Below are 105,581 nucleotides of genomic sequence, written 5' to 3'. Positions count from 1 at the left end.
ATCGAGCACTACAACACTCAACGCCGCCACAGCGCACTCGGCGGACTCCCGCCGGTCAGCCGCCTGGCACCAACCTGATGGCCGGGTACACCTAGGCCGTCGGGAGCAGCCCGCGTGCGGCGGCGAGGGCGACGGCCTCCGTGCGACCGCCGGCGCCGAGCTTCGCGAGGATGTTGCTGACGTGCACGCTCGCGGTCTTCTCGCTGATGTAGAGCTCCGCGCCGATCTGCCGGTTGGTGCGCCCGGCCGCCAGCAGCGCCAGCACCGACTGCTCGCGCGGGGTGAGCACCGCCGCGGCGTCGACGATCCGATGGCCGGGGAGCTCCAGCCGCCCGCGCCGGGCCAGGGCCTCCACCGCCGCGCGCAGCGGTGCCGCCCCCAGCCGGACGGCGACGTCGTGCGCGGACCGGGCCTCGACGGCGGCGCCGGCCCGGTCGTCGGCGGCCAGCAGCGCCTCGGCCAGCCGCCACCGTGACCGGGCCTCCTCGTAGACGTGCCCGAAGCGGAAGGCCTCCGCCGAGGCCCGCCAGAGCTCCGGTGCGGGGTCTCCGGCCAGCCGGGCCGCCTCCGCCGCCACCCGCGCCTGCCAGGCGGTCGCCTCCACGCCCATGGTGTCGCCCCACCACCGCCGGTAGGTGTCGACCGCGTCGCCGGCGAGGCCGACCAGCTCCTCGCCCGCCGCGACCCAGCGCTCCGTGCCACCGGCGTCCCCCGCCCGCCGCGCCGAGGTGGCGGCGTCGACCACGGGGGCCAGGGCCGTGCCGGCCAGCCGGAGCACCCCGAGGTGGTCGTCCTCCCACTCCTCCCGCAGCCGCCGGCAGGCCGCGCGGGCCACCTCCAGGGCGGTCTGCGCGTTCCCCTGCCACGCGGCCAGGTCGATCTCCGACGCGGCCGTGACGAGGTCGAGCAGGATGTGGGCGCGCAGCCGCGAGACCAGCCCGTGGGCCCAGTCCAGCCGCTCGCGCGCCCCCGGATCACCTCGGCCGACCATGACGAGCAGTCCGGCCGCACGCACGTGGGCGGCGATCTCCGGCACGCGGGCCAGCAGGTCGGCCTCCGCGAGGCTCGCGTCCCAGTTACCGGTCATGTACAGCGCGGTCACCTGCAGGTGCCGCAGCTCGGCCGCGTAGTAGGACCAGTCGCTGCCGCGGTCGTGCGCCCGTCGCGTCCCGCGCCGGGTCCAGCCCAGCGCCTCGTCGATCCGCCCGGCCTCGAAGGCGACCGTGGCGAGGTTGTACAGCGCCCGCATCTCCACGTCGAGGTCGCCGGACCGGCGGGCCCGCAGCAAGGCCTCGTCCAGGCGGGCCCGCACCCACTCCGGATCGGCCCCCGGCTTCGCCCGCAGCTGGGTGACGGCGATGTCGGACCACGCGCCGTCGAGCCCCAGCGCGTCCGCCGCCGCGAGCGCCTCCTCGACGGCGGCCTCGGCCTCCTCGATCCGGCCGACGGCGTAGCTCATCCGCGCGTGCGTGGCCGCCGCCCAGGTGCGCACCTCCGACGGCGGGTGCGCCGGCACCAGCGCCATCGCCGCCGTGCTCTCGCGGTGCGCCCCGAACTCGTCCTCGACGCGCACCATGGCCTGGGCCAGCGTGTAGTGCACCCGGGCGCGCGTCTCCGCGTCGGCCTCCGGCCCGAGCACCTGGAGCGCCGAGCGCAGCAGGGCGACGGCGCGGTGCAGCTCCCCCGCCGTCCGCGCCGCCCGAGCGGTCTCCAGCAGCAGGGCGGCCTGGTCGCGACCCGCGCGCTCGGCCGCGTCGGGCACCGCCGACCAGAGCGCCAGCGCGGACTCCAGGTGCTGCAGCTGCTCGGCCGGGGCGCCCAGGCGACGGGCGTCGGACGCCGCCTCCAGCGACGCGCCGAGCGCGCCCGGGAGGTCGTTGCTCTCCCGGGCGTGGTGGGCGCGCTCCGCGGCCGTGCCGGCGTCCCGGTGGGTGGCGAGGTAGCCGGCGATCGCGGCGTGCAGCCGCACCCGCTCCCCGGGCAGCAGGTCGGCGAGCACCGCCTCCCGCAGCAGCGCGTGCCGGAACCGGTAGCGGCCGTCGTCGGAGACCACGAGCAGGTGGTGGTGGACCAGCTCGGCGAACGCCTGCTCCAGCTCGTCCGGGGAGATCTCCCCGACCGCCGCGAGGAGCTCGTGGCGCACCCGCCGGCCGGCGACGGCGGCCACCCGCAGCACCCGCTGGGCCGCGGGCGAGCGCTGCTCCACCCGGGCCAGGAGGACGTCGGTCAGCGCCAGCGGCAGCCGCTCGCCGTGCAGGCCGGCGGCCAGCAGCTCCTCCGCGTAGAACGCGTTCCCCTCCGCCCGCGCGACGACGTCGTCGACGTCGTGCTCCGGGAGCCCGCCGGTCCGGCCGGCGAGGTCGCGCACCAGCTCACCGAGGGCCCGGTCGGGCAGCGGGGCGAGGTCGACCCGCTCCACGCCCGGCAGCCGCACCAGCTCGGCCAGCAGCGGGCGCAGCGGGTGCCGGCGGTGCAGGTCGTCGGCCCGGTAGGAGGCGACGACGACGATCGGCTCGTCGGTCAGCCGGGCCAGCAGGTAGCGCAGGAGGTCGCGGCTGGAGCGGTCGGCCCAGTGCACGTCCTCGAGCACCACCAGCAGCGGGCCGTTCGCGGCCAGCTCGCACAGCAGCCCGGCGACCGACTCGAACAGCTGGAGGCGGCCGTCGTCGACCGGCGGCGGAGCGGCCCGGTGCCGGAGCGGGCCGCTGAGGTCCTGCCCCTCCGCGGGGGGCCGCACCGGGACGACCGCGCCCGGCCGGCCGGCGATCAGGCCGGTGAGCACCGGGTTCTCGCGCGAGGCCGGCACGAGGTCCGGATCAGCCGCCACCGGGCGGAGCAGGTCGACGAACGGCAGGTACGGCAGGCCCACGTCACCGAGGTCGACGCAGTGCCCGGTGAGCACCCGCAGACCGCGCTCGGCTGCGTGCCGGCCCAGCTCGCGGAGCAGCCGGGTCTTGCCCACGCCGGCGTCGCCGGCCAGCAGCGCCGCGGACGCCCGCCCGCCGACCGCCCGGTCGACGTGCGCGAGCAGCCGGGCGAGCTCCTCGGTGCGGCCCACCAGCGGGCCGTCGTCCCAACGTGACACGTCAGCGATCGTGGCACGCGGGGGTGACGGTCCGGGCCGTCCGGCCACCCGTCCGGGTGCGCTCAGCGCGAACGCCGGCGCCGGGAGAACCACGGGCCGCGGCGGGTGCGGGTGCCCTGGCCGCTGGCCATGAGGACCTCACGGCGATAGGCGAGCTCGGCGTCCATGCCGGGGTTGGGGTAGTGCTGGTTCATGGTGTTCCTCCTCGTCGGTCTGACGAGGAGGACGCTCGTGCTGAGGGGGCTCTCCCGGCATCGGGCGACCACGCAGGTCTGCCGGGTCCCCGGCGTCTGAGGCCCCTTACGACGACGACGGGCCCCACCTGAGGTGGGGCCCGTAGAAGTCGAGGTCCGGACCGGATGACGGCCGCCTCGCGGCGAGATGCACAACGCGGCTCCAGGCCCCCGACCGAGGTCGGGGCGGTAGTCCGTGAAGGCGTAACCAAATGGCACCCGGGGGCACGATGCACCCGGCCCGGACACTGTCGAGGCTACCCGTGCGCCCCTGCCCGACACCCACCCGGCGGCAATTTTCCGGACCGTTCCCTCCCGGCCGCGAGCGTCCGGCCCGCCGCCCTCCGTGCCAGACTCCGATCGTGGCCGACCTCTCCGACGACGAGGCCCGCGTGCTCGCCGCCGTCGACGAGCAGTGGGCGGTCGACCGGCTCTGCGCGCTGATCGCCGTCCCGTCCGTCGGCGGCACCGCCGCGGAGAGCGAGGCGCAGCACCTGCTGGCCGACTGGCTCGAGGAGCTCGGCTGCGCCGTCGACCGGTGGCCGATCGACCTGGCCGAGGCCGCGAGCGCCCCGGACGCCCCGGGGCAGGAGGTCGTGCGCACCGAGGCGTGGGGGGTCGTCGGCACCGTGGGCGGCGCGGGCCGGCCGGCGCTGGTGCTGGCCGGGCACACCGACGTCGTCCCGCCCGGCGACCCGGGCCTCTGGGCCGGCGACCCCTTCGTCCCCCGCGTCGCCGACGGCGCGGTGCACGGCCGCGGCGCCTGCGACATGAAGGCCGGCGTGGTGGCCGCGCTGGCGGCGGTGCGCGCCCTGCGGGCGGCGGGCGTCCGCCTGGCCCGCCCGCTGGCGGTGCACGGCGTCGTCGGCGAGGAGGACGGCGGGCTCGGCGCGTGGGCCACCCTGCGCCGCGGCCACACCGGCGACCTGTGCGTCATCCCCGAGCCGACCGCGCAGGCGGTCGTCACCGCCGCCGCCGGGGCCCTCACCTTCCGGCTGGAGGTCACCGGGCACGCCGCGCACGCCGCCATGCGCGACCGCGGGGTCAGCGCGGTGGAGCTGTTCGTGCACGTGCACGCGGAGCTGCTCGCCTTCGAGGCCGAGCGGCAGCGGGACGCCGACCCCCGCTTCGGCGACGCCCGCTTCCCCCACGGCCTGTCCATCGGCCGGGTGCGCGCCGGCGACTGGGCCAGCTCGGTGCCCGACCGGCTGGTCGCCGAGGGCCGCTACGGGGTGCGCGTGGGCGAGCCGGTGGAGGCGGCGAAGGCGGCGCTGGAGAGCCGGCTGGCCGACGTCTCCGCCGGGCACCCGTGGCTCGCCGACCACCCGGTGCGGCTCACCTGGACCGGCGGGGCGTTCGCCAGCGGGCAGCTGCCGGCCGGCGCACCGCTGCTGCCGGCGGTGCGGCGGGCCGTCGTGGACGCCGGCGGGCCCGAACCGGCCGAGCGCGCGGTCGCGGCCGGCACCGACCTCCGGCTCTACGCCGCGGCCGGCATCCCGACGCTGCACTACGGGCCGGGCGACCTGCACCTCGCGCACGGCCCGCTGGAGCAGGTGCCGATCGCCGAGCTGGTCACCGCCGCCCGTGCCCTCGCCCTGCTGGCGCTGCGCACCTGCGGGGCGGCCCGATGAGCGGCCCCGTCGGCTTCGACGCCTGGGCGGCGCTGGCCGGTGACTCCCCCACCTCGCGCACCGAGTGGGCGGCCCTCGTCGCCGCGTGGAGCGAGCCGCACCGCCACTACCACGACCTGGCGCACCTGGCCGCGGTGCTCGGCCTCCTCGACGGGCTGACCGCCGACGTCGCCGACCCGGACGCCGTCCGGCTGGCCGCCTGGTACCACGACGTCGTCTACGACCCGGAGCGCCCGGACAACGAGGAGATCAGCGCGGCCCGGGCGCAGGCCGGGCTGCGCGGCCTGGTGCCCGACGAGCGGGCGGCGGAGGTGGTCCGCCTGGTCCGGCTCACCGCCGGGCACGACCCCGAGCCGGGCGACGTCAACGGAGCGGCGCTGTGCGACGCCGACCTCGCCGTGCTGGCCAGCCCGCCGCAGGCCTACGCCGGGTACGCGTCGGCGGTGCGCGCCGAGTACGGGCACCTCTCCGACGACGACTTCACCGCCGGGCGGATCGCCGTCCTGGAAGGGCTGCTCGCCCTTCCCCGGCTCTACCGGCTGCCTGTCGCGGCGGCGTGGGAGCCGGTCGCCCGGGCCAACCTGGCCGCAGAGCTCACGCTGCTCCGGGCGCGCCCTTCCGCCGGCGGAGACCGGCCGCCAGCAGCCGGCTGAGCAGCTCCCGGGCGCCCACCGGGAGCGCCCCCGCCGCGACGGCGATGTCGTAGAGGTCCTCCGGGACGTCGTAGTGGTCGCCCTGGAACGCCCGGCGCGGGATGCCCAGCTCCGCCGCCACGAAGGCGTGCAGCTCCTCGTAGCTCACGTCGCTCACCAGGTGCGACCACCTCCGCCCCCGCCAGGGCCACACCGGGAAGTCGATCAGCACGGCCACGGGGAGCAGTCTGCCCGGCTCCGGCTAGCGTCTGCCGGGTGAACAGGGAGATCCGCTGGGGAATCGTCGGGCCGGGCCGCATCGCGGAGAACGTGGTGCGCGACTTCGGGCACGTGCCGGATGCGCGGGCGGTCGCCGTCGCCTCGCGGTCGCAGCAGCGGGCCGACGACTTCGCCGCCCGGCACGGTCTCGACCGGGCCTACGGGTCCTACGCCGAGATCCTGGCCGACCCGGAGGTCGACGTCCTCTACGTGGCGACGCCGCACCCGCAGCACCACCCGATCGCGCTGGCTGCCCTCCGCGCCGGCAAGGCGCTGCTGGTGGAGAAGGCGTTCACCGCGACCACCCCGGGAGCAGCCGAGGTCGTGGACCTGGCCCGGGAGACCGGCACCTTCGTGATGGAAGCGATGTGGACCCGGTTCCAGCCGGCCGTCGTCGCCCTGAACGAGCTGGTCGCCGACGGCGCGATCGGCGAGGTGCGCTCGGTGCAGGCCGACCTCGGCGTCGCCCGGGAGTACGACCCGCTGGACCGGCTGTTCGCGATGGAGCTGGGCGGGGGCGCGCTGCTCGACCTCGGCGTCTACGTCGTGTCGTTCGCCCAGATGCTGCTCGGCACCCCGCAGCGGGTGGTCGCCACCGGCGCGCTCTTCCCCTCGGGGGCCGACGCCGACGCCGCGCTGCTGCTCGACTTCGGCGACGGGCGCACCGCGTCCCTCAGCACCTCGCTGCGCACGGCGCTGCCCGGCCAGGCCCGGGTGTTCGGCACGGCCGGCTGGATCGACGTCCTCCCCCGCTTCCACCACCCCGCGACGATCGTGCTGCACCGCGCCGGCGCCGAGCCCGAGACGATCACCCGGCCGCAGACCGGCGGGGGCTACGCGCACGAGCTGATCGAGGTGACCGGGTGCCTGCTCGCCGGGCGTACCGAGAGCGCCGTCATGCCGCTGGCCGACACCCTCGCCGTGCAGGACGTGCTCGGCCAGGCCGCCGAGCAGCTGGGCGTGCGGCACGCGGAGGCGGTCGGCGTCCTCTAGCGTCCGGCCGGCTCGGGCGCCGGCCAGGCGAGCCCGGTGGCCTGGTCGGCGGTGGGCACGCGGGTCGGCGTCCCCCCGGCCCGGCGCACGGCGTCGGCGAACAGCACCGCGTCGATGACGGCGGCGCAGCCGGGGTCGTTGTTGAAGTACACGAGGACGTCGGAGTCGCCGTAGGTCGCGACCAGCCGGTCCGCCCACAGCTGCAGGGTCTCCGGCCGGTAGCGCCAGTTCTCCAGACCGGTGTGGAAGCGCAGGTAGCCCCAGTCGGCGGTGCGCCACAGCGGCGTCACCGGCTGCTCCATCCGGTCGGCCCAGCACAGGGCCGCCCCGTAGCGCTCCAGCAGCGCCCGCACCTCGTCGGTCCACCACGACTCGTGCCGCGGCTCGACGGCGACCCGGGTGCCGGCGGGGAACTGCGCCAGGCACTCCCGCAGCAGCTCGGGATCGGCCTTCAGGGTGGGCGGCAGCTGCAGCAGGATGGTGTCCAGCCGCTGCTCCAGCCCGGCCGCGCGGCCCATCAGCCGGGCGACCGGCTCCTCCGGCTCGCGGAGCCGCTTGATGTGGGTGAGGAAACGGCTCGCCTTGACCGCCCACCGGAAGTCCGGCGGGGTGCGCTCCCGCCACTTCACGAAGGTTTCGTGCTCGGGCAGCCGGTAGAAGGCGGCGTTGCTCTCCACGGTCGCGAAGTGCGTGGCGAAGTGCTCGAGCCAGAGCCGCTGCGGGAGCTTCTGCGGGTAGAAGGCGCCACGCCAGTCGCGGTACTGCCACCCCGAGGTCCCGATGATCACGTTCACGGGGAGCCGCCTACCCTCCGCAGTCATGGCTGACGCACCCGCCCGCTTCAAGGACCTCTGCCTCGACGCCAACGACCACCACGCCCTGGCCGACTGGTGGTGCGCCGCGATCGGCTACGTCCGCCGCGACGAGCTGGAGGACGCGCAGACGCCGGAGGACGACGAGCCGCGCCCGCACGACTGGCCGATCCCGATCGTGGATCCGGCCGGCGAGGGGCCGCTCATGTGGATCGTCCCGGTGCCCGGGCCGAAGACGGGGAAGAACCGCATGCACTTCGACGTCGTCGGCGAGACCTGGCCGCTGCTGTCGGCCGGCGCCACGATGGTGCGCGAGCAGGACGACGAGATCGAGTGGAGCGTCCTCGCCGACCCCGAGGGCAACGAGTTCTGCGTCTTCCCGTCCGAGTGACCGAACCCCTGCGCGACCTCGCGACGACCCGGCTGGCCGCGCTCTGCCTGAACCGGCGGGGACGGCCGCGGGGACTCACCTACGACGACCACCTCGTCCGCGGGGCGCTGATCCTCGACCTGGCGGTCTGCGGCGCCCTCACGGACACCGAGGACGCCGTGGAGCTCGACCACGGGGTGGCGGCGGTGCACGGGCTCGCCGACGTGGCCGCGGAGGCGGACGAGGGCGACACCGGGCTGCAGCGGTGGCTGGACTGGGGACGGCTCGGGTTCGACGAGTGGGCGGGCCGGCTCGTGGCGGCCGACGTGTGGCGGCTGCGCCCGTGGTCGCTGCGGTACCCGTTCCGGAGCTTCGAGGACCTCCAGCGGGAGCGGACGGAGGCCGACCGAGCCACGGAACGCGACGGGACGGAGACGCCGCGGCGGCTCGTCGTCCTGGCGCTGGGGTCGGTCAGCGGGCTGCTGGGACCGATCACCGGACCGCCGTCCTGGGTGCTCGACGGTCTGGGCGAGGCACGCTGGGCCGGTGAGCTGGTGGTCGAGCGGCTGACGGAGCTGCGCGTCCGCATGCGCTCCATCGGCCGCGCCGTCGACTGACCGGCGACAACCCGACCTGGTCCCGGATCGACGATCCGCGAGTTCGGGGAAGTAGCGGCCCGGACGGCGTTACAGGCAGCAACTTCCCCGAACTCGTCGCCCTAGCGGTGCCCGGAACGCCGACAGGGGCGGCCCCGCGATGCGGGACCGCCCCTGCCGGGCAGTGCTGGTGGAGCTGGACTCAGAAGTCCATGCCCGCCATGCCGTCGCTGTTCGGCATGGCCGGAGCGTTCTTCTCCGGCTTGTCGGCGATGACGGCCTCGGTGGTGAGGAAGAGCGCCGCGATGGAGGCGGCGTTCTGCAGCGCCGACCGGGTGACCTTGGCCGGGTCGATGATGCCGGCCGCGACCAGGTCCACGTACTCGCCGGTGGCGGCGTTGAGGCCCCAGCCGGTCTCGGAGTTGCGGACCTTCTCCGCCACGACGCCGCCCTCGAGGCCGGCGTTGATCGCGATCTGCTTCAGCGGGGCCTCGAGCGCGACGCGCACGATGTTGGCACCGGTCGCCTCGTCGCCCTGGAGCTCGAGCTTGTCGAACGCGACGGCCGTGGCCTGCGCGAGGGCGACGCCACCACCGGCGACGATGCCCTCCTCGACGGCGGCCTTGGCGTTGCGCACCGCGTCCTCGATGCGGTGCTTGCGCTCCTTGAGCTCGACCTCGGTGGCCGCGCCCGCCTTGATGACGGCGACGCCACCGGCCAGCTTGGCCAGGCGCTCCTGCAGCTTCTCGCGGTCGTAGTCGGAGTCCGACCGCTCGATCTCGCTGCGGATCTGGTTGACCCGACCGGCGATCTGGTCGGTGTCACCGGCGCCCTCGACGATCGTCGTCTCGTCCTTGGTGACGACGACCTTGCGGGCGCGGCCGAGCAGCTCGAGGCCGGCGGTGTCGAGCTTGAGGCCGACCTCCTCGCTGATGACCTGGCCACCGGTGAGGATGGCGATGTCGCCGAGCATGGCCTTGCGGCGGTCACCGAAGCCCGGGGCCTTGACGGCGACGGACTTGAAGGTGCCGCGGATCTTGTTCACGACCAGGGTCGCGAGGGCCTCGCCCTCGACGTCCTCGGAGATGATGGCCAGCGGCTTGCCCGACTGCATGACCTTCTCCAGCAGCGGGAGCAGGTCCTTGACCGAGCTGATCTTGCTGTTGACCACGAGCACGTACGGGTCGTCGAGGACGGCCTCCATGCGCTCGGCGTCGGTGACGAAGTAGGGCGAGATGTAGCCCTTGTCGAAGCGCATGCCCTCGGTGAGCTCGAGCTCGAGCCCGAAGGTGTTGCTCTCCTCGACGGTGATGACGCCTTCCTTGCCGACCTTGTCCATCGCCTCGGCGATGAGCTCGCCGATGGCCGGGTCAGCGGCGGAGATCGACGCGGTGGCGGCGATCTGCTCCTTGGTCTCGACGTCCTTGGCGGTCGAGAGCAGGTACTCCGAGACCGAGGCGACGGCGGCCTCGATGCCCTTCTTCAGGGCCATCGGGTTGGCGCCGGCGGCGACGTTGCGCAGACCCTCGCGCACGAGCGCCTGGGCGAGCACGGTGGCGGTGGTGGTGCCGTCACCCGCGACGTCGTCGGTCTTCTTGGCGACCTCCTTGACCAGCTCGGCCCCGATCTTCTCCCAGGGGTCCTCGAGCTCGATCTCCTTGGCGATGCTCACACCGTCGTTGGTGATCGTGGGGGCGCCCCACTTCTTCTCCAGCACGACGTTGCGGCCACGGGGGCCGAGCGTCACCTTGACGGCGTCGGCGAGGGTGTTCATCCCTCGCTCGAGGCCGCGGCGCGCCTCTTCGTTGAACGCGATCATCTTGGCCATGTGGTGATGTCCTCCGAGCGTGGATCGCTGCACGGCCGGGTTGGTGCCCGCGACGGACGACACCAGTGGCGTGGACGCTCCTTCGGTCCACCGACCGGTGCCTCACCGTTCCGACCTGATTGGCACTCAAAGGGTACGAGTGCCAGAAACGAGTCTGGCACTCGACCCCGGGGAGTGCAAGAAGTGGCGGAGGCCCGGTCCCCCTAGCGGGGAACCGGGCCTCCGGTGCTGAGCTGTGTGCCGTCAGGCGCCGCGGACGGCGTCGGCCTGGGGACCCTTCGCGCCCTGGACGACCTCGAACTCGACGCGCTGGCCCTCGTCGAGGCTCTTGTACCCGTCCATCTGGATGGCCGAGTAGTGGACGAAGACGTCCTGCCCGCCGTCGACGGCGATGAAGCCGAAGCCCTTCTCGGCGTTGAACCACTTCACGGTGCCCTGTGCCACGTGTGCTCCCACGAACGTGTGTGCGGACGGCTCCTCCGGATCGGGGAGCCGGGTCCACCTCTTCCGCCCGTCGGACACGAACGTGGAACTGGAACCGCGCGAGAACGTACAACAGGAAATGGCTGGTAGCGGTACAGCGACGCCGTTCCGTTGCCCGGATCGGGCGACCCCGGACCCACCGGATCCGGGGCCAGTGCCCTCAGCCGATCAGGCCCGCGGCCCGCACCGACTTCAGCGAGGGGTCCACCCGGTGCGTCGGGCCCACGACCGGCAGCAGCGGGTCGAGGGTCTTCAGGCCCTCGCCGGTGTTGAGGACGACGGTCTCCTTGGCCGGGTCCAGCCGCCCGTCCTCCACCAGCTGGCGGAGGACGGCGACGGTCACGCCGCCGGCGGTCTCGGCGAAGACGCCGGTGGTGCGGGCGAGGTCGCGGATGCCCTGGACGATCTCGTCGTCACCGACCCGGCCGACCGCACCTCCGGTGCGCCGGATGGCGTCGAGCGCGTACGGGCCGTCGGCGGGGTTGCCGATGTTCAGCGACTTGGCGATGCCGGTCGGCTTCACCGGCTTGACGACGTCCCAGCCGTTGTCGAAGGCGGTCGCGATGGGGTCGCACCCGGCCGACTGGGCACCGAAGATCGTCCACTCGGTGGCCTCGACGATGCCCGCGGCGGTGAGCTCGCGGAACGCCTTGTCCACCTTGGTGAGCAGCGAGCCCGAGGCCATGGGGATGACGACCTGCGCCGGGATCCGCCAGCCCAGCTGCTCGGCGATCTCGTAGCCCATCGTCTTCGAGCCCTCGGCGTAGTAGGGCCGCACGTTCTGGTTGACGAAGGCGGTGTCCTCGAACTCGTCGGTCTCGGCGAGCTCGCTGGTGAGCCGGTTGACGTCGTCGTAGGAGCCGTCGACGGCGACCAGCGTCTGCCCGTAGACCGCCGACTGCACGACCTTGCCCGGCTCCAGGTCGCTCGGGATGAACACGAACGAGGGGATGCCGACGCGGGCGGCGTGCGCGGCGACCGAGTTGGCCAGGTTGCCGGTGGAGGCGGCGGCGATCTTCCGGTAGCCGAGCCCCTTGGCGGCGGTGGCGGCCAGGCTCACCACGCGGTCCTTGAACGAGTGCGTGGGGTTGGCCGAGTCGTCCTTCACCCACAGCCCGCCGGTGAGGCCGAGCTCGGCGGCCAGCCGGTCGGCGCGGACCAGCGGGGTGAGGCCCGGGTCGAGCGAGACGCGGCCGGCGGGGTCCTGCCCCACCGGGAGCAGGGCGACGTAGCGCCAGATGTTCTGCGGCCCCGACTCGATCTGCTCGCGGGTGACCGCCTTCATGAGCTCGGGGTCGTAGTCGACCTCCAGCGGGCCGAAGCACTCCGCGCAGGCGTGCTCGGCGACCAGCCCGAAGGTCGCGCCGCAGTTGCGGCAGACCAGGCCGCGGGCCGGACAGGGCGGAACGGGACCACCGGCGGAGCTGTCGGCCTGGACCGAACCGGGAGCGGTGAGAGTCATGCGACGACTACCTCCTCATCTTCCCCGCGGCGGGCCGTCGAGCCGCGCGGGACGGAATTGGCACCTCCCGCTGCACGTGCGCGCAGGCGGCGGTTGCCGGGGCTTCATCGGGCCGTGTCCCTCTGCCCCTCTGGATGAGTGAACGGATGGATCGTACCCGCGGGAGGTACCGGTTCCGCCGCCGGACAGGATGGTGGGCATGGCCCCGGCTGCAGCCCGCATCGTCTACACCGACCTCGACGGCACGATGGTGGGCCCGCGCGGCTCCTTCTGGCACACCGCCGGCCGCGAGCTGACCGACGGGCCGGCCGGGGCGCTGCTCGACCTGCACCGCGCCGGGGTGTCGCTGGTGCTGGTCAGCGGCCGGACGTACGAGCAGGTGGTGGAGGCCGCGCGGATCTTCGCCGCCGACGGCGCCATCGCCGAGCTGGGCGCCACGATCGGCTGGGGCTCGGGGCGGGACACCCACCGGCTGCGCGGCGAGCTGCCCGAGCAGTACGGCGACCGGACGCCGATGGAGGTCATGGCCGAGCTCGGCGTCGTCGAGGAGCTGATCGCCGCGAACCCCGGCCGGCTCGAGTGGCACGCCCCCTGGCACGCCACCCACGCCACCGACGCACTCCTGCGCGGCCGGGTCGACCCGCTGTCGGTCGACGCCTGGCTGGCCGAGCGGGGCGCGGGCTGGCTGACGCTCAAGGACAACGGCGCCATCCCGCCGGCGTCCTGGATGGGGCTGGCCGCCGACCCGGCGCCGCCACGGGTCTACCACCTGATGCCGCGCGGCATCTCCAAGGGCGCGGCGATCGCCTGGGACCTGGAGCGTCGCGCCCTCTCCCCCGACGACGCGGTCGCGATCGGGGACAGCGTCAGCGACCTGGACATGGCCCCCGCGGTGGGCCGGCTGTGGATCACCGCGAACGGCGGCGCCGTCGACGGCATGAGCCAGGCGCTGGCCGCCGTCCCCAACGCCGCCGTCACGGCCGGCGCCATGGGCGAGGGCTGGGCCCAGGCGGTGCGCGCCAGCCTGTGACACGGCGATCCTCCGGATCGCACCGCTGTGACATCGCGATCCTCCGGATCGCACCGCTGTGACATCGCGATCCTCCGGATCGCACCGCGGCCAGGTGCCGTCCCCTGTCGCGTGGAGCCGCTGCGTCGCGCCTGCGCGGACCCCTCCGGGGCCCACTCGGCGCGACAAGCCCTACGACGTGACGTCGCGCCTTGCGAAGTGGCGGAAGCCGAGCGCGGTGAAGATCGCGATGTAGACCAGCGACTGGATGACGCCGCGGAACAGGTCGTCGGAGTCGACCGGCGTCTGCAGCAGGTCGGTCCAGGCGAATTCCTCGGCGGTGGGAAACCAGTCGCGGATCGAGCCGAGCTGCTCCACCTGGTCGAGGATCGCGAAGACGAACATCGTGAACACCGCGCCACCGACGGCGGCCAGCGGCGCGTCGGTGATCGTGGAGAACCAGAACGCCAGCGCGCCGACGACCAGCAGGTGGACGGCGAGGTACCCGAGCATCCCGGCCAGCCGCAGCATCCCCTCGCCCTGGCCGAGGGTGACCCCGACCGGCGTCTGGATGTCGTCGAAGCCGAACGCGATCCCGCCGGCCACCACCGCCACGGCGGCGAGGGTGACCAGCGCCGCGACCGACTGCACCAGCGCGGCCAGCCACTTCTGCCGGAGCAGCCGCATCCGCGGGACCGGCGTGGCCAGCGCGTACCGCAGCGACCCCCACTGGGCCTCGACGGCCACGGTGTCGCCGAAGAACAGCGCGTACACCACGACCAGGAAGAAGCCGGTGGTCGCGAACAGCACGAACAGGGTGAAGTTCAGCCCGCTGGACGTCGCGACGTCGACCAGGTTGATCCGGCTGTTCTCCGCGGCCTCCTCGCTGGCGCCCAGCTGCAGCGCGGCGATGAGCACCAGCGGCAGCGCGATCATCAGCGCGAACACGCCCAGCGTGCGGCGCCGCTTGAACTGCCGGCGCAGCTCCACCGACAGCCGCAGGGTGCGCTCGGGCCGGTAGCCGGCGACCGCGCCGGTCGGCTGGACGTGCTCGCTGCCCGACGTCCGCGTCGCGGTCATGACTCCCCCACCAGTGCCAGGAACGCGTCCTCCAGCCGGCGACGCGGTGAGAACTGGTCGACGGCGATGCCCGCCGCCACCAGCGCCTGCAGGACGTCGGCCCGGCGCGCCCCGTCGAGCTCGGCGACCAGCCCGTCGTCGGTCCGGCCCGCGGTGACCCCGGGCAGGCCGGCGAGGACGGCGATCGCCCGCTCGGTGTCGGCCTCGTCGGCCAGGCCGACGAGCACCGAGCCGCCGCTGCCGACGATCTCCTCGACCGTCCCCTGGACGATCTTCTGGCCCTTCGCCATGACGACGACGTGGCTGCAGGTCTGCTCGATCTCGCTGAGCAGGTGGCTGGAGACGATCACCGTGCGCCCGGTCGCGGCGTAGTTCCGCAACACCTCGCGCATGGCGTGGATCTGCGGCGGGTCCAGCCCGTTGGTCGGCTCGTCGAGGACCAGCAGGTCGGGCAGCCCGAGCATCGCCTGGGCGATCGCGACCCGCTGCCGCATGCCCTGGCTGTACCGGCGCACCGGCCGGTCGAGGGCGGCGCCGAGGCCGGCCACCGCGATCGCCTCCTCCATGTGCGCGTCCTCGATCGGACGGCCGGTGGCCGCCCAGTACAGGGTGAGGTTGTCCCGGCCGGAGAGGTGCGGCTGCAGGCCGGTGCCCTCCACGAAGGAGCCCAGCCGCGACAACACCGGAGCGCCCGGGGCGGCCGCGTGCCCGAAGACGCTGATCCGCCCCTCGGTCGGCTTGATCAGGCCCATGAGCATGCGCAGCGACGTCGTCTTGCCGGCGCCGTTGGGCCCGAGCAGGCCGAGGACCTGGCCGCGTCGCACCTCGAAGGACAGGTCGCGGACGGCGACGAAGCCGTCCTTGTAGGCCTTGGTCACGCCCTCGAAGCGCAGCGGGACGTCCTCGCCGTCGGGCTGGACGTGCGACACCTGCCGGCGCCGGCGGCGGCCCCACCAGAGAGCGGCCAGCCAGCCGAGCAGCCCCAGCGCGAGGACGGCGGCCAGGAGCGCCCACCAGCGCAGCGACCCGGTCGCGGACTCGGTGGCCCCCTCGACCTGCGGCACCGCCAGCAGCGTCTCGCCGGCCGCGGCGCCGTTCGCCGACTCGACCGACGCGAGGCCGACGGAGTAGACCGCCGCCTCGTCCGGGAGCGCGTAGGCCTGGTCGGTCGTGGAGACCACCAGGCGCATGGTGTGACCGCTCTCGAACCGGTGCACGATGCCGGGCAGCGTGACCTGCGCCCGGCTGGGCGCGGCCGGGTCGGCGGACAGGCCGGTCAGCGAGATCGGCGCCACCAGGCCACCGGGCAGCGTCGTGCCGCCGTCCGGGCCGACGTCGTAGAGCTTGGCGAACAGGGTGGCCGAGCCGGTGCGCGAGGAGACGACCAGGTCGACCGTCGAGGCGCCCACGACCTCGACCGGGGCGTCGAGCGGTGCGCTGTCGAAGGCGGCGAACTGGCCGGGGATCTCGGCGGTGGTGCCCCCGAGCGCCGCGGTGAGCGCGCCCAGGCCCGGCAGCGTGGTCAGCGCCGCCGGGGTGCCACCGGCCGGGGTGGCGACGGGCTGCGGGGGGCCCTCGATCGTCACCGTGGCCAGGTCGGCCGGCTCCGCGCCGTCCAGCCCCGGGTAGGTGTCGGCGACGACGGTCCGGCCGCCGCCCTGCACCCGGCCCAGCGTGGCCCCGACGCCGGTCGGCGCCGGGTACTCGAAGCCGGTGCCCGGGTCCTCGCCCTGGCCCCGCAGGTGGAAGTCGAACCAGCCGGCGAGCTGCTCGCGCAGCTCGCCCTCCTGCCCGTCCGAGGACCCGGCGTCGTGCCCGCCGGAGAACCAGACGACCTTGACCGGGGTGCCGTCGGCCGCGATCCCGCGGGCGTTGGCGTCGGCCTGGTCCAGGCCGAACAGCGAGTCCTGGGTGCCCTGCACCAGCAGGGTCGGGACGTCGATGCGGTCGAGCACGCCGGCCGGGCTGCTGCGCTCGAGCACCGCGGCGATCTCCGGGGTGAGCGTGCCGGTCGCGGCCGCCGACTGGTAGGCGGCGCAGATGTCGGCCCGGAACCGACCGCAGGTCAGCAGCTGCTCGACCGCCTCCGGGTTCTCCGCGGCCCGGGCGAGCAGCTCGTCGGGCAGCGCGGCCGGCGTCGCGGGAGCCCCCGCTCCCCCGCCACCGACGGCGTCGAGCAGGCCCCCCGCCGCCGAGCCGATGCCGAAGAACAGCCCCGCCCACAGCTGCTTGAACACGCCCTCGTCAGTGGTGGGCGGGACGGCGGCCACCGTGTCGGCGTCGATCTCACCGGTGTGGTCGGGGAACAGCGCCGTGGTCAGGGAGCTCCAGGTGATCTCCGGGGCGATGGCGTCGACGCGCTCGTCGTAGGCGGCCCCGAGCAACGCCAGCGCCCCGCCGTACGAGGCGCCGGCCACGCCCACCCGGGGGTCGCCGTCGGCGTCGAGCTGCACCTCGTCCCGCTCGGCGAGCAGGTCCAGCAGCGTCGAGAGGTCGGCGATCTCGTAGCGGGGGTCGTTGAGACCGATGCTGCCGGTGCTCTCGCCGAAGCCACGGGCCGAGAACGTCAGGACGACGTAGCCGCGGTCCGCCAGGTCACGGGCGTCGTCGGCGACCGAGCGCTTGCTGCCGCCGAACCCGTGGGCCAGCACCACCGCGGGGGCCGGCTCGTCGGTGTCGGGGAGGTACAGCGTCGCGTCGAGCTCGACGGCGTCGTCGCCGGAGCCGGACGGCACCCGGATCTCCTCGGTGCCGACCTCGGCCGCCCCGGCCGGGGGCGCGAGCACGAGCAGACCGAGGGACAGGGCGAGGGCGAGCAGGGCCCCGAGCGTGGCGCGCGCAGCGGGGCGCGGGCGGGAACGCACGGGCCCGCGAGGGGAGCGCACGCTGCGCCCAACGGGCGAGGGGCCGTTCGTGTTCCGCGCGGCCCCGCCGGCAGGGATCAGGGCTGCCAGTTGCCGGTGGCCACGATGACGAGGCCGGGAGCCGGCACGTCGGGGACCTCGAAGAAGCGCGGTGCGGGGCCGGACAACTCGGGGAACTGCTCGACGAGCTGGACCGCCGCCTGCCGCTGCTGCTCGTCGCCCTCGGTGAAGAAGACGGTGGTGGTGGCGACATCGGTGCCCGGGTAGCCGCCGGCGCCCGGCGACTCCCAGCCCCCGGCCACGACGGCGTCGGAGATCTTCCCGGCCAGCCCGGTGATCGAGGTGGCGTTCAGCACGGTGACCGGTACCCGGACCGGCTCGGTGGCGACGGGGGCCTCGGCCTCCAGGGGCGCGATCTCCAGGGGCGGCAGCGAGGTGGTCGGCGGGGCGACGGCGGGGGCGACCGTCGGCGTGGCGCCGGGGGCGGTCTGCGTCTGCCCCACCGGCTCCGTCTGCTCCGGCTGGGTGACCGTGTAGACGCCCAGCACCGCGGCGGCGACGACCGCCATGGCGGCCAGGCCCTTGAGGACGCGGTGCGGCTTCTTGGCCGGCTCGTCGTCGAAGAGGACGTCGGGGGTGCCGTTGCGCTTGGCCGCCTTGCGACGGGCCGCGTCGGCCGCCTGCCGCTCGACGCGGTAGGCGGCCCGGCCGCGCACGACGGGACCGGTGCCCGGACCGTCGACCGGCTCGGGTGCGTCGCCGGCGACGGCCGCCTCGGCGTGGCCGAACTCGGTGTCGAGCTCGTCGAACGGCTCCTCGGCGGCCCGCCCGCGCTCCGGGATCGCGGTGGTGGCCGGGGCGACCACCACTCGCGCCGCGTGCGGACCGGTGTCCGGCCCGAGCCGCGAACGGCCGGTGTCGTCACTGCGAGAGGGCTTGGTCCAGTCGCCGTAGGAGGACGACGGGGTGCCGGCGGGGGTGGTCTGCCGGGGGACGCGGGGGGCCAGCGGCGCAGGCGTCCGGCCGCTGCGGGCGGGCGCGGACGCCGGGACGTCGACCGGCGGGACCGCGGCAGGCAGAACTGCGGCCGGCAGCTCGACCCGCGGCTCGGGGGTCGGCACGGCCTGGAACGGAGCGGCGCTGGTGGGTGGGGCGGCCACGGCCACGGGGCGGGAGCCGGCAGCGGGGCGGGACCCGGCCGGCACCGGCGGCAGCGGCAGGCGGGGGCGGGACATCTGCCGCCCCGGCTCTGCCGGAGTGCTCAGCGGCACGTCCAGCCGGGGCCGCACGCGCTCGCGCCCGGGCGCCGTGGGGTGGTCGCTCAGGTCCACGCCGCCACCGGACCGGGGGCCGGCCGGACCATCGGTCCGCCGCCGCCCGGCGGCTGCGGACGCGCTTCCCTGGTCCAGCCCGTCACTGCCTGACGCCGCGTGCCTGCCCACGGTGACTGAATCTAATCCATGTGATTCGTTCTGCCCAGGACCTGCGACGAACGGGTTCGCTGCCGGGCGGTGCGCAGCCGGCGCAGCCGGCGGACCAGCAGCGGGTCCTCGGCGAGCGCCTCGGGGCGGTCGACCAGGGCGTTGAGCGCCTGGTAGTACCGCGTCGGCGTCGTGCCGAAGAGGTCGCGGATCGCGGTCTCCTTGGCCCCGGCCCGGCGCCACCACTGCCGTTCGAAGCCGAGCATCTCGTGCTCCCGCCGGGACAGACCTGCCGGGCCGACCTGCGCGGAGTCCCCCGGTGACCCGTCGACCCGGGGCGGGGAGACCACGGGGGTGGGGTCGCTGTTCATGGGTGCGTCATCTCCTGCCGTGCTCGATCACCCGGGCGGCCCGGGCGGCTCGTCGACGACCGTAGCGCCGCCCACCGACGTTTCCCGGCGCGCTGCGCGGCGGGTCCCGGAGCGGGCTCAGGGAGAGGCGACGACCACGTCGCGGGAACCCCGACGGGCGCCGGCCCGGGCGTGTCGCAGGGTGTCGGCGGTGAAGATCGCCAGCGCGATCCACACGATCACGAAACCGGCCAGCCGGGCGGGGGGCATCGGCTCGTCGAAGACGAAGACGCCGATCGCCAACTGCATCAGCGGGGTCAGGTACTGGAGCAGCCCGACCGCCGACAGCGGGATCCGGCGGGCGGCGGCCGCGAACAGCAGCAGCGGCACCGCCGTCGCCACGCCCGAGCTGGCCAGGAGCAGCGCGTGGCCGGCGCCGGCGTTGGCGAACGTCCCGTCGCCACCGGCGTGCAGCACCGCCAGGACGACCGCGGCCGGCACCGCGATCAGCGCCGTCTCCAGGAACAGCCCCGGCGCGGCCTCCACCCGGACGAGCTTCTTCATCAGGCCGTACAGCCCGAAGGACACGGCGACGCCGATGGCGATCCACGGGGGGCGGCCGTAGTCGATGGTGAGCACCGCCACGGCGACGGCCGCGACCGCGACGGCGACCCACTGCAGGGGGCGGAGCCGTTCGCTGAACACGACGACGCCGAGCAGCACGCTGACCAGCGGGTTGATGAAGTAGCCCAGCGACGTCTCCACGACCTGCCCGGAGTTGACGCCGTAGACGTAGATCAGCCAGTTGGTGGCCACGAGCAGCGCCGCGCCGGCCAGGACCAGCACCGTGCGCGGGCTCCGGACCGCCGTCCGCACCGCGCCCCAGCGCCGCACGACGCAAAGCAGCAGGCCCACGAAGACCAGCGACCAGAGCACCCGGTGCGCGACGATCTCCAGCCCACCGGCCGGCTCCAGGAGCGGGAAGTACAGCGGGAAGAGACCCCAGAGCGCGTAGGCGCCGAGCCCGGAGACCACCCCCAGGCGACGCTCGTCCACGGCGGCACCGTACGCCCGGGCGGCGGACCGCCCGAGCGGCTTACCGTCGAGGGGTGCGCAGCCAGCGGCCCAACCCGGTGCAGTGGGTCTGGTACGCCCTCGGCGGGGGGCTTCCCCGCGCGCTGTCGCCGTGGGTGCTGGCCGACACGACCGGGCAGACGTGGGTCTGGCGGCACCTGAGCCGGGCGCTCGTCCAGCTCTCGCCGGTCGTGGCGCTCTGCCTGCTGGTGGTGCCCGTCCCCCTGGCCTACCGGGTCTCAGCCGCGGCCGGCGGCCTCTTCCTCGGACTGCTCTTCTCACTCGCCTTCATGGTCGAGACGGTCGAGCACCGCACGGTCAAGGCGGGCTACCCACCCGGCACCGCCGCGCGGCTGCGCGCCGAGCGGGCCGAGCGCGCCCGGGTCGAGCGGCTCTCCCGCTACCGGCGGGACGGCGCGGGCAGCTTCGACTGAGCGGGTGAGCCGACGAGGGGACTCGAACCCCTAACCGCCCGATTACAAGTCGGGTGCGCTACCAATTGCGCCACGCCGGCGGACCTGGGAACAGGTCTCGGGACAAGGATAGGGACAGCGCTGGGAAGGACTCCGCGGCGTCCGCGCACACGCGGGCGGCGGCCAGATCCGCGAGGCGGTCGCCCTCGCCGACCTCGGCCGCGAGCCGGCCTTAGCGCCGGCTCACTGCGGCTGTGCGACGCCGACTACGTCACTGGCTTCGCCACGCTCATCGAGGGCGCTGACATCGCCGGCACCGACCCGTTCGCCCTGCAACATCAGGTCCTTGGGGCGTTCGGAACAGGCGCCAGCACGGCCATCGAAACTCCGGAGCGGACGCCGGCTCGGCTGCACTCGGGGTCATCGCTCACGAGCACGTCGTGATGTGGGCCGCTTGCCGGGGCTGTCGCTGTTTGGCCAGTAGCGTCCGGGCGTGCCAATGTCCTCGGGACCGGTCGCCCGGTTGGGTTCCTCTTCTTCGCGCCTGCGCTTCGGTGAGGAGGCAAAGGCTGCCGGCGCCTGGGCCGGTCGGCGAGTGCTCAGCGTGGACGGCGAGCCCGCCTTCGAACTGAGCTTCTCGTGCGGCACGTGCCAGTTCTTGTTCCGTCGTCTCGAGGGCGCCAACACCACGCTGTCGGTTGACGAACTGCAGGACCGCCTGACGAACGGGATCTCGGGGTTCGATTCGGACGTCGTCGCGGCCTTCTCCGCGCTGCTCCCAGACGACGACTACCTGCCGCTGCTGTTGCCGATGACCCCTCGCCTCATCCTCCCCATGCGAGAGGGCGACTACTTCGCCGAAGAGCAGGTCGCCACCTGGGGGCTTTCGGCGTTCTGGGGGCTACCGGAGTTCCCACAAACGCCGTACTACCGCACCTTCGAGACGTCAGTGGGTCAGGGCGCACATCTCTTCGAGTTCGTCGTGCCGATGACGCCGCCTTCATGGAATGAGCAAGATCGGGTGGCCGAACACGCTCGTAGGTTGGCGGCTACCTCGGCGCCTACCGCAGTGGCCGTGTCCACGCTCGACGTGGCGCAGCCCGCGATGGACAACCAGAGCGCCGACTACTACGAGCACTGGGGGCTGACGCACTTCCTGCTCGACGGCCACCACAAGCTGCAAGCAGCAGCCGAGACCGGGCGGCCGCTGCAGCTGCTGGCCCTCGTGGCGATGGGCGCGAGCTTGGCGACGATTGAGCAGGTGTCGGCGCTTCGCACCCTCCGCGCACAGCCGGCCGTACGCCGGACAAGCGGTGAGGGTTGACGCCCAGTCAGGCTCGGAGTGCTGCCGACCGCTGACCGCCTCCAGCGCGAACTGCCGAGAGAGGAACCGAAGGCGTGCCACACGACGACGACCCCGAGCGCCCGCTCCCAGCGTCGTGCGGTCGACACCGTCAGAGCCGGGGGTCGACCGGCTCGGACTCCAGCGCCAGGACGGCGAAGACGCACTCGTGGACCCGCCACAACGGCTCACCACGGGCGAGGCGCTCCAACCCCTCCAGGCCGAGCGCGTACTCCCGGAGGGCGAGGCCTCGCTTGCGGCCGAGCTGCCGTTCCCGAAGCCGCTCCAGGTGCTGCGGCTCGGTGTAGTCGGGGCCGTAGATCAGCCGCAGGTACTCGCGACCACGGACCTTCAGGCCGGGCTGCACCATACCGCGCCGCCCGCGGGACAGGTTGGCCGCCGGCTTGACGACCATGCCCTCGCCGCCGGCCGCGGTCATCTCCTCCCACCACGCCGTCGCCGCGGCCTCGCTGGTCGGGTCCGTGACGTCGACGGTGAGCGATCGGGTGCCGCGGACGAGTTCGGGTTCGGCCTCGGCGAGGCGGTCGGCGATGGCCAGGTGCCAGGCGTGCGGTCGGTCGGAGTACGTCGCGCCGGCGGAGGCGAGCAGCTGGAAGGGCGCGAAGGCGACGCCGCTCAGCCCGTCGGTGGGCCAGCAGTAGCGCCGGTACACCTGGGTGAACGCCTCGGCGTCGGCGACCCGCCGCCGCTGGCGGTGGAGCACCTCCCCCACCTCGAGCCCCCGCGCGGCCGCCTGCTCCAGCGCCGCCACCGCGGCGGGGAGCGCCGTGCGCGCGGCGGCACCGACCGCGGCGTACTGGCTCCGGATCAGGTCGCCGGCCTTGACAGACCAGGGCAGGAGCTCGGCGTCGAGCAGCAGCCAGTCGGAGTCGAGTTCCGCGAACAGTCCCGCCTTCTCCACGGCGGTGCCGAGCCGGCCCAGGAACGCGGCGGTGAGCTCGGCGCCGAAGAAGGACCGGCCGGTGCGGGTGTGCAGCACACCGCTGCCGTCCCGGCGGACCAGCGCGACCGCGCGGGAGCCCATGTGCTTCTCCTGGCAGACGACCTCGGCCACGCCCTCGCCGCGGAAGTAGGCGAAGGCCTCGGCCGGGTGCTCCAGCAGCCCCGGCCGGCTGGAGGTGGCGGACGGGCTCATGGTCGGCGGCAGGTAAAGCAGCTGTTCCGGCGCCACCGCGAAGCGGCTCATCACCTCGATCGCCGCCGCGGCGTTCTCCTCGCGCACGGTCACCCGGCCGGCGAGCCGGGTCTCGACCACCCGCTTGCCCAGGACGTCGGCCACGTCGAGGACGTCGTCCCGGCGCCGCGGCTCGGACAGCGGGGCGGCCTCCCCCTCGACCAGGAACGGGCGGGCCGGCTCGTAGTAGGTCTGCGCGGCCGCGACGCCGACCAGCTCGCGCTCGGGGTAGCGCAGCGCGGTGAGCCGGCCACCGAAGACGCAGCCGGTGTCGAGGCACATCGTGTTGTTGACCCACTCGGGCGTGGGGACCGGCGTGTGCCCGTAGAGCACCATCGCGCGGCCGCGGTACTCGGTGGCCCACGGATAGCGCACCGGCAGACCGAACTCGTCGGTCTCCCCGGTGGTCTCGCCGTAGAGGGCGAAGTCCCGCACCCGGGCGCTGGCGCGGCCCTGCAGCGACTCCTTGAGCCCGGCGTGCGCGACGACCAGCGCTCCGCCGTCGAGCACGTAGTGGCTGACCAGGCCGTAGCAGAACTCCTCGACCCGGCGGCGGAAGTCGTCGTCCTCCCCTTCGAGCTGGGCCAGCGTGCGCTCCAGGCCGTGGGTGATCTGCACGTTGCGCCCGCGCAGGGCGCGCACCAGCTTGTTCTCGTGGTTGCCCGGCACGCACAGGGCGTGCCCGGCGGCGACCATGCCCATGACCAGGCGCAGCACGCCGGGTGAGTCCGGCCCGCGGTCGACGAGGTCGCCGACGAAGACCGCCCGGCGTCCGGCCGGGTGCTCGGCGTCCACCGGGCGGCCGTGCTCGTCGCGGCGCAGCTCGTAGCCGAGCTCGCCGAGCAGCTCCTCCAGCTCGGCGCGGCAGCCGTGCACGTCGCCGATGACGTCGAAGGGGCCGGTGTCCTCGCGGCGGTCGTTGTAGGCCTTCTCGTAGCTGACGACCGCGCGGTCGATCTCCTCGGTGCCGTCCAGCACGTGCACCTTGCGGAAGCCCTCGCGGCCCAGCCCGCGCAGCCCGCGCCGCAGGTCCGACCGCTGCCGCCGGATCACCCCCGGTGCGATGTCGCGGTCGGGCCGGGCGGCGTTGCGGGCCAGGCACTCGCCCTCCGGCACGTCGAGGACGACCGCCACCGGCAGCACGTCGTGCTCGCGCGCCAGCGCCACGAGGGAGGCGCGGTCCTCCCGCTTGACGTTGGTCGCGTCGACCACCGTCAGCCGGCCGGCGCGCAGCCGGACCCCGGCGATGTGGTGCAGCAGGGCGAACGCCTCCGGCGTCGCCGCCTGGTCGTTCTCGTCGTCGGCCACCAGGCCACGGCAGAAGTCGCTGGAGAGCACCTGGGTGCCGCGGAAGTGCCGGCGGGCGAAGGTGCTCTTGCCCGAGCCGCTCACGCCGATCAGGACGACCAGAGCGAGCTCGGGGACGACGACGGTGCGCGGCTCGCTGGCCGGGCGCTCCTCGGTCGGCTCGGTCATGCCGCCACCTCCGTCGCCGCGCCACGGGTGAACACGGCCATCTGCGTCGGCGTCCCGACGTCCGGGTCGTCGTCCCCGACGCCGAGCAGCCGCCCCGTGTACCCGTACCGGTCGCCGACCGCGGTGGCCCAGTCGGCGAACTCCGCACGGGTCCACTCGAACCGGTGGTCCCGGTGCCGGAACGTGCCGGCCGGGAGGTCGGCGAAGCGGACGTTGTACTCGGAGTTCGGCGTGGTGACGACGACGGTGGCCGGGGCGGCGGCACCGAAGACGGCGTGCTCCAGCGCCGGCAGGCGGTCGAGGTCGAGGTGCTCGACGACCTCCATCAGCACCGCGGCGTCGTAGCCCCGCAGCCGGGCGTCGGTGTAGGTCAGCCCGCTCTGCAGCAGCGTGATCCGCGCCCGCTGCCGCTCCGGGAGCCGGTCGAACCGGAGGCGCCGGGCGGCCACCTCCAGCGCCCGGGCGCTGACGTCGACGCCGAGGATCTCGGTGAACGACTGCTCCGAGAGCAGCGCGGGGAGCAGCGCACCGGAGCCGCAGCCGAGGTCGATGACCCGCTGCGCGCCCGCCGAGCGCAGCGCGGCCAGCACCGCACCGTGCCGCTGCAGCGCCAGGGAAACCGGCCGGTCGGCCGAGTCGTCCTCGCCGTCTGCGGCCTGCGGGCCGCCGGCCGCCGCGAGCGGCGGCGCGGTCGCGTCGTCCAGCACCTCGGGGTCGGCGTCGTCGACCTCGGCGAGCCGCTCGATCGCCCGGCGGCTGAGCGCGGTCCGGTGGCCCAGGTACCGGCGCGTGATCAGGTCGCGCTCGGGGTGGGTGGCCAGCCAGCCGCTGCCCGCGCGCAGCAGCTTCTCGATCTCGTCGCTGCCGATCCAGTAGTGCTTCGCGTCGTCGAGCACCGGCAGGGCCACGTAGAGGTGGTTCAGCGCGTCCGCCAGCCGCAGCTCCCCGGCCAGCCGCAGGTCCACGTACCGGGACTCACCCCACTCCGGCAGGGTCTCGTCCAGCGGCACCGCCGTCGCCGCCACCTGCCAGCCCAGCGGGGCGAAGAACCGGTGCGCCATCGCAGGCCCACCGCGGCACGACAGCGCGGGGATGTGCACCTCCAGCGGCAGAGCGACGTCGACCAGTTCCGGTCGCTCCTTGCTCACCCCGCGGCGGGCGCTGGAGAACGCCTTGCCCAGCGCCACGGCCAGCAGGCTGGACGCCGCGTACGGCCGGTCGTTGACGTACTGGGCGAGCGCGCCGTCGTCCCCGCCGGCCCGGGCGGTGCGCACCAGGCCGATCGGGTCCACCTCGAGCAGCAGCGCCGCGGTGCACCTGTGCTCGTCCGCCTCCGGGTAGAACACATGCGCCCTGCCGGTCGAGACGTCGACCTGCTGGGCCCGCGCCGGGTTCTTGTGCAGCAGGAAGCCGAGGTCGGTCGCGGGCGCGTGCGTGGTGGACAGGGTGACGAGCACGCCCGAGTCTCACCGAACACCGTCGCGTAGTCGACCACCTTTGCGGGTTTCCGCCCGCGCCCACCCTCGAGGACGAGGAGCCCTCGACCTCAGGCCGCCTCGGCCTCGGTACCCGGAGCGGCGCGCGGCGGCTCGCTGCGGAGGAAGCCCGCCGGATCACCGGCGTGCAGCGGACCGGCGGCCAGCCAGCGGGCGAAGCCGGCCGGATCGCGGCGTTCCAGCTCGTCGAGCACCTGCGCCCGCCGGAGGACGACGCGCTGCCGCGCCGCCGGGGCGAGCGGCCCGCCCAGCTGGGCTCCCGTCCTGAGCCATTCCTCGACGAGGGCCGTGGTCGGCAGGCCGCCCACCGCCGGACCGGGCGTGGACCGCGCCGGGGCCTCCGCCGGCCATGCCGGCCGGGCCGTCGACGCCGCCACCCGGCGGTCGGCCAACCAGCGCAACCCGGCCCAGCCCGCCGCGAGCGCCCCGGCCATCAGCAGCGCCGCCACCCCACCGGCGAGCACGGCGGTGCCGCTCACGACCAGCAGCGCCCCGATCGCGACGGCGCCGGCCTGCACGCCCGCCTCCACGGGCGACCGACGGTCGGGCCCGGCCGTCTCCCGTGCCACGCCGGCGGCGACGAAGCCGGCCAGCGCGCCGGACACGCAGACGGCGACCAGGCCAGGGGCCCGCAGCGCGATGCCGCCGACCACGGCGACCACGGCGGCGCAGGCCAGGCCGAGGCCGAGGAGGAACCGGACGAGTGGACCACGGGCGTGCACGGCAGCCTCCACGGCGCGGACGGAACGGCGGACGGCCGGACTGCCCGGGCCCCCGCGCACGGCACTACCCCGTTCGGACCCGTCGGATGCACGGGCTGCGACGCATCGGTCACCCGCCGCCCCCGCCGGCGGCGGCGCCGGGCAGGATCGGCGCACGTGGGTTCCTCCGTGGTGGACGTCGACTACCGGCTCGCCGTCGTCCTCGTCGCCCTGACCGCCCTGGCGGTCGCCGGCGGGCGGCTCTCCGGCCTCGGTGAGGACCGGCCCGTGCTCGTGGCCGCCGCCCGCGCGACCGTGCAGCTCGGCGTCGTCTCCGCCGTCCTCCTGGTCGTCGTGGAGTCGCTGTGGCTGTCGGCCGCCTTCGTGCTGCTCATGGTCAGCGTCGCAACGGTCACCGCGACGAGCCGCACCACCGACCGGCCGCTCCGCTCACCGGGCAACGCCGGCCGGTTGGCCGCGGTGGCCCTGCCGGTCGCCGGAGGCGCCGCGCCCGTCGTCGCCCTGGTGCTGGCCAGCGGCACCGTCCCGCTGCGCGGGGAGGCCGTCATCCCCATCGCCGGGATCCTCATCGGTGGCGCGATGACGGCGACCTCGCTGGCCGGGCGGCGGCTGCGGGAGGAGCTGGCCGCCCGGCGCGGCGAGGTCGAGGCGGCGCTCGCCCTCGGCCTGCTCCCGCGGGACGCGGTCCTCCTCGTCGCCCGGCCGGTCGCGGGCACGGCGCTGGTCCCGCCGCTCGACCAGACCCGCACGGTCGGGCTGGTCACGTTGCCCGGGGCGTTCGTGGGCGTGCTGCTCGGTGGCGGCACCCCGCTGGAGGCGGGAGCCGCCCAGCTGCTGGTCCTGATCGGCCTCCTGGCCGCCGAGGTGCTGGCCGTCTGGGCGGTCACCGAGCTCGTGGCCCGCGGGCGGCTGCTGCCCGTGCCGCGGTAGCACCCAGGAAGCTCACAGCCTGCCTCCAGCGTTGGGCCAGAGGACGGTCGCACAGTGGGTAGCGACGCAGCAGCCGCAGCCGGCTGCGCGAGGAGAGGACCACCAGTGAGCGAGCACCAGCACCAGTACCCCGGCGCGGGCCAGCAGTTCGCCTGGCAGCCACCCCAGCAGCCGACGACGCCCCAGCCGATCGCGCCCCCCACCTACCCCGGCTACGGCGGCCTGCCCTCCCCCACCGCCCCCCTTCCCGAGCGCCCCGAGCCGCGCCGCGGCGGACGGCTGCGCATCGGCCTGGCCGGCCTCGTCGCCGGCGCCCTGATCGGTGGCGGCGCCGGGGCCGGCGTCGTCGCCCTGGTCGAGGAGCCCGCCGCCGGGAGCGGCACCAGCGCGTCGGCGCAGAGCGTGACCATCGAGAACCCCGAGCGGGCGACCACCGCCACGGCCGCGGCCGCCAAGGCCGCGCCGAGCGTGGTCACCGTCTACGTGAACACCGGCACCGGCGCGGGCAGCGGCTCCGGCGTCGTCCTCACCGCGGACGGCTACGTGCTCACCAACAACCACGTCGTCGCCGGAGACGGCGGCGGCACCGGCAGCGTCCAGGTGCGCACCGCCGACGGCACCCTGTACGACGCCCAGGTCGTGGGCACCGACCCGGGCTTCGACCTCGCCGTGGTCCGCATCGACGGGGCCGACGACCTCCCCGCGGCCACCTTCGCCGACTCCGACTCGGTGCAGGTCGGCGACATCGCCGTCGCCATCGGCGCCCCGCTGGGCCTGTCGAACACGGTGACCGACGGCATCATCAGCGCCACCGACCGGGCGGTCGCCACCGGCTCGACGCGGGACGACGCCACCGCCCTCGACGCCATCCAGACCGACGCCGCCATCAACCCGGGCAACTCCGGTGGCGCGCTGGTCGACGGGGCCGGCGAGGTGATCGGCATCAACACCGCGATCGCCACCGTCGCCTCCGGCGTTCCGGGCGCCCAGTCGCAGAGCGGCAACATCGGCGTCGGCTTCGCCATCCCGAGCAACACCGCCCAGCGCGTCGCGCAGCAGATCATCGAGACCGGCAGCGCCACCCGCGCCCTGCTCGGGGTCGAGGCGACCACGGCCGCCGACGACCAGAACCGCGAGGTCGGCACCGGGGCCGAGGTGGCCACGGTGACCAGCGGCACCGCGGCGGCGGACGCCGGGCTGCAGGCGGGTGACGTGGTCACCGCCGTCGGCGACCGGCCGGTGACGACCTCCACCGAGCTCACCGCCGCGATCCGCAGCCAGGCTCCGGGTGCCACGGTCGAGCTGACGATCCGCCGCGCCGGCGACGAGCGCACCGTGGACGTCACCCTGGGCGAGACCAGCTGACCCCCCGCGGCCGCCCGGACCGGGTCCCTACGCTGGGCCGGGTGGCCGCTCCCCCGCTGACCGCTCCCCTGGCCGGTTCGCTCGACGACCCGGCCAGGGCCCGCGACCTCGCCCGGATGAAACGGCTGGCGACCGGGCTGTTCCTGCTCGCGGCCGCGGTGTTCCTCGGCTGCGTGCTGGTGGGCGAGGAGGCCGGCGCATGGGTCGGCTACGTGCGGGCCACCGCCGAGGCCTCCATGGTGGGCGCGCTCGCCGACTGGTTCGCCGTCACCGCGCTCTTCCGGCACCCGCTGCGGCTGCCGATCCCGCACACCGCGATCATCCCGCGCAAGAAGGACCAGATCGGCACCAGCCTGGGCGCCTTCGTCCAGGAGAACTTCCTGACCGCCGCGGTCGTCGACCACACCCTCGAGACGATCGACCTCCCCGGCCGGCTCGGGACCTTCCTCGCCGCACCCGGCCGCGCCGAACGGCTGGCCGGGGACGCCGGGGTCGCCCTCTCCGGGCTCGGCGACCTGCTCCGCGACGACGACCTCCGGCCGGCCGTCGCCGCCCTCGTCGAGCGCAAGCTGCACGAGACCCCCGCCGCGCCGGCGGTCGCCCGGGCGCTGGAGCTCGTCGTCGACGGCGACCGGCACCAGGAGGTCCTGTCCGCGGGGCTGCGCGGCCTGGCCCGCTTCCTCGAGGAGAACCGGCTGGTCTTCCGGGCCCAGCTCGGCGACGCCTCCCCCGCGTGGGTGCCCGACTGGGTCGACGACCGCGTGTTCGACCGGGTCTTCGCCGGTCTGCAGGGCTTCCTCACCGAGGTCGGCTCCGACCCCCGGCACGAGCTGCGCCGCTCCTACGACGCCCGGCTGCGGGCCTACGTGCACGCCCTGCGCACCGACCCCGCCGCGGCCGCCCGGGTCGAGGAGTTCAAGGCGGAGCTGCTGGCGCACCCCGCCGTGCGCACCTGGTCGGGCTCGCTGTGGAGCCAGGCCAAGGACGCCGTCCTCGCCGCCGCCGCCGACCCGTCGTCGGAGCTGCGCACCCGGGTCGCCGGGCTGATCACCGAGGGCGCCCGCCTGCTGCAGAGCGACTCCCGGGTGCGCGAGCTGGTGCAGAAGCAGGGCCGGCGCGCGGCGGTCTACCTGGTGGAGCGCTTCTCCGGCGACCTGGCCGAGCTGGTCGGGAACACCGTCGCCCGCTGGGACACCGAGGAGACCAGCCGCCGCATCGAGCTGCAGGTGGGCCGGGACCTGCAGTGGATCCGGGTCAACGGCACCGTCGTCGGCGGGCTCGCCGGGCTGGTGATCTACACGGTGGCCCAGCTCCTCGGCTGACCCACGCCGAGGTCGCCTCGCGCCTCACCTCTGGATGTAGTCCACCAGCTGCTGGCGCTCGGCCTCCAGCTCGTCCAGCCGGGCCTTGACGACGTCGCCGATGGAGACGATGCCGACCAGCGCACCGTCCGCGACGACCGGGACGTGCCGGACCCGGTGGTCGGTCATCGTCCGCGCGAGGGCGTCCACGGTCGTGTCGGGCGGGCAGACGTGCACCTGGGTCGTCATCACGCTGGACACGGGGTGCGCGAGCAGCTCGCTGCCCCGGTCGTGGAGCCCGCGCGCGACGTCCCGCTCGGAGACGATGCCGTCGATCCGGCGGCCGTCGGTGGACACGACGAGCGCACCGATCCCCCTCTCGACCAGCACCTGGAGGGCGGACCGGATGCTCGCGGACCCGTCGATGGTGGCGACCTCGGGACCCTTGCTGCGGAGCAGTTGGCTGATGCGCACGCTGTCCTCCTGGGGCCGGTGCCGGGAGTGTGCTCCTGCCCCCGCGTGGGTGCAACGGTCCGGCGTCCGGACCGCCCCGCGCCGGTCGAGGGAGCTACCGGGCCGCGCTCGAGCCGCGGACCAGCGCGGCCTGGTACAGGGCGATGCCGGCGGCGACGCTGACGTTGAGCGACTCGGTGTCCCGCCCGATCGGGATGCGCACGACGACGTCGCACTTCTCCCGGACCAGCCGCGACAGGCCGGTGCCCTCCGCGCCGACGACGAGCGCGACCGGGTCGGCGAAGCCGTCGTAGTCGTGCAGGTCGACGTCGCCGTCGCCGGCCAGGCCGACGGTCTGCAGCCCGGCGTCCTGGTAGGTCCCCAGGGCCCGCGGCAGGTTCACCGCGCGGGCGATCCGCAGCCGCGCCGCGGCACCCGCGCTCGTGCGCCAGGCCGACGCGGTCATCCCGACCGCCCGCCGCTGCGGGACGACCACCCCGTGGGCGTCGAAGGCGGCCGCCGAGCGGACCACGGCACCCAGGTTGCGCGGGTCGGTGACCCCGTCCAGCGCCACGAGCAGCGGGGCGCGACCGGAGTCGTGGGCGATGTCGAGGAGGTCCTCGGGGTGGGCGTACTCGTACGGCGGCACCTGCAGGCCGATGCCCTGGTGCAGCGCGCCCTGGGACATCCGGTCGAACTCGCCCTTGCCCACCTCGAGCAGCGGCAGGCCGCGGTCGGCCGCGAGGGCCAGCGCCTCGGTGATCCGCTCGTCCGTGCCGCCGCGCGTGGTGTCGCCGGTGACGACGTAGAGCGCCGTCGCCGGGATCTGGGCGCGCAGCGCCTCGACGACCGGGTTGCGGCCCAGCAGCAGCTCCGGTGACTCCTCGGCGCGCTGGCGGGCGCGGGCCCGGTCGGTGCGCTGCCGCTCGGCGGCCTGGGCCTTGCGCTGGGCGGGGTGCCCGTAGCGCTCCGCGGCCGGCGGGGTGGCCCCGCGGCCGGCGAGCGAGCGGCGGTTCTTGCCGCCGGTGCCGGCGGTCGCGGTCTTCTTCCCCGCGCCCGTCGTGCGGCCGCGGCGCTGGCTGTTGCCGGCCATCAGGAGGTCAGCTCCCATCGGGGTCCTGAGGGGGTGTCCTCGACGGAGACGCCGAGGGCGGCGAGCTGGTCGCGGATCGCGTCCGCCGCCGCGAAGTCCTTGCGTGCGCGGGCCGCCTGCCGCTGCTCGAGCGCCAGGCCCACGAGGCCGTCGGCCGCCCGGGTCAGCTGCTCGTCGCCACCGGCGGTGGCCCACTGCGGGTCGAGCGGGTCGAGCCCGAGGACGCCGAGCATGGCGCGCACCGAGCCCAGCGCCCCCGCGACCGCCTGGTCGTCCCCGTCGGCCAGCGCGGTGTTGCCCTCGCGGACCGCGTCGTGGATCGCGGCCACCGCCGCCGGGGTGCCGAGGTCGTCGTCGAGGGCGGCGTCGAACTTCGGCGCGCGCCGGGCCTCGCCGGCGTCCGCGCCGACCCGTTCCGCCGCCCGCTTCACGAACGACTCGATCTTCCGGTAGCCCGCCCCGGCTTCCTCGAGCGCGGCGTCGGTGAACTCGACGGTCGAGCGGTAGTGCGGCGCCACCAGGTAGTAGCGGAGCTCGACCGGGCGGACCCGCTGCACCACCTCGTCGACCAGGGCGGTGTTGCCCAGCGACTTGCTCATCTTCTCGCCGCCGAGGGTGACCCAGCCGTTGTGCAGCCAGTACTGCGCGAACCCGTCACCGGCCGCGCGGGACTGCGCCTGCTCGTTCTCGTGGTGCGGGAAGCGCAGGTCCAGGCCGCCGCCGTGGATGTCGAACTCGGCGCCGAGGTAGCGCTCGGCCATCGCCGAGCACTCCAGGTGCCAGCCCGGCCGGCCCCGCCCCCACGGCGTGGGCCAGGAGGCGGTCCCGGGCTCGCCGGGCTTGGCGGCCTTCCAGAGCGCGAAGTCGCGCGGGTCCCGCTTGCGCTCGTCGGTCTCGGTGTCCGCGGCCGGCTCGAGGTTGTCGAGCTTCTGGCCGGTCAGTGCGCCGTACTCCGGGAACGAGCGGACGTCGAAGTAGACGTCGCCGTCCACGGCGTAGGCGTGACCGCGCTCGATCAGGCGGTCCATCAGCTCGACCATGTCGGGAACGTGCCCGGTCGCCCGCGGCTCGTAGGTGGGCGGCAGGACGCCGAGGACGTCGTAGGCGCGGGTGACGGCCCGCTCGTTGTCGTAGGCCCACGCCCACCACGGGACGCCGTTGGCCTGCGCCTTGGCCAGGATCTTGTCGTCGATGTCGGTGACGTTCCGGACGTAGGTGACGTCGAGCCCCTGCGCGGTCAGCCACCGGCGGAGGACGTCGAACGCGAGCGCGCTCCGCACGTGCCCCACGTGCGGCGGGCCCTGGACGGTGAGCCCGCAGACGTAGACCGACGCCTCGCCCGGGCGCAGGGGGACGAAGTCCCGGACCGCGCGTGCTGCGGTGTCGAAGAGGCGGAGGCTCACTGGGGGGAGTCTACGGAGGGCGCACCCGCCGGCGGAGCCGTCTCCGCGGCCGCCTCCCCCGTCCGGACCACGAGGGCGGTGGCGACGGCCGCCCGCCCCTCGCCGCGGCCGGTCAGCCCCAGTCCGTCGGTGGTGGTGGCGGTCACGCTGACCGGAGCCCCGAGCGCCGCGGTGAGCACGGCTTCCGCCTCACCCCGGCGCGGCCCGAGCTTGGGCGTGGTCGCGATCAGCTGGACCGACGCGTTGCCGACCCGCCAGCCGGCCGCGGCGAGCACCTCGCGCACGTGCACGAGCACGTCCGCGCCGAGCGCTCCCGCCCACCGGGGGTCGTCGGTGCCCAGCAGACCGCCGATGTCACCGAGCCCGGCCGCCGACAGCACGGCGTCGGTGAGCGCGTGGGCGACGATGTCGCCGTCGGAGTGACCGGCGCAGCCGTCGGTGTCCGGCCACTCCAGACCGGCCAGCCGGCAGGGCCGCCCCGCCTCGATCGGGTGCACGTCGGTGCCGATGCCGACCCGCGGCAGCTCGGGCAGCGTCACCGGGCCACCTGCCCCTCGGCGACGGCGAGGTCGTGGGCCACGGTGATCTTCGCGGCGCGCTCGTCACCCGCGACGGTCGCGACGGGGACCCCCGCGGCGCGGACCACGGCGGCGTCGTCGGTGAACTCGGCGTCCTCGGCCAGCGCTGCGTAGGCGTCGGCGAGCACGCTCCGATCGAAGCCCTGCGGCGTCTGGACCCGGCGCAGGCGCTCCCGCGGCGGGGCGTCGGCGACCCGGCCGGCGTCGTCGACCAGCACGGTGGTGTCGACCACCGGGAGCACCGGGACGACGGCCGCCGCGCCGCCGGCGAGCGCGGCGAGCACGCGGGCGACGACGTCGGGCGGGGTCAGCGGCCGGGCGGCGTCGTGCACGAGGACGACGTCGGCGTCGGCGTCGGCCGGCAGCGCAGCCAGGCCGGCCCGCACCGAGGCGGTGCGGGTGACCCCGCCGCCGACGAGCCGCACCTCCGGTGGCAGGACGGCGGCGAAGGCGGCGCGCTGGTCCTGCGGCACGGTGACCAGCACCTCGGCGACCCCGCCGGCGAGCAGGCCCTCGACGGCCCAGGCGACGAGCGGGCGGCCGGCGAGCGGGACCAGCGCCTTCGGCAGGTCGGCCCCCAGACGCGAACCGCTCCCGGCCGCTGCGACGATCGCGACAGCGTGCACGGGAGCGGTTCGGTTCGTTCTGGAGAGGCGCTGCCAGCTCAGCTGGCGAGGACCTCGTCGAGCAGGATCTCGGCCTTGTCCTCGTTCGTGCCCTCGGCGAGCGCGAGCTCGCTGACGAGGATCTGACGGGCCTTGGACAGCATCCGCTTCTCGCCGGCGGAGAGGCCGCGGTCCTTGTCGCGACGCCACAGGTCGCGCACGACCTCGGCGACCTTGTTCACGTCACCCGAGGCCAGCTTCTCGAGGTTGGCCTTGTAGCGGCGCGACCAGTTGGTCGGCTCCTCGGTGTGCGGAGCACGGAGCACCTCGAAGACCTTGTCCAGGCCCTCCTGACCGACGACGTCACGGACGCCGACGATCTCTGCGTTGTCGGCCGGCACGCGTACGGTGAGGTCGCCCTGGGCGACCTTCAGCACGAGGTAGGCCTTCTCTTCGCCCTTGACGGTCCGCTTCTCGATCGCCTCGATGAGCGCGGCACCGTGGTGCGGGTAGACGACGGTCTCGCCGACAGTGAAGCCCATGTGGATGTGACCCCTTTCGCTGACCCAAGGTTAGCACGGGACACTGACTCAACGGATCGGAGCCGGGCAGTAAATCTGCAGGTCAGCGGGCTGGTCGATGAGGCCGGAGGGGTTGACAGAGCGTGATCGGTGTGCCCTCGGAGGCCATCCGGCCGGTGGCCACGACCCGGGCGCTCGTGCTCGCCACCCACCCGGGCCCGGCGGCGGCGGTCACCGCGGTGGCCACCCTGCTGGCGGTCGCCGCCGACGTCCCGGCCGGCCGCACCGCGCTGCTCTGCGCCGCCGTCCTCGCAGGTCAGGCGTCCATCGGCTGGAGCAACGACTGGCTGGACGCCGATCGCGACCGGGCCGTCGCACGTCCGGACAAGCCCGTGGTGCAGGGCGCCGTCTCCCCCGGCACGCTGCGCCGGGCGGCGCTCCTGGCGGCCGGGACGGCGACCGTCCTCTCCCTGCTCCTGGGACTGGTGCCCGGGCTGCTCCTGCTGCTCCTCGTCGCCAGCGGCTGGGCCTACAACGCCGGCCTGAAGCGGACCGTCTGGTCCGGCGCCGGCTACGTCGTCGGGTTCGGCGCCCTCCCCGCGGGGGTGGTGGCCGCCGCCCCGGGGGACGCGGCGGCCCCGTGGTGGCTCGTCGCGGCGGGCGCCGCCCTCGGCGGGGCCGCCCACCTGGCGAACGTCGCGCCCGACCTGGAGGACGACCTCGCCACCGGGGTGCGCGGCCTCCCCCACCGGCTCGGGGCGCGCACCTCCGCCGTGGCGGGGGCACTCCTGCTCGCTGCGGCGTCCCTGGTGCTCGTGCTGGGCCCGGCGGGCCCGCCCGCGCCGACCGGGTGGGCCGCGCTCGGGCTGGCCGTGCCGGCCGCCGCAGTGGCCGCGCTCGCCGGCACCCCGCGGTTCCGGCGGCTCGCGTTCCCGGCGGTGATGCTGCTGACCGTGCTCGACGTCGTCCTGCTGCTGGCCGGCGGGGCCGCCCTGTCCTGAGGGCCTGCGTCAGCCCTTCCCGCGACCGCCGCCCCCGCCGTTGCCCTTGCCTCCGCCGTCGCCTCCGCCGTCGCCTCCGCCGTTGCCACCGCCGGCCGGCTCCGCCGCGGGCTCGTCCGACGTCACCGGGGCCTCGACGTCCTCGGTGACCGGCCCGGCGGCCCGGTCGGCCGCCCGCTGCGCGTTGCGCTCGTGCGCCCAGCCGGACACCTGCGCGCCGTCGACGCCGCCGTCCCGGGCGGCCTCGCTGACCCGCGCGCCGAACGGCTCGCCGGCCGGCTGCACGGGCTCCTCCACCGGCTCGGGGACGGCCGGCACGGGCTCCTCGGGAGCCTCCTCGACCGGATCGCCGGCCGGCTCATCGACCGGGCTCTCGACCGGCGCCTCGACCGGCGCCTCGACCGGCGCCACGTCACCGGAGTCCGGGAGCTCGAGCGGGGTGACCTCCTCGACCACGACGGCGACCGTGTCCTGCACCGGTGCGGGCAGGACGTCGGCCGCCCCGGCCCCGGTGACGGCCACGATGGCCGCGCCCGCGCCGGCGGCGGTCTTGGTGACGAGCCCGGCGGAGAGCGCCTTGCTGACGAGCACGGACAGGATCACGCGACCACTTCCCCACTGCGCCCACGGGCGCGCCACGGCCGCGACCGGCCTCTCCTCCTCGTCGGCAGCCTCGGCCCCCGGCTGGAGGACGACTCCCCGGAAGGGGGACGCGCGGCGGCGGAGCTCGCCCTCCGGGCGCCCCACCGGAGCGGCAGATAGGCTCCCGGGTGTCTCCGCGCCACCGATCCCCGGTGGCCGGCACGGTCCTGCTGGAGGTCGACAGCTGTGAACCGCGCTCTGCGCGCCGCCACGACGGGCGTTCTGCTCCTTTCCCCGATCGCCCTCTCCGCGTGCAGCGCCGGGCAGGTCACGCAGACCGCCACGCAGCAGCGGGACAAGGTGGGCGCCATGGCGGAGGTCGGCGACCTCACCCTGCGCGCCATCACGCTGGCCTACCCCGAGGACGGCATCTACGAGGCGGGTGACGACGCCACGCTGCAGCTCGCGATCGTCAACACCGGCATCGAGGACGACACGCTGACCGGGGTCTCCGGCGAGGGCTTCGACGAGGCCGTCCTCAGCCCCGCGGGCGCCAGCCCCTCCACCGGGCCGAGCCGGCCCGACACCGGCACCGGGACCAGCAGCGACGGGACCGGCACCGCCGCCGGGGCGGACGAGGTGGAGATCCCGGCCGGCACGGCCGTGTTCTTCGGCGAGGGCGGCGGGACCATCACGCTGGCCGGCCTCGACGAGCCCCTCACCCCGGGGCAGGCCCTGGAGCTCACCCTCACCTTCGAGAACGCCGGAGAGGTCACCACGCGCGCCGTGGTGACGACGCCCGAGGAGGAGGTGGAGCGCGGCGAGAGCTTCGACTTCCACCACGAGGAGGAGGCGGGCACCGGCGAGGAGTCCCCGCAGGAGCAGGTCGAGGTCTCCGGCGGCACGTCGAACTGACCTCCGGGCCACCGGCCGGGGGCGCGTCTCCCGGAACTGTCGGCACCCGCGGCTAGCGTCGCGGGCGTGCCAGCCGCCGGAGTGAAGTCAGCTCGTCCCGCCCACCGCTGCACCGAGTGCGGCTACGCCTCGGCCAAGTGGGTCGGCCGCTGCCCCGAGTGCCAGGCGTGGGGCACCCTCCAGGAGACCGGCGCCCCGGCCACCGGCCTCCGCGCCGTCTCCGCCGGCCAGGTGACCGCCCCGGCCCGCCCCATCGCGCAGGTCGAGCTCGCCGGCGCGCGCGCCGTCCCGACCGGCATCCCGGAGTTCGACCGGGTCCTCGGTGGCGGGCTGGTGCCCGGCGCCGTCCTGCTGGTCGCCGGGGAGCCCGGCGTCGGGAAGTCCACCCTGCTGCTGGAGGTGGCGCACCGCGTGGCCGCCGCCAACGGCCCCGCGCTGGTCGTGTCGGGCGAGGAGTCGGCCGGCCAGGTGCGGCTGCGCGCGGAGCGGATCGGCGCGCTGCACGAGCAGCTGTACCTCGCGGCCGAGACCGAGCTGTCCGCGGTGCTGGCCCACGTCGAGGCGGTCAACCCCTCCCTGCTGGTGCTCGACAGCGTGCAGACCGTCCGGTCGCCGGCCGTGGAGGGCACCGACGGCGGCGCCACCCAGGTGCGGGCCGTCGCGTCGGCGCTGACCGGGGTGGCCAAGACCCGCGGCATGACGACCATCCTGGTCGGCCACGTCACCAAGGACGGCGCCATCGCCGGCCCCCGCGCCCTCGAGCACCTGGTCGATGTCGTCGTCTCCTTCGACGGCGAGCGGCACTCCACCCTCCGCATGGTGCGGGCCACGAAGAACCGGTTCGGGCCGGCCGACGAGATCGGCTGCTTCGAGATCGGCGACAGCGGCGTCGTGGGCGTACCCGACCCGTCGGCGCTGTTCGTGTCCCGGCGGGCGGACCCGGTTCCCGGCAGCTGCGTCACCGTCACGCTGGAGGGCAGCCGGCCGCTGCTGGCCGAGGTCCAGGCGCTGGTCGCCACCGCGGGCGGAGGCGGGTCACCCCGGCGGGCGGTGAGCGGGCTGGACTCGCAGCGGGTGGCCATGGTGAACGCGGTGGTCGAGCGGCGCGGCCGGGTGAAGCTGGCCGATGCCGACGTCTTCGCCGCCTCCGTCGGCGGTGTGCGGATCGCCGAGCCCGCCGCCGACCTGGCGCTCGCCCTGGCGATCGCCTCCGCGGCGAAGGACACCCCGCTCCCGCCCGGCCTGGTCGCGCTCGGCGAGGTGGGCCTCTCCGGTGAGATCCGCCGGGTCGGGGGCACCGGGCGGCGGCTGGCGGAGGCGGCCCGGCAGGGGTACCGGACGGCGCTCGTGCCGCCGGACGCCGGCTCCGCTCCTGCCGGCATGCGGCTGATCGAGGTCCCCGACCTCGGTGCGGCCTTCCACCGCCTCTTCTGAGCCCGTAAGGTTTCGTAACGCCGGCCCTCGCGGTTGTCCACACCCGAGCCTGCCGCGGCCGGCACCCCGGCACGTAGACTCAGCCGCCGCACCACTCGACCGTCAGGAGCGCTCGTGCCCGCCGCTGTGGACCCCGAGATCGCCCTGCGCGAACTCCTCGGCCGCATCGCCCCAGGTACCGCACTGCGCGACGGCCTCGAGCGCATCCTGGCCGGCCGCACCGGCGCCCTGATCGTGCTGGGCTACGACCGGGTGGTCGAGTCGATCTGCACCGGCGGGTTCGCCCTCGACGTCGCCCTCTCCGCCACCCGGCTCCGGGAACTGGCCAAGATGGACGGCGCGGTGATCGTCTCCTACGACGGCACCCGGATCGTGCGCGCCGGCGTGCACCTCATGCCCGACCCCACGGTGCCCACCGAGGAGTCGGGCACCCGGCACCGCACCGCGGAGCGGGTGGCGGTGCAGACCGGCTTCCCGGTCATCTCGGTGAGCCAGTCGATGCACATCATCAGCGTGTACGTGGCGGGCCGCCGCTACACCCTCGAGCACCCGACCACGATCCTGGCCCGCGCCAACCAGGCCCTGGCCGCCCTGGAGCGCTACAAGCTGCGCCTCGACGAGGTCGCCAGCACGCTGTCGGCGCTGGAGATCGAGGACCTCGTCACCGTGCGCGACGCGATGAGCGTGAGCCAGCGGCTGGAGATGGTGCGGCGCATCGCCGACGAGATCGAGGGCTTCGTCGTCGAGCTCGGCACCGACGGGCGGCTGCTCGCGCTCCAGCTCGACGAGATGCTGGCCGGCGTGGAGGAGGACCGCGGCCTCCTGGTCCGCGACTACCTGCCCGCGAACGGCCGGCGTCCGCGCACGATCGACCAGGTCCTCACCGACCTGCGCGCACTGACCGCCACGGAGCTGCTGGACCTCTCCGCGGTCGCCCGCTGCTACGGGCTGCCGACGTCGCCCGACGCGCTGGACTCGCCCGTCAGCCCTCGTGGGTACCGGCTGCTCGCCCGGGTGCCCCGGCTGCCGGCCGGGATCATCGACCGCCTCGTGGACCACTTCGGCGGCCTCCAGAAGCTGCTGGCCGCCACGATCGAGGACCTGCTGTCGGTGGAGGGCGTCGGGGAGGCCCGGGCCCGGGGCATCCGCGAGGGGCTGTCCCGGCTGGCCGAGACCTCGATCCTCGACCGGTACAGCTGAGCCGTGGGACGACGAGAGCGCAACGACGTGGAGCACCACACGGGAGGGTCCCCGCGGTTGGTGGCCGTCCTGGCCATGCTGGCCCTGGTTGCCGTGGGGGTCGGTCTCGCACACCTCTCGTGGGCGGTCCTCGGCCCGCTCCTGGCCGGGCGGTCCGACGTCTTCCAGGGGATCCTCGGCGCGGTGGTCGGCGCGGCGGCCGCCGCCCCGGCCCTGAAGCTGCTCTCCCCCCAGAGGCGCCCCGCGGCCATGGGACCGGTGCTGAGCTGGCTCCTGGTCGCGGCGGTCTGCTTCCTGTGGGCGGTGCCGTTCCGCCGCGGGAACGTGGCAGACGCCGCGGAGTTCCAGGCGCAGACCGACACCTACGTGGCGTTCTCCGTGCTGGTCTTCCTCGTCGCGACGGTCGTCCTCCTCCGCCGCGTGCCGGAGGAGGCATACCGCCCGATGCACGAATGGCTCGCCGGCGACCCGCCCCCCGACGACCGGGCCTCCCGACGCGGCAGGTAGCCACACGGCCGACCGACCGGTGGACCGCTCCGGCGCCTCAGCCGACGACGATCGGGGCGTCGCCGGAGACCTTCGTGTCCAGCCGGCCGCGCACCGTGTACGCCCCCGGAGCCGGCGTCACCCGCGGGGCGGTGCAGGTCGGCTCGCTCGTGAGCCCGCCCCAGACCAGCGGCAGCACCACCGTCTCCCCCGGCGCGAGCGTCCGCTGGTCGCTGCTGGTCTCCGGGAAGCAGTCGTTGCTGCCCCAGACCCGCGTGCCGGCCGCGTCGACCATCACCAGCTCCTGCACCTGCTTGTCCAGCGGCCGCACGCACGGCACCGCCGAGGTGTTGACGACGACCAGCTCGAAGGTCGGCTTGCTCCCCACCGCGACCTGCCCCGGCGTGCGCACCGAGAGGTCGATCATGTCGTCGGTGCACGGGCCACCGGGCGCGGGCCCGGTCGGCGTCGGCTCGCTCACCACGACCGGCGCGGGCGGAGTGGTCGCCGGGGTCCGCACCTCGGACACCGTGGGCACGACCCGCTCCAGGGCCGGCGTCTCCGAGGGCCGCGCCGTACCGGTCGCGGCGGCCGCGCCGTCGCGGTCTCCGATCAGGGCCACGAGGAGCCAGCCCGACCCACCCAGGACGGCCAGGAGCACCACCAGCACGACCAGCCGGCGCCGCCAGTAGACGGCAGCGGGAAGCGGACCGACCGGGTGCAACACCCGGGGAACGCTAGCCGCCCCGCTCGGTGCACCTCCCCTCGGCACGCCGCGCCGCCGGGCGGGCACACTGGCTGCCCGTGACCAGCCCCTCCCCCCGCCTCTCCGGTCCGGCCGGCGAGGTGATCGTCGACTGGTATGCCACGGCTGCCCGCGACCTGCCCTGGCGCACGCCGGGCGTCGATCCGTGGGCGGTCCTGGTCAGCGAGGTGATGCTGCAGCAGACGCCCGTGGCCCGCGTGGAGCCCGTGTGGCGGGCGTGGATGGACCGCTGGCCCACCCCGGCTGCCCTGGCCGCCACGCCGCCGGGTGAGGTCATCCGCGCGTGGGGCAAGCTCGGCTACCCCCGGCGGGCCCTGCGGCTGCGGGAGGCCGCGATCGCCGTCACCGAGCGGCACGGCGGCGCGGTGCCCGACGACGTCGCCGCCCTCCAGGCGCTGCCCGGCGTCGGTACCTACACGGCGCGCGCGGTGGCCTGCTTCGGCCACGGGCAACGGCAGCCCGTCGTGGACACCAACGTGCGCCGGGTCGTCGCCCGGCTGGTGCACGGCCGCGCGGAGGCCGCGCCCGCCCGGGCATCGGACCTCGCCGACATCAGCGCGCTGGCCCCGCGGGACGACGCCCGCGCCGTGCGGTTCTCGGTGGCGGTGATGGAGCTCGGCGCGCTGGTGTGCGTGGCGCGGACACCGCGGTGCGGCGCCTGCCCGGTGCGCGACCTGTGCGCCTGGCGGCTGGCCGGGTACCCGGCGCACGAGGGCCCGGCCCGGCGGGTGCAGACGTTCACCGGTACCGACCGCCAGGTGCGCGGCCGGCTGCTCGACGTCCTGCGCGCCGCGGAGCAGCCGGTGGACGCCGCGGCGCTGGAGCCGGCCTGGGACGACGCGGCGCAGCGGGCACGGTGCCTGGACTCCCTGCTCACCGACGGCCTGGTCGAGCAGACCTCCGACGGCCTGTTCACCCTGCCCACGTAGCCACTGCACTCGTGCCGAGTGGGCCTCGGAGAGGTCCGCGCAGGCAGGACGAAACGGCTCAGCGGCACAGGGGACGGCCGTTGGCCGCGGTGTCGTCCGGAGGACGACAGACGACAGGGCCGCCCCCACCTCGCGGTGGGAGCGGCCCTGTCGTCGGTGCTAGCGGGTCACTCGGCGGCTGCCGCCGGGCCCTCGTCGTCACCCTCGGCGCCCGAGAGGGCCACCGGCGGGGTGTCGGGCAGGTCGAGCGGCTTCGGCTCACCGCGGAAGGTGAACTTCTGCGCGGGACCCTCGGCGTCGTCGACGTCGACCACGATGATCTGGCCGCTGGCCAGGTCGCCGTAGAGGATCTTCTCCGACAGCGTGTCCTCGATCTCGCGCTGGATGGTCCGGCGCAGCGGCCGGGCACCCAGGACGGGGTCGAACCCGCGGGTCGCCAGCAGCTTCTTCGCCGCCGGGGTCACCTCGATCGCCATGTCCTTGTTCTTCAGCTGGGTCTCCAGCCGGGCCAGCATGAGGTCGACGATCTGGATGATCTCGTTCTCGGTCAGCTGGTGGAACACGACGATGTCGTCGATGCGGTTGAGGAACTCTGGCCGGAAGTGCTGCTTGAGCTCCTCGTTGACCTTCAGCTTCATCCGGTCGTAGTTCGACTGGTCGTCGTTACCCGCCTGGAATCCGAGACCGACGGCCTTCGAGATGTCCCGCGTACCGAGGTTCGTGGTGAGGATCAGGATCGTGTTCTTGAAGTCCACGATCCGGCCCTGACCATCGGTGAGCCGGCCGTCCTCGAGAACCTGCAGCAGCGTGTTGAACACATCTGCGTGCGCCTTCTCGATCTCGTCGAACAGGACCACCGAGAACGGCTTGCGCCGCACCTTTTCGGTCAGCTGACCACCCTCGTCGTAACCGACGTAACCGGGAGGCGCACCGACCAGGCGGGACACGGTGAACTTGTCGTGGAACTCGCCCATGTCGATCTGGATCAGCGCGTCGTCCTCACCGAAGAGGAACTGCGCGAGCGCCTTGGCCAGCTCCGTCTTACCGACACCCGAGGGGCCGGCGAAGATGAACGAACCGCCGGGACGGCGCGGGTCCTTGAGGCCCGCCCGCGTACGCCGGATCGCCTGGGAGACGCTCTTGATGGCCTCTTCCTGGCCGATGATGCGCTTGTGCAGCTCGTCCTCCATGCGGAGCAGACGCGAGGTCTCCTCCTCGGTCAGCTTGAAGACGGGGATGCCGGTCCAGTTGGCCAGCACCTCGGCGATCTGCTCGTCGTCGACCTCGGCGACGACGTCCATGTCGCCGGCCTTCCACTGCTTCTCGCGCTCGGCCTTCTCGCCCAGCAGCTGCTTCTCCGTGTCGCGCAGGGAGGCGGCCTTCTCGAAGTCCTGCGCGTCGATCGCCGACTCCTTCTCGCGGCGGACGCCGGCGATCTTGTCGTCGAACTCGCGCAGGTCCGGCGGAGCGGTCATCCGCTTGATCCGCATCCGGGCACCGGCCTCGTCGATCAGGTCGATCGCCTTGTCCGGCAGGAAGCGGTCGGAGATGTACCGGTCGGCCAGCGTCGCCGCGGCCACGAGGGCGCTGTCGGTGATGCTGATCCGGTGGTGCGCCTCGTACCGGTCGCGCAGGCCCTTCAGGATCTCCACGGTGTGGGCGAGGGTCGGCTCGCTGACCTGGATGGGCTGGAAGCGGCGCTCGAGCGCCGCGTCCTTCTCCAGGTGCTTGCGGTACTCGTCCAGCGTGGTGGCGCCGATGGTCTGCAGCTCGCCACGGGCCAGCATCGGCTTGAGGATGCTGGCGGCGTCGATCGCGCCCTCGGCGGCACCCGCCCCGACGAGGGTGTGGATCTCGTCGATGAACAGGATGATGTCGCCGCGGGTGCGGATCTCCTTGAGGACCTTCTTCAGCCGCTCCTCGAAGTCACCGCGGTAACGGGAACCGGCGACCAGGGCGCCGAGGTCGAGGGTGTAGAGCTGCTTGTCCTTGAGCGTCTCGGGCACCTCGCCCTTGACGATGGCCTGCGCCAGCCCCTCGACGGCGGCGGTCTTGCCGACGCCGGGCTCGCCGATGAGGACGGGGTTGTTCTTGGTGCGGCGGGACAGCACCTGCATGACCCGCTCGATCTCCTTGGCCCGCCCGATGACCGGGTCGAGCTTCTGGTCGCGAGCGGCCTGGGTGAGGTTCCGGCCGAACTGGTCGAGCACCAGCGAGGTCGACGGGGTGCCCTCGGCGGGGCCGCCGGCCGCGGCCGGCTCCTTGCCCTGGTAACCCGAGAGCAGCTGGATGACCTGCTGGCGGACGCGGTTGAGGTCGGCGCCCAGCTTCACGAGCACCTGGGCGGCGACGCCCTCGCCCTCGCGGATCAGGCCGAGCAGGATGTGCTCGGTGCCGATGTAGTTGTGACCGAGCTGGAGGGCCTCGCGCAGCGAGAGCTCCAGGACCTTCTTCGCCCGCGGGGTGAAGGGGATGTGACCGGACGGCGCCTGCTGGCCCTGTCCGATGATCTCCTCGACCTGCTGGCGGACGCCCTCGAGCGAGATGCCGAGGGACTCCAGGGCCTTGGCGGCGACGCCCTCACCCTCGTGGATCAGGCCCAGGAGGATGTGCTCGGTGCCGATGTAGTTGTGGTTGAGCATCCGGGCCTCTTCTTGGGCCAGGACGACGACTCGACGGGCTCGGTCGGTGAACCGTTCGAACATCTGCTGCTTCTCCTCTGACCGGCTGGTCCGGCACTGCTCTCCCCGGAGATGGGGAGAGGCACCCGACGTCCGTCGGCGCGCGGGGGCACCGGTCTTTCCACTGTAGTCGCGGACCACGCCGTCCCGTCGTCGTCCGACGAGGCGGTGGATGGCTGTCCGGTCCAACGACCCCGCCCGTGGTGCTGTTCCTCTCCCGTTACGCCGTGAGCGGACGGCGGCGTGCCGACCCGGAGGACGCCGACGGCCCGGCTCCCCATCGGGGAACCGGGCCGTCGTCGGAGTGGTGCGGTCCTACGTCAGTGCGCGGCCTCGTAGGCCTCGACGACGCTGGCCGGGATGCGGCCGCGGTCGCTGACCGCGTGGCCGTTCTTGCGGGCCCAGTCGCGGATCGCGCCGGCCTGCTCGCGGTCCATGCGGCCACCGCCACCGGTCGCCCGGGAACGGCCCCCACCGGACGCGCGCCCCGCGCCGCGGCCGACCTTGCGGGCCGCCGAGACATAGCGGGCGAACGCGTCACGCAGCTCCGCGGCGTTCTTCTCCGCGAGATCGATCTCGTACGACGTGCCGTCGAGCGCAAAGCTCACGGTCTCGTCGGCCGGGAGATTCTCGTCGAGGTCGTCGCTCAGGATGACCTGGACCTTGCGCGCCATTCGTTCCTCGCTTTTCGCTGTGGCCCGGAAGCCGGTCGGAAACAACACCCGACGGGTGCGAGGACCATTAGAGCACAAGCAACTGCTATTCGGTAATGGTCGTGCAGGTTTCACCCATTGTGCTGGCGCCACAGTTACGGATCTGTTCAGGAACTGATTGGCCTGACCAGAGGGAACAGGATGGTCTCGCGAATTCCGAGCCCGGTCAGTGTCATCATCAGGCGGTCCATCCCGAAACCCAGTCCCCCGGTGGGCGGCATTCCGTACTCGAGCGCCTCGAGGAAGTCCTCGTCCAGCGCCATCGCCTCGGGATCGCCGGCGGCCGCCAACCGGGCCTGCGCGGTGAACCGCTCCCGCTGCGCCACCGGGTCGACCAGCTCGGAGTAGGCGGTGCCCTGCTCGATCCCGCCGATGTAGAGGTCCCACTTCTCCGCCTTGCCCGGCTCCGACCGGTGGGCGCGGGTCAGGGGTGAGGTGTCCACGGGGTAGTCGATGACGAACGTCGGCGACTGCAGGGTGTGCTGGACCAGCGCCTCGAAGATCTCCTCGACCACCTTGCCCGGCAGCCAGGCCGGGTCGACCCCGATGTCGTGCCGCTCCGCGACGGCCCGCAGCTGCGCCACCGGCGTCTGCGGGGTGATCTCCTCCCCCGCCGCCTCCGACACCGCCGCGTAGAGCGACAGCTGCGGCCACTCCCCGGAGAGGTCCAGCTCGGTGCCGTCGTGGTGCCGGGCGACGTGGTCGCCGAAGAGCGCGGTGCAGCACTCCTGCACCAGCTCCTGCGTCATCCGGGCCATGGTCTGGTAGTCCCAGTAGGCCGCGTACGCCTCGAGCATGGCGAACTCCGGCGAGTGCGAGCTGTCCGCACCCTCGTTCCGGAAGTTGCGGTTGATCTCGAACACCCGCTCCAGGCCACCGACGATGCACCGCTTGAGGAACAGCTCGGGCGCGATGCGCAGGTAGAGGTCGAGGTCGAAGGCGTTCATGTGGGTGCGGAACGGCCGGGCGGCGGCGCCCCCGTGGACGGTCTGCAGCATCGGCGTCTCGACCTCGAGGAAGCTGCGGGACGTCAGCCCGGCCCGCAGCGTGCGCATCACCGTGGACCGCTGGTGCACCGTGCGCCGGGCCTCGTCGCGGACGATCAGGTCGACGTAGCGGCGGCGGACCCGCAGCTCCTCGCTCATCGGCTTGTGCGCGACCGGCAGCGGCCGCAGCGCCTTGGCGGTGAGCTGCCAGGAGTCGGCGAACACCGAGAGCTCGCCGCGGCGGGAGGTGCCGACCTCGCCCTCGGCGAAGACGTGGTCTCCGAGGTCGACGTCGGACTTCCAGGCCGCCAGTGGCTCCTCGCCGACCCGGTCGCGGGAGAGCATCACCTGGAGCTCGGCGTCGCCCTCGCGGAGGGTGGCGAAGCACAGCTTGCCGGTGTTCCGGACGAAGATCACCCGGCCGGTGACCCCCACCCGGCTGCCGGTCATGGTGTCCGGCTCGAGGTCCGGGTGCGCGGCCCGCACCTCGGCCAGGGTGGCGGTGCGGGGGACGCCGACCGGGTACGGGTCGACGCCGGACTCGCGCAGCCGGTCGAGCTTGGCGCGGCGGACGCGCATCTGCTCGGGCAGCTCCTCGCTGCCGTCGTCGCCGTTGCCGTGGCCGTTCGGTCCTTCGCTCACGGGGCCCGAGCCTACGGGGCGCCCACCCGCCGCTCGGCGGCCTGCTGCCGCTCGAAGGCCAGCCGCAGGCCGTGCACCGTCAGGTCCGGCTCGCGCTCCCCGATCGTCCGGCAGCTGTCGACGACCAGCGGGGCCAGCCCGCCGGTGGCGACGACGACCGGCGCGGTGCCGAACTGGGCGACGATCTCGGCCGCGATCCGGCTCACCAGCCCGTCGACCAGGCCGGCGAACCCGAGCACCAGCCCCGACTGCAGCGCCGCCACGGTGTTCTTGCCGATCGCCTGCGGCGGGCAGGTGAGCTCGACCGAGCGCAGCTGGGCCGCCCGGTTGGCCAGGGCGTCCAGGCTGACCTCCAGCCCGGGGGCCAGCGCGCCGCCCAGGAACTGCCCGGCCGGACCCACGGCGTCGACGTTGGTCGAGGTGCCGAAGTCGACGACGACGACCGGGCGGCGGCTGCCGTCGGCGGCCCGGCCGAACATCTCGGCGGCGGCCAGGGCGGTGACGACGCGGTCGGCGCCCACCTCGCGCGGGTTGTCCACATGCAGCGGGACGCCGGTGCGCACCCCCGGCCCGATCAGCACGACCGGGACCTCGAGGGAGTCGAGCAGTTGGCGCAGCGCCGGCAGCAGCGCCGGCACGGTGGAGCAGGCGGCGACGCCGGTGACCTCGGTGTCGCGGAGCAGCCCCCGCCACAGCATCCGCAGCTCGTCGGCGGTGGCGCGCGGCGCGGTGGTCACCCGCCAGGTGCCGACCCGGCGGTCGCCGTCGAAGGTGGCGAGGACGGTCTGGCTGTTGCCGACGTCGACGGTCAGCAGCACGGGGTCACCGGACCGGCACGCCCAGATCGCTGCGCCGCTGGTCGGGAGCGCCCGGCACGGGGGCCGACGGGTCACCGCCCAGCTCGACGATCCGGTTGTCGCCGTCCACGTGCACGACCTTGGGGATGTAGCTCTTGGCCTCGGTCTCGTCCATCAGGCCGTAGCTGATCAGGATGACCATGTCGCCGGGGTGCACCAGGTGCGCGGCGGCGCCGTTGATCCCGATGACCCGGCTGCCCCGCTCACCGGGGATGACGTAGGTCTCCAGCCGCGCGCCGTTGGTGATGTCGACGATGGCGACCTGCTCGCCGGGGATCAGGTCGGCGGCGTCCAGGAGGTCCTCGTCGACGGTCACCGAGCCCACGTAGTGCAGGTCGGCCTGGGTGACCGTCGCACGGTGGATCTTGGACTTCAGCATCGTGCGCATCATCGGGGCTCTCCCAGCGTGATCGGGGCGTTGTCGAGGAGTCGGGTGCTGCCGGCGCGGACGGCGACGAGCAGTCGGGCGGGGCCGGCGGCCGGCGCCGGTCCCAGGTCGGTATCGGTGAGTTCCAGGTAGTCCTGAACCAGGTCGGGCACCTCGGCCAGCACCGCACGGGCGGCGGAGAGGACGGCGTCGGCGCCACGGGGGCCGGCGTCCGCGCCCGCGCGCAGTGCCCGGTGCAACGCCGCGGCCCGCCCCCGCTCTTCCGGGGAGAGGTAGCGGTTGCGGCTGGACAGCGCCATGCCGTCGTCCTCCCGGACGGTGGGCACACCGACGACCTCCACCCCCAGGGCCAGCTCGCGGGCCATCGCCCGGATCAGCGTGAGCTGCTGGTAGTCCTTCTCGCCGAACAGCGCGAGATCGGGGCGGACCAGGCCGAACAGCTTCGCGACGACGGTGAGCACGCCGGCGAAGTGGCCGGGGCGCACCGCACCCTCCAGCACCCCGCCGAGCGGGCCGGGGTCGACGGTCACCCCCACGGCTCCGGGCGGGTACACCTCCTCCACCGGCGGGTGGAAGACCACGTCCGCGCCCTCCTCGGCCAGGGCGGCGAGGTCGGCGTCCCAGGTGCGGGGGTACCGGTCGAAGTCCTCACCGGGCCCGAACTGGGTCGGGTTCACGAACACGGAGACGACGACGCTGCCGGCGCGCTCCCGGGCGGCCCGGACGAGGGTGCGGTGCCCCTCGTGCAGCGCGCCCATGGTCGGCACGAGGGCGACCGGGCCGGGCAGCGCGTCGACGAGGGCGCGCAGCTCGGCGGCGGACTCGGCGACCGCGGGCAGCACGCGGACGGTGCTCACCGGAGGAGGGTCCCGGTGCGGGCCGCCGCCAGCAGGTCCAGCAGCGGGGCGGCCTCGTGCGCCCGGAGCCGGCCCGCGGCGAGCGTGCGCTCGGCGGTGCGCTGCGCCATGGCGACGTAGGTGGCCACCGACTCCGGCGCCCGCTCGGCGAGGGTGGTCAGGTGCTGGGCGACGGTGCCGGCGTCGCCCCGGCTGACCGGACCGGTCAGCCCGCGGTCGCCGCGGCGCAGCCCGTTGTCCAGCGCCGCGGTGAGCAGCGGGGCCAGCACCCGGGCCGGCTCGCCCACCCCGGCGGTGCGCAGCAGGTCGGCCGCCTCGGCCACCAGCGTGACCAGGTGGTTCGCGCCGGTGACCAGCGCCGCGTGGTACAGCCCGCGGTCCTCCTCGGCGACGACGAAGGGCTCGCCGCCCATCTCCAGCACCAGCGTCTCGGCGACCGGGCGGTGCTCGGGGCGGCTGGTGACCCCGAACGGGGCGCCGGCGAGCCGGTCGGCGTCCTCGGGGGCGCCGGAGAAGGTCATGGCCGGGTGCAGGGCCAGCGCGAGCACCCCGGCGTCCCGTGCCGGGTCCAGCACCGCCAGGCCGTGCGCGCCGGAGGTGTGGAAGGCCAGCTGGCCGGCCCGCCAGGCCCCGGTGCCGGCCAGGCCGGACACCAGGCCGGAGAGCGTGTCGTCGGGCACGGCGAGGACGACGAGGTCGGCGGCGGCCACGACCTCGTCCGCGGGGACGAGGGGAACGCCCGGCAGCAGCCGGGCGGCGCGCTCGGCGGAGGCGGCGGAGACGCCGGAGGCGGCGACCACGTCGTGGCCGGCGGCAGCGAGGGCCGCGCCCAGGACGGCGCCGACGCGGCCGGCGCCGATCACGCCGACGCGCAGGCGGGCGGGGGCGGAGGACGCCGCCGGGAGGCCGGCGGCGCGGACGGTCCTGCGGGCAGCAGGCATCGGTGCACCTCTCGTTCCAGTCCCTGGCGGGTACCGGACGTCGGGCGCGATCTCCACCAGCGGAGATCGCGATGGGCCGTGCGGTGGTGCGGTGGTGCGGTGGTGCGGTGGTGCGGTGGTGCGGTGGCCGGCGTCCGCTGCGACCGGGTGTGTCACGCGGGCGTCGAGCCGGTGGCGAGTGTGTGTCCAGTGTGCGCCGCCCCGCAACGCCCGCGCCCTGTGTCGTGGCTCACGCCGCCCCGGGCGACCCGGCGGCGGCGGCGTCCGGGGCCCGCCCTACCGTGACGGCCGGCACATCGGCGAGGGAGGCAACGTGCACACGTTCGAGGGACGCACCGCTCTGGTCACCGGCGGCAGCCGGGGCATCGGCCTGGGCATCGCGAAGAGCCTGGTCGACCGCGGGGCCCGGGTGGTGCTCACCGCCCGCAAGCCCGAGGCGCTCGCCGAGGCCGTCGAGTCGCTGGGCGGTTCCGACGTGGCGGTGGCCGTCGCGGGCAACGCCGGCGACGCCGGGCACCGGGCGGCCGCGGTGCGGACCGCGGTCGAGACGTTCGGCAGCCTGGACGTGCTGGTCGGCAACGTCGGGATCAACCCCGCCTACGGGCCGTTGATGGACCTCGACCTCGACGCCTGCCGCAAGATCCTGGACACCAACGTCGTCGCCGCCCTCGGGCTGGTGCAGGAGGCGTGGCGGGCCTGGATGTCCGAGCACGGCGGATCGGTGTTGTTCGTCGCCTCGGTCGCGGGCCTCCGGTCATCGCAGGAGATCGGTGCCTACGGCGTGAGCAAGGCGGCGCTGATCAACCTCACCACGCAGCTCGCGGTGGAGCTGGCGCCGAAGGTGCGGGTGAACGCCGTGGCCCCGGCGGTGGTGAAGACCAAGTTCGCCGGCGCCCTGTTCGAGGGACGCGAGGCCGAGGTGGCGAAGGCCTACCCGATGGCCCGGCTCGGCACCGCGGAGGACATCGGCGAGGCCGCGGCCTACCTGCTGGGCGACGGTGCCGGATGGGTCACCGGCCAGACGCTGGTCATCGACGGCGGCGGGCTCTCGCGCGGCCCCCGCTAGGCCTCAGCGGCCCAGCACCCGGGCGAGGACGTCGTCGGACTCCCCGTCCTCCCGGTACCGGCGCCGGCGGCGCCCGCCGGAGGACGGGCTGACGCCGTTCTCCGCCAGGATCTGCGCCAGCCGGTCGGAGGTGTCCGGCGCGCCGGCGGCCGGCGTCGACGGCGCCCACTCCGGCATGACCGCGGGGCGCTGCGTCGTCGGGGCGGCCTCGGCCGGGAGCGGCCGCTCCAGGGCGTCGTCGCCGCGCCGCCGGCGCGGCGCGCCCGCGGTCGGGGCGGGCGCGGGCGGGTCGAGCAGCGACCGGGCGGCCAGCCAGTCCAGCGGGGACGGCGGCGGTTCGGCCGGCGGCGGAAGGGTCGCCGGCGGGGTGACCACGGGCGAGGCGACCGTCATGGGCGGCGGCGGCGGAGGGGGCGGCGGAGGGGGCGGCGGAGCGGCCGCGCGCCAGGAGGGCGCCGACCCCAGGTAGGGGTCGTCCTCGTGCGCCGCGGCGCGGTCGTGCCGCCCGAAGGCCGGCCGCGCCGGCTCGGGAGCGGGTGGGCGGGGCGGCACCGGCGGCCGGGCGGCCACCGGCGGCGGGACCGGGACCGGCGGGGGCACGGGGCCCGGCGCGGGGGCCGGCGGCACGAGCGGGAACGCCGTGGTGACCGGCGGGGACTGCGTGGACCAGCTGCTGGCCCGGACCTGCTCGAACTGCTGGGTCGTCTCCCGCGGTTCGTCCAGCCGGATGGCCGGCCAGCCCCCGGTCAGCTCCCGGGGCGGGGAGTCCTCGGCGCGGCCGTAGCCGGCGTCCAGCGTGCGGGCCGGGCCCTCCAGGCGGGCGCCCTCCCCCGGCAGCCGGCTGGCCTGGGTGCGCATCACGATCCGCTCGACCAGCATCTCGCTGGACAGCTGCTCGGCCAGCTCGGCCCGCAGCCGCCCCATGTCCTCGCGGAGCGCGGCGAGCTGGCTCAGCTCCGCCCGCATCCCGGTCAGGGCGGCGACGTCGTCCCGCATCCCGGTGAGCGCGGCGACGTCGTCCCGCAGCGCGGCGACCCGGGCGACGTCCTCCCGCAGGCCGCCGAGCGCGGCGAGCTCGCCCCGCATGCCCGACACCCGCGCCACCTCGTCGCGCAGGCCGGCCAGGGCCGCGAGGTCGCCGCGCAGGGCGGCGAGCTCGCCCCGCATCGCGCCCTCGGCCTCGCGGCGCAGCTCGTTCTCCAGCTCCAGCTCGTACTCGCGGCGGGCCGCGACCTCCCGCTCGAGCTCCAGCTCGTAGGCCCGCCGGAGGTCGGCCTCACGGGCGGCGGCCTGGGCCCGGTCGGTGCCGCGCCGCCCGGCCGCGAAGGTGGCGAGCACGAACGCCCAGGCCACGGCGACGACGGCGACCCGCAACAGCTGGGCGTTGTCGGTGAGGAAGACCGCCAGCGTGGCGCCGGCGGCCAGCACGAAACCGGCCGCCTGGAGCAGGGCACGGGATCCGGGGGTGGCCGGGCCGCGGGCGACGTCGTCGTCCTCACGGCGGGGCATGGCACCAGCGTAGCGACGAGTGGCGCTCACGGGGAGGAGCCGCACCCGTGCCGACCGTGGTCATAGCTGTCACAGTGCTGCGGTGACCCTCTCGCTGCTCGACTGGCGCCGCCGCGTGGCCGCGCTGCACGCCACCGTCCGGAGCTGCGCCGACCCGGAGGCCGGCTGGTGCCGCTGGCGGGACGGGCGCGACGAGCTCTTCGCCGGGCATCCGCAGTCACCGCTGGACCCCGCCGCGCGGGCGGCGTTCGACGGGCTGCCCGTCGCGCCCTACGACCCGGCGCTGCGCTTCGAGCCGGCGCTGGAGCCGGCCGCGGCCCTGCGGCTGGAGGTGCCCACGGCCGCCGACGGGGTGGTACCGCTGGAGCGGATCGGCGCGGTCGCGCTGCCCGGCGTCGGCCGGCTCGACGTCTGGTGGGTCGCGCTCTACGGCGGCGGGGTGTTCCTGCCGCTGCGCGACGGCACCGCCGGGAGCACCACGTACGGCGGTGGCCGCTACCTGCTCGACACGGTGAAGGGAGCGGACCTCGGCGGCGCCGGCGACCGGCTGGTGGTCGACCTGAACTTCGCCTACCACCCCTCGTGCGCCTACGACCCGCGCTGGTCGTGCCCGCTGGCGCCCGAGGGGAACCGGGTCGACGCCCCGGTTCCCGCCGGGGAGCAGCTGCCCCCCGGCGGCTGGTACCGCCCCTGATGATCAGGTGACCTGATCGTCAGGGGTCCTGGCTCGGCACCGGTGGTGAGCCAGGACCCCACCAGGTGAGCCAGGACGGGGAGTCAGCCCTGCGCGAGGGCGCCGTCGGAGCTGAAGACGAGCCCGAGGGAGATCTCGCCCTGCTGGAGGGCCGCCTTGGTCAGCGGGCCACCGGTGTCGAGCTCCCGGAAGCTGCCGAACTCCAGCCCGTAGGTCTCCTCCAGGCCCGGCTGGCAGAACGGGCGCTCGGGGCACTCGCCCGGACCGCCCAGCACCAGCGAGCCGTCGCCGCAGGCCTCGGCCAGCTCGGACAGCGTGCTGACCCCCACCTCGTCGGCGAAGGCCTGGGTGACGGCGAAGGCGTTCTGGTCGGCGGCCTCGGACGGCTCGCCGAAGACCAGCCCGGCTCCCTCGGCCAGGGGCGTGAGGGCCTCGACGGTCGCGTCGACGTCGCCGGAGGCGACCTGGGTGGCCTCGTCGCCCTCGATGAACTCCGTGACGGTCGAGAGGTACTCGGGGAAGACCTGGATCTCCCCGCGCTGCAGCGCCGGCAGGTAGAGCTCCCGGTTGCCGACCTCCTGCACGGAGGCGTCGAAGCCGGCGGCCGTGAGCACGTCGGCGTAGATGGTGGCCAGGATCGTGGACTCGGTGAAGTTGGCCCCGCCGACGACGACGGTGCCGCTGCCCTGCTCGAGGCCCGCGGTGTCGACGTTCTCCTCGACCCAGGCCGCGGCGACGTCCTCGGCGCTCTGCCGCTGCACGTCCACGGCGGCGTTCATCTCGACCAGCTCGTCGGTGGTGAGCTCCGCCGACACGGCGTTCAGGGCCGGCAGCAGCGCCGGGTTCGCCTGCGCCGCGGTCGCGGTCACCGCGGGGATGATGTTGTCCGCGTTCTGCAGGCCCTCGTCGTCCTCGAGCACCACGAGCTGGTCGCCGGCGACCGGGGCGCAGGCGTCGCCGGACGCCGCGGTGCCGCCCGCGTCCCCGCCTCCTCCGGTGCCCGAGGAGCCCGACTCGCCGCAGGCCGCGGTGAGCGCGGCCGCGAGGGCCAGTGGAGCGATGATCCGGGTTCTGGCGCGCATGGGGAGGCCCCGCCTTCTGTGTCCCGTGACGGCCCTGTTGCAGCCACGCGTGTCTGGCGGGAAGTCCCGCGGACGCCATGCAACCGCGCCGACCGGTTGCGGGCAACTCATTTCCGAACCCGTTGCGCTTCCGTGACCCCGCTACCGGTCAGCGCGGACGTGCGGCTGCGGACGGTGGCGCCCCGCTCGCGGTGCGCATCCCGAAGGCGGGGAACGCGAACCTGCGCCCGGGCGTCACCAGCCGGGCGAGCAGGGCGAGCGCGGCCTCGCTGAGCACGGCGAGGAGGGCGACGAGGAACGCACCGGCGAGCACCACGCCGTAGTCCTGCTGCGCGAACGCCAGCGTGATGATGCCGCCCAGCCCCCCACCGGCGACCAGTGCCGCGAGCGCCGCCGTCGCCACGACCTGCACCGTGGCGGTCCGGATGCCGGTCATCACCAGCGGGGTCGCCAGCGGCAGCTCGGCGCGCAGCACCACCTGCCGCCCGGTCATGCCCATCGCCCGCGACGCCTCGACGACGTCCCGGTCCACGGAGCGGAAGCCGACGTAGGTGTTGGTGAGGATCGGCGGGACGGCGAAGACGGCCAGCGCGATCGTCGTCGCGGTGGGGCCGAAGCCGATGGGCGTGACCGCGAAGACGGTCAGCAGGGCCAGCGTGGGAACGGCGCGGGAGACGTTCGACAGGGCCACGGTGAAGCCGCCACCGCGGCCGGTGTGCCCGAGCAGCATGCCCACCGGCAGCGCGACGACGAGGGCGACCAGCACCGCGGACGCCGAGATGCGCAGGTGCTCACCCAGCAGCTCCAGGATGCCGCGGTCGCGGGTCCAGTTGTAGGGGTCGTTGAGGTAGACCCACGCATCGCGCAGCAGGTTCACGCGCGCACCCGCTCGGCCCACGGGGTGAGCAGCCGCTCCGCGCCGGCCAGCAGCAGGTCGGCGAGCAGCGCCAGCAGCACGCAGCCGACCGCCCCGGTGACGATCTCGGCGCGGTAGAAGTTGGCGTTGAAGCCGCCGATGATCAGCTGCCCCAGCCCGCCGTGGCCGACGATGACACCGACGGTGGTGAGCGCGACGGTCGACACCGTGGCCACCCGCAGCCCCGCCATGAACGCCGGCAGCGCGAGCGGCAGCTCGACCTGCCACAGCAGCCGGCCGGACCCGTAGCCCATCCCACGCGCCGCCTCGCGCACGTCGGCCGGTACCGACTGCAGCCCGGTGAGGAAGTTGCGCACCAGGATGACCAGCGAGTACAGCACCAGCCCGATCAGCACGGTGGTCGCCGTGAGACCGGTGAACGGGGCGACGAAGGCGAACATCGCCAGCGACGGGATGGTGTAGATCACCGTGGAGAGGCCGAGCACCGGGCCGGCCAGCCACCGGCTGCGCCGCGCCAGCAGCGCCAGCGGCAGCGCGATCAGCGCCCCGAGCAGGACGGCGGCGACGGTGAGCCTGACGTGCTCGCCCAGGTAGCCCACAATGGACTCCCAGTTGGAGGTCACGTAGGACACGTCGAACCACGGGTTCGGCGCCGCATCGGCCGCCCGCACCTCGGCGGTCGCCGCGTTCAGCATCGAGCGCGTACCAGGAAGGCCACCCCGTGGACGCTACTGCTCCCCCCGCCCGCCGCCCAGCGAGCGGGACGCCGGCCGGCGCCGAGACGATCCGCCTGGAGGGCGTGAGCAAGGTCTATCCGGACGGCACGGTGGGCGTGCAGGAGCTCGACCTCACCTTCGCGGCGGGCGAGCTCACGGTGCTGGTGGGCCCCTCGGGCTGCGGGAAGACCACCACGATGAAGATGATCAACCGGATCATCGAACCCACGACCGGCCGGATCCTGCTCGGCGAGGACGACGTCACCCGGGCCGACCCGGTGCAGCTGCGCCGCCGGATCGGCTACGTGATCCAGAACGTGGGGCTCTTCCCCCACCAGACCATCCGGGTCAACGTGGGCACCGTGCCCCGTCTGCTGGGCTGGGACAAGCGCCGGATCCGCGAGCGGGTCGAGGAGCTGCTGGTCCTCGTCGGCCTGGACCCCGCCGTGCACGGCGACCGCTACCCCCACCAGCTCTCCGGCGGTCAGCGGCAGCGGGCCGGCGTGGCCCGCGCCCTGGCGGCCGACCCGACCGTCCTGCTCATGGACGAGCCCTTCTCGGCCGTGGACCCGATCGTGCGGGAACGCCTCCAGTCGGAGTTCCTGCGGCTGCAGGAGGCCGTCGGCAAGACGATCGTCTTCGTCACCCACGACATCGAGGAGGCCGTCCGGATCGGCGACCGGATCGCGGTGATGAGCGAGGGTGGCCGGGTGGAGCAGTTCGCCACGCCCGCCGAGCTGTTGGGGCACCCGGTGAACGAGTTCGTGGCCGACTTCGTCGGCGCCGACCGGGGGCTCAAGCGGCTGGCCGTCACCGGGATCGACCCGCTGGACCTCGAACGGCCACCGGTGGTGCACGTCGCCGACGGGCTGGCCGACGCACGGGCCGCGCTGCAGACCGCCGGCGCCCGCTGGGCGGTCGTCCTCGACGACGCGGAGAACCTGCACGGCTGGCTGTCGCTGGACCGCGCCCAGGGGGCGGGGACGGTGGGCAGCGCGGCCCGGCGCATGGAGGCGTGGGTGCCGCGCGAGGCGTCGCTGAAGACGGCGTTCGCCACGATGCTGCAGCACGAGGCGGGCTGGGTCGCGGTGCTCGACGGCGACCACTTCCTCGGCGTCCTCACCCCCGAGTCGCTGCACTCGGCGCTCCGCCGCTCGGTGGAGGGCCGGGCGCCGGAGACCGCGGGCGCCGCGTCGGGCTAGCCGTCCGCGGCGGCCCGGTCCTCCAGCAGCGGCCCCACCACGCGGTAGCGCGCGCTGACGAACGCGCCGTTCGGGGCCGCCTCGACCAGCTCCAGGTCCAGCCGTCGCGGCAGCAGCGGCCGTCCGGCACCCAGGGTCACCGGCGCGATGGAGACGACGACCTCGTCCAGCAGGCCGGCCTCGGCGAACTGACCGGCCAGGTCTCCCCCGCCGACCAGCCAGAGATGCCGCCCGCCCGCCGCGGCGGTCATCACCTCGTGCACCGCACGGACGTCGCCGGAGGCCAACCGGACGTCGCCGGAGGCGGCGGGCAGCTCCCGGCTCGTCATGACCCAGGTCGGCAGCGTGAAGGGCCACGCGTTGCCGGCCGCGGCCTCGTGGTCGAGGACCCACTGGTAGGTCGTGCGGCCCATGACCAGGGCGCCGACGCCGGCCATGAACTCGTCGAACCCGAAGCCCGGGACGTCGCCCTGCTTCTGGCGGAAGAGCCAGTCCAGGGAGTCGTCGGGGTCGGCGATCCAGCCGTCGAGCGTGGTGGCGGTGTAGTAGGTCAGCACGGTGTTCCTCCCGGGGTGTCGCCGCGGCGGGCGCGGAGCCAGTCGATGGGGTCGCCGGTGTCGATGTCGGTACCGGCGGAGCGCAGCAGGTGCCGGACGAGCTGCCGGCGGTGCGCCGAGTAGGTGAGCACGTGGGCGACGACGCTGCTCAGCACGAAGCTCTCCGGGGGCTCGCACAGCGCGTCGATCAGCCGGTCGTCCCAGCCGCCCCGCCGGTCGATGTCGCGCACCACGGCGAGCCAGCGCGGGGCGGCGGCGTCGTGCCGCTCCAGCAGCCGGGCCGCGGAAGGGTCCTCCTCGCGCCCGGGGAGGTCGTGGCCCTCGATCGAGGCCAGCCACACCTCCAGGGTGCCCACCAGGTGATCCAGCACGGCCTGGACCGACTCCTCCGGGCCGTCCCACTGCAGCACGACCAGGCCGGGCAGCCGCCGCGCGTGGAAGTCCTCGTCGCTCAGGCCCTTCGCGACCTCGATCAGGTGGCGGGTGTCGTCCAGACCGTGCCGCACCAGCTGCTCGGTGAGCGCGTTCAGGGCGTGTTCCGTGCTCTCCACCCACAGCGAGGTGGGCGGGTGGAAGTGGATGCCGTTCGGCGCCGGCAGCCAGTGGCGGGTCGACGCGTCGACCGAGCTGGGGACCCGGCCGAAGGCGCGGGTGAAGGCCCGGCTGAAGCCCTCCACCGACTCGTACCCGGCCGCCCACGCCGCGTCGGTCACGCTGCCGCCCTGCCGCAGCTGCCACGCCGCGCGCTCGAGCATCACCCGCCGCCGCATCGCCACCGGCGCCTCGCCGGCGTCGCGGGACAGCACCCGGCTGAGGTGGAACGGCGAGGCGTAGGCGTCGCCCGCCATCTCCGCGAGGGTGTGGTTGTCCTCGTCCAGCACCGCGTCGAGCAGCTCGCGCAGCCGGTCCCGTCCCGTCATGCGTCCAGGGTGCTGTGCGCGGAGGCCTCGGCGCTTGACCGTTCTTGCGCGGTCCTCCGAACGGTGGCTAGGCCGACACCCCGGGAGCCGGATCGTCGTCGGTCGAGCCCGGCGGGACGCGGCAGGCCGACTCCAGCCACAGCGCCGCCGCGATCAGCGCGAGCGAGCAGACCAGGCCGATGCCCGCGGTGAGCGTGTCGTCGCCGGCGGCCCGCAGCCGGCCCACGGCCGGTGCGGCGTAGACGAGCACCCCCAGCCAGAGGCCGGTGAACACGGCGCCGACGTAGGCGCTGGCCTGGGCCAGCACCGCCAGCCGGGCCACGAGCATGGGCTCCACCGGCCGGACGAGGGAGCCGTCCCGGTCCACGGGGCCGCGCCCGGCCCGGGCATCCCGCAGCGCGCCGAGCCGGACGCGCAGCACCCGGGCGCCCAGCGCCTCCGCCACGGCGAGGACGGCCAGCGGCACCGGCAGCCACCAGCGCAGCGGCGGCAGGTCGCCGTACCAGGCCCGCACCAGCAGCCAGGAGGCGACCGCGAGCCCGAGGGCGAGCACGGCCAGGTCGCGGCGGCGGACGGGGGTCATCGGCCGGCTCAGTGCAGGTGGTCCCAGCGCACGACCGCGGCGACGTCGGCCGGGTCGAGCGCTGCCACCAGGTCGGCGACCGGCCCGTGGCCGGGCAGGACGGCGGTGGGGTCGAGGGTCAGCCACGGCACCAGCACGAACGCCCGCTCGTGGGCCCGCGGGTGGGGCAGGGTCAGTGCGGGGTCGTCGGAGAGCACCGGCGCGCCGTCGTCGCCGGTCACGGTGACCACGTCGACGTCGAGGGTGCGCGGACCCCAGCGCTCCTCCCGGGTGCGGCCGGCCGCCTGCTCCAGCTCGTGGGCCAGGGCCAGCCAGCCGGCGGCGTCGCGGTCGCCCCGGACGAACGCGACGGCGTTGAGGTACGGCGGCTGCTCGACCGGGCCCCACGGCGGGGTCTCGTACAGCGTCGACCGGGCCGAGAGCCCGTGCCCGGTCAGCGCGGTTAGCGCCTCCCGCAGCGCACCGGCACGGTCCCCGAGGTTGGCCCCCAGCGACAGGACGGCGCGGGTCACCGGCGCTCTCGCCGGATGGTCACCGTGACGTCGTCGAAGGGCACGCCCAGCTCGGCCTCGGGCTTGTGCACGGTGATCTCGACGGCGTCCACCAGCTCGTTGGCCAGGCAGACGTCGGCCAGCCGCTGGGCGAGGGTCTCCAGGAGGTTCACCGGCTCGCCGGCCAGCACGTGGTGCAGCTGCTGGGCGAGGTCGGCGTAGTTCACCGTCCGGTCGAGGTCGTCCCCGGCGGCCGCCGCGGCGGTGTCCAGCTCCAGGACGGCGTCGACGCGGAACATCTGCCCGCGCTCCCGCTCGAAGGCGTAGACGCCGTGGTGGGCGTGCGCGCGGATGCCCCGGACGGCGATCCGGTCGGGGGTGCGGTGCCCGGGGTGGCGGGACGGGGGGCTGCTAGCCACGGCCGGTTCCTTTCGCGGCGCGGACGGCCTCGAGGGTGCGGACGGCATCGACCGATGCCGCGGCGTCGTGCACCCGCACCCCCCAGGCGCCGGCCTGGGCGGCCAGGACGGTGGTCGCGAGCGTCGCGGCGTCCCGCGCCTCCGGGGGCCGGGGCGCGCTCTCCGGCCCGGCGAGCAGCCGGCCGAGGAAGGTCTTCCGCGAGGCCCCGACCAGCACCGGCAGGCCCAGCGCGACGAGCCGGTCGAGGCCGGCCAGCAGCGCCCAGTTGTGCTCCGCGCGCTTGGCGAACCCCAGACCGGGGTCGAGGACCAGCTGCTCCGGCGCCACACCGGCGGCGACGACGTCCTCGACCCGGGCGGTGAGCTCCGCGCAGACCTCGGTGACGACGTCGCCGTACTGCGCTGCCGCGTACATCTCCCGGCTGTGCCCCCGCCAGTGCATGAGCACCCACGGGACGCCGGCCTCGGCGACGAGCTCGGCCATGTTCTTGTCGGCCAGGCCGCCGCTGACGTCGTTGACGAGGACCGCGCCGGCCGCCAGCGCCGCCTCCGCCACCTCGGCGCGGGTGGTGTCCACGCTGGTGCGCACCCCGGCCGCGGACAGCTCACGGATCACGGGGACCACGCGGCGGCACTCCTCGGCCGCGTCGACCCGGTCGGCGCCGGGACGGGTGGACTCCCCGCCCACGTCGACGTAGTCGGCCCCGGCGGCGTGCATCGCCAGGCCGTGCGCGACCGCGGTCGCGGCGTCGGCGAAGCACCCGCCGTCGGAGAAGGAGTCCGGGGTGACGTTCAGGACGCCCATGACCAGGCACCGGCCCGGGCGCGGCAGCTCGGTCATCGGCCCAGGACGAGGCTCATCGCCTCGCTGCGTGTCCGCGCGTCCTCCCGGAAGATGCCGCGCACGGCCGAGGTGACGGTGGACGAGCCGGGCTTGCGGATGCCGCGCATCGCCATGCACAGGTGCTCTGCCTGGATGACGACGAGCACGCCGCGGGGCTTCAGCACGTCGGCCAGCGCGTCGGCGATCTGACTGGTCATGCGCTCCTGCACCTGCGGACGGCGCGCGTAGACCTCCACCAGCCGGGCCAGCTTGGACAGGCCGGTGACCCGCCCGTCGCTGCCCGGGATGTACCCGACGTGGGCGACCCCGTGGAAGGGCACCAGGTGGTGCTCGCAGGTCGAGTACATCGGGATGTCCTTGACCAGCACCAGCTCGCTGTGGTCCTCGTCGAACGTGGTCGCGAGGATCTCGTACGGGTCCTGCCACAGACCCGCGAACGTCTCCGTGTACGCCCGCGCGACGCGGGCCGGGGTGTCCTGCAGGCCGGGGCGGTCCGGGTCCTCCCCCACGGCCAGCAGCAGCTCGCGCACCGCGGCCGCCGCCCGCTCCAGGTCCACCCCGCGGGGCGGGTCCAGGAGCTGGTCGGCCGGCTCGGCCGGGATCTCGCTCATCGCCGGTGCGGGCTCATCGCTGGACCGGGGCCCCGACGTCACCCACCGGCGTCGGCTTCTCAGGGGCGACGTGGCCGTTGCCGTTCCGGGCCGCCTGCTCCGCGGGGGTGAGGATCGGCGGCTGGTCCGACGGCGTCCGCTTGCCGAAGCCGTTGTAGGGAGCCAGGGAGGGACGCTTGGCGACCGGCGCGCAGATGCGGGCCATGTCCTCCTTGGACAGCGTCTCCCGCTCGATCAGCTCGAGGACCAGCTGGTCGAGGACGTGTCGGTACTCGACCAGGATCTCCCAGGCCTCGTCGTGGGCGGCCTCGATCAGCGCACGGATCTCGGCGTCGATGTCGGCGGCCACGGCCTCGGAGTAGTCCGGGCGGCTGTGCATGTCGCGGCCCATGAACGGCTCGGACTCACCGCTGCCGTACTTGACCGCGCCGAGCTTGGCGCTCATCCCGTACTGGGTGACCATCGCCCGGGCCATCGCGGTGGCCTTCTCGATGTCGTTGCCGGCCCCGGTGGTCGGCTCGTGGAACACCAGCTCCTCGGCCGCCCGGCCACCGAGCGCGTACGCCAGGGTGTCGATCATCTCCGAGCGGGTCTGGGTGTACTTGTCCTCGGTGGGGAGCACCAGCGTGTGCCCGAGGGAGCGGCCACGCGGCAGGATCGTCACCTTGTGCACCGGGTCCAGGTTGGGCAGCGCGTGCGCCACCAGGGCGTGCCCGCCCTCGTGGTAGGCGGTGACCTTCTTCTCCTTCTCGCTCATCGCCCGCGTCTTCCGCTCGGGGCCGGCGATGACGCGGTCGATCGCCTCCTCGAGGGTGTCGTCGGTGATCAGCGAGCCGTTGTTGCGGGCGGTGAGCAGCGCGCCCTCGTTCAGCACGTTCGCCAGGTCGGCGCCGGTGAAACCGGGCGTGCGCCGGGCGACGGTCTCCAGGTCGACGTCGGGCGCCAACGGCTTGCCCTTGGCGTGCACCTCGAGGATCCGCTTGCGGCCGAGGAGGTCGGGCCGGTCGACGGCGATCTGCCGGTCGAAGCGGCCGGGGCGCAGCAGCGCCGGGTCGAGGACGTCCGGCCGGTTCGTCGCGGCGATCAGGATGACCCCGCCCTTGACGTCGAAGCCGTCCATCTCGACCAGCATCTGGTTCAGCGTCTGCTCGCGCTCGTCGTGACCGCCGCCCATCCCGGCACCGCGCTGGCGGCCGACGGCATCGATCTCGTCGATGAAGATGATGGCCGGGGAGTTCTCCTTGGCCTGGTTGAACAGGTCGCGGACGCGGCTCGCGCCGACACCGACGAACATCTCCACGAAGTCCGAGCCGGAGATGGAGAAGAACGGCACCCCCGCCTCACCGGCGACGGCGCGGGCCAGCAGCGTCTTGCCGGTCCCGGGCGGCCCGAAGAGCAGCACGCCCTTGGGGATCTTCGCGCCCACGGCCTGGAACTTCACCGGGTTGGCCAGGAACTCCTTGATCTCGTGGAGCTCCTCGATCGCCTCGTCGGCGCCGGCGACGTCGTCGAACGTCGTCTTCGGCATGTCCTTGGTGATCTGCTTGGCCTTGGACTTGCCGAAGGCCATGACGCCGCGGCCGCCGCCCTGCATGGAGTTGAACAGCCAGAACAGCAGCAGGAGCAGGATCAGGAACGGCAGGAAGCTGACCAGCAGGCTGACCAGGAGGCTGTCCTGGGTGACGTTGGTGTCGAACTCGGCGTTCTCCTCGCCCTCGGTGCGCAGGAGATCGACGATCTGGTCCTCGATCGCCACCGGGTAGGACGCCGTCACCTCGGTGCTGCCCTCGACCTCGTCGGTGAGCTCGAGGTCGAGCGTCTGCTCCCGGGTGTTGAGGACCGCCGACTCGACGTTGCCCTCCTCGATCTGCTCGAGGGCCGTCGACGTGGCGATCTCGGTGCGACTCCCGTCGCCGCTGAACACCGACGAGACGGTGAGCGCCAGCAGGATGACGAGGACGACCCAGAACCACACGGAGCGGAAGATCTTCTTGCGTTCCATACACCGATGCCGGGCGCCGGCGGACCGGCCTGCCCGTCGACCCTCCTGATCGTCCCGGGGACGCCGCCAGCGGTCCGGGTACGGACCCCGGCGCTGGGGGCAGCGTCGTGGAGATCGACGGTACACCGCCGAACCTGCCCGATCCTTGCGTGCGACCTGGGAGCCCACCCGAGCGGGTGTCGCGACCGGGGACGGGCCCGGAGTGTCCTCACCGGTGCGCCGAGCGGGGGCCGGAGGCTCCCCGAGGGGTGCCGGGGACACGCGGCAGCCGGGTGCGTGGGCCGGGAGCCGCGGATCTCAGGTGAGCCGCTACGCGGGTGTCGCGACCGGTGACGGGCCCGGAGGGTCCTCCCCGGCCGCGACGGAACGGCTCAGCTCAGGCCGGGCACGTCCCCTGGCCGCGGTGTCCGCCGGAGGCGGACAGATGTCACGTGTAGACCGACGGCTTGAGCGTCGCGATGTAGGGCAGGTCGCGGTAGCGCTCGGCGTAGTCCAGGCCGTAGCCGACGACGAACTCGTTGGGGATGTCGAACCCGATGTACTTGACGGGCACCTCGACCTTGACCGCGTCGGGCTTGCGCAGCAGTGCGCAGACCTCGAGGGAGGCCGGGGAGCGGCCGCCGAGGTTCTTCAGCAGCCAGGACAGGGTCAGGCCGGAGTCGATGATGTCCTCGAGGACGAGGACGTGCTTGCCCGTGATGTCGCGGTCGAGGTCCTTGAGGATCCGCACGACGCCGGAGGAGCTGGTGGCCGACCCGTAGGAGGAGACGGCCATGAACTCCATCTGGGTGGGCAGCTGGAGCGCCCGGGCGAAGTCGCTCATGAACAGCACCGCGCCCTTGAGCACGCCGACGAGCAGGACCTCCTTGCCCGCGTAGTCGACCGCGACCTGCTCGGCGACCTCGGCGATCTTGTCCCGGATCTGCGCCTCGCTGAGCAGCACGTGGTCGATGTCCGGGCCGTAGCCGTGGTCGGGACCGAGCGGCCCGGGAGTGGTGTCAGGCTCCGTCACGGAAAGGGCTCCTCATCGGGGTACTGGTCCGGGCGTGCCACCGCGAGGTCCCGGCGGCCGGAGCAACAGGGTGCCAGATGCCCGGAGCACCGCTGCGCCGCCGGGGAGGTCCACCGGCCCCTGCCCCCGCCAGCGCGTGACCAGGGTCTCGACCGCGCGCAGGTGCACCGCCTGCAGGTCGGGGACGCCGGCCCCGCGCAGCCACCCGCGCAGCACCCGCCGGCGCAGGGCGGCGGGCAGCGCCTGGAGGGGCCGCGCCGGGAGGCCGTCCCCGTCCGCCTCCCCCGCGAGCCGGGTCAGCTCCGCGGCGGCGAGCCCGTCGAGGGCGTCGAGGTCCTCCCGCAGCAGTTCGGCGGTGCGGGCCAGCGCCGGGGCCACGCCGCCGCCCAGGACCTCCTCCAGCAGCGGCAGGACCTCGGTGCGCAGCCGCACCCGGGTGTAGGCCGGATCGGTGTTCCAGGGGTCGTCCCACACGGGCAGGCCCTGGTCGGCGCAGGCCCGGCGGGTCGTCTCCCGGCGGACGCCGAGCAGCGGGCGCCACCACGTCGCGCCGTCGTCGGCCCGTTCGGGCACCATCCCGGCGATCGACCGCGGCCCCGAGCCGCGGCCGAGACCGAGCAGGACGGTCTCGGCCTGGTCGTCGAGCGTGTGCGCGAGGGCGATCCGCGCGCCGGTCCCGGCGGCCACCTCGGCCAGCGCCGCGTAGCGGGCGGTGCGGGCGGCCGCCTCGGGGCCGCCGTCCCCGGTGACCTCGACGGCCCGCACGAGCACCGGCTCCAGGCCGAGGCCGGCGAGGAGCTCGGCCGTGCCGTGCGCGCGGCCGGGCGAGCCCGGCTGCAGGCCGTGGTCGACGGTCACCCCGCCCACCCGGACGCCGGCCGACCGGCCCTCGAAGGCGAGCGCCGCGGCGAGGGCGACCGAGTCCGCTCCCCCGCTGCACGCGACGAGCACCGGGCGGTCGCTGCCGCGCAGCCCGGCCCGGACGGCGTGCCGCAGCACCGCGACCGCGCGGGGTGGCCCGCTCACGGGTCGGTCAGGCGGGCAGGGCCGGGCGGCCGAGCACCCGGGCGACCCAGCGCTCGGGCGCGGTGAGCTCGTCGAGCAGCGGCAGGTTCTCCGGCCCCTGCCAGACCCGGTTGAACCCGTCCATGCCGGCCAGGTCGACGACCCCGGCGACGAAGATCCGCCCGTCGGCGTACTGCTTCATCTTCTGCTCCAGCCCCAGCAGCCGGCGCACCACCCGGTCGATCGGCCCGCGGCCCTTGCGGCGCTGGGCGAACCGCTTGCGGAGGGTGCGCACCGACGGCACGACGTCCGGTCCCACCCCGTCCATCACGTACTCGGCGTGGCCCTCCACCAGGCTCATGACCGCGGTGACCCGGTCGAGCACTGCCCGCTGCGCCGGGTCGCGCACCAGCGCCATCAGGCCTTCTGGCTCGCCGTCGCCGTCGCTCCCGCGGACGGCGTCGCTCAAGCCGCGGAGCACGTCCTGCAGCCGCTCGCGGAGCACGTCGGGGCTCAGGTCGGTGGCCGCCACGAACTCCGCGATCTGCGCCTCGAGGTAGCCCGCCAGCCAAGGGACGCCGGTGAACTGCAGCTGGTGGGTGACCTCGTGCAGGCAGACCCAGAGCCGGAAGTCCGACGGGTCGACGCCCAGCTTGCGCTCGGTGGCGACGATGTTGGGCGCCACCAGCAGCAGCCGGCCGCCGGTCCCGAACACCTCGTACTGGCCGAGCACCCGCGAGGAGAGGAAGGCGAGCAGGCCGCCGGCCTGGACGCCGGTGGCCCGGGAGCCGATGGCGGTGGCCAGCGCGCCGGGCCGGGTGCCCTGGCGCTCGGCCAGCTTCTCGACCAGGGGGTCCAGGAGCGCGGCCATGCCGCGGGCGTTCGCGTCGGCCCAGCCGGGGCGGTCCACGACCGCGACCTCGGGCACCGGTCCGCCCGGCACCGGACGGAGGCCGGTGAGGGCCTCGACGTGCGCGACCGCCGTGGCGGCCGCCCGGTGCAACTCGGCGACGACGGCGGCGGCTTCCTCGCGTGTGGTCCGCGGGCCGGCGTTCACCAGGCGGCGGGCCGTGCGTCCGGCGAGGTCCCAGTCGACCATCGAGGGGGCGCTGCTCATCGGCTCACCGTACGCGCGGCCCCGCGGCGGGGCCCGGGGCGCCGGTCAGCAGCCGCAGGCGGCGAGCGTGGCGGCGAACTGGTCCAGCGCGGCCTCGGCGGCCGCCTCGCTCGCGGTCGTCTCGTCGGCCACGACGGAGAACGCCAGCAGCCGGCCGTCGGCGGTCACGACGGTGCCGGCCAGGGCGTTCACCCCGAGCAGCGTGCCCGTCTTGGCCCGTACGGTGCCGGGCGCGGTCACCGGGTCGTCGTCACCGCGATCGGCGAGCGTGCCGTCGTACCCGGCGACCGGGAGACCGGCGAGGAGGCCTGCGGCATCGCCGAGGCTGCCGTCGGAGGCGCCGGTGATCAGCGCGGCGAGCACCTCGGCGGTCACGACGTTCTGCGAGGAGAGGCCGCTGCCGTCGGCGAGGGTGACGCCAACGACGTCGAGGCCGGCCTCCTCCAGCGCGTCGACGACGGCCTGCGCCGCACCCTCGAAGGTGGGCGGCTCGTTCCGCGCCAGCGCCACCTGCCGGGCCAGCGTCTCGGCGAGCACGTTGTCCGACATCGACAGGGCCTGCTCCACCAGCCGGGAGATCGGCGCCGACTGCACGGTGCCCAGCGTCGTCGCGCCGGCCGGCGCCTGGCCGAGCACCACGGCGGCACCCGGCGCGCCCAGGGCGTCGGCGAGGGCGGCGCCGGCGTCGATGCCCGGCTGGCCGCTGCGGGCGGTCGAGCCGGGGCTGACCCGCGCCCCGTCGACGGCGGTGGCGGTGACCGGTGCGGCGTAGCTGGACGGCGCGTCGCCGGCCCCCCAGCCGGAGGCGGTGAGCGGCCCGCTGTACAGCGAGCTGTCGACGACGACCCGGGTCACCGGCGTCCCGGCCGGCAGCGCGGCGACCACCTGGGTGGCGAGGTCGGCCATGGTCGGCGCGCCCGGGTAGGTGAGCGAAGGATCGGTGCGCGAGAGCGTCGGGTCTCCCCCGCCCACGAGGACCACCTCGCCGGGGGCGGCGCCGCTCACCACCCGGGTCTCGAGGGTGTCGGAGGGATCGAGGGCCGTCAGCGCGGCGGCGGCGGTGAGCAGCTTGGCGGTCGAGGCCGGGGTGAGCGGCGCCGTCGCGTCCAGGTCGTAGAGGACCTCCCCGGTCGCGACGTCGACCACCTGGGCGGTCGTCCCGGGGCCCAGCGCCGGGCCGGTGGCGATCGGCGTCAGGGCGGCCGCGAGGACGTCGGGGTCGGGCACCGGGGCATCGCTGCCGAGCCCGGCGAGCACCGGCTCGGCGTCGCCCAGCTGGGGCAGCTGCGCGTCGGGGACGGCGACCGCGTCCCCTCCGGCGTCGGAGTCGCCACCGAGCAGGACGCCGAGCGCGACACCCCCGCCGACGAGCAGCACGACGAGCAGCACGACGCCGGTCACCAGGCGCCGGCGCAGGCGCCCGTAGTTCGCCGTGACGACCGTCGATCCACTCGACGAGATGCTCTCCACCCCCCAGGAGGGGGCCTCCGCCGACCGGATCGCCCCCCGTGGGCCACACTACGTTCGTGCAGTTCGACGTGACGGTAGAAATCCCGAAGGGCCAGCGGAACAAGTACGAGCTGGACCATGAGACCGGACGCATCCGCTTGGACCGGATGCTCTTCACCTCCACCCGCTACCCGGCGGACTACGGCTACATCGAGAACACCCTGGGGCAGGACGGCGACCCGCTCGACGCCCTGGTGATCCTCGAGGAGCCGACGTTCCCCGGGTGCCTGGTCACCTGCCGGGCCATCGGCATGTTCCGCATGACCGACGAGGCCGGAGGGGACGACAAGGTGCTCTGCGTGCCGGCGACGGACCCGCGGGTGGCGCACCTCAAGGAGATCGAGGACGTGTCGGAGTTCGACCGCCTCGAGATCCAGCACTTCTTCGAGACCTACAAGGACCTGGAGCCGGGCAAGTCGGTCGAGGGCGCCGAGTGGGTCGGCCGCGACGCGGCCGAGGCCGAGATCCTGGCCTCGATCCAGCGCGCCAAGGACGAGTCCCCGCACCACTGACCCCGCCGGGCCTGCGGGCCGGGCGTCGGGCGCACCGACGGCGGCACACCCCACGGGGGCGTGCCGCCGTCAGCCGTTCCCGCGGAACGGTCGCGCGGCCTACGGTGCCGGCATGGCCGATGAGCAGAGCGGCGCCTACACCAGCCACCTGAGCATCTCCTTCGGCGACCCGCCCCCCGCGCCGTCCCCACCCTCGGCGACCGACGCCGACGACGAAGGCCTGCGCCGGCTGCGGCAGGACGTGGTCGAGCCGGTCGTCCGCAGCATCGTGCGGGACGACGAGCTCACCGCGATCCGCGTGTACCGGCAGGGCGCCGGGATCCCCGGCGACATCTGGGTCGACGTCGTCGCCGGTGGCGACTGTTTCGGCCTGCTGCTCAGCAGTGCGTCCTGGGAGGGCGAGCCGCGCTGGGGCGCCGACCGGCTGGCCGCGCGGCTCGCCGACGCCCTGGAGGACTGGGTGCCCGAGACGTCCTTCGCGTGGGGCCGGCTCCGCTCCGCCGACCCGCAGGCGTGGCGGGACCGGCCCGGGAACGGAACAGCGGACCCGTCGTCGTGACCGGGTCCGCTGGGATTCCGCGAGCCGCCTGTCGGAATCGAACCGACGACCTTCTCATTACGAGTGAGATGCTCTACCGACTGAGCTAAGGCGGCGAACTGCCCGCACAGCCTACGACACCGCCGGCGCGGCCTCGCGCAGGGGCAGCGGGTCTAGCTGGGCAGCCGCAGCGCCACGGTGAGCGCCTCCAGCGCCACCTGCGGCTTCACGTTCCGCTCCAGCGAGTGGCGGCAGGCGAGGATCGCGTCGATGCGGCGCAGCGCCCCTTCCGCCCCGATCCGGCGGGCGAGCTCCTCGGCGTCGGCTCGGCGGTCGGGGTGGTTCAGCTGCGGCGGTGCACCGGCGGCGGCGTCCAGCACGAGGGCGTCGCGGTACAGCCCGGCAAGGTCGACCAGCGCGCGGTCGAGGGAGTCGCGCCCGATCCGGGTGGCCCGGGACTTCTGCCGCCGCTCGAGCTCCTTGAGCTGGCCCGCGCCGCCCCGGGTGGCCGCCACGACCCCCGGGCCGCGCGCCCCCACGCCGAGGCTCGCCTTGAGCGCCTCGGTCTCGGAGCCGTCCAGCGCCTCGGTGGCCGCCTCGGTCTCCTCCTTCGCCGAGCCCACCAGGTCGTCGGCGGCGTCGAGGCAGGCGGCCAGGGAGACCAGCCGCAGCGGGACGTCGAGCACCGCCTTGCGGGCCAGCCGCGCGTCCTCGTCCCGGGCCAGCCGCCGGGCCCGGCCGACGTGGCCACCGGAGGCCGCCGCCGACCACGCGGCCAGCGCCGGGTCCACGCCGTCCCGGTGGACCAGCACGTCGGCGATCGCCTCCACCGGCGGCGTCCGCAGGCCGATCACCCGGCAGCGCGACCGGATGGTGACCGGGACGTCGTCGGGGTGCAGGCTGGGCGCGCAGAGCAGGAAGACCGTCCGCGGCGGTGGCTCCTCGATCATCTTGAGGATGGCGTTGGAGGCCGACTCGGTCATGCGGTCGGCGTCCTCCACCACCAGCACCTGCCAGCGCCCGCCCGACGGCGCCCGCCCGGCGACCCGGATGAGCCCACGGGCCTCCTCGGCACCGATGGACAGCCCGTCCGGCACGACGACGTGCACGTCGGCGTGGGTGCCGGCCAGCACGGTGCGGCACTCGTGGCAGGTGCCGTCTCCCCCGGCGGGGCACTGCAGTGCAGCGGCGAAGGCGCGGGCCGCCACCGACCGGCCCGAGCCGGGTGGGCCGGTGAACAGCCAGGCGTGCGTCATGGCCGCGGGGTCGGCGATCGCCGCCCGCAGGTCGGCCACGACCGCCGGCTGACCGACCAGCTGCGTCCAGACGCCCTCCGTGGGCGCCACCACCGGTGCGCTCACGGGTGCAGCTGGGTGGTCGCGCCGGTCTGGGCGTGGGGGTGGTGGGCGTGGGGGTGGTGGGCGACGGTCGTCACCGGTTCGCCGGCGTGCCGCAGCGGCGGCTCGACCCGCGGCTGGGGCACCGGCTCACCGAGGGTCTGCAGCGGCAGACCGGAGAGCAGCTCGGCCACCCGGACCCGGATGGCCGCGGCGATCTCGTCGGGCGAGCTGCGCGCGTCGAGCACCAGGTAGCGGTCCGGGTCGGCCTCGGCGAGCTCCTGGAAGGTCCGGCGCACCCGCTGGTGGAACTCCAGCGACTCGGACTCGAGACGGTCGGCCGTGGCGCGCCCGCGGGCCCGGGCCAGACCCACCTCGGGCGGCAGGTCGAGCAGCACGGTGAGGTCCGGCTCCATCCCCCCGGTCGCCCACCGCGAGAGCATCCGCACGTCGTCCAGCGGGATGGTGCGCCCGGCGCCCTGGTAGGCCAGCGAGCTGTCGACGAACCGGTCGGTGATCACGACCTCGCCGGCCTCCAGCGCGGGGCGGAGCACCTCGTGCACGTGCTGGGCCCGGTCCGCCGCGTAGAGCAGCGCCTCCGACCGCGGGGCTATCCCCACCTGCGCCTTGTCCAGCACGATCGAGCGGATCCCCGCCCCCGGTGGCGTCGCGCCGGGCTCGAAGGTCGCCCGGGCGACCAGCCCCTCCTGCGTCAGCCACTCCTGCAGGCGCCGGACCTGCGTCGACTTCCCGGCGCCCTCGCCGCCCTCGAAGGCGATGAGCACCCCGCCCCCGGCGAGCCGGCGGCGGGCGGTGTTGTCCCGGCGCAGCGCGGTCATGACGTCGGCCAGCAGCGGGACCGGGCGGCCGTCGTCCATCTGCCGGTAGGCCAGCAGGCCGACCCCGACGGCCAGCAGGCCGGCGACGAAGAGCATGACGCGGGCTCCGTCGAACGCCAGGGTGACCGGGCCGACGTCCAGGTCGTGCTGCCCGACCAGGCCGACGCCGAACGGCACCACGCCCAGCGAGAGGATCAGCGCAGCCCGCACCAGGGACTGCACGATGGCGAAGGTGCGGCCGCGGATCTCGTCCTCGACCTCCGTGCCGAGCAGGGTGAAGCCGGCCAGGTAGGCCATCCCGGCGAAGAAGCCCATCAGGACGACGAGCACCAGCGAGATCCACAGCGTGGGCGAGCCCGACAGCAGCAGGACCGCGGTGCCGGCGAAGACGATCGCCACCCCGAAGACCCGCTCGCGGGCGAGGTCGCGGGCGACGCTGGGCCCGACCGCGATGCCCAGGCCCAAGCCCACGAACACCGCGCCGAACAGCAGACCGTACGCGGCCTCGCCACCGCCCAGGGCCTCCACGTAGAACCGCCCGGTGGCGATGATCGCGCCGGCGGCCACGAAGGCGCCGGTGATGCCGACGACCAGCCCCCGGACCAGCGGGGTGTGCCCGGCGAAGGAGAACCCGTCCTTGAGCGAGCCGAGGAAGCTCTCCTGCTGGACCACGGTGCCGGCCGCCCGGCGGCCGCTGATCGAGGGCAGGTTCCAGATGACCACGGCGGCGACCAGGAAGGTCAGGGCGTTCACGTAGAGCGCGAGGTCCACCTCGTTGACCGAGGGGAACACCTGCTGCAGCTCCCCCCCGATGACGGCGAGGACCGAGAAGACGACGGCCGCGAGCACCGGCGTGAGGCCGTAGGTGGTGATGAGCGAGAGCTGGTTGGCCGGCTCGAGCTGGTCCTTGCGCAGCATGTTGGGGACCGCGGCGTCCTTCGCCGGGATCCAGAACAGGCTGAACGCCTCGATGACGAACTGGGCGATGAACAGCCACAGCAGGTTGTCGACGATCGGGATCGAGGCGAACAGGCCGAAGCGGAAGATGTCGGTGACGACCATGGTCTTGCGCCGGTCGAACCGGTCGGCGAAGGCCCCGGCCAGCGGACCGAGGACGATCGCCGGCAGCAGGCGGAACAGCAGCACCCCGCCGAGGGCGAAGTTGGACGCCGCGAAGCCGTCGACCATCGTCGTGGCCATCGCGGTGATCGCCAGCAGGCCCAGCCAGTCGCCGAAGCTGGACAGCGACATGGACAGCCAGAGCTTCCGGAAGTCGCGCACCCGCAGGACGGCGCGGATCTTGGCGACCGACCCGACGGCGCCCGAATCGCCGGACCCGCTGTCGCCGGCGGGCCGGCCGCCGTCGGACTGCGCGCCGTCGGACCCGTCCACGTCGGCCAGCGGCACCGCGACGTCCTCCGGCACGGGCGTGCCGGCCGGCGGCAGCCCGTCACCCGGAGCCGCACCGGCTCCGGCCGGTGCGGCGGTGCCCGTCTCGTCGGGCGGTGGTGCCGGTGCAGGCGGGTCGGCCGGAATGGCGAGCTCCCCAGGTCGTCGGGCGCCGGGACGGAGCCGGCCCCGGCGGGGTCACGCTACCGGGCTCCCGTGACGATTTCGCCGACTTGCCGCCCGGTCGGGGCAGGTCGGCGGTTCCGGTGCCGTTGCGGCGTGTCCCGAATAGGGTGGGCGCCGATGGCAGGCATGGAGCACCCGACGCGCACGACCGCCGGGAGTTCGCCCGGCCGTTGGCAGCCCGACACCTACCTCCGGTTCGCCGGGGAGCGGGGCCGCCCCTTCGCCGATCTGCTCGCCCGGGTGGGCGCGGAGTCGCCGGAGCAGGTGGTCGACCTCGGCTGCGGCACGGGTGCGCTCACCGCCTCCCTCGCCGAGCGCTGGCCGGCCGCCACCGTCACCGGCGTCGACTCCTCCCCCGAGATGCTCGCCGCGGCGGAGGTCTCCGCGCTCCCCGGGCGGGTGGGCTTCGAGGCCGGCGACGTCCGCGACTGGGCGCCCGCCGCGCCGGTCGACGTGCTGGTGAGCAACGCCGTCCTGCACTGGGTCCCCGGGCACGCCGGCCTCCTCGCCCGCTGGGCCGGGCACCTGGCCCCGGGCGGATGGCTGGCCGTGCAGGTGCCCGGCAACTTCCGCGCGCCCACCCACGCCCTGCTCGCGGAGCTGTGCCGGTCCCCCGAGTGGGCCGACCGGCTCGCCGACGTCGCACCGGCGCCGGACACGGTGCTCGAGCCCGCCGGGTACGCCGACGTGCTGTCGGCCGCGGGGCTGGGGCCCGACGTGTGGGAGACCACCTACCTGCACGTTCTCCGCGGGCCCGACCCGGTGCTCGCGTGGGTGCGCTCGACCGTCCTGCGGCCGGTGCTCGCCCGGCTCGACGGCGACGACGCGGACCGCTTCACCGCCGCCTACGCCACCGCGCTCCGGACCGCCTACCCCGCCCGCCCGGACGGCACCACCCTGCTGCCGTTCCGCCGGATCTTCGCCGTCGGTTCCCGCCCCTGACCCCCGGAGGTCCTGTGCTCACCCGGCTCCACCACGTGCTGGTCGCCTGCCCCGCCGGGAGCGAGGACGCCCTGCGGGCCTTCTACGGAGCGGTCCTCGGCATGACCGAGGTCGCGAAGCCGGCCGTGCTCGCGGCCCGCGGTGGGGTCTGGTTCCGGTCGGGACCGGTGGAGATCCACTGCGGCGTGGAGGCGGACTTCCGGCCGGCGCGCAAGGCGCACCCGGGCCTGCTCGCCGACGACCTGGACGGGTTGGCGGCGGCCTCCGACGCCGCCGGGCACCCGGTGGAGTGGGACCCCCACTTCCCCGGCCACCGGCGGCTGTACGTCTCAGACCCGGTGGGCAACCGGCTGGAGCTGCTCGAGCCGCTCAGCGCGGGGTGAGCCGGTAGGCGCAGGTGACGTACGGCAGCTCCAGCACCGGCCGGCCACGGGTGCCGGGGTGGGCGGCCAGCAGCTCCCGGACGGCGGCGAGGAAGGTCCGCCTCCGGGCCTCGTCCATGACGGCGACGTAGCTCCGGGTCCCGATGCCTGCGACCACCTCCTCGGGGGTCAGCCGCTGGACGATCCTCGACTCGGTGGTCGCGACGTCGGCGGGCAGCTCCGCCGCCAGGTCGGCGACCACACCCTGCTCGGCCTCGTGCCCGTGGGACACCTCGGCGATCAGCGCACCCAGGGCGCCGACCCAGGGCACCCGCTCGTCGCGGGTGTTCCAGATCAACCCGAGGTTCCCACCGGCGCGCAGGACACGGCGGATCTCGCGGGCGGCCGGCGCGGGGGCGAACCAGTGCGCAGCCTGCCCGGCGACGACGGCGTCGACTGCCGCGTCCGCGAGCGGGACGGCCTCGGCGGTCCCGACGGCGGTGCCGACGCCCGGCAGCCGGCGGGAGAGCTGGGCCAGCATCTCGGGCGAGGGGTCGACCGCCACGACCCGGTGGCCGGCGCCGGTCACGACCTCGGTCAGCAGCCCGGTGCCGGCCCCGAGGTCGAGGACGGTGCGCCGCCGGTCAGGCCCGGCCAGCAGGAAGTCGACCGCGTCCGGCGGGTAGGTCGGGCGCAGCACCGCGTAGCCCGCGGCGACCGGGCCGAACGACCGGGCACCGATCGGCCCGCCCTCGCGGCGCGCGCCCGCCACCGGTCAACCCCCGGAGGAGACCGGCTCGGCGGGCGCCGCCTTCTTCGTGGTGGCCGCCTTCTTGGTGGTCGCCTTCGCGGCGGTCGCCTTCTTGGCGGTGCCCTTCGCGGCGGTCGCCTTCTTCGCCGTCGTCTTCTTGGCGGCCTTCTTCTTGGTGACCGGCCCCCGCGCCCGTCGCTCGGCCAGCAGCTCCGCCGCCCGGTCGATGGTGATCGACTCGACCTCGTCGCCCTTGCGGAGGCTGGCGTTGGTCTCGCCGTCGGTGACGTACGGGCCGAACCGACCCTCGCGCACGGTGACCTGCCCCTGGGTGACCGGGTCGGGACCCAGCTCCTTGAGCGGGGCCTTCGCCGCCGCCCGCCCGCGCTGCTTGGGCTGGGCGAAGATCGCCAGCGCCTCCTCCAGCGTGACGGTGAACAGCCGGTCCTCGCTCTCCAGCGAGCGCGAGTCGGTGCCCTTCTTGAGGTAGGGGCCGTACCGGCCGTTGAGGGCCTGGATCTCCTCGCCCTCCGGTGCCGTGCCGACCGTGCGGGGCAGGGTCAGCAGCTTCAGCGCGTCCTCGAGGGTCACCGTCTCGGGCGTCATCGACTTGAACAGGCTCGCGGTGCGCGGCTGCTCCTTGCTGCCCTCGGGCACCAGCGTGGTGACGTACGGCCCGTACCGGCCGGCCTTCACCGCGACCGGGAACCCGGACTCCGGATCGGTGCCCAGCTCGCGGTCCGACGACGGCGCGTCGAGCAGCTCGGCGACCTTCTCGCTGGTCAGCTCGTCGGGGGCGATGTCCTCGGGGATGCTCACCCGGGCGCCGTCCTCGCCGCCGGCCTGCAGGTACGGCCCGTACCGGCCGACCCGGACGACGACCGGCTCGCCGTTGGGCGCGACCGCCCGCAGTGGGATGGAGTTGACGCCCCGGGCGTCGATCTCCTCCAGCCGCTGACCGATCACCGACTTGAGCCCACCGGAGGCCGCGATGCCACCGGCGTGCCGGCCCTCGCCGCCGAAGTAGAACTCGGTGAGCCAGTCGACCCGGCCGAGCTGCCCCGCGGCGATCTCGTCGAGCTCGTCCTCCAGCAGGGCGGTGAAGTCGTAGTCGACGAGCTGGCCGAAGTGCTGCTCGAGCAGGTTCACCACGGCGAAGGCGATGAAGGACGGCACGAGGGCCGAGCCCTTCTTCCACACGTAGCCGCGGTCCTGGATGGTCTGCATGATCGACGCGTACGTCGACGGCCGGCCGATCCGCAGCTCCTGGAGCCGGGCGGTGAGGCTGGGCTCGGTGTACCGCGCCGGCGGGGTGGTGGTGTGCCCCTTCGGCTCCAGCTCGCGGGTGTCCAGCCGCTGGCCCCGCTCGACGCGGGGCAGCCGGCGCTCGCTGTCGTCGGTCTCGGCGTCGTCGTTGCTCGCCCCTTCGTCCTTGCCCTCGACGTAGGCGCGGAGGAACCCGGGGAAGGTGATGGTCCGGCCGGAGGCGGTGAACTCCACCGTCTCCCCGGTGCTGGAGCTCCCCGCCAGCCGGATGCTCAGCGTCTTGCCCACGGCGTTGGCCATCTGCGAGGCGATCGTCCGCTGCCAGATGAGCTCGTAGAGCCGGAACTCGTCGCGGGCCAGCTGCCCGGCCAGCTGGCCGGGCGTGCGGAAGGAGTCACCGGCGGGGCGGATCGCCTCGTGCGCCTCCTGGGCGCCCTTGTCCTTGGTCGCGTACCGGCGGGGCTCGGCCGGCACGTAGGCGTCGCCGTAGAGCTCGGCGGCCTGCCGGCGCGCGGCGCTGATCGCCTCGTTGGACAGGTTGGTCGAGTCGGTCCGCATGTAGGTGATGTGGCCGTTCTCGTACAGCCGCTGGGCCACGCGCATGACCTGGGCCGACGACCAGCCGAACTTGCGGCCGGCCTCCATCTGCAGGCTCGAGGTGATGAAGGGCGCGTAGGGCTTGCGGGTGTAGTCCCGCTCGTCGACCCGGCTGACGGTGACCGGCCGGCCCTGCAGGCGGGCCGCGAGCCCGCGGGCGCCGGCCTCGTCCAGGTGGACGACGTTGCTGGTGACCGTGCCGGTGTCGGCGTCGAAGTCCTTGCCGGTGGCGACCCGGCTGTCGTCCACGGTCACCAGCCGGGCGCGCAGGGACGTCGGCTCCCCCGCGTCGGCCCCGGCGCTGCGCTCGGCGACCTCGAAGACGCCGTCCAGGCTCCAGTAGTCCGCGGCGGTGAAGCGCATCCGGGCCCGCTCGCGCTCGACCACGATCCGGGTGGCGACCGACTGGACCCGGCCGGCCGACAGCTTGGGGAGCACCTTCTTCCACAGCACCGGGGAGACCTCGTAGCCGTAGAGCCGGTCGAGGATGCGGCGGGTCTCCTGGGCGTCGACCAGGTCGGTGTCCAGCTCGCGGGGGTTGGCCACGGCGCGGGCGATCGCCTCGCGGGTGATCTCGTGGAACACCATCCGGCGGATCGGCACCTGCGGCTTGAGGGTGTCGATCAGGTGCCAGGCGATGGCCTCGCCCTCCCGGTCCTCATCAGTGGCGAGGTAGATCTCGCTGGCTTCCTTGACCAGCTGCTTCAACCGCGTCACCTGCTGCTTGCGGTCGGGGCTGACCACGTAGAGCGGGGAGAAGCCGTTGTCGACGTCGACGCCCAGCCGGGCCCAGGACTCGCCCTTGTGCGCGGCCGGCACGTCGGCGGCGTTGCGCGGCAGGTCGCGGATGTGCCCGACGCTGGCCTCCACGACGTACCCGCTGCCGAGGTAGCCGGCGATCTTGTTGGCCTTGGTCGGCGACTCCACGATGACCAGCGGCCTGCCGCCGGGCGCGGCGGAGCCCCGGCGGGCGGGGGTCTTCTTCCCGCCGTCGGTCGGGGGCGCGCTCTCGGTCTCGGTCTGCGTGGTCTTCGTGGGCACGGGACTCCTGTCGGTGCTGCTGAGGTGGTGCGGGTGCGGCACGCCGGCCGTCCGGCCGTCGTCCGGCGGGTGCCGGACGCCGGGCGCCACCGCGGAACGCCCCTCGGCGCGCCACGGTAAGCCACCCCGCGCTCCAGGCGCCGTGGCGACCTTCCGTGGGCGTGCCGTCACCCCACACAACGGAGATGCTGCTGCCCTGTTCCCGGGACGCAAGGGGCTGTCCCGCCAAGGGGGTGGTCCGGGGCGGGCGCCCGGTCAGGGAGCGCTGGTGGTCAGCCGGTCGCCGGTGGGCACGGCGTCGGCCCCGCCGACGACCACCGAGCGGCGCTTGGAGACCACCACCGCGGCGACCACGACCGCCACCGCCGCGAGGGCCACCAGCACGCGCAGCGTGGTGTTCGCGCCCTCGCCGACCGAGAGGCTGACGACGGCCGGGGCGATGATCAGCGCGACCAGGTTCATCACCTTGATCAGCGGGTTGATCGCCGGCCCGGCGGTGTCCTTGAACGGGTCGCCGACGGTGTCGCCGATGACGGTCGCGGCGTGGGCCTCGCTGCCCTTGCCGCCGTAGGCACCGTCCTCGACCATCTTCTTCGCGTTGTCCCAGGCGCCGCCGGAGTTCGACAGGAAGACGGCCATCAGCGTGCCTGCGGCGATGGCTCCGACCAGGTACGCCGCGAGCGGGCCGAAGCCCAGCCCGAACCCGACCGCGACCGGGGCGAGGACGGCGAGCAGGCCGGGGGTGGCCAGCTCGCGGAGCGAGTCCTTGGTGCAGATGTCGACGACGGCCCCGTAGTCGGGCTTCTCGCTGTAGTCCATGATCCCGGGCTTGGTGCGGAACTGCTCCCGGACCTCGAAGACCACCCGGCCGGCCGCCCGCGAGACGGCGCTGATCGCCAGGCCGGAGAAGAAGAACACGACCGCGGCGCCGATGATGGCGCCCACGACGTTGTTCGGGTTCACCAGGCTGAAGGCCTCCTGCAGCGTCGCACCGGCGGTGTCCCCGGCGTCCTCCAGTGCCAGCTCGAGCTGCGCGTTGTAGGACCCGAAGAGCGCCGTGGCCGCCAGCACCGCGGTCGCGATCGCGATGCCCTTGGTGATCGCCTTGGTGGTGTTGCCGACGGCGTCCAGGTCGGTGAGCACCCGGGCGCCCTCCTCGTCGATGTCGCCGGACATCTCCGCGATGCCCTGCGCGTTGTCGCTCACCGGGCCGAAGGTGTCCATGGCGACGATCACGCCGGCCGTGGTGAGCAGCCCGCACCCGGCCAGCGCCACGGCGTAGAGGGCCGCGGCACCCCCGATGAGGAAGGCCCCGTAGACCGCGCCGCCGATGAGCAGGGCGGCGTAGACGGCCGACTCCAGGCCCAGCGAGATGCCGGAGAGGATGACGGTGGCCGGCCCGGTCAGCGAGCTGCGGCCGATGTCCTTGACCGGTTTGCGGCTGGTCTCGGTGAAGTAGCCGGTGAGCTGCTGGATCGCCGCGGCGAGCACCACGCCGATGAGCACGGCGACGAAGCCCAGCACCTGGGGGCTGACCTCCATGTCGACGCCGCCGGAGATGCTCGGCAGGTAGATGAAGGACGCCGCCGCGACGAGCACGAGGGAGACCGCGGCGGAGGTGAAGAAGCCGCGGTTGATCGGCGCCATGCCGCTCGCGTCGGTCTTCGCGGGCCGGGTGGCGAGGACACCGACGATCGAGGCGATGACGCCGATCGCGGCGATCATCAGCGGGAAGACCATGCCGACCGAGCCGAAGAAGACCTGTCCCAGGATCAGCGCGGCGACCAGCGTGACGGCGTAGGACTCGAAGAGATCCGCGGCCATGCCCGCGCAGTCACCGACGTTGTCCCCCACGTTGTCGGCGATGGTGGCCGCGTTGCGGGGATCGTCCTCGGGGATGCCGGCCTCGACCTTGCCCACCAGGTCGGCGCCGACGTCGGCCGCCTTGGTGAAGATGCCGCCGCCGACGCGCATGAACATGGCCAGCAGCGCACCGCCGAACCCGAACCCCTCCAGCACGATCGGTGCGGTCTCGTCGAAGAGCAGCAGCACGAGCGCGGCACCGAAGAGGCCGAGGCCGATGGTGATCATCCCGACGACGCCACCGGTGCGGTACGCCGTCCGGAAGGAGGGCAGGTACCCGCCGGCGTTGGCGGCCGCGGCGACCCGGACGTTCGCGCGGGTGGCCAGGGTCATCCCGATGAAGCCGACCGCTGCCGAGAAGAGCGCGCCGACGAGGAAGAAGATCGCCCGCCCGATGCGGGTCTCCCAGCCACCGTCGGCGACCGGCAGCACGAGGAGGAGCAGGAAGACGACGACGGCGAAGAAGCCCAGCGTCCGGAACTGCCTGCGCAGGAAGGCCGCCGCACCCTCCTGGACCGCCAGCGCGATCTCGCGCATCCGCACCGTGCCCTGGTCGGCGGCCATCACGGCCTTGACCAGGTAGGCGGCGAAGGCCAGCGCGGCCAGCGAGATGACGAGGACGACGACGACCAGCGCCGTGTCACCGCCGGACAGCGAGCTCTCGGGCATGTGTTCTCCAGGCGTCGGCGGCCGCCCGGGAGGCGCCGTGCTCCCCGGATCGGTGGAGGTCGGCGTCCGGCACCAGCCGGCATCGGCCGGGGCACGAACGGCGTGAACTGTAAGGCAGATCACACCGGCTGTGACCCTCTCCGCTCGCGCCGCGACCGGGAGCCCAGCGGCCGCCGTGCGCTCGGCCGACGTCGCCTTGCGCGCAGGTGTGACAGTGGAGAGGTGACCGAGCTCCACCCGGTCCGGTCGGCTCCCCCTCCCGGCCTGGACGACGTCCCCGGGGGGAGCGCGTCCCAGCAGGCCGTGCCGCCCGGGGGTGAGCTGCTCGCCGCCGTCCTCACCGGGACGCCGGAGGAGGAACAGCCGGTCACGCACGTGCACCACGTCCCGGTGCGGGAGAGCCGGACGGCGGGCTGGCCGGCGTGGACCGACACCGGGCTGCGCGGCCGGCTCGAGGCCGGCGGCGTCCGGTCGCTCTACGCGCACCAGGTCGCCGCCGCGGAGCTGGCGCGGGCCGGGCGGCACGTGGTGGTGGCCACGGGCACGGCCTCGGGCAAGTCGCTGGCCTACCAGCTGCCGGCGCTGACGACGCTGGCCGAGGACCCGCGCGCCTGCGTGCTCTACCTGGCCCCGACCAAGGCGCTGGCGCGCGACCAGCTGGCCTCGGTGGCGGCGCTGGCCGACCCCTCGGTGCGGCCGGCGGCCTACGACGGCGACACCCCGGCCGAGGAGCGCGACTGGGTGCGGCGGCACTCCCGGTGGATCGTGACCAACCCCGACATGCTGCACCGCGGGATCCTGCCGGCCCACCAGCGCTGGTCGAGCACGCTGCGGCGGGTGGCCTACGTGGTCATCGACGAGTGCCACTCCTACCGCGGCGTCTTCGGCTCCCACGTGGGCCACGTGCTGCGGAGGCTGCGGCGGATCTGCCGGCGGTACGGCGCCGATCCGGTGTTCGTCCTGGCCTCGGCCACGGTGGCCGACCCGGCGGCCGCGGCGACCCGGCTGGTCGGCGAGGACGTCGTCGCGGTCACCGACGACGGCTCCCCACGGCCGGGGGCCACCTTCGCCCTGTGGGAGCCGCCGCTGACCGAGCGCACCGGCGAGCACGGGGCGCCGCTGCGCCGGTCGGCCGCCGCGGACGCCGCCGGCCTGCTCGCCGACCTCGTCGAGCGTGGCGCGCGGACCCTGGCGTTCGTGCGATCCCGGCGCAGCGCGGAGTCGGTGGCCGAGCAGGCCAGGAGGATCCTGCGCGACCGCGGCCGGGGCGACCTGGTGCGCCGGGTCGACTCCTACCGCGGTGGCTACCTGCCCGAGGAGCGGCGCGAACTGGAACGGGCGCTGTCCTCCGGCGACCTGCTCGGGGTCGCCACCACCAACGCCCTCGAGCTGGGCATCGACATCGCCGGCCTGGACGCGGTCGTGCTCGCCGGGTACCCCGGCACGCTGGCCTCGCTGTGGCAGCAGGCCGGCCGCGCCGGCCGGGCGCAGCGCGAGTCGCTGGTCGTCTTCGTCGCCCGCGACGACCCGCTGGACCACTACCTGGCGCACCACCCGCGGGCGGTCTTCGGCCGCCCGGTCGAGGCCACCGTCACCGACCCGGCCAACCCCTACGTGCTCGGCCCGCAGCTGTGCTGCGCCGCGGCGGAGCTGCCCCTGGTGCCCGCGGACCTGCCGGACTTCGGCGGGCCGGTGGCCGAGGCGCAGCTCGCGGAGCTGGTGGCCGCGGGGCAGCTGCGCCGCCGGCCGGCGGGCTGGTACTGGGCGGGCCGGGGGCGGCCGGACGTCGACATCCGCGGCTCGGGCGACGAGCCGGTCGCGATCATCGAGGCGGGTACCGGGCGGCTGCTCGGCACCGTCGACGGCGGCGCCGCCCACGCGACCGTGCACGAGGGCGCGCTCTACGTGCACCGCGGGGAGACCTTCGTGGTCGAGGAGTACGCCGTCGAGGACGCCTGCGCGGCGGTGCGCCCGGAGAGCCCCGACTGGACGACGGTGGCGCGCGACGTCACCGACCTGGCGATCGCGGGCATCGAGCAGACCCGGCGGCTGGGCCCGGTGACCGCGCACACCGGCGTCGTCGACGTGACCAACCAGGTGGTGGCCTACCAGCGGCGCCGGCTGGGCACCGGCGAGGTGCTGGCCGAGTTCCCGCTCGACCTCCCTGCCCGCCAGCTGCGCACCAAGGCGGTGTGGCTGACGCTGGACACCCGCGCCGTGCAGCGGGCGGAGGTGGACGATGCCGCGCTGCCGGGCTCGCTGCACGCCGCCGAGCACGCGGCGATCGGCATCCTGCCGCTGCTGGCCACCTGCGACCGCTGGGACCTCGGCGGGCTGTCGACCGCGGTGCACCCCGACACGGGGACGGCGGCGATCTTCGTCTACGACGGGCACCCCGGCGGCGCCGGGTTCGCCGAGCGCGGGTACGCCGCGCTGCGCCGCTGGCTGACCGCGACGCGGGCGACGGTGGCCAGCTGCGAGTGCGAGAGCGGCTGCCCCTCGTGCGTCCAGTCGCCCAAGTGCGGCAACGGCAACGACCCGCTGGACAAGGCCGGGGCGGTGCGGGTGCTCGACGTCGTGCTGGACGAGCTGGCCGCCGCCGAGGAGCGCGGGGAGACCGGTCCGGCCGACGGCTCCGCCGACCCGGACGACGCCGACGAGGCCGACGACGCCGTCCGGACGGGCGGGCCGGCCGCCACGGAGCCCGACCTGGTCTTCTGACCGGCCCACCTCAGGCTCCCGGAGCGGGAGCCGGGCCGGCGCGGGCCCGGCCGTGCGCGGTATGCACGCCGAGCCGGCCCAGCCGCACGGGGACCTCCACCGTGACGTCGACGACGGACCCCTCCCCCACGGCGCAGCCGGTCAGCTCCGCGCCGTTGGCGGTGGCGGTCTCGGCCGCGACCGCGCAGGCGGCGGGATCACCCAGCACGGCCCGCCCGGCGGCGGCGAGCGCGGCGAGGTCGGCGGCCCCGGCGGCGCGGTGCCGGGCCACCGCGGCCGCGCCGGCCAGCACCCCGGCCGCCGCGACCAGCGCGAGCACGGCGGAGAGCGCCAGCACCCACACCGTCGCCGAGCCGCGCTCGTCCCGCTCGCCGCTCACCCGCCGGCTCCCGCGCCGGGCTCCAGGCGGGCGACCGCACCGGCGGATACGGTGACCCGCCACGGCAGCGGCCCCAGCGGAGCCACCTCCCCGGTCACCCGGACCCGCACCTCCTCGCCCTGCACGGTCACCGAGCTCCGCGCCCCGTCGGGCGCGGCGCGCTCCGCCCACCCGGCCACCACCGCCACCGGCTCCCCGCGCGCCGCCGCCCGGGCGCCCTCGGCGGCCGCGTCCACGCAGCGCAGCTGCGCGCCCACCACCGTGACGGCGGCGACCGCGCCGGCCAGGACCAGCAGCAGCACCGGGAGGACGACCGCGGTCTCGGCGGTGACCATGCCCGCCTCCCCCCGCCCCGTGCCCCGTCCCGAGCCCCGGAACCGCCGCACGGCTCAGGACAGCGTCGCGAGCGCGGTGTCGACCAGGTCGGTGAGCCCGGAGACGATCGAGTCGCCGGTGACCACCCGGTAGAGCACCGCGGCGAAGGCGCAGGCGGCCACGGTGCCGACCGCGTACTCGGCGGTGCTCATCCCCGCCTCCGCGGTCGCCCGGAGGCGGGCCCAGCGCCGGGCGAGGAACCCGCGGGCGGGCGCGGGCGGGCCGGCGGGGGCGGAGTCGGCGAGGGCGGAGTCGGCGAGGGCTGGATCGGTGGGGGCGGTATCGGCGGTGGGCTGCGGTGCGGACACGGGGTTCCTCCTCGGACGGGGCCCCGGCGGGGCCGACCTCCTGAGCCTCGGGGTACGGCGGCGCCTGGCCGAGGGCCGCCGGGGATCTGTGGACGACGGGGCGGGCTGGGGACCGAGCCGGCCGAGGAGGGAGCGGGCCGGAGGCGCTCAGCCGAAGACGTCCCCGGCGATCCCGAGCACCAGCGGCGCGACGCCGAGGCACACGAACGCCGGCAGGAAGCAGACGCCGAGCGGCGCCAGCACCCAGACCGCGCCCCGCTGCACCGCCGCCTCGGCGTCGGCCCGGTCGGCCGACCGGCTCTCCGCGGCCAGCGTGCGCAGCGCCGGCGCGGCGGCCACCCCCGACTCCCCCGCCCGCACCAGCGCCCGGCCCAGGGGCGCCAGCTCGGCGGGCACCTCCGCCCACGCCCGCCGCGGGTCCGCGCCCAGCCGCAGCAGCGCGGCCACCCCGCGCAGCCGCGACCCCAGGGGCGCCGGCACGGCGTCGCCCACGGCAGCGAGCGCACCGGCGACCGGCAGCCCCGCGGCCAGGCAGACGGCGAGCAGCTCGCAGGCGCCCGGCAGGTCACGGGCCAGCGCCGCCCGCGCGGCGGCGTCCTCGTCCGGGACGGCGGCGCGCAGCAGGCGGTCCGCCCCGCCGGCGACCGCGAGCGCGGCTCCCACGCCGAGCACGCCGCCGAGCAGGAGACCGGCCGACAGCCCCGCGGCGCCGGCCAGCAGCCACCGGTTCCGCGCCGGCCGCGGGACCTCCGGCGCCCGGCGGGCGGCACCGCCCGGGCGGCGCAGCCCGCGCGCCCGCAGCGCCGGGACGGCCGTCGACGGCACGGCGACGGCGCACGCTGCGGCCAGCAGCAGGACCGGCAGCCAGGCACCGTCCCTCACCGGCCGATCCTCGCGACCAGCCGGCCGGTCCACGCGATGCCGGCGATCTCCAGGGCAACCCCGGCGACGAGCAGCACCTGGCCGGGACCGGTCGCGGTCAGCACGTGCCACGGATCGGCGCCGACGCCGCTGCCCATCGCCAGCCCCAGCAGCGGCAACCCGGCCAGCAGCCGGGCGCTGGCGCGCGGGCCGGCGGTCGCGACGCGCAGCGCCTGACGGCGGCGCAGCCGCGCCCGCAGGTCGTCCTCGACCGCTGTGACCACCGTGGCCAGCGAGCACCCGGTGCGGGTGCTGAGCCGGACGGCGGCCGACACCCGGGCGAGCTCGACGGCGAGGCCGGCGCCGGCCGGGAGCTTCCCGGGCGCCCCGGAGGTCCGCAGCGCCCGCGCGAGCGCGGCCCCCGCCTCCGGGTCGGGGCAGGCGGCGGCCGCCCCGCGCGCCGCGTCCTCCGGGAGCCGGCCGGCGCGCAGCTCGGCCGCGAGCGCGCCCAGCGCCTCGGCGAGGACGGCCAGCCGCCCCTCGGCGGCGGATGCGGCCCGACGGGCTTCCCAGCCGCGTGCGGCCAGGGCCGCGCCGCCGCCGGCGAGCAGCGCCACCAGCGGCGTGCTGAGCACGGCGGCGAGCCCCGCCGCCCCGGCTCCGGCCACCACGGGCAGCGGCACCGGACGCCGCGCCGCCCCGCCGCCGGTCGCGGCGACCGCCCGCACCCGCCGCCGGAGCCCGGCGCGTCCGTCGGGCCAGACCGCGACGGCGGCGGCCACCGCGAGCAGGGCCCCGGTCACCGGCCGGCCAGCAACTGCCGGAGCGCATCGCCGCCCGGGCACGGCCCACCGTCGTCCCGCCAGCCGGGCTCGACGGTCACCAGGTCCCCCGTCCGGCGGACCACACCCAGTTCGGCCACCCGCCGGCCGGACCGGCCGCGGCGCACGTGCACCACCACGTCCAGCGCCGCGGCCGCCTGGCTGTGCACCGCGACGCGGCCCAGGCCGGCGGCGACCCCGAGCGCCTCCAGGCGCGCCGGCACCTCCGCGGACCGGTTGGCGTGCAGGGTGCCGCAGCCGCCGTCGTGCCCGGTGTTGAGCGCGGCCAGCAGGTCGACCACCTCGGCGCCGCGCACCTCGCCGACGACCAGCCGGTCCGGGCGCATCCGCAGCGCCTGCCGCACCAGGTCCCGCAGCCCGACCGCGCCGGCGCCCTCGACGTTCGGCGGCCGGGTGAGCAGCCGCACCACGTGCGGGTGGTCCGGCGCCAGCTCGGCGGCGTCCTCGCAGAGCACCAGCCGCTCGACCGGGTCGACCTCGCCCAGCAGCGCGGCGAGCAGGGTGGTCTTCCCCGAACCGGTGCCCCCGGTCACCAGGAACGCCAGCCGCCGGGCCAGGACCGCCCGCAGCAGCTCGCCGCTCTCCCCGGGCAGCGCGCCCCGCTGCTCGAGCTCGGCCAGCGACTGCGCGCGCCGGCGCAGCACGCGCAGCGACAGGCAGGTGCCGCCCCCCGACACCGGCGGGAGGACCGCGTGCAGGCGCGTGCCGTCGGGGAGGCCGACGTCCACCCACGGCGCGGCGTCGTCGAGCCGGCGGCCCACGGACGCCGCCAGCCGCACCGCGAGCCGGCGCACGGCGTCGTCGTCGGCGAACCGCACGCCGGGAGCCCGCTCGAGGCCGGCACCGCGGTCCAGCCACACCTCGTCGGGGCCGTTGACCAGCACGTCGGTGACGCCGGGCAGGCCCAGGAGCGGCTCCAGCGGACCGGCGCCGGCCAGCTCGTGGACGGCCTCGCGCGCCGCGAGCAGGACGTCGTCGTCGGCCAGGAGGCCGCCGCTCTCCTGGCGCACCAGGGCCGCGACGCCGGCCCGGGAGGGCGGCTGCTCCTCGACGGCCAGCCGGGCGCGGACCCGGTCCAGCAGGGACGGCGCGCTCACCGGTGCTCCTCCCCGGGGATCAGGGCCAGCACCTGCCGGGCCAGGGCGCCGACGGGCGACCGCACCGACGCGCCCGGCGGCTCCCCGCGCTCGGCGCGGGCCACGGCGCCGCGGTCGTGCGGCAGCTCGCCGAACACCGGGCGCCCGACGACCTCCTCGACGTCCTCGGACCGCAGCCCACCGGGGACCGAGCGCACCACCAGCCGGGCCGCCGACCAGGGCGAGCCGTCGGCCACCAGCAGCCGCGCGGCGGTCGCGGCGCGCAGCCGGGCGGGCACCACCAGCACCGCCACGTCGGCGTCGGCGAGGACCGCCTGCGGGCCGGGGGCGACCCCGGCCGGCCCCGGCCGGGGCAGGTCGGCGACGACCGGCCGGCCGGTGGCCCGCGCCGCGTCCACCGCGGCCGTCAGCGCCTCCTCGGGTACCGCGGTCGCCGGCTCCCGGCCGGCGGAGAGCAGGTGCACCGCGTCGACCTCGGGGAGCGCGGCGAGCAGCGCATCCCCCGCGACGCGGCCGCGCAGGCCGGTCAGCTCCGGCCAGCGCAGCCCCTCGGCGCGCTCGGCGCCGAGCAGCAGGTCCAGGCCACCGCCCCACGCGTCGCCGTCGACCAGCACCGCTCCGGAGGGCGCGGCGAGCGCGACCGCCGCGGCCACGGTGCTCGCCCCCGCACCGCCGCAGGCGCCGCCCACGGCGAGCAGCGGCCCCCGGGCCACCGGCGCGCGCACGGCAGCCGCGGCGCGGGTGAGCAGCCACGTCTCGTCACCGGGGAGCACCGCCACCCGCTCGGCCCCGACCTCGACCGCCGCCGCCCACTCGGCCGGGGGCAGCTCCCCGGCGGCCACGACCACCAGCCCCGGCCGGCGGGGCAGCGTGCGCACCGCACCGGCGACGAGGGCGTCGGCGCCCAGCAGCACCAGCGGCGCCTCCCGGTGGGCCCGCCGCAGGGCCGGGCCACCGGTGGCCAGCTCGGGCTCGGCACCGGCCGCCGCGAGCAGGCGGAGCAGCTCGTCGAGCAGCCGCTCGTCGGTGCTGACGACGAGCGGGCGGGGCGGCCGGGACGACGGCGGAGGCGGAGACACGCGACCGACCCCACCGGAGCCTGGGCAGACAGTGCCAGAACGACGGCCGAACTGTGGATGACCCCATCGGGTGTGGACGGTGTGCGGAACCGATCACACCCCGCCGATCCCCCTACAGTGAGTTCCGTGTCCCGCGCCGCGGCGTTCTTCGACCTCGACAAGACGGTCATCGCCAAGTCCAGCACCCTGGCCTTCGGCCGGCCGTTCTTCCACGGTGGGCTGATCAACCGGCGCGCCGTGCTGAAGACGGCCTACGCGCAGTTCGTCTTCTCCCTCGCCGGCGCCGACGCCCAGCAGATGGAACGGCTGCGCGCGCAGCTCACCGCCATGGTCACCGGCTGGGACGCCGCCACGGTGCACGAGATCGTCCGCGAGACCCTGCACGAGATCGTCGACCCGCTGGTCTACGCGGAGGCCGCCGACCTGATCGAGGAGCACCGCGCCGCGGGCCGGGAGATCGTCATCGTCTCCAGCAGCGGCGCGGAGATGGTGGAGCCGATCGGCGAGATGCTCGGCGTCGACCGGGTCGTGGCCACCCGCATGGTCACCGAGGACGGCCGGTACACCGGCGAGATCGACTTCTACGCCTACGGGGAGAACAAGGCCGAGGCGATGCGGCAGGTGGCCGCCGAGGGCGGCTACGACCTGGCCGACTGCTACGCCTACAGCGACTCGATCACCGACCTGCCGATGCTGGCGGCCGTCGGCCACCCGACCGCGGTCAACCCCGACCGGGGGTTGCGCAAGGCGGCGCTGCAGCACGGCTGGCCGGTGCGGCGCTTCGAGCGCCCGGTGCGGCTGCGCGCCCGGTTCTCGGTGCCCCCCACCCCGGTGGTCACCGGTGCGGCCATGGGCGTCGGCGCCGCCGTCGTCGGGCTGGCCTGGTACGCCCGGCACCGCGCGGTGCGCGCCGGGCTGGTCGCCCCCGACCCCGCGCCGGTCGCGGGCCGGTGGCGCCGCCGCGGCGCCTGACCGCCCGATCGCCCGACCGCCCGACCGCCCGACCGCCCGACCGCTCAGCGGCCCAGCCGCTCCCGCACGCCGTCCACCAGCGTCTTCAGCCCCGACACCGGCCGGAACGCGCGCGCCGCGGCGGTCAGCGCCGCCACCTCGTCCTCGGCCAGCGCCAGCTCGTCGGCCGCGGCATTCGCCTCCAGCTGCTCCACGCTCGACGCACCGGGGATGACCACGACCCGCGGCTGGGCGACCAGCCAGGCCAGCGCCACCTGCGCCGGCTTGGCGTCGTGGGCGTCGGCCACCTCGCGGAGGAGGTCGAGCAGCGGCGCGGCCCGCCGCAGGTTCTCGGTGCCGAAGAGCGGGTTGGCCGCCCGCACCCCGCCCGGCCGGTTGCCCTCCGAGTAGCGCCCGCCGAGCAGCCCCTGCGCGAGCGGGCTGTAGGCGATGACCACCCGGCCCTCCCGCTCGGCGAAGGGGACGAGGTCCTCGAGCGGGCCCGCGTGCGCCAGGGAGAACTGGACCTGGTTGCTGAGCACCGGCGTCCCGAGCGCGGCGTCGGCGGCCCGCCAGCGGTCGAGGGAGTAGTTGGAGACCCCGGCCGCGCCGATCCGCCCCTCGTCGAGGAGGGTGCGGAACGCCGGCATGGGAACCGAGTCGGGGACCACGGGGTTGGCCTGGTGCACCTGGTACAGCGGGATGCGGTCCACCCCGAGCCGCCGGGCGCTGCCCGCCCAGCGCTGCCGCACCACCGGCGGGAACGGCGCGACCGGGAAGATCTTGCTGGCGACGACGACCTGGTCGCGCTCCTCCCCCAGCGCCGCACCCAGGATCCGCTCGCTGCGCCCGAAGCCGTAGACCTCCGCGGTGTCGAACAGCGTGATCCCGAGCTCGCGCGCCCGGCGGACGATGTCCCGCGCCCCGGTGTCGGCGTAGCTGTCGCCGTAGCCCCACTCGCGGGACCCGAACTGCCAGGTGCCCAGACCGATCCGGCTGACCGGGCCGAGCCCGGGGACGTCGAGGGTGCGCATGCCCCCAGTCTCAGCCGCGGAGCAGGCTCTCGCAGATCGCCAGGCCCTCCAGGGCCCCGTGCTCGGTGGCCCGGCAGCAGTGCACCAGCCACGCGGCGACGCCGTCCGGGGTGCCGGAGGCGTACGCCGCCAGCGCCTCGCCGTAGGCGTCGCGGCCCAGCTCGGCGAAGCCCACCTCGGGCACCGACACCGCCTTGGGGTCCAGCCCGCGCGAGATGCCGGTCAACCGGGCGGCGGCCCGGGCGACGACGCCGTCGGCCACCCCGAACGGTGCCAGCGCGGCCAGCTCCCCGTGCACCAGCCCGGCGACGATCGTGGCCGGCACCGCCGTGACCCCGGTGGCGATCGAGAACAGCCCGGCCAGCCGCGGGCCGGCGTGCACCCCCGGGCGGCCGAGCGCGGCCGGGTCGGCGAGGTCGGCCGCCGCGAGGACGTGCAGCCGGGCGAGCACCTGCCCCGGCGCCTTCGGCCACGTCTCCACCATGGCGCCCAGCGCCGCGGACGCCCGCAGCGCGCCCTGGACGACCGGGTCGGTGACGGAGCCCGCCCGCAGGTCGGCCAGGGGGATGTCGACGCCGGCCAGAGCGGCCGAGGCGCGGGCGCCGCGCAGCGCCGACTCGGTGCTCACCCCCGCCGACTCGCGGCGCAGCACCCGGTGGCCGAGCAGCCGGTCGACGCCGGCACGGGCGGCGTCGGCGGCCGCGCGCACCCCGGGGAGCTCGAGCAGCGGGGCCAGCGGGTCGGGGGCGCCCGGAGGGGTCGCGGGGCGGCCGGCGCCGGAACGGACGGGGATGCTCACGGGACGACGGTACGAGGCGGCCGGCCGGAGATCCCGCAGACCCCTGCCCTACGCTGCCTCCTTGCCATGGCCACCCCCATCACCCTCCTGCTCGTGCGGCACGGGCAGAGCGAGTGGAACGCGGCCGGCCGCATGCAGGGCCAGACCGCGCACGTGCCGCTCACGCAGCTGGGCCACCGGCAGGCCGAGGTGGCCGCCGAGGAGCTGGCCGGCCTGCGCCCCGGCGCCCTGCTGTCCAGCGACCTGCTGCGCGCCGTCCAGACCGCCGAGCACTGCGCGCGGACCACCGGCCTGACCTTCACCACCACCCCGGCCCTGCGCGAGCAGGGCTACGGCGTGCTGGAGGGCCGCCCCTCGCACGAGCTGTGGGACGTCGTGGACTGGTCCGACGCGCACTGGTCCGCCGACGGCGGGGAGAGCCTGGCCGAACTGCACGCCCGGGTCGCGGCGTTCCTGACCCAGTTGTGCGCGGAGCCGCCGGCCGACGTCGTCGCCCTGGTCACCCACGGCGACACGATCCGGGCGGCGCAGGCGGTGGCGGCGGGCCTCGGCCCGGACGCGATGCCGGCGATCACGCCGCACAACGGCTCGGTGACCCGGCTCGAGGTCTGCGAGTGACGACGGGCCCGGCCGCACCGCGGCCGGGCCCCGTCCCAGTTCAGCGCCGCCGGAGGAGGCCCTGCACCACGCGGCCGATGCCGCCGCCGGAGGCCGCGGGAGCTCCGCGGCCCCGGCCGGATGCGGCGCGCGTGGTGGCGCGGCCCATGCCGCGCCCCGGCCGCACCCTGCCGCGTCCACCCCGGGCCGTTCCCCGGGTTGCGCTCTGCGCCGTGCCCATCAGCTTGCCGAGAATGCTCATTCGTCCCTGGTGCCCGCCGACGGCCGTCCCGACGCGCGAGCGGGCCGGCCGCCGCGGGTGACCGGGCGTGCCGTCACGCTGGGACCGCCCGCGGGGACGGTGCGCCAGGTCAGCCGGTGACCTCGACCAGGTCGATGACGAAGACGAGCGTGGAGCCTGCCGGGATGGGACCGCGGTCCTGGTCGCCGTAGCCGAGCTCGCTAGGGATCACCACGACCCGCCGGCCACCGACCTGCATCCCGGTGATGCCCTGGTCGAACCCCTCGATGACCTGCCCGGCCCCGAGCGTCACCGGCAGGGTCTCGTCGGCCCCCCGGCTCCAGGAGGAGTCGAACTCCTCACCGCTCTCGTAGAAGGCGCCGACGTACTTCACCGCCACGCTGCTGCCCTCGACGGCCTTCTCGCCGTCGCCCACGACGACGTCCTGGACCTCCAGCTCCGTCGGGGCCGGGGCGTCGCTCTCCGGGACGTCGGGGACCTCGGTGAGGTCGGCCGGGATCTCCTCGGCCACCTGCTCGGCCACCGACGACGTCGCCGCGTCCTCGTTCCCCCCGCACGCGCTCAGGGCGAGGGTCAGCGCGAGGATCGCGCCGGGGACGGTGCGGCGGGACATGGGGCCTCCAGGGCGGTGGGGTGCTCAGGTCTGGTCCGGCGAGCCAGGACGTCGCTCGCCGAGGGCGGGGCGCGCATCGCACGCCCCGCCCATCGTCCCAGAGGATCCGGTCCGGCTCAGGCGGCGCCGAGGGCGTCGGCCATCCGGTGGTGCACGACCGCCTCGCTCCCCCGGCTCTGCCGCTCCAGCGTGCGGGCCAGCGCCCGGCGGGCCCAGCCGTTGCTCGGCGCCCGGTCCACCAGCCGGGCCAGCGACTCCTCGGCCGGGGCGAGCTGCGCCGAGCCGTAGTAGGCCCGGGCCAGCAGCTCCAGCGCCGCCTCGTTGTGCGGCTCGGCCTCGACGACCGGCCGCATGATGCGCGCGGCCTCGGCGGGCTGCCCCATGTTCAGGAAGAGGTCGGCCCGGAGGAACTCCGAGTGCAGGTCGAGCTCGAACTCCCGTGTCATGCCCGCCTCAACGCCGGCCCGGTCCGCACGCTTCCCGCGCTCAGTCCTCCGGCTCCGGGTGGCGGGCGCCCGCGGCCAGCTCGGTGCCGTCGGCCACCCTGGCCTCCCGGCCGACCAGCGTGATGTCGCCCTCCCCGCCCACCGAGGCGCCCTTCCCGACGTCCACGTTGTCGTCGAGCACGGCCCGCGTGACCGTGGCCCCCGCCCGCACCCGCACGCCGGGCAGGAGCACCGAGTCGAGCACCGTCGCGCCCGGCTCGACCACCACGCCCGGGGAGAGCACCGACCCCCGCACGTTGCCGGAGATCCGGGTACCGCCGGACAGCAGGCTGTTCTCGATCCGCCCGTCCTCGAGCACGCGGGCGGCGCTGTGCCGGCCGCCCCGGGTGTGGATCGGCCAGCGCGGGTCGTCGAGGTCCAGCGGCGGCTCCGCGTCGAGGAACTCCCGGTGCGTCCGCCAGTAGGAGTCGACGGTGCCGACGTCCCGCCAGTAGCCGTCCAGCGGGTGGGCTCGGGCGAGCCCCTCCTCCGTCTGCGCCGGCAGCAGGGAGTCGCCGAGGTCCTCCAGCCCGTCCTCGCCGGCCTCGTCGTTCAGCGCCTCCAGCCGGTCCAGCGTCGGCACCGGGGAGAACACGAACACCTCGTTGGTCGCCGTCGTCGTCGCCGGGTTTTCGGGCTTGTAGGCGTAGCCGGTCACCCGGCGGCCCTCCCCGACCTCGACGATGCCGTAGCGGGAGGCGTCGTCCGCCTCGACCTCGGTGGTCACCATCGTCACCTCGGCACCGGAGGCGAGGTGGCCGTCGACGACGTCCCGGTAGTCCAGCTTGTAGACGGCGTCGGAGCTCACGACCACGAGCGCGTCGGGGGCGAACTGCCGGATCAGCTCGGACTGCCGCCACAGGCCGTCGGCGGTGCCCTCGGTGAAGCCGCCCCGCTCGCTGCCCTGGAACGGCGGCAGCATCATCAGGCCGCCGTTGGTGCGGTCGAGGTCCCAGGGGCGACCACCGCCCAGGTGCTCGTTCACCGACTGCGGCTGGTACTGCACCGACACCCACACGTCGGCGATCGCCGAGTGCTCGCAGTTCGACAATGGGAAGTCGATCAGCCGGTACACCCCCGCGAACGGGACCGAGGGCTTCGCCCGTCGTTCGGTGAGCAGTTCCAGCCGGTTGCCCTTGCCACCGGCGAGCACGAGCACGAGGACCTTCGGGAGCGCCATGCGCCCTCAGCTACCCCGCCGCTGCGAGGCCCACCCGCACGGTCAGCCGCGCCGCACCGAACCCACGAACCCGGCGATCCGCTCGCGCAGCTCCATGGCCCGCTCGGCGACCACCTCCGCGGGGTCCCGCTCCTGCAGCCACGGCGGGATCTCCGTGCGCACCCGCTCGGAGCAGCGCAGGTCGGCGCAGATGTAGGTGCCCACGGTGTTGCCGTTGCGGCCCGCCTCGCCGGCCCGCTTGGCGGTGAACAGCGACACCCCGTCGCCGGGCTGCGCGGTCTGGCAGAGCAGGCACATCACCGACGTCCGGCCGGACATCCGGCTCTCCGCCGCCCGGACGGCGATCCCGACGGTCTCGCCGTCGACGTCGGCGACCAGGTAGCCGCGCAGCGGCGCCTTCGGGTCGCGCCAGCCGAGCACGTCCTGCTCGCTCCAGTCGAGCTCGCCGAAGTCCCTGGGCAGGGCGAGGGTCTTCGCCTCGCCGCGCGAGCAGTTGACGAACGAGCGCCGGACCTCGGTCTCGGTCAGCGGTCTCACCGGGCGTGCCTCTTCCTCGGGGGTGCGGATGGCCGCCGAGGATCATCGGTGATCGTGCCGGGAACCTCACCCGGTTTTCGCCGGGCCCGGCTCAGGCGGGGAGCTCGCCCTCCGGGCCGGCCGCCTCGGCGAGCAGCCGCTCGCGCTGGTCGGCGGGCAGCAGGTCGACGTACACGGTGCCGTCCAGGTGGTCCACCTCGTGCTGCAGGCAGCGGGCCGCCATGCCGGTCGCCTCGATCGTCACCGGGTCACCGTGCAGGTCCACCCCGTCCACCCGCGCGCGGAAGGCCCGCGGCAGCTCGGCGTAGGGCCCCGGGACCGAGAGGCAGCCCTCCTCGGTGACCTCCTCCGCCGGGTCGTCACCGGCCGGGCCGGGGATGGTCAGCGACGGGTTGACCACGTAGCCGACGACGTCCTCCCCGTCGGCGTCGGGGCAGTCGATGACGAACACCCGGGCGTCCACGCCGATCTGGTTGGCCGCCAGCCCGACCCCGTCGGCGGCCTCCATGCTGGCGAACATGTCGAGCACCAGCCGGCGCAGCGCGTCGTCGAAGGCGGTGACCTCGGCGCAGCCGCGGTGCAGGACCGGGTTGCTGCCGTAGGTGACGATCGGCCGGGCGACGCCGTCGTAACGGCCGAACAGGCGCATGCCGACCGATCCTAGGGACGCCGTCCCGGCCGGCACCCGGGGACGGGGCCCTTGGCACCATGACGCCGTGCGCCGCCCGCTCCCCGATGCCGCGACCGCGCTGGGCCTGGCCGCCGGCGCGCTGGCCGACCTCGCCCTCGCCGATCCGCGCCGCGGGCACCCGGTCGCCGGCTTCGGCACCGTCGCGGCGGCCCTCGAGCGCCGGCTCTGGCGCGACTCGCGCGCCGCCGGTGCGGGTCACTGGCTGCTGCTGGTCGCCGGTGCGGTCGCCGTGGGCCGGGCCGCCGACCGGGGCACGCGGGGACGGCCCGCGCTGCGCGCGACGGCGACGGCCGCCGCGACCTGGGCGGTGCTCGGCGGCACGTCGCTGGGCCGGACGGCCGGGCGCATGCACGACGCGCTGGCCGCCGGCGACCTCGCCACGGCCCGCGCCACCCTGCCGTGGCTCGCCGGCCGCGACCCGGACGCCCTCGACGCGTCGGGCCTGGCCCGCGCGACCGTGGAGTCGGTCGCCGAGAACACCTCCGACGCCGCCGTCGCGCCGCTGCTCTGGGGCGCGCTGGCCGGGCTGCCCGGGCTGCTCGGCTACCGGGCGGTGAACACCCTGGACGCGATGGTGGGCCACCGCTCCCCCCGCTACGCCCGCTTCGGCTGGGCCGCCGCCCGCGCCGACGACGTCGCCAACTGGGCGCCCGCCCGGCTGACCGCCGCCCTGACGGTGGCGTGCGCGCCGCTGGCCGGCGGCTCGCCGGCCGGCGCCTGGCGGGTCTGGCGGCGCGACGGCGCCGCGCACCCGAGCCCGAACGCCGGCCGCTGCGAGGCGTCGCTGGCCGGGGCGCTCGGGCTGCGGCTGGGCGGCCGGAACGTCTACGGCTCCCGGGTGGAGGACCGGCCGGTCCTCGGCGACGGCGGGCCACCGGCGCCGGCCGACGTCCTCCGCGCCGTGCGGCTGTCCCGGGCGGTCTGGCTGGCCGCCGCCGCGCTGGCCACCGCGCTCCGGGTTGCCCTGGGTGGGTCGCGTCGCGGACCGTTCGGGAGAATGCGACAGCTGCCGCCGGCAGGCCCCGAAGTGCCCGGAAGGGGACGTGCCCCGTGGTCTACCTCATCGCCCGCCTGATCCTCCGCCCGCTGTTCCTGCTGTGCCGGCCCCGGGTGACCGGCAAGGAGAACGTGCCGGCCACCGGGCCGTTCATCATCGCCAGCAACCACCTGTCCTTCATCGACAGCATCGCCATCCCGCTCATGGCCCCGCGCCGGGTCGGCTACCTCGCCAAGGCCGAGTACTTCACCGGCTCGGGGGTGCGCGGCTGGCTGATCCGCACCCTGTTCACCGCGCTCGGGGCCCTGCCGGTCGAGCGGGAGACCCACCGCGCGGCCCAGGAGGCGCTGGATACCGCCATGACCGTGCTGCGCGACGGCGGCGGCTTCGGCATCTACCCGGAGGGGACCCGCTCGCGCGACGGCCGGCTGGCGCGCGGCAAGACCGGGGTCGCCTGGCTGGCGCTGACCGCCGACTGCCCGGTGGTGCCCGTGGGGATCACCGGCACCGACCGCATCCAGCCGGTGGGGGCCCGCTGGCCCTGGCCCCGGCGCTTCGCGATCACCTTCGGCGAGCCGATGACCTTCCCCGAGCACCGCGGCAAGGCGGGCAACGGCCGGGCCCGCCGGGAGGTGACCGACCGGATCATGGTCGCGATCGCGGAGCTCTCCGGTCAGGAGAAGGCCGGCTGGGACGCGCCCCGCGAGACCGCGTGAGCGGGGCGCTGCTCGTCGCCGGCACCACCTCCGACGCCGGCAAGTCGCTGGTCACCGCGGGCATCTGCCGCTGGCTGGTCCGCCAGGGCGTCTCGGTGGCGCCGTTCAAGGCGCAGAACATGAGCAACAACTCCATGGTCACCCCCGACGGCGCGGAGATCGGCCGGGCCCAGGTGATGCAGGCGGCCGCCGCGCGGGTCGAGCCGGAGGCGGCCATGAACCCGGTGCTGCTCAAGCCGGGCGGGGAGAACTCCAGCCAGGTCGTCGTCCTGGGCCGGCCGGTGGCCGACGTGACCGCGCTGTCCTACCGGCCGATGAAGGCGGCGCTGCTGGAACAGGTGCTCGCGTCGCTGGCGGACCTGCGGGCGCGGTTCGACGTCGTCGTCTGCGAGGGCGCGGGCTCTCCCACCGAGATCAACCTGCGGGCCGACGACATCGCCAACATGGGCCTGGCCACCGCCGCGGACCTTCCCGTCGTCGTGGTCGGCGACATCGACCGCGGCGGGGTCTTCGCGGCCCTGCACGGCACGGTGGCGCTGATGCCGCCGGCCGACCAGCGGCTGGTCGCGGGGTTCCTGGTGAACAAGTTCCGCGGGGACGTCCGGCTGCTCCGGCCCGGGCTGGACCAGCTCGCCGCGCTCACCGGCCGGCCGGCGCTGGGCGTGCTGCCCTGGCTCGACGGCCTCGAGCTGGACGTCGAGGACTCGCTGAACGTGCCTCGCTCGTCGGCCGGCACCGCGCCGTTCGGGGACGACGTCCTCCGCGTCTCGGTCGCCCGCCTCCCCCGGCTGTCGAACTTCACCGACCTGGACGCGCTGGCCGCCGAGCCCGGCGTCCTGGTGCGCTACGCCACCCGCCCGGAGGAGCTCGCCGACGCCGACCTCGTCGTCCTCCCGGGCACCCGCGCGACGGTCGCCGACCTGGCGTGGCTGCGCCGCACCGGCCTGGCCGACGGCGTGCTGCGCCGGGCCGCCGCGGGGACGCCGGTGCTCGGCATCTGCGGCGGGCACCAGATGCTGGCCCGCACCATCACCGACGACGTGGAGTCCCGCGCCGGCACGGTGCCTGCGCTGGGGCTGCTGCCGGCCGACGTCCGCTTCGCCCGGGAGAAGACGCTGGCCCGCCCGGCCGGGGCGGCCCTGGGGCACCCGGTGCGCGGCTACGAGATCCACCACGGCGTCGTGACGGTGGACACCGACGCCGAGCCGTTCCTCGACGGCGCGCGGGCCGGCGCGGTCTTCGGGACGACGTGGCACGGCGCGCTGGAGAACGACGGCTTCCGCCGCGCCTTCCTCACCGAGGTCGCCCGCCTCACCGGCCGCCGGTTCGTCCCGGCCCCGGGCACCGACTTCGCCGCCGTCCGCGAGGCGCGGCTGGACCGGCTGGGCGACCTGGTCGCCGAGCACGCCGACACCGACGCGCTGTGGCGGCTGATCGAGCACGGGCCGCCGCCCGGGCTCCCGCTGCTGCCGCCGGGCGCGGGCTTCAGCGCGCGGTGAGCCGCGCCCGCACGTCGTCCGGCCACGGCGCGGCGCGGCCGTCGGCGACGCAGACGTAGGTGGTGCGGACGACGCAGCAGATCCGCTCGCCCACCCGCACGGTGAAGCGCACCGCCACGCTGGTGCGCCCGACCCGCTCGGTCTCGGCGTCCACGGTGACGGTGTCGCCCCAGCGGGCGGACGAGCTCCACTCCAGCGCGCTGGCCTTCACCACCGGGTCCACCCCGCGGGCGACCAGCTCGTCCCAGGTGAGCCCCTGGGCGGCCCACCACCCGTTGGAGGCCTCGTCGGCCCAGGTCAGGTAGTGCGGCGTTGAACACGACGCCCTGCTGATCGCACTCGACGTATCGGACCGGGGAGCTCCACACCTGCGGCACGAGGCGCCAGGCTAGTAGGGCGGTGCGGCTACGGTCGTCGGGTGCCCGCTGCCACCCCGCCCCCGATGCCCACCGACGAACCGGCGCTGGCCGGGTACCGGACGCCGGGCGGCCTGGTGCTGGACAAGGTGATCGACCACCTCGACGCCCACTGCCGGGAGTTCATCGCGCACGCCCCCTTCGCGACGCTCGCGACGGCCGACGCCGAGGGCTGGCCGGACGTCTCGCCGCGCGGCGGCGACCCGGGCTTCGTGCACGTCCTCGACGAGCGCCGGCTGCTGCTGCCGGACCGGCCGGGCAACTACCGCGTCGACAGCCTGCGGAACCTGACGGTCAACCCGCGGGCCGCGCTGATGTTCCTCGTCCCCGGCGTCGAGCAGACCCTGCGGGTGTACGGCACGACCACGCTGGTCGCGCCGGAGGAGCTGGCGGTGGATCTCACCGAGTTCGGCCGGGCGCCGCTGTCGGTGCTGGTCATGGAGGTGCGCCGGGCCTACTTCCAGTGCCCGAAGTCGGTCATGCGCTCGGGGCTGTGGGACCCCGCCCGCCAGGTGGCCCCCGGTGTGCTCACGCCGTTCGGCCGGGTGATCCGCGACCACTGCGCGCTGGAGACCGACCTGCCGGACGACGCCACGATCCGGGCGGAGCTGGCCCAGGAGCTCTGAGCCGGCGATCTGTCGGTGGGCGGTCCTAGCCTGCGCGCATGGCGTTGGACTTCCAGGTCACCATCGACTGCCGCTCGCCGCACGAGCTGGCCGACTGGTGGGCCGAGGCGCTCGGCTGGGCGGTCGAGCCGCAGGACGAGGCGTTCATCCGCCGGATGGTCGCGGCCGGGATGGCCGCCGAGTCCGACACCACCACCCACCGGGGCCGGCTGGTGTGGCGGGTGGGCGCGGCCCTCACGCCACCGGAGCCCGGGCGCCCCCGGGTGCTCTTCCAGGCAGTTCCCGAACCGAAGACGGGGAAGAACCGGCTGCACCTCGACGTGCGGGTGGGCGCCGAGCAGCGGGAGGCCGAGGTCGCCCGGCTGGTGGCCCTCGGGGCGACCGAGCTCTGGCGCGGGTCGCAGGGGCCCCTCCAGTGGGTCACCCTCGCCGATCCGGAGGGCAACGAGTTCTGCCTCGCCTGAGGGCTCAGCCGGCGCGGAGGTCGCGGGCGAGCCGGCGGTCGGCCACCGCTCGCTCGGTGAACGCACGGACGCGTTCGCGCCGGGGTCTGCGGTCGGCGCCGCGGTAGCGCGCGTCCTCCACCAGCTGGAAGGCGGCGAGCACGCTCGCCTTGACCTCTCGCGCCCTCGGGACGGGCGGTCGGGCCGGCTCGGCCGAAGTCATGGAGACCCCCTTCTCCCAGGGGCCCCGCCAGGCACCCCTGTGGGCCCATGGTGCCCCCCTTTCGGCAGCGCCAATCCTGTCGGTGACCAATTGGTGCCCATGTGTCACATGTGACAGTGCGAGACGCTTTCGTGTCCTCCGGCGCCCGGTCCGACCCTCCCCCGCCCGCCTACCGTGCTGCCATGGCCGCACCCCGGGGACTCGTCCGCACCGTCGCGCGGCTGACCGGCCGGGTGGCCGGCGCGCTCGGCCGGCGGCCCGCCGCGGCCCGGCGGGCCGGCCCGGACGTCGACTACCGGCCGCGCGCGGACGGCCGCCCCGACCCGGGCGAGGTCGTGTGGACGTGGGTGCCGTTCGACGAGGGCGACGGCCGCGGCAAGGATCGTCCGGTGCTGGTGATCGGGCGGCGCGGGGACGAGCTGCTCGGGCTTCTGCTGAGCAGCCAGGACCACGACCGCGACGCCGCCGACGAGGCCCGGCACGGCCGGCACTGGACCGACATCGGCACCGGACCGTGGGACGCGCGGGGGCGGCCCAGCGAGGTGCGCCTGGACCGGCTGCTGGTGCTCGACCCGGCGCGGGTGCGGCGGGAGGGGGCGGCGCTGGACCGCGCCCGGTTCGACCGCGTCGTCGCCGCGGCCCGCCGCGTGCAGGGCTGGTAGCCGCGCTCAGTCGGCGAGCCGGTCCTCGTGGGTGAGCCGCTGGGCCGGGGGCCGCAGGTGGTAGATGCCCGCCTGCTCGCCGACCACCTGCAGGTCGTACCGGTGCACCACCTTGGGGCCGCCGTGCAGGTGCACGTGCGTGACCGTCGGCAGCGGATCACCGTGCCGGGCCTCCCGGATCTGCACCCTCCCGTCGAGGGGGCCGCCGACGAACAGCAGCACCGCGCCATCGGTGCCGCTCCCGGTGGCGGCTGCGTTCTCCTCGGACAGCTGGCTCTCCTCCCCCTCGTGCGCCGGCCCACGAGAGTAGGCCCGCCACCGCCGTCCGGGAACGCCGCGGCTCACCTGGGCCGCCTCCGCCGCAGCCACCGGGCCACCAGCGGGGCGCTGAACAGCATCACGAACAGCCGCAGCACCTGCACCGAGAGCACGAAGGTGGTGTCGGCGCCGGCGTCCCGGGCCGTGGCCAGCACCGCGTACAGACCACCCGGCGTCGTCGCCAGGTAGCCGTCCAGCGCGCCGGCCCCGGTGGCGGCGGCCAGCAGCCCGCCCAGCCCGGCACAGGCGGCGATGAGCGCCACGGTGATGCCCAGGGCCAGCGGCAGCGCGCGGCCGATCGTGCGCAGGCTGTCCCGGGTGAAGCTGATGCCGACCTGCACGCCGATGACGAGGAAGGCGGCGTTCTCCACCGGCACGGGCACCTCCGCCCCGCCGGCCAGCCCGGTCAGGTCGGCTACCGCCGCGGCGACGAGCGGGCCGAGCAGCGCGGCCACCGGCAGCCGCACCAGCCGCCCGGCGACCACCCCCACGACGGCGCAGGCGGCGGTGAACGCCAGCCCGGCGAGCCAGCCGGGCCCGTCCGCGTCCCCGGGGACGACGCCGGTCCCGGTGGTCCCGCCGTAGGCGGTGGTGGCGACGACCGGCATCAGCAGCACGATGAGCAGCACCCGCAGGTACTGCAGGACGGCGACCATCCGCGCGTCGGCGCCCAGCTCGCGGGCCATCACCACGATCCCGGACGCGCCGCCGGCGATCATGGAGAAGGCGCCGGTGACCGGGCTGATGTCCCGGTGCAGCCGCAGGGTCAGGCCGGCCAGCAGGCTCAGCAGCAGCGTGGCCACGGTGACCAGCAGCACCGGCAGCCAGTCGGCGGCGACCGCCCGCAGCGTGTCCGGGTCGACCAGCACCCCCATGGCCACCCCGATCACGGCCTGACCGGCGGCGCCCGCCGGCGCGGGGACGCGGGGCGCGGCCGGGAGGGCCAGCGCCCGGACCAGGCCGGCGAGCAGCCCGCCGAACAGCGCCGGCGAGGGCAGCCCGGCGAGGTCGAGCAGCAGGGTGATCGCGACCGCCCCGGCGACGACGAGCAGGACGTCGAGGAGCACCGCGCCGCGCCACCGCCGCACCCGGTCCCCCGTCCTCGCGCACCCTGCCGGGCACACTCTGCCGGGAGCTCGCCCGGGACGCGGCGTCAGCCCCAGGAAGGCGGCGTCAGCCCCCGGTGATCCGCCGCAGCTCGGCGACGTGCGCGTCGAACGCGGCCCGGCCCGCGGCGGTCAGGCCCAGGCTGGTGCGCACCCGGGAGGCCCGGGTGGCCTTGCGGACCGTCACGTAGCCCGCCTCCTCCAGCTGCCTGACGTGCTTGGAGAGGACCGAGTCGCTCACCCCCACCTGCTCGCGGACGGTCGCGAAGTCCATGCTCTCGACGACGGCGAGCAGCCCGCACACCTGCAGGCGGGGCGGGGCGTGGATCACCGGGTCGAACCGTGGCGTGACAGCGGTCACAGCTCGCCGCGGAGCTGGGCGACGAACAGCTGCCCGGACCGCCGACTGAGGACCGTGACGACGACCCCGCACGCGGCCGAGACACCGGCCACCAGCCACGGCATGGCGAACGACATGCCGAGCCCGGCGGCGACCGCCCAGGCGACGCAGCAGGCCAGCCACAGCCGCAGCAGCGGCTGCAGCCCCGGGCGGTCGGCGCTCGGCCACAGGCCCGTGCGGCGGCGGTAGTACGTGACCAGCCCGTAGATGCCCAGCAGGAACACGGCCAGGGCGGCGGCGATCAGCAGCCAGTTCCGCGTCGCGTAGGAGCCGAAGAAGAGGAAGACCAGGGCGCCGAGGGCGACGTCCCACCACCACGGCTGGAGGACGCGGTCGGCCAGGGCCGCGCGGTCGGACCGCAGGGCCGCCAGCTGGGTGCGGGCGTCGTGCTCGTCGCTTTCCATGTCGGAAAGCGTGCTCGTCACTTTCCGATCCGTCAAGTGGCGCCACGCGGCCGTTACACGGCCGTGGTCTCATGGCGGTCCGCCCGGACGACCGCGAAGAGGAGACGTGACCGATCTGCGCCACCACGGGGACGCCGAGCTGGCGCCCGGCCTGGTCGACCTCGCGGTGAACGTGCGGGCCGGCACACCCCCGGCCTGGCTGACCGACGTCCTGCACCGCGCGCTGGCCGACAGTGCCGCCTACCCCGACGGCACCCGCGCGCGGACCGCGGTCGCCACCGCCCACGGGCGCGACCCCGCCGAGGTGCTGCTGACCGCGGGCGCCGCCGAGGCGTTCGTGCTGCTGGCCCGGGCCCTGCGCCCCCGGCACGCCGTCGTCGTCCACCCGTCCTTCACCGAGCCGGAGGCGGCGCTGCGGGCCGCCGGCCACCCGGTCACCCGGCACCTCCTCTCCCCCGGCGACGGCTACCGGCTCGACCCCGCGGCGATCCCCGCCGACGCCGACCTCGTGGTGCTGGGCAACCCGACCAACCCGACGTCGGTGCTGCACCCGGCCGGCGACCTGGCCGCGCTGACCCGGCCGGGGCGGGTGGTCCTCGTCGACGAGGCGTTCGCCGACACGGTGCCCGGCGAGCCCGGGTCGCTGGCCGGGCGCACCGATCTCCCCGGCCTGCTCGTCGTGCGCAGCCTGACCAAGACCTGGGGTCTGGCCGGGGTGCGCGTGGGCTACGCGCTGGGGCCGGCGGAGCTGATCGCCGCCATGGCCGCGCAGCAGCCGCCGTGGCCGGTGAGCACCCCCGCGCTGGCGGCACTGGTGGCCTGCAGCGCGCCGGCGGCCCGCGCAGAGGCGCACCAGGCCGCGGTCACGCTGACCGGCGACCGGGCGGCGCTGCTCGACGCCCTGCCCCCGGGCGTGCAGGTGCTCGGCGAGCCGCGATCCTCGTTCGTGCTGCTGCGCGTGCCCGACGGCGGCCGGGTGCGCCAGGAGCTGCGCGACGCCGGCTGGGCGGTCCGCCGCGGGGAGTCCTTCCCCGGCCTGACCGCCGACCACCTCCGGGTGGCCGTCCGGGACCCGGGCACCTCCCGCGCCTTCTGCGCGGCGCTCGCTGGGATCCTGTCCGCAGCACCCCCGACCGGGCCCGCCCCGGAGCCCGCCGCCGGCGTCCCCGAGGAGATCCGCTGAACGCCACCCCGGTGCCCCCCGAGTCGGGCACGGTCTACCCGGTCGGGCTGCGGCTGCGCGACCGGCTCGTCGTGGTCGTCGGCGGTGGCCGCGTGGCGCACCGCCGCGTGGCCGGCCTGCTCGAGGCGCGGGCCCGCGTGGTCGTGGTCAGCCCCCAGGTCACGCCCGCGGTGGAGTCGCTGGCCGCCAGCCGCGGCGTCACCTGGCACCGGCGCCCGTACCGGCCCGGCGACCTCCGGGACGCCTGGTACGCCGTCGCGGCCACCGACGACCCGGCGGTGAACGCCGCCGTGGCCGCCGAGGCGGAGGACGCGCGGATCTTCTGCGCCCGGGCCGACGACCGCGCGGCCTCCAGCGTCTGGACGCCGGCCGTCGGCCGGCAGGGCGAGCTGGTCATCGGGGTGCACGGCGGCGGGGACCCGCAGCGCGCCATCGGCGTCCGGGACGCGATCGTCGCCGGGCTGACCGACGGCAGCGTGGGCGACCGGGCGGCCCGCCCCGCCCCCGGCGGCAGCGTGGTCCTCGTGGGCGGCGGACCGGGCGACCCGGGGCTGATCACCGTCCGCGGCCGGCAGGCGCTGGCGCACGCCGACGTCGTCGTCGCCGACCACCTGGGACCACAGTCCCTGCTCGCCTCGCTGCCCCCCGAGGTCGAGATCGTCGACGCCTCGAAGCTGCCCCGCGGCCGGTTCATGGCGCAGGAGCGGATCAACGCGCTGCTGGTCGAGCACGCCCGCGCCGGCAAGCGGGTCGTGCGCCTCAAGGGCGGCGACCCGTTCGTCTTCGGCCGCGGCTA

The 105,581-nt window shown here is 75.4% G+C and carries 107 protein-coding genes, 2 tRNA genes and 1 riboswitch; of the genes, 36 read left to right on the top strand and 73 right to left on the bottom strand.

Annotated features, from left to right (window positions below; translation table 11 throughout):
- Window positions 1-78: integrase core domain-containing protein (locus BD833_RS23095; RefSeq protein WP_166534606.1), on the top strand; the 78-nt coding region annotated here is incomplete at its 5' end.
- A 13-nt stretch (window positions 79-91) separates the two neighbouring features.
- Here BD833_RS23095 and BD833_RS23325 read toward each other — a convergent pair.
- Entirely contained in the window at window positions 92-3,085 is a 2,994-nt protein-coding gene (locus tag BD833_RS23325; protein WP_166534589.1) for a helix-turn-helix transcriptional regulator, read from the bottom strand.
- Between the two features lie 62 nt (window positions 3,086-3,147).
- Window positions 3,148-3,279, bottom strand: coding sequence for a hypothetical protein (locus tag BD833_RS23320; protein ID WP_279536031.1), 132 nt, complete (start codon window positions 3,277-3,279; stop codon window positions 3,148-3,150).
- A 401-nt stretch (window positions 3,280-3,680) separates the two neighbouring features.
- On the opposite strand from BD833_RS23320, the gene BD833_RS18360 reads away from it, so the two are divergent.
- Window positions 3,681-4,949 (top strand): ArgE/DapE family deacylase, encoded by a 1,269-nt coding sequence (locus tag BD833_RS18360; protein WP_166534588.1) that lies wholly within the window; start codon window positions 3,681-3,683, stop codon window positions 4,947-4,949.
- Window positions 4,946-5,602, top strand: a complete 657-nt coding sequence (locus tag BD833_RS18355; RefSeq protein ID WP_166534587.1) for an HD domain-containing protein — start codon at window positions 4,946-4,948, stop codon at window positions 5,600-5,602. Before BD833_RS18360 ends, BD833_RS18355 begins: the two co-directional genes overlap by 4 nt.
- Here the strand turns inward: BD833_RS18355 and BD833_RS18350 are convergent.
- Entirely contained in the window at window positions 5,544-5,819 is a 276-nt protein-coding gene (locus tag BD833_RS18350; RefSeq protein ID WP_166534586.1) for a DUF4031 domain-containing protein, read from the bottom strand. The genes BD833_RS18355 and BD833_RS18350 overlap by 59 nt on opposite strands.
- Before the next feature lie 38 nt (window positions 5,820-5,857).
- Between BD833_RS18350 and BD833_RS18345 the strand changes: the two genes are divergently transcribed.
- Entirely contained in the window at window positions 5,858-6,853 is a 996-nt protein-coding gene (locus BD833_RS18345) for a Gfo/Idh/MocA family protein (RefSeq protein WP_166534585.1), read from the top strand.
- On the opposite strand, the gene BD833_RS18340 is transcribed toward BD833_RS18345, so the two are convergent.
- Window positions 6,850-7,647: a DUF72 domain-containing protein gene (locus BD833_RS18340; RefSeq protein WP_166534584.1), complete on the bottom strand. Its 798-nt coding sequence runs from the start codon at window positions 7,645-7,647 to the stop codon at window positions 6,850-6,852. The two genes, BD833_RS18345 and BD833_RS18340, sit on opposite strands and share 4 nt — an antisense overlap.
- A 25-nt stretch (window positions 7,648-7,672) precedes the next feature.
- Between BD833_RS18340 and BD833_RS18335 the strand changes: the two genes are divergently transcribed.
- Entirely contained in the window at window positions 7,673-8,056 is a 384-nt protein-coding gene (locus BD833_RS18335) for a VOC family protein (protein ID WP_166534583.1), read from the top strand.
- Window positions 8,053-8,652, top strand: a complete 600-nt coding sequence (locus BD833_RS18330) for a hypothetical protein (protein ID WP_166534582.1) — start codon at window positions 8,053-8,055, stop codon at window positions 8,650-8,652. Before BD833_RS18335 ends, BD833_RS18330 begins: the two co-directional genes overlap by 4 nt.
- Window positions 8,653-8,833: 181 nt before the next feature.
- Here BD833_RS18330 and groL read toward each other — a convergent pair whose 3' ends face one another.
- From groL to thrC, 3 genes are all read right to left on the bottom strand, one after another.
- Window positions 8,834-10,459, bottom strand: coding sequence for a chaperonin GroEL (gene groL, locus BD833_RS18325; RefSeq protein ID WP_166534581.1), 1,626 nt, complete (start codon window positions 10,457-10,459; stop codon window positions 8,834-8,836).
- Between the two features lie 243 nt (window positions 10,460-10,702).
- On the bottom strand, window positions 10,703-10,903 hold the full coding sequence (locus BD833_RS18320) for a cold-shock protein (RefSeq protein WP_166534580.1): 201 nt from the start codon (window positions 10,901-10,903) through the stop codon (window positions 10,703-10,705).
- A 199-nt stretch (window positions 10,904-11,102) separates the two neighbouring features.
- Window positions 11,103-12,404, bottom strand: coding sequence for a threonine synthase (gene thrC, locus BD833_RS18315; protein ID WP_208092754.1), 1,302 nt, complete (start codon window positions 12,402-12,404; stop codon window positions 11,103-11,105).
- 12 nt (window positions 12,405-12,416) lie between these two features.
- Window positions 12,417-12,545: riboswitch (SAM riboswitch) on the bottom strand.
- A gap of 58 nt (window positions 12,546-12,603) precedes the next feature.
- Between thrC and BD833_RS18310 the strand changes: the two genes are divergently transcribed.
- Window positions 12,604-13,434: an HAD family hydrolase gene (locus BD833_RS18310; protein WP_166534579.1), complete on the top strand. Its 831-nt coding sequence runs from the start codon at window positions 12,604-12,606 to the stop codon at window positions 13,432-13,434.
- Window positions 13,435-13,605: 171 nt separating this feature from the next.
- On the opposite strand, the gene BD833_RS18305 is transcribed toward BD833_RS18310, so the two are convergent.
- From BD833_RS18305 to rarD, 5 genes are all read right to left on the bottom strand, one after another.
- The gene (locus BD833_RS18305) at window positions 13,606-14,493 is read right to left on the bottom strand and encodes an ABC transporter permease (RefSeq protein ID WP_166534578.1); all 888 of its coding nucleotides are present in this window, start codon (window positions 14,491-14,493) and stop codon (window positions 13,606-13,608) included.
- Complete coding sequence (locus tag BD833_RS18300; protein WP_243737783.1) at window positions 14,490-17,357, bottom strand: alpha/beta fold hydrolase; 2,868 nt, start codon at window positions 17,355-17,357, stop codon at window positions 14,490-14,492. The genes BD833_RS18305 and BD833_RS18300 overlap by 4 nt, the downstream gene beginning before the upstream one ends.
- Window positions 17,358-17,434: 77 nt before the next feature.
- Window positions 17,435-18,688 (bottom strand): LytR C-terminal domain-containing protein, encoded by a 1,254-nt coding sequence (locus BD833_RS18295; RefSeq protein WP_166534576.1) that lies wholly within the window; start codon window positions 18,686-18,688, stop codon window positions 17,435-17,437.
- Window positions 18,689-18,810: 122 nt separating this feature from the next.
- Window positions 18,811-19,149, bottom strand: a complete 339-nt coding sequence (locus BD833_RS18290; RefSeq protein WP_166534575.1) for a DUF3263 domain-containing protein — start codon at window positions 19,147-19,149, stop codon at window positions 18,811-18,813.
- A gap of 117 nt (window positions 19,150-19,266) precedes the next feature.
- Complete coding sequence (rarD, locus tag BD833_RS18285; protein ID WP_166534574.1) at window positions 19,267-20,184, bottom strand: EamA family transporter RarD; 918 nt, start codon at window positions 20,182-20,184, stop codon at window positions 19,267-19,269.
- Window positions 20,185-20,237: 53 nt separating this feature from the next.
- Between rarD and BD833_RS18280 the strand changes: the two genes are divergently transcribed.
- Entirely contained in the window at window positions 20,238-20,636 is a 399-nt protein-coding gene (locus tag BD833_RS18280; protein ID WP_166534573.1) for a DUF5313 family protein, read from the top strand.
- 7 nt (window positions 20,637-20,643) lie between these two features.
- On the opposite strand, the gene BD833_RS18275 is transcribed toward BD833_RS18280, so the two are convergent.
- Window positions 20,644-20,716, bottom strand: a tRNA-Thr gene (locus BD833_RS18275).
- Between the two features lie 392 nt (window positions 20,717-21,108).
- On the opposite strand from BD833_RS18275, the gene BD833_RS18270 reads away from it, so the two are divergent.
- Complete coding sequence (locus BD833_RS18270) at window positions 21,109-21,939, top strand: hypothetical protein (RefSeq protein ID WP_208092753.1); 831 nt, start codon at window positions 21,109-21,111, stop codon at window positions 21,937-21,939.
- A gap of 130 nt (window positions 21,940-22,069) precedes the next feature.
- Here the strand turns inward: BD833_RS18270 and BD833_RS18265 are convergent, their stop codons facing one another.
- The 3 genes from BD833_RS18265 to BD833_RS18255 form a co-directional block, all read right to left on the bottom strand.
- Window positions 22,070-24,628, bottom strand: coding sequence for a polynucleotide kinase-phosphatase (locus BD833_RS18265; RefSeq protein ID WP_166534572.1), 2,559 nt, complete (start codon window positions 24,626-24,628; stop codon window positions 22,070-22,072).
- Window positions 24,625-26,085, bottom strand: a complete 1,461-nt coding sequence (locus BD833_RS18260) for a 3' terminal RNA ribose 2'-O-methyltransferase Hen1 (protein ID WP_166534571.1) — start codon at window positions 26,083-26,085, stop codon at window positions 24,625-24,627. Before BD833_RS18260 ends, BD833_RS18265 begins: the two co-directional genes overlap by 4 nt.
- 89 nt (window positions 26,086-26,174) lie before the next feature.
- Window positions 26,175-26,846 (bottom strand): hypothetical protein, encoded by a 672-nt coding sequence (locus BD833_RS18255; RefSeq protein WP_166534570.1) that lies wholly within the window; start codon window positions 26,844-26,846, stop codon window positions 26,175-26,177.
- 156 nt (window positions 26,847-27,002) lie between these two features.
- Between BD833_RS18255 and BD833_RS18250 the strand changes: the two genes are divergently transcribed.
- The 3 genes from BD833_RS18250 (at window position 27,003) to BD833_RS18240 (ending at window position 30,463) form a co-directional block, all read left to right on the top strand.
- Window positions 27,003-27,776, top strand: coding sequence for an ABC transporter permease (locus BD833_RS18250; RefSeq protein WP_166534569.1), 774 nt, complete (start codon window positions 27,003-27,005; stop codon window positions 27,774-27,776).
- A gap of 105 nt (window positions 27,777-27,881) precedes the next feature.
- Window positions 27,882-29,141: a S1C family serine protease gene (locus BD833_RS18245; RefSeq protein WP_166534568.1), complete on the top strand. Its 1,260-nt coding sequence runs from the start codon at window positions 27,882-27,884 to the stop codon at window positions 29,139-29,141.
- A gap of 41 nt (window positions 29,142-29,182) precedes the next feature.
- A complete protein-coding gene (locus BD833_RS18240) occupies window positions 29,183-30,463 on the top strand; it encodes a DUF445 domain-containing protein (protein WP_166534567.1) in 1,281 nt (426 codons plus the stop codon).
- 24 nt (window positions 30,464-30,487) lie between these two features.
- Here the strand turns inward: BD833_RS18240 and BD833_RS18235 are convergent, their stop codons facing one another.
- From BD833_RS18235 to BD833_RS18210, 6 genes are all read right to left on the bottom strand, one after another.
- The gene (locus tag BD833_RS18235) at window positions 30,488-30,916 is read right to left on the bottom strand and encodes a CBS domain-containing protein (protein ID WP_166534566.1); all 429 of its coding nucleotides are present in this window, start codon (window positions 30,914-30,916) and stop codon (window positions 30,488-30,490) included.
- Window positions 30,917-31,010: 94 nt separating this feature from the next.
- On the bottom strand, window positions 31,011-32,006 hold the full coding sequence (gene rlmB / locus BD833_RS18230; RefSeq protein ID WP_243737782.1) for a 23S rRNA (guanosine(2251)-2'-O)-methyltransferase RlmB: 996 nt from the start codon (window positions 32,004-32,006) through the stop codon (window positions 31,011-31,013).
- The gene (gene cysS, locus BD833_RS18225) at window positions 31,988-33,391 is read right to left on the bottom strand and encodes a cysteine--tRNA ligase (RefSeq protein WP_166534565.1); all 1,404 of its coding nucleotides are present in this window, start codon (window positions 33,389-33,391) and stop codon (window positions 31,988-31,990) included. The genes rlmB and cysS overlap by 19 nt, the downstream gene beginning before the upstream one ends.
- Window positions 33,388-33,930 (bottom strand): 2-C-methyl-D-erythritol 2,4-cyclodiphosphate synthase, encoded by a 543-nt coding sequence (gene ispF, locus BD833_RS18220; protein ID WP_243737781.1) that lies wholly within the window; start codon window positions 33,928-33,930, stop codon window positions 33,388-33,390. Before ispF ends, cysS begins: the two co-directional genes overlap by 4 nt.
- Complete coding sequence (ispD, locus tag BD833_RS18215; RefSeq protein WP_166534564.1) at window positions 33,927-34,595, bottom strand: 2-C-methyl-D-erythritol 4-phosphate cytidylyltransferase; 669 nt, start codon at window positions 34,593-34,595, stop codon at window positions 33,927-33,929. The genes ispF and ispD overlap by 4 nt, the downstream gene beginning before the upstream one ends.
- Before the next feature lie 38 nt (window positions 34,596-34,633).
- A complete protein-coding gene (locus BD833_RS18210; RefSeq protein WP_166534563.1) occupies window positions 34,634-35,116 on the bottom strand; it encodes a CarD family transcriptional regulator in 483 nt (160 codons plus the stop codon).
- 122 nt (window positions 35,117-35,238) lie between these two features.
- Here BD833_RS18210 and BD833_RS18205 point away from each other — a divergent pair, with 122 nt between their 5' ends.
- The gene (locus tag BD833_RS18205; protein WP_243737780.1) at window positions 35,239-36,096 is read left to right on the top strand and encodes a UbiA family prenyltransferase; all 858 of its coding nucleotides are present in this window, start codon (window positions 35,239-35,241) and stop codon (window positions 36,094-36,096) included.
- 9 nt (window positions 36,097-36,105) lie between these two features.
- Here BD833_RS18205 and BD833_RS18200 read toward each other — a convergent pair whose 3' ends face one another.
- Window positions 36,106-36,699, bottom strand: a complete 594-nt coding sequence (locus BD833_RS18200) for a hypothetical protein (protein ID WP_166534504.1) — start codon at window positions 36,697-36,699, stop codon at window positions 36,106-36,108.
- 225 nt (window positions 36,700-36,924) lie between these two features.
- On the opposite strand from BD833_RS18200, the gene BD833_RS18195 reads away from it, so the two are divergent.
- The 4 genes from BD833_RS18195 to BD833_RS18180 all read left to right on the top strand — a co-directional run bounded on the left by BD833_RS18195 (window position 36,925) and on the right by BD833_RS18180 (window position 40,734).
- Complete coding sequence (locus BD833_RS18195; protein ID WP_166534562.1) at window positions 36,925-37,593, top strand: copper chaperone PCu(A)C; 669 nt, start codon at window positions 36,925-36,927, stop codon at window positions 37,591-37,593.
- A 66-nt stretch (window positions 37,594-37,659) separates the two neighbouring features.
- A complete protein-coding gene (gene radA / locus BD833_RS18190) occupies window positions 37,660-39,027 on the top strand; it encodes a DNA repair protein RadA (RefSeq protein WP_208092752.1) in 1,368 nt (455 codons plus the stop codon).
- 114 nt (window positions 39,028-39,141) lie between these two features.
- Window positions 39,142-40,227: a DNA integrity scanning diadenylate cyclase DisA gene (gene disA, locus BD833_RS18185; RefSeq protein WP_166534561.1), complete on the top strand. Its 1,086-nt coding sequence runs from the start codon at window positions 39,142-39,144 to the stop codon at window positions 40,225-40,227.
- A gap of 3 nt (window positions 40,228-40,230) precedes the next feature.
- Window positions 40,231-40,734: a hypothetical protein gene (locus BD833_RS18180; protein WP_166534560.1), complete on the top strand. Its 504-nt coding sequence runs from the start codon at window positions 40,231-40,233 to the stop codon at window positions 40,732-40,734.
- Between the two features lie 37 nt (window positions 40,735-40,771).
- Here the strand turns inward: BD833_RS18180 and BD833_RS18175 are convergent, their stop codons facing one another.
- Window positions 40,772-41,440, bottom strand: coding sequence for a MucR family transcriptional regulator (locus BD833_RS18175; protein WP_166534559.1), 669 nt, complete (start codon window positions 41,438-41,440; stop codon window positions 40,772-40,774).
- A gap of 77 nt (window positions 41,441-41,517) precedes the next feature.
- Between BD833_RS18175 and BD833_RS18170 the strand changes: the two genes are divergently transcribed.
- The gene (locus BD833_RS18170; protein WP_166534558.1) at window positions 41,518-42,408 is read left to right on the top strand and encodes an HhH-GPD family protein; all 891 of its coding nucleotides are present in this window, start codon (window positions 41,518-41,520) and stop codon (window positions 42,406-42,408) included.
- Between the two features lie 167 nt (window positions 42,409-42,575).
- Here the strand turns inward: BD833_RS18170 and BD833_RS18165 are convergent, their stop codons facing one another.
- The 7 genes from BD833_RS18165 to BD833_RS18135 all read right to left on the bottom strand — a co-directional run bounded on the left by BD833_RS18165 (window position 42,576) and on the right by BD833_RS18135 (window position 50,473).
- Window positions 42,576-45,113, bottom strand: a complete 2,538-nt coding sequence (locus tag BD833_RS18165) for an ATP-dependent Clp protease ATP-binding subunit (protein ID WP_166534557.1) — start codon at window positions 45,111-45,113, stop codon at window positions 42,576-42,578.
- A 296-nt stretch (window positions 45,114-45,409) separates the two neighbouring features.
- Complete coding sequence (locus BD833_RS18160; protein ID WP_481748700.1) at window positions 45,410-45,811, bottom strand: histone-like nucleoid-structuring protein Lsr2; 402 nt, start codon at window positions 45,809-45,811, stop codon at window positions 45,410-45,412.
- A 98-nt stretch (window positions 45,812-45,909) separates the two neighbouring features.
- Window positions 45,910-47,430 (bottom strand): lysine--tRNA ligase, encoded by a 1,521-nt coding sequence (gene lysS, locus BD833_RS18155; protein ID WP_243737779.1) that lies wholly within the window; start codon window positions 47,428-47,430, stop codon window positions 45,910-45,912.
- Window positions 47,431-47,441: 11 nt separating this feature from the next.
- On the bottom strand, window positions 47,442-48,248 hold the full coding sequence (locus BD833_RS18150) for a type III pantothenate kinase (RefSeq protein WP_166534556.1): 807 nt from the start codon (window positions 48,246-48,248) through the stop codon (window positions 47,442-47,444).
- 4 nt (window positions 48,249-48,252) lie between these two features.
- Window positions 48,253-48,678 (bottom strand): aspartate 1-decarboxylase, encoded by a 426-nt coding sequence (panD, locus tag BD833_RS18145; protein ID WP_166534555.1) that lies wholly within the window; start codon window positions 48,676-48,678, stop codon window positions 48,253-48,255.
- Window positions 48,675-49,532, bottom strand: coding sequence for a pantoate--beta-alanine ligase (gene panC / locus BD833_RS18140; protein ID WP_166534554.1), 858 nt, complete (start codon window positions 49,530-49,532; stop codon window positions 48,675-48,677). The genes panD and panC overlap by 4 nt, the downstream gene beginning before the upstream one ends.
- Window positions 49,529-50,473 carry a Rossmann-like and DUF2520 domain-containing protein gene (locus BD833_RS18135; RefSeq protein WP_166534553.1) on the bottom strand — a complete coding sequence of 315 codons (945 nt, stop codon included), beginning with the start codon at window positions 50,471-50,473 and terminating at the stop codon, window positions 49,529-49,531. The genes panC and BD833_RS18135 overlap by 4 nt, the downstream gene beginning before the upstream one ends.
- 313 nt (window positions 50,474-50,786) lie before the next feature.
- Here BD833_RS18135 and BD833_RS18130 point away from each other — a divergent pair, with 313 nt between their 5' ends.
- Complete coding sequence (locus tag BD833_RS18130; RefSeq protein ID WP_166534552.1) at window positions 50,787-51,539, top strand: SDR family oxidoreductase; 753 nt, start codon at window positions 50,787-50,789, stop codon at window positions 51,537-51,539.
- Window positions 51,540-51,542: 3 nt separating this feature from the next.
- Here the strand turns inward: BD833_RS18130 and BD833_RS22785 are convergent, their stop codons facing one another.
- A complete protein-coding gene (locus BD833_RS22785) occupies window positions 51,543-53,048 on the bottom strand; it encodes a DUF6779 domain-containing protein (protein WP_208092751.1) in 1,506 nt (501 codons plus the stop codon).
- Window positions 53,049-53,130: 82 nt separating this feature from the next.
- Between BD833_RS22785 and BD833_RS18120 the strand changes: the two genes are divergently transcribed.
- A complete protein-coding gene (locus BD833_RS18120; protein WP_166534551.1) occupies window positions 53,131-53,742 on the top strand; it encodes a DUF1684 domain-containing protein in 612 nt (203 codons plus the stop codon).
- An 83-nt stretch (window positions 53,743-53,825) separates the two neighbouring features.
- Here the strand turns inward: BD833_RS18120 and BD833_RS18115 are convergent, their stop codons facing one another.
- The 3 genes from BD833_RS18115 to BD833_RS18105 all read right to left on the bottom strand — a co-directional run bounded on the left by BD833_RS18115 (window position 53,826) and on the right by BD833_RS18105 (window position 56,396).
- On the bottom strand, window positions 53,826-54,824 hold the full coding sequence (locus tag BD833_RS18115) for a glycine betaine ABC transporter substrate-binding protein (protein ID WP_166534550.1): 999 nt from the start codon (window positions 54,822-54,824) through the stop codon (window positions 53,826-53,828).
- 148 nt (window positions 54,825-54,972) lie between these two features.
- Window positions 54,973-55,701: an ABC transporter permease gene (locus tag BD833_RS18110; RefSeq protein ID WP_166534549.1), complete on the bottom strand. Its 729-nt coding sequence runs from the start codon at window positions 55,699-55,701 to the stop codon at window positions 54,973-54,975.
- A complete protein-coding gene (locus tag BD833_RS18105; RefSeq protein WP_166534548.1) occupies window positions 55,698-56,396 on the bottom strand; it encodes an ABC transporter permease in 699 nt (232 codons plus the stop codon). The genes BD833_RS18110 and BD833_RS18105 overlap by 4 nt, the downstream gene beginning before the upstream one ends.
- Window positions 56,397-56,500: 104 nt before the next feature.
- On the opposite strand from BD833_RS18105, the gene BD833_RS18100 reads away from it, so the two are divergent.
- Complete coding sequence (locus BD833_RS18100; protein ID WP_243737778.1) at window positions 56,501-57,619, top strand: ABC transporter ATP-binding protein; 1,119 nt, start codon at window positions 56,501-56,503, stop codon at window positions 57,617-57,619.
- On the opposite strand, the gene BD833_RS18095 is transcribed toward BD833_RS18100, so the two are convergent.
- The 12 genes from BD833_RS18095 to dacB all read right to left on the bottom strand — a co-directional run bounded on the left by BD833_RS18095 (window position 57,616) and on the right by dacB (window position 68,650).
- Complete coding sequence (locus tag BD833_RS18095; RefSeq protein WP_166534547.1) at window positions 57,616-58,176, bottom strand: dihydrofolate reductase family protein; 561 nt, start codon at window positions 58,174-58,176, stop codon at window positions 57,616-57,618. The genes BD833_RS18100 and BD833_RS18095 overlap by 4 nt on opposite strands.
- Entirely contained in the window at window positions 58,170-59,096 is a 927-nt protein-coding gene (locus tag BD833_RS18090) for a helix-turn-helix domain-containing protein (RefSeq protein WP_166534546.1), read from the bottom strand. Before BD833_RS18090 ends, BD833_RS18095 begins: the two co-directional genes overlap by 7 nt.
- Before the next feature lie 67 nt (window positions 59,097-59,163).
- Entirely contained in the window at window positions 59,164-59,679 is a 516-nt protein-coding gene (locus BD833_RS18085) for a DUF3180 domain-containing protein (protein ID WP_166534545.1), read from the bottom strand.
- Window positions 59,680-59,687: 8 nt separating this feature from the next.
- On the bottom strand, window positions 59,688-60,191 hold the full coding sequence (folK, locus tag BD833_RS18080; protein WP_166534544.1) for a 2-amino-4-hydroxy-6-hydroxymethyldihydropteridine diphosphokinase: 504 nt from the start codon (window positions 60,189-60,191) through the stop codon (window positions 59,688-59,690).
- Complete coding sequence (folB, locus tag BD833_RS18075; protein WP_166534543.1) at window positions 60,188-60,589, bottom strand: dihydroneopterin aldolase; 402 nt, start codon at window positions 60,587-60,589, stop codon at window positions 60,188-60,190. Before folB ends, folK begins: the two co-directional genes overlap by 4 nt.
- Complete coding sequence (gene folP, locus BD833_RS18070) at window positions 60,582-61,430, bottom strand: dihydropteroate synthase (RefSeq protein WP_166534542.1); 849 nt, start codon at window positions 61,428-61,430, stop codon at window positions 60,582-60,584. Before folP ends, folB begins: the two co-directional genes overlap by 8 nt.
- Entirely contained in the window at window positions 61,427-62,044 is a 618-nt protein-coding gene (gene folE / locus BD833_RS18065; RefSeq protein ID WP_166534541.1) for a GTP cyclohydrolase I FolE, read from the bottom strand. The genes folP and folE overlap by 4 nt, the downstream gene beginning before the upstream one ends.
- Window positions 62,045-62,057: 13 nt before the next feature.
- Window positions 62,058-64,046, bottom strand: coding sequence for an ATP-dependent zinc metalloprotease FtsH (ftsH, locus tag BD833_RS18060; protein ID WP_166534540.1), 1,989 nt, complete (start codon window positions 64,044-64,046; stop codon window positions 62,058-62,060).
- Window positions 64,047-64,473: 427 nt separating this feature from the next.
- Window positions 64,474-65,058, bottom strand: a complete 585-nt coding sequence (gene hpt, locus BD833_RS18055) for a hypoxanthine phosphoribosyltransferase (protein WP_166534539.1) — start codon at window positions 65,056-65,058, stop codon at window positions 64,474-64,476.
- A gap of 12 nt (window positions 65,059-65,070) precedes the next feature.
- Window positions 65,071-66,084: a tRNA lysidine(34) synthetase TilS gene (gene tilS, locus BD833_RS18050; RefSeq protein ID WP_166534538.1), complete on the bottom strand. Its 1,014-nt coding sequence runs from the start codon at window positions 66,082-66,084 to the stop codon at window positions 65,071-65,073.
- A gap of 7 nt (window positions 66,085-66,091) precedes the next feature.
- Window positions 66,092-67,180, bottom strand: coding sequence for a zinc-dependent metalloprotease (locus BD833_RS18045; RefSeq protein WP_166534537.1), 1,089 nt, complete (start codon window positions 67,178-67,180; stop codon window positions 66,092-66,094).
- 45 nt (window positions 67,181-67,225) lie between these two features.
- Window positions 67,226-68,650, bottom strand: a complete 1,425-nt coding sequence (dacB, locus tag BD833_RS18040; RefSeq protein ID WP_166534536.1) for a D-alanyl-D-alanine carboxypeptidase/D-alanyl-D-alanine endopeptidase — start codon at window positions 68,648-68,650, stop codon at window positions 67,226-67,228.
- Window positions 68,651-68,706: 56 nt separating this feature from the next.
- Here dacB and BD833_RS18035 point away from each other — a divergent pair, with 56 nt between their 5' ends.
- Window positions 68,707-69,201 (top strand): inorganic diphosphatase, encoded by a 495-nt coding sequence (locus tag BD833_RS18035; RefSeq protein WP_166534535.1) that lies wholly within the window; start codon window positions 68,707-68,709, stop codon window positions 69,199-69,201.
- Window positions 69,202-69,313: 112 nt separating this feature from the next.
- Window positions 69,314-69,760 (top strand): hypothetical protein, encoded by a 447-nt coding sequence (locus tag BD833_RS18030; protein ID WP_166534534.1) that lies wholly within the window; start codon window positions 69,314-69,316, stop codon window positions 69,758-69,760.
- A 22-nt stretch (window positions 69,761-69,782) separates the two neighbouring features.
- On the opposite strand, the gene BD833_RS18025 is transcribed toward BD833_RS18030, so the two are convergent.
- From BD833_RS18025 to tmk, 3 genes are all read right to left on the bottom strand, one after another.
- Window positions 69,783-69,855: transfer RNA gene (locus BD833_RS18025), tRNA-Thr, on the bottom strand.
- Between the two features lie 57 nt (window positions 69,856-69,912).
- Entirely contained in the window at window positions 69,913-71,100 is a 1,188-nt protein-coding gene (locus tag BD833_RS18020; RefSeq protein WP_166534533.1) for a DNA polymerase III subunit delta', read from the bottom strand.
- Window positions 71,097-73,322, bottom strand: coding sequence for a dTMP kinase (tmk, locus tag BD833_RS18015; RefSeq protein ID WP_243737777.1), 2,226 nt, complete (start codon window positions 73,320-73,322; stop codon window positions 71,097-71,099). The genes BD833_RS18020 and tmk overlap by 4 nt, the downstream gene beginning before the upstream one ends.
- A gap of 285 nt (window positions 73,323-73,607) precedes the next feature.
- On the opposite strand from tmk, the gene BD833_RS18010 reads away from it, so the two are divergent.
- Window positions 73,608-74,432 carry a trans-aconitate 2-methyltransferase gene (locus tag BD833_RS18010; RefSeq protein ID WP_243737776.1) on the top strand — a complete coding sequence of 275 codons (825 nt, stop codon included), beginning with the start codon at window positions 73,608-73,610 and terminating at the stop codon, window positions 74,430-74,432.
- A 14-nt stretch (window positions 74,433-74,446) separates the two neighbouring features.
- Window positions 74,447-74,815: a VOC family protein gene (locus BD833_RS18005; protein ID WP_166534532.1), complete on the top strand. Its 369-nt coding sequence runs from the start codon at window positions 74,447-74,449 to the stop codon at window positions 74,813-74,815.
- Here the strand turns inward: BD833_RS18005 and BD833_RS18000 are convergent.
- The 3 genes from BD833_RS18000 to BD833_RS17990 all read right to left on the bottom strand — a co-directional run bounded on the left by BD833_RS18000 (window position 74,802) and on the right by BD833_RS17990 (window position 80,981).
- Window positions 74,802-75,566, bottom strand: a complete 765-nt coding sequence (locus BD833_RS18000; RefSeq protein WP_243737775.1) for a class I SAM-dependent methyltransferase — start codon at window positions 75,564-75,566, stop codon at window positions 74,802-74,804. The two genes, BD833_RS18005 and BD833_RS18000, sit on opposite strands and share 14 nt — an antisense overlap.
- Before the next feature lie 3 nt (window positions 75,567-75,569).
- Window positions 75,570-78,449 (bottom strand): type I DNA topoisomerase, encoded by a 2,880-nt coding sequence (gene topA / locus BD833_RS17995; protein ID WP_166534531.1) that lies wholly within the window; start codon window positions 78,447-78,449, stop codon window positions 75,570-75,572.
- A 255-nt stretch (window positions 78,450-78,704) separates the two neighbouring features.
- The gene (locus BD833_RS17990; RefSeq protein ID WP_166534530.1) at window positions 78,705-80,981 is read right to left on the bottom strand and encodes a sodium-translocating pyrophosphatase; all 2,277 of its coding nucleotides are present in this window, start codon (window positions 80,979-80,981) and stop codon (window positions 78,705-78,707) included.
- Window positions 80,982-81,203: 222 nt separating this feature from the next.
- On the opposite strand from BD833_RS17990, the gene BD833_RS17985 reads away from it, so the two are divergent.
- Window positions 81,204-83,702, top strand: coding sequence for a DEAD/DEAH box helicase (locus BD833_RS17985; protein ID WP_166534529.1), 2,499 nt, complete (start codon window positions 81,204-81,206; stop codon window positions 83,700-83,702).
- A gap of 10 nt (window positions 83,703-83,712) precedes the next feature.
- Here the strand turns inward: BD833_RS17985 and BD833_RS17980 are convergent, their stop codons facing one another.
- The 7 genes from BD833_RS17980 to ssd all read right to left on the bottom strand — a co-directional run bounded on the left by BD833_RS17980 (window position 83,713) and on the right by ssd (window position 88,643).
- Window positions 83,713-84,081, bottom strand: coding sequence for an Rv3654c family TadE-like protein (locus BD833_RS17980; protein WP_166534528.1), 369 nt, complete (start codon window positions 84,079-84,081; stop codon window positions 83,713-83,715).
- Window positions 84,078-84,416 (bottom strand): TadE family type IV pilus minor pilin, encoded by a 339-nt coding sequence (locus BD833_RS17975; protein ID WP_166534527.1) that lies wholly within the window; start codon window positions 84,414-84,416, stop codon window positions 84,078-84,080. Before BD833_RS17975 ends, BD833_RS17980 begins: the two co-directional genes overlap by 4 nt.
- Window positions 84,417-84,470: 54 nt before the next feature.
- Window positions 84,471-84,764, bottom strand: coding sequence for a DUF4244 domain-containing protein (locus BD833_RS23080; RefSeq protein WP_243737774.1), 294 nt, complete (start codon window positions 84,762-84,764; stop codon window positions 84,471-84,473).
- A 147-nt stretch (window positions 84,765-84,911) separates the two neighbouring features.
- On the bottom strand, window positions 84,912-85,646 hold the full coding sequence (locus BD833_RS17965) for a type II secretion system F family protein (RefSeq protein WP_243737773.1): 735 nt from the start codon (window positions 85,644-85,646) through the stop codon (window positions 84,912-84,914).
- Window positions 85,643-86,428 (bottom strand): pilus assembly protein TadB, encoded by a 786-nt coding sequence (locus tag BD833_RS17960; protein ID WP_166534526.1) that lies wholly within the window; start codon window positions 86,426-86,428, stop codon window positions 85,643-85,645. The genes BD833_RS17965 and BD833_RS17960 overlap by 4 nt, the downstream gene beginning before the upstream one ends.
- Window positions 86,425-87,564 (bottom strand): TadA family conjugal transfer-associated ATPase, encoded by a 1,140-nt coding sequence (locus BD833_RS17955; protein WP_166534525.1) that lies wholly within the window; start codon window positions 87,562-87,564, stop codon window positions 86,425-86,427. Before BD833_RS17955 ends, BD833_RS17960 begins: the two co-directional genes overlap by 4 nt.
- A complete protein-coding gene (gene ssd, locus BD833_RS17950) occupies window positions 87,561-88,643 on the bottom strand; it encodes a septum site-determining protein Ssd (protein ID WP_166534524.1) in 1,083 nt (360 codons plus the stop codon). The genes BD833_RS17955 and ssd overlap by 4 nt, the downstream gene beginning before the upstream one ends.
- Window positions 88,644-88,769: 126 nt before the next feature.
- Between ssd and BD833_RS17945 the strand changes: the two genes are divergently transcribed.
- Window positions 88,770-89,615: an HAD family hydrolase gene (locus tag BD833_RS17945; RefSeq protein WP_166534523.1), complete on the top strand. Its 846-nt coding sequence runs from the start codon at window positions 88,770-88,772 to the stop codon at window positions 89,613-89,615.
- A gap of 44 nt (window positions 89,616-89,659) precedes the next feature.
- Here BD833_RS17945 and BD833_RS17940 read toward each other — a convergent pair whose 3' ends face one another.
- Together BD833_RS17940 and BD833_RS17935 are read right to left on the bottom strand one after the other, a co-directional pair.
- Window positions 89,660-90,628: an aldo/keto reductase gene (locus tag BD833_RS17940; RefSeq protein WP_166534522.1), complete on the bottom strand. Its 969-nt coding sequence runs from the start codon at window positions 90,626-90,628 to the stop codon at window positions 89,660-89,662.
- A gap of 10 nt (window positions 90,629-90,638) precedes the next feature.
- The gene (locus BD833_RS17935; RefSeq protein ID WP_166534521.1) at window positions 90,639-91,427 is read right to left on the bottom strand and encodes a Fic family protein; all 789 of its coding nucleotides are present in this window, start codon (window positions 91,425-91,427) and stop codon (window positions 90,639-90,641) included.
- Window positions 91,428-91,493: 66 nt separating this feature from the next.
- Between BD833_RS17935 and BD833_RS17930 the strand changes: the two genes are divergently transcribed.
- Window positions 91,494-92,045 (top strand): histidine phosphatase family protein, encoded by a 552-nt coding sequence (locus tag BD833_RS17930; RefSeq protein WP_166534520.1) that lies wholly within the window; start codon window positions 91,494-91,496, stop codon window positions 92,043-92,045.
- 350 nt (window positions 92,046-92,395) lie between these two features.
- On the opposite strand, the gene BD833_RS17925 is transcribed toward BD833_RS17930, so the two are convergent.
- From BD833_RS17925 to def, 5 genes are all read right to left on the bottom strand, one after another.
- On the bottom strand, window positions 92,396-92,899 hold the full coding sequence (locus tag BD833_RS17925; protein ID WP_166534519.1) for an FKBP-type peptidyl-prolyl cis-trans isomerase: 504 nt from the start codon (window positions 92,897-92,899) through the stop codon (window positions 92,396-92,398).
- A gap of 116 nt (window positions 92,900-93,015) precedes the next feature.
- On the bottom strand, window positions 93,016-93,345 hold the full coding sequence (locus BD833_RS17920; protein ID WP_166534518.1) for a tetratricopeptide repeat protein: 330 nt from the start codon (window positions 93,343-93,345) through the stop codon (window positions 93,016-93,018).
- A gap of 40 nt (window positions 93,346-93,385) precedes the next feature.
- Entirely contained in the window at window positions 93,386-94,564 is a 1,179-nt protein-coding gene (locus BD833_RS17915; RefSeq protein WP_166534517.1) for a glucose-1-phosphate adenylyltransferase family protein, read from the bottom strand.
- A gap of 42 nt (window positions 94,565-94,606) precedes the next feature.
- Window positions 94,607-95,101, bottom strand: a complete 495-nt coding sequence (locus BD833_RS17910; protein WP_166534516.1) for an FBP domain-containing protein — start codon at window positions 95,099-95,101, stop codon at window positions 94,607-94,609.
- Window positions 95,102-95,192: 91 nt separating this feature from the next.
- Window positions 95,193-95,750, bottom strand: a complete 558-nt coding sequence (gene def, locus BD833_RS17905; RefSeq protein WP_166534515.1) for a peptide deformylase — start codon at window positions 95,748-95,750, stop codon at window positions 95,193-95,195.
- Between the two features lie 67 nt (window positions 95,751-95,817).
- Between def and BD833_RS17900 the strand changes: the two genes are divergently transcribed.
- From BD833_RS17900 to BD833_RS17890, 3 genes are read left to right on the top strand one after another with little or no spacing between them, the layout of a single operon-like run.
- Window positions 95,818-96,867: a cobalamin biosynthesis protein gene (locus BD833_RS17900; RefSeq protein WP_243737772.1), complete on the top strand. Its 1,050-nt coding sequence runs from the start codon at window positions 95,818-95,820 to the stop codon at window positions 96,865-96,867.
- Window positions 96,843-97,505 (top strand): lysophospholipid acyltransferase family protein, encoded by a 663-nt coding sequence (locus BD833_RS17895; RefSeq protein ID WP_166534513.1) that lies wholly within the window; start codon window positions 96,843-96,845, stop codon window positions 97,503-97,505. Before BD833_RS17900 ends, BD833_RS17895 begins: the two co-directional genes overlap by 25 nt.
- Window positions 97,502-99,004 carry a cobyric acid synthase gene (locus tag BD833_RS17890; RefSeq protein WP_166534512.1) on the top strand — a complete coding sequence of 501 codons (1,503 nt, stop codon included), beginning with the start codon at window positions 97,502-97,504 and terminating at the stop codon, window positions 99,002-99,004. The genes BD833_RS17895 and BD833_RS17890 overlap by 4 nt, the downstream gene beginning before the upstream one ends.
- On the opposite strand, the gene BD833_RS17885 is transcribed toward BD833_RS17890, so the two are convergent.
- Entirely contained in the window at window positions 98,991-99,305 is a 315-nt protein-coding gene (locus BD833_RS17885) for an acyl-CoA thioesterase (RefSeq protein ID WP_243737784.1), read from the bottom strand. The two genes, BD833_RS17890 and BD833_RS17885, sit on opposite strands and share 14 nt — an antisense overlap.
- A gap of 117 nt (window positions 99,306-99,422) precedes the next feature.
- On the opposite strand from BD833_RS17885, the gene BD833_RS17880 reads away from it, so the two are divergent.
- Window positions 99,423-100,046, top strand: a complete 624-nt coding sequence (locus BD833_RS17880) for an MSMEG_1061 family FMN-dependent PPOX-type flavoprotein (protein ID WP_243737771.1) — start codon at window positions 99,423-99,425, stop codon at window positions 100,044-100,046.
- A gap of 38 nt (window positions 100,047-100,084) precedes the next feature.
- Window positions 100,085-100,510 (top strand): VOC family protein, encoded by a 426-nt coding sequence (locus tag BD833_RS17875; RefSeq protein ID WP_166534511.1) that lies wholly within the window; start codon window positions 100,085-100,087, stop codon window positions 100,508-100,510.
- Between the two features lie 4 nt (window positions 100,511-100,514).
- Here BD833_RS17875 and BD833_RS17870 read toward each other — a convergent pair whose 3' ends face one another.
- Window positions 100,515-100,712, bottom strand: coding sequence for a hypothetical protein (locus BD833_RS17870; protein WP_166534510.1), 198 nt, complete (start codon window positions 100,710-100,712; stop codon window positions 100,515-100,517).
- Window positions 100,713-100,894: 182 nt separating this feature from the next.
- On the opposite strand from BD833_RS17870, the gene BD833_RS17865 reads away from it, so the two are divergent.
- Window positions 100,895-101,374: a type II toxin-antitoxin system PemK/MazF family toxin gene (locus BD833_RS17865; protein ID WP_166534509.1), complete on the top strand. Its 480-nt coding sequence runs from the start codon at window positions 100,895-100,897 to the stop codon at window positions 101,372-101,374.
- A 6-nt stretch (window positions 101,375-101,380) separates the two neighbouring features.
- On the opposite strand, the gene BD833_RS23075 is transcribed toward BD833_RS17865, so the two are convergent.
- The 4 genes from BD833_RS23075 to BD833_RS17845 form a co-directional block, all read right to left on the bottom strand.
- Window positions 101,381-101,743: a hypothetical protein gene (locus tag BD833_RS23075; RefSeq protein ID WP_243737770.1), complete on the bottom strand. Its 363-nt coding sequence runs from the start codon at window positions 101,741-101,743 to the stop codon at window positions 101,381-101,383.
- Window positions 101,716-102,780: an AbrB family transcriptional regulator gene (locus BD833_RS17855; protein ID WP_166534508.1), complete on the bottom strand. Its 1,065-nt coding sequence runs from the start codon at window positions 102,778-102,780 to the stop codon at window positions 101,716-101,718. Before BD833_RS17855 ends, BD833_RS23075 begins: the two co-directional genes overlap by 28 nt.
- A gap of 85 nt (window positions 102,781-102,865) precedes the next feature.
- The gene (locus BD833_RS17850) at window positions 102,866-103,129 is read right to left on the bottom strand and encodes a transcriptional regulator (protein WP_243737769.1); all 264 of its coding nucleotides are present in this window, start codon (window positions 103,127-103,129) and stop codon (window positions 102,866-102,868) included.
- Between the two features lie 26 nt (window positions 103,130-103,155).
- Window positions 103,156-103,602, bottom strand: a complete 447-nt coding sequence (locus BD833_RS17845) for a hypothetical protein (RefSeq protein WP_166534506.1) — start codon at window positions 103,600-103,602, stop codon at window positions 103,156-103,158.
- Between the two features lie 106 nt (window positions 103,603-103,708).
- On the opposite strand from BD833_RS17845, the gene cobC reads away from it, so the two are divergent.
- Window positions 103,709-104,785 carry an Rv2231c family histidinol phosphate aminotransferase CobC gene (gene cobC, locus BD833_RS17840; protein WP_243737768.1) on the top strand — a complete coding sequence of 359 codons (1,077 nt, stop codon included), beginning with the start codon at window positions 103,709-103,711 and terminating at the stop codon, window positions 104,783-104,785.
- A gap of 11 nt (window positions 104,786-104,796) precedes the next feature.
- On the top strand, window positions 104,797-105,581 hold a 785-nt coding region (locus BD833_RS17835), incomplete at its 3' end, for a siroheme synthase (protein WP_243737767.1).

This window comes from Blastococcus xanthinilyticus, assembly GCF_008124835.1.
Classification (GTDB): domain Bacteria; phylum Actinomycetota; class Actinomycetes; order Mycobacteriales; family Geodermatophilaceae; genus Blastococcus; species Blastococcus xanthinilyticus.
Note: the sequence above shows the minus strand (reverse complement) of the source record. Positions and strands in the feature narration are given on the sequence as shown.

What these genes read in the sequence shown, in the direction of transcription:
- BD833_RS23320 (WP_279536031.1), bottom strand. Translation starts at nt 3,279, where the DNA reads ATGAACCAGCACTACCCCAACCCCGGCATGGACGCCGAGCTCGCCTAT.
- BD833_RS18355 (WP_166534587.1), top strand. Translation starts at nt 4,946, where the DNA reads ATGAGCGGCCCCGTCGGCTTCGACGCCTGGGCGGCGCTGGCCGGTGAC.
- BD833_RS18335 (WP_166534583.1), top strand. Translation starts at nt 7,673, where the DNA reads ATGGCTGACGCACCCGCCCGCTTCAAGGACCTCTGCCTCGACGCCAAC.
- groL (WP_166534581.1), bottom strand. Translation starts at nt 10,459, where the DNA reads ATGGCCAAGATGATCGCGTTCAACGAAGAGGCGCGCCGCGGCCTCGAG.
- thrC (WP_208092754.1), bottom strand. Translation starts at nt 12,404, where the DNA reads ATGACTCTCACCGCTCCCGGTTCGGTCCAGGCCGACAGCTCCGCCGGT.
- BD833_RS18310 (WP_166534579.1), top strand. Translation starts at nt 12,604, where the DNA reads ATGGCCCCGGCTGCAGCCCGCATCGTCTACACCGACCTCGACGGCACG.
- BD833_RS18305 (WP_166534578.1), bottom strand. Translation starts at nt 14,493, where the DNA reads ATGACCGCGACGCGGACGTCGGGCAGCGAGCACGTCCAGCCGACCGGC.
- BD833_RS18290 (WP_166534575.1), bottom strand. Translation starts at nt 19,149, where the DNA reads ATGAACAGCGACCCCACCCCCGTGGTCTCCCCGCCCCGGGTCGACGGG.
- BD833_RS18265 (WP_166534572.1), bottom strand. Translation starts at nt 24,628, where the DNA reads ATGACCGAGCCGACCGAGGAGCGCCCGGCCAGCGAGCCGCGCACCGTC.
- rlmB (WP_243737782.1), bottom strand. Translation starts at nt 32,006, where the DNA reads ATGGGAGCTGACCTCCTGATGGCCGGCAACAGCCAGCGCCGCGGCCGC.
- BD833_RS18210 (WP_166534563.1), bottom strand. Translation starts at nt 35,116, where the DNA reads ATGGGCTTCACTGTCGGCGAGACCGTCGTCTACCCGCACCACGGTGCC.
- BD833_RS18165 (WP_166534557.1), bottom strand. Translation starts at nt 45,113, where the DNA reads ATGTTCGAACGGTTCACCGACCGAGCCCGTCGAGTCGTCGTCCTGGCC.
- panD (WP_166534555.1), bottom strand. Translation starts at nt 48,678, where the DNA reads ATGATGCGCACGATGCTGAAGTCCAAGATCCACCGTGCGACGGTCACC.
- BD833_RS18135 (WP_166534553.1), bottom strand. Translation starts at nt 50,473, where the DNA reads ATGCCTGCTGCCCGCAGGACCGTCCGCGCCGCCGGCCTCCCGGCGGCG.
- BD833_RS22785 (WP_208092751.1), bottom strand. Translation starts at nt 53,048, where the DNA reads ATGCCCCGCCGTGAGGACGACGACGTCGCCCGCGGCCCGGCCACCCCC.
- BD833_RS18115 (WP_166534550.1), bottom strand. Translation starts at nt 54,824, where the DNA reads ATGCGCGCCAGAACCCGGATCATCGCTCCACTGGCCCTCGCGGCCGCG.
- BD833_RS18105 (WP_166534548.1), bottom strand. Translation starts at nt 56,396, where the DNA reads ATGCTGAACGCGGCGACCGCCGAGGTGCGGGCGGCCGATGCGGCGCCG.
- BD833_RS18090 (WP_166534546.1), bottom strand. Translation starts at nt 59,096, where the DNA reads ATGACGGGACGGGACCGGCTGCGCGAGCTGCTCGACGCGGTGCTGGAC.
- BD833_RS18085 (WP_166534545.1), bottom strand. Translation starts at nt 59,679, where the DNA reads ATGACCCCCGTCCGCCGCCGCGACCTGGCCGTGCTCGCCCTCGGGCTC.
- folP (WP_166534542.1), bottom strand. Translation starts at nt 61,430, where the DNA reads ATGACCGAGCTGCCGCGCCCGGGCCGGTGCCTGGTCATGGGCGTCCTG.
- folE (WP_166534541.1), bottom strand. Translation starts at nt 62,044, where the DNA reads ATGAGCGAGATCCCGGCCGAGCCGGCCGACCAGCTCCTGGACCCGCCC.
- ftsH (WP_166534540.1), bottom strand. Translation starts at nt 64,046, where the DNA reads ATGGAACGCAAGAAGATCTTCCGCTCCGTGTGGTTCTGGGTCGTCCTC.
- BD833_RS18045 (WP_166534537.1), bottom strand. Translation starts at nt 67,180, where the DNA reads ATGAGCAGCGCCCCCTCGATGGTCGACTGGGACCTCGCCGGACGCACG.
- BD833_RS18030 (WP_166534534.1), top strand. Translation starts at nt 69,314, where the DNA reads ATGGCCGATGAGCAGAGCGGCGCCTACACCAGCCACCTGAGCATCTCC.
- BD833_RS18010 (WP_243737776.1), top strand. Translation starts at nt 73,608, where the DNA reads ATGGCAGGCATGGAGCACCCGACGCGCACGACCGCCGGGAGTTCGCCC.
- BD833_RS17990 (WP_166534530.1), bottom strand. Translation starts at nt 80,981, where the DNA reads ATGCCCGAGAGCTCGCTGTCCGGCGGTGACACGGCGCTGGTCGTCGTC.
- BD833_RS17975 (WP_166534527.1), bottom strand. Translation starts at nt 84,416, where the DNA reads ATGGTCACCGCCGAGACCGCGGTCGTCCTCCCGGTGCTGCTGCTGGTC.
- BD833_RS17940 (WP_166534522.1), bottom strand. Translation starts at nt 90,628, where the DNA reads ATGCGCACCCTCGACGTCCCCGGGCTCGGCCCGGTCAGCCGGATCGGT.
- BD833_RS17930 (WP_166534520.1), top strand. Translation starts at nt 91,494, where the DNA reads ATGGCCACCCCCATCACCCTCCTGCTCGTGCGGCACGGGCAGAGCGAG.
- BD833_RS17925 (WP_166534519.1), bottom strand. Translation starts at nt 92,899, where the DNA reads ATGTCCCGCCGCACCGTCCCCGGCGCGATCCTCGCGCTGACCCTCGCC.
- BD833_RS17920 (WP_166534518.1), bottom strand. Translation starts at nt 93,345, where the DNA reads ATGACACGGGAGTTCGAGCTCGACCTGCACTCGGAGTTCCTCCGGGCC.
- BD833_RS17915 (WP_166534517.1), bottom strand. Translation starts at nt 94,564, where the DNA reads ATGGCGCTCCCGAAGGTCCTCGTGCTCGTGCTCGCCGGTGGCAAGGGC.
- def (WP_166534515.1), bottom strand. Translation starts at nt 95,750, where the DNA reads ATGCGCCTGTTCGGCCGTTACGACGGCGTCGCCCGGCCGATCGTCACC.
- BD833_RS17875 (WP_166534511.1), top strand. Translation starts at nt 100,085, where the DNA reads ATGGCGTTGGACTTCCAGGTCACCATCGACTGCCGCTCGCCGCACGAG.
- BD833_RS17870 (WP_166534510.1), bottom strand. Translation starts at nt 100,712, where the DNA reads ATGACTTCGGCCGAGCCGGCCCGACCGCCCGTCCCGAGGGCGCGAGAG.
- BD833_RS17865 (WP_166534509.1), top strand. Translation starts at nt 100,895, where the DNA reads ATGGCCGCACCCCGGGGACTCGTCCGCACCGTCGCGCGGCTGACCGGC.
- BD833_RS17845 (WP_166534506.1), bottom strand. Translation starts at nt 103,602, where the DNA reads ATGGAAAGCGACGAGCACGACGCCCGCACCCAGCTGGCGGCCCTGCGG.